Origin of the sequence: Kribbella flavida DSM 17836 (assembly GCF_000024345.1) — a bacterium.
Taxonomy (GTDB): Bacteria; Actinomycetota; Actinomycetes; order Propionibacteriales; family Kribbellaceae; genus Kribbella; species Kribbella flavida.
In genome coordinates this window covers 4514543-4629885 of record NC_013729.1, presented here as the reverse complement: position 1 = coordinate 4629885, position 115343 = coordinate 4514543, and the positions used below count along the sequence as shown (strand labels likewise).

At 69.3% G+C, this 115343-nt stretch carries 105 protein-coding genes, 1 tRNA gene and 1 pseudogene (2 of these 107 running past the window's edge); 61 read left to right on the top strand and 46 right to left on the bottom strand.

Translation table 11 applies throughout. From position 1 onward, the window contains the following. A protein-coding gene (locus tag KFLA_RS21325) for an alpha-hydroxy acid oxidase (RefSeq protein ID WP_012921885.1) crosses the window boundary here: on the top strand, positions 1-240 show its final stretch. It extends 972 nt beyond the left edge of the window; the window shows 240 of its 1212 coding nt (coding positions 973-1212); its start codon lies off the left edge, out of view; its stop codon occupies positions 238-240. A gap of 30 nt (positions 241-270) precedes the next feature. Here the strand turns inward: KFLA_RS21325 and KFLA_RS21320 are convergent, their stop codons facing one another. The 3 genes from KFLA_RS21320 to KFLA_RS21310 all read right to left on the bottom strand — a co-directional run bounded on the left by KFLA_RS21320 (position 271) and on the right by KFLA_RS21310 (position 3380). Further along, positions 271-1398, bottom strand: a complete 1128-nt coding sequence (locus KFLA_RS21320) for a sensor histidine kinase (RefSeq protein ID WP_063822784.1) — start codon at positions 1396-1398, stop codon at positions 271-273. Between the two features lie 78 nt (positions 1399-1476). Next, positions 1477-2115 (bottom strand): pyridoxamine 5'-phosphate oxidase family protein, encoded by a 639-nt coding sequence (locus tag KFLA_RS21315; RefSeq protein WP_012921883.1) that lies wholly within the window; start codon positions 2113-2115, stop codon positions 1477-1479. Next, complete coding sequence (locus KFLA_RS21310; protein ID WP_012921882.1) at positions 2115-3380, bottom strand: MFS transporter; 1266 nt, start codon at positions 3378-3380, stop codon at positions 2115-2117. The genes KFLA_RS21315 and KFLA_RS21310 overlap by 1 nt, the downstream gene beginning before the upstream one ends. Positions 3381-3500: 120 nt before the next feature. Here KFLA_RS21310 and KFLA_RS21305 point away from each other — a divergent pair, with 120 nt between their 5' ends. Beyond that, a complete protein-coding gene (locus tag KFLA_RS21305) occupies positions 3501-3983 on the top strand; it encodes a hypothetical protein (RefSeq protein ID WP_012921881.1) in 483 nt (160 codons plus the stop codon). Positions 3984-4041: 58 nt separating this feature from the next. Here KFLA_RS21305 and KFLA_RS21300 read toward each other — a convergent pair whose 3' ends face one another. Further along, positions 4042-4686 carry an alpha-ketoglutarate-dependent dioxygenase AlkB gene (locus KFLA_RS21300; protein ID WP_012921880.1) on the bottom strand — a complete coding sequence of 215 codons (645 nt, stop codon included), beginning with the start codon at positions 4684-4686 and terminating at the stop codon, positions 4042-4044. Between the two features lie 174 nt (positions 4687-4860). Here KFLA_RS21300 and KFLA_RS21295 point away from each other — a divergent pair, with 174 nt between their 5' ends. Beyond that, positions 4861-6345: an amidohydrolase family protein gene (locus tag KFLA_RS21295; RefSeq protein ID WP_012921879.1), complete on the top strand. Its 1485-nt coding sequence runs from the start codon at positions 4861-4863 to the stop codon at positions 6343-6345. Positions 6346-6434: 89 nt separating this feature from the next. On the opposite strand, the gene KFLA_RS35820 is transcribed toward KFLA_RS21295, so the two are convergent. Next, positions 6435-9284 (bottom strand): S8 family serine peptidase, encoded by a 2850-nt coding sequence (locus KFLA_RS35820; RefSeq protein WP_012921878.1) that lies wholly within the window; start codon positions 9282-9284, stop codon positions 6435-6437. Between the two features lie 155 nt (positions 9285-9439). On the opposite strand from KFLA_RS35820, the gene KFLA_RS21280 reads away from it, so the two are divergent. Further along, a complete protein-coding gene (locus tag KFLA_RS21280; RefSeq protein WP_012921877.1) occupies positions 9440-9781 on the top strand; it encodes a YciI family protein in 342 nt (113 codons plus the stop codon). 145 nt (positions 9782-9926) lie between these two features. Here the strand turns inward: KFLA_RS21280 and KFLA_RS21275 are convergent, their stop codons facing one another. Beyond that, entirely contained in the window at positions 9927-11168 is a 1242-nt protein-coding gene (locus tag KFLA_RS21275) for an epoxide hydrolase family protein (protein WP_012921876.1), read from the bottom strand. A gap of 7 nt (positions 11169-11175) precedes the next feature. Then, a complete protein-coding gene (locus KFLA_RS21270; RefSeq protein WP_012921875.1) occupies positions 11176-11622 on the bottom strand; it encodes a MarR family winged helix-turn-helix transcriptional regulator in 447 nt (148 codons plus the stop codon). An 850-nt stretch (positions 11623-12472) separates the two neighbouring features. Here KFLA_RS21270 and KFLA_RS36795 point away from each other — a divergent pair. Next, the gene (locus KFLA_RS36795) at positions 12473-12982 is read left to right on the top strand and encodes a hypothetical protein (protein WP_148256689.1); all 510 of its coding nucleotides are present in this window, start codon (positions 12473-12475) and stop codon (positions 12980-12982) included. Between the two features lie 33 nt (positions 12983-13015). Here the strand turns inward: KFLA_RS36795 and KFLA_RS21265 are convergent, their stop codons facing one another. Continuing rightward, positions 13016-13933 (bottom strand): CPBP family intramembrane glutamic endopeptidase, encoded by a 918-nt coding sequence (locus tag KFLA_RS21265; RefSeq protein WP_158307295.1) that lies wholly within the window; start codon positions 13931-13933, stop codon positions 13016-13018. A gap of 227 nt (positions 13934-14160) precedes the next feature. Between KFLA_RS21265 and KFLA_RS21260 the strand changes: the two genes are divergently transcribed. Further along, positions 14161-16158 (top strand): sensor histidine kinase, encoded by a 1998-nt coding sequence (locus tag KFLA_RS21260; RefSeq protein WP_158307294.1) that lies wholly within the window; start codon positions 14161-14163, stop codon positions 16156-16158. Beyond that, positions 16158-16826: a response regulator gene (locus tag KFLA_RS21255; RefSeq protein ID WP_012921871.1), complete on the top strand. Its 669-nt coding sequence runs from the start codon at positions 16158-16160 to the stop codon at positions 16824-16826. The genes KFLA_RS21260 and KFLA_RS21255 overlap by 1 nt, the downstream gene beginning before the upstream one ends. A gap of 67 nt (positions 16827-16893) precedes the next feature. On the opposite strand, the gene KFLA_RS21250 is transcribed toward KFLA_RS21255, so the two are convergent. Continuing rightward, positions 16894-18435, bottom strand: a complete 1542-nt coding sequence (locus KFLA_RS21250; RefSeq protein ID WP_012921870.1) for a glycoside hydrolase family 99 protein — start codon at positions 18433-18435, stop codon at positions 16894-16896. A 333-nt stretch (positions 18436-18768) separates the two neighbouring features. On the opposite strand from KFLA_RS21250, the gene KFLA_RS21245 reads away from it, so the two are divergent. The 8 genes from KFLA_RS21245 (at position 18769) to KFLA_RS21210 (ending at position 33437) form a co-directional block, all read left to right on the top strand. Continuing rightward, positions 18769-20055 carry an ROK family transcriptional regulator gene (locus KFLA_RS21245; RefSeq protein WP_237706554.1) on the top strand — a complete coding sequence of 429 codons (1287 nt, stop codon included), beginning with the start codon at positions 18769-18771 and terminating at the stop codon, positions 20053-20055. 134 nt (positions 20056-20189) lie between these two features. Then, positions 20190-21695, top strand: a complete 1506-nt coding sequence (locus KFLA_RS21240; RefSeq protein ID WP_012921868.1) for a sugar ABC transporter ATP-binding protein — start codon at positions 20190-20192, stop codon at positions 21693-21695. Further along, a complete protein-coding gene (locus KFLA_RS21235) occupies positions 21695-22993 on the top strand; it encodes an ABC transporter permease (RefSeq protein WP_012921867.1) in 1299 nt (432 codons plus the stop codon). The genes KFLA_RS21240 and KFLA_RS21235 overlap by 1 nt, the downstream gene beginning before the upstream one ends. A gap of 47 nt (positions 22994-23040) precedes the next feature. Continuing rightward, positions 23041-24096, top strand: coding sequence for a substrate-binding domain-containing protein (locus KFLA_RS21230; protein WP_012921866.1), 1056 nt, complete (start codon positions 23041-23043; stop codon positions 24094-24096). Between the two features lie 33 nt (positions 24097-24129). Next, positions 24130-25293: a Gfo/Idh/MocA family protein gene (locus tag KFLA_RS21225; RefSeq protein ID WP_012921865.1), complete on the top strand. Its 1164-nt coding sequence runs from the start codon at positions 24130-24132 to the stop codon at positions 25291-25293. Between the two features lie 106 nt (positions 25294-25399). Continuing rightward, on the top strand, positions 25400-26560 hold the full coding sequence (gene xylA / locus KFLA_RS21220; RefSeq protein ID WP_012921864.1) for a xylose isomerase: 1161 nt from the start codon (positions 25400-25402) through the stop codon (positions 26558-26560). Between the two features lie 129 nt (positions 26561-26689). Further along, a complete protein-coding gene (locus tag KFLA_RS21215; RefSeq protein ID WP_012921863.1) occupies positions 26690-32083 on the top strand; it encodes a ThuA domain-containing protein in 5394 nt (1797 codons plus the stop codon). A gap of 352 nt (positions 32084-32435) precedes the next feature. Further along, complete coding sequence (locus tag KFLA_RS21210; protein WP_012921862.1) at positions 32436-33437, top strand: sugar phosphate isomerase/epimerase family protein; 1002 nt, start codon at positions 32436-32438, stop codon at positions 33435-33437. Positions 33438-33487: 50 nt separating this feature from the next. Here the strand turns inward: KFLA_RS21210 and KFLA_RS21205 are convergent, their stop codons facing one another. Then, complete coding sequence (locus KFLA_RS21205; RefSeq protein WP_012921861.1) at positions 33488-34420, bottom strand: DUF1996 domain-containing protein; 933 nt, start codon at positions 34418-34420, stop codon at positions 33488-33490. 298 nt (positions 34421-34718) lie between these two features. Between KFLA_RS21205 and KFLA_RS21200 the strand changes: the two genes are divergently transcribed. Together KFLA_RS21200 and KFLA_RS21195 are read left to right on the top strand one after the other, a co-directional pair. Beyond that, complete coding sequence (locus KFLA_RS21200; RefSeq protein WP_012921860.1) at positions 34719-36923, top strand: discoidin domain-containing protein; 2205 nt, start codon at positions 34719-34721, stop codon at positions 36921-36923. Between the two features lie 160 nt (positions 36924-37083). Beyond that, the gene (locus KFLA_RS21195) at positions 37084-38112 is read left to right on the top strand and encodes a LacI family DNA-binding transcriptional regulator (RefSeq protein WP_012921859.1); all 1029 of its coding nucleotides are present in this window, start codon (positions 37084-37086) and stop codon (positions 38110-38112) included. 68 nt (positions 38113-38180) lie between these two features. Here the strand turns inward: KFLA_RS21195 and KFLA_RS35810 are convergent, their stop codons facing one another. Continuing rightward, complete coding sequence (locus tag KFLA_RS35810) at positions 38181-38981, bottom strand: hypothetical protein (RefSeq protein ID WP_012921858.1); 801 nt, start codon at positions 38979-38981, stop codon at positions 38181-38183. Positions 38982-39080: 99 nt separating this feature from the next. Between KFLA_RS35810 and KFLA_RS21185 the strand changes: the two genes are divergently transcribed. From KFLA_RS21185 to KFLA_RS21170, 5 genes are all read left to right on the top strand, one after another. Further along, positions 39081-39569 (top strand): MarR family winged helix-turn-helix transcriptional regulator, encoded by a 489-nt coding sequence (locus KFLA_RS21185; protein ID WP_041289429.1) that lies wholly within the window; start codon positions 39081-39083, stop codon positions 39567-39569. A gap of 175 nt (positions 39570-39744) precedes the next feature. Further along, positions 39745-39966, top strand: coding sequence for a hypothetical protein (locus tag KFLA_RS21180; protein WP_012921856.1), 222 nt, complete (start codon positions 39745-39747; stop codon positions 39964-39966). Between the two features lie 214 nt (positions 39967-40180). Further along, the gene (locus KFLA_RS21175) at positions 40181-40999 is read left to right on the top strand and encodes a GNAT family N-acetyltransferase (protein ID WP_237706553.1); all 819 of its coding nucleotides are present in this window, start codon (positions 40181-40183) and stop codon (positions 40997-40999) included. Between the two features lie 52 nt (positions 41000-41051). Beyond that, complete coding sequence (locus KFLA_RS39400) at positions 41052-41183, top strand: hypothetical protein (RefSeq protein ID WP_012921854.1); 132 nt, start codon at positions 41052-41054, stop codon at positions 41181-41183. 122 nt (positions 41184-41305) lie between these two features. Next, positions 41306-41698, top strand: a complete 393-nt coding sequence (locus tag KFLA_RS21170) for a YciI family protein (protein WP_012921852.1) — start codon at positions 41306-41308, stop codon at positions 41696-41698. Between the two features lie 702 nt (positions 41699-42400). On the opposite strand, the gene KFLA_RS21165 is transcribed toward KFLA_RS21170, so the two are convergent. From KFLA_RS21165 to KFLA_RS38410, 3 genes are all read right to left on the bottom strand, one after another. After that, the gene (locus KFLA_RS21165) at positions 42401-42997 is read right to left on the bottom strand and encodes a GNAT family N-acetyltransferase (RefSeq protein WP_012921851.1); all 597 of its coding nucleotides are present in this window, start codon (positions 42995-42997) and stop codon (positions 42401-42403) included. Between the two features lie 70 nt (positions 42998-43067). After that, the gene (locus tag KFLA_RS21160) at positions 43068-43616 is read right to left on the bottom strand and encodes a GDSL-type esterase/lipase family protein (RefSeq protein WP_049797400.1); all 549 of its coding nucleotides are present in this window, start codon (positions 43614-43616) and stop codon (positions 43068-43070) included. After that, complete coding sequence (locus KFLA_RS38410; protein WP_041289427.1) at positions 43613-43867, bottom strand: SGNH/GDSL hydrolase family protein; 255 nt, start codon at positions 43865-43867, stop codon at positions 43613-43615. The genes KFLA_RS21160 and KFLA_RS38410 overlap by 4 nt, the downstream gene beginning before the upstream one ends. A 111-nt stretch (positions 43868-43978) precedes the next feature. On the opposite strand from KFLA_RS38410, the gene KFLA_RS21150 reads away from it, so the two are divergent. Continuing rightward, entirely contained in the window at positions 43979-44314 is a 336-nt protein-coding gene (locus KFLA_RS21150) for an ArsR/SmtB family transcription factor (RefSeq protein WP_012921850.1), read from the top strand. Then, positions 44311-45129, top strand: coding sequence for a VOC family protein (locus KFLA_RS21145; RefSeq protein ID WP_012921849.1), 819 nt, complete (start codon positions 44311-44313; stop codon positions 45127-45129). Before KFLA_RS21150 ends, KFLA_RS21145 begins: the two co-directional genes overlap by 4 nt. 92 nt (positions 45130-45221) lie before the next feature. Here the strand turns inward: KFLA_RS21145 and KFLA_RS21140 are convergent, their stop codons facing one another. Both KFLA_RS21140 and KFLA_RS21135 read right to left on the bottom strand, forming a co-directional pair. Then, the gene (locus KFLA_RS21140; protein WP_012921848.1) at positions 45222-45818 is read right to left on the bottom strand and encodes a nitroreductase family protein; all 597 of its coding nucleotides are present in this window, start codon (positions 45816-45818) and stop codon (positions 45222-45224) included. A 96-nt stretch (positions 45819-45914) separates the two neighbouring features. After that, the gene (locus KFLA_RS21135) at positions 45915-46139 is read right to left on the bottom strand and encodes a hypothetical protein (RefSeq protein WP_012921847.1); all 225 of its coding nucleotides are present in this window, start codon (positions 46137-46139) and stop codon (positions 45915-45917) included. Between the two features lie 102 nt (positions 46140-46241). Here KFLA_RS21135 and KFLA_RS38405 point away from each other — a divergent pair, with 102 nt between their 5' ends. Next, the gene (locus KFLA_RS38405; RefSeq protein WP_012921846.1) at positions 46242-49946 is read left to right on the top strand and encodes a sacsin N-terminal ATP-binding-like domain-containing protein; all 3705 of its coding nucleotides are present in this window, start codon (positions 46242-46244) and stop codon (positions 49944-49946) included. Between the two features lie 272 nt (positions 49947-50218). On the opposite strand, the gene KFLA_RS35805 is transcribed toward KFLA_RS38405, so the two are convergent. The 3 genes from KFLA_RS35805 to KFLA_RS21105 form a co-directional block, all read right to left on the bottom strand. Further along, positions 50219-52816 (bottom strand): tetratricopeptide repeat protein, encoded by a 2598-nt coding sequence (locus tag KFLA_RS35805; protein ID WP_049797398.1) that lies wholly within the window; start codon positions 52814-52816, stop codon positions 50219-50221. 215 nt (positions 52817-53031) lie between these two features. After that, positions 53032-53334: a hypothetical protein gene (locus tag KFLA_RS21110; RefSeq protein ID WP_148256688.1), complete on the bottom strand. Its 303-nt coding sequence runs from the start codon at positions 53332-53334 to the stop codon at positions 53032-53034. Between the two features lie 78 nt (positions 53335-53412). Beyond that, on the bottom strand, positions 53413-54228 hold the full coding sequence (locus KFLA_RS21105; protein WP_012921844.1) for a class I SAM-dependent methyltransferase: 816 nt from the start codon (positions 54226-54228) through the stop codon (positions 53413-53415). A 397-nt stretch (positions 54229-54625) separates the two neighbouring features. On the opposite strand from KFLA_RS21105, the gene KFLA_RS21100 reads away from it, so the two are divergent. The 13 genes from KFLA_RS21100 to KFLA_RS39395 all read left to right on the top strand — a co-directional run bounded on the left by KFLA_RS21100 (position 54626) and on the right by KFLA_RS39395 (position 73945). Further along, on the top strand, positions 54626-56461 hold the full coding sequence (locus KFLA_RS21100) for an ABC transporter substrate-binding protein (protein WP_012921843.1): 1836 nt from the start codon (positions 54626-54628) through the stop codon (positions 56459-56461). Beyond that, on the top strand, positions 56458-57555 hold the full coding sequence (locus KFLA_RS21095; protein ID WP_012921842.1) for an ABC transporter permease: 1098 nt from the start codon (positions 56458-56460) through the stop codon (positions 57553-57555). The genes KFLA_RS21100 and KFLA_RS21095 overlap by 4 nt, the downstream gene beginning before the upstream one ends. Before the next feature lie 5 nt (positions 57556-57560). Continuing rightward, positions 57561-58436 (top strand): ABC transporter permease, encoded by an 876-nt coding sequence (locus tag KFLA_RS21090; RefSeq protein ID WP_012921841.1) that lies wholly within the window; start codon positions 57561-57563, stop codon positions 58434-58436. Beyond that, complete coding sequence (locus KFLA_RS21085; RefSeq protein WP_012921840.1) at positions 58429-59247, top strand: ABC transporter ATP-binding protein; 819 nt, start codon at positions 58429-58431, stop codon at positions 59245-59247. The genes KFLA_RS21090 and KFLA_RS21085 overlap by 8 nt, the downstream gene beginning before the upstream one ends. Continuing rightward, positions 59244-60131 carry an ABC transporter ATP-binding protein gene (locus KFLA_RS21080; protein ID WP_012921839.1) on the top strand — a complete coding sequence of 296 codons (888 nt, stop codon included), beginning with the start codon at positions 59244-59246 and terminating at the stop codon, positions 60129-60131. Before KFLA_RS21085 ends, KFLA_RS21080 begins: the two co-directional genes overlap by 4 nt. A 417-nt stretch (positions 60132-60548) precedes the next feature. Beyond that, positions 60549-61958 (top strand): family 2B encapsulin nanocompartment shell protein, encoded by a 1410-nt coding sequence (locus KFLA_RS21075; RefSeq protein WP_012921838.1) that lies wholly within the window; start codon positions 60549-60551, stop codon positions 61956-61958. Positions 61959-61967: 9 nt separating this feature from the next. After that, on the top strand, positions 61968-64412 hold the full coding sequence (locus tag KFLA_RS21070) for a terpene synthase family protein (protein ID WP_012921837.1): 2445 nt from the start codon (positions 61968-61970) through the stop codon (positions 64410-64412). Next, positions 64409-65812, top strand: a complete 1404-nt coding sequence (locus KFLA_RS21065; RefSeq protein WP_012921836.1) for a family 2B encapsulin nanocompartment shell protein — start codon at positions 64409-64411, stop codon at positions 65810-65812. Before KFLA_RS21070 ends, KFLA_RS21065 begins: the two co-directional genes overlap by 4 nt. 9 nt (positions 65813-65821) lie before the next feature. Continuing rightward, the gene (locus tag KFLA_RS21060; protein ID WP_012921835.1) at positions 65822-66928 is read left to right on the top strand and encodes a family 2 encapsulin nanocompartment cargo protein polyprenyl transferase; all 1107 of its coding nucleotides are present in this window, start codon (positions 65822-65824) and stop codon (positions 66926-66928) included. Between the two features lie 12 nt (positions 66929-66940). Further along, positions 66941-67945 carry a 4-hydroxy-3-methylbut-2-enyl diphosphate reductase gene (gene ispH / locus KFLA_RS21055; protein WP_012921834.1) on the top strand — a complete coding sequence of 335 codons (1005 nt, stop codon included), beginning with the start codon at positions 66941-66943 and terminating at the stop codon, positions 67943-67945. After that, positions 67942-68709 carry a bestrophin-like domain gene (locus tag KFLA_RS21050; protein ID WP_012921833.1) on the top strand — a complete coding sequence of 256 codons (768 nt, stop codon included), beginning with the start codon at positions 67942-67944 and terminating at the stop codon, positions 68707-68709. The genes ispH and KFLA_RS21050 overlap by 4 nt, the downstream gene beginning before the upstream one ends. A gap of 136 nt (positions 68710-68845) precedes the next feature. Beyond that, entirely contained in the window at positions 68846-70036 is a 1191-nt protein-coding gene (locus tag KFLA_RS21045) for a DUF6923 family protein (RefSeq protein WP_237706552.1), read from the top strand. Between the two features lie 495 nt (positions 70037-70531). Beyond that, positions 70532-73945, top strand: coding sequence for a LuxR family transcriptional regulator (locus KFLA_RS39395; RefSeq protein WP_158307293.1), 3414 nt, complete (start codon positions 70532-70534; stop codon positions 73943-73945). 517 nt (positions 73946-74462) lie between these two features. On the opposite strand, the gene KFLA_RS21035 is transcribed toward KFLA_RS39395, so the two are convergent. Continuing rightward, complete coding sequence (locus KFLA_RS21035; protein WP_237706551.1) at positions 74463-74837, bottom strand: DUF4406 domain-containing protein; 375 nt, start codon at positions 74835-74837, stop codon at positions 74463-74465. Between KFLA_RS21035 and KFLA_RS21030 the strand changes: the two genes are divergently transcribed. Next, entirely contained in the window at positions 74812-75645 is an 834-nt protein-coding gene (locus KFLA_RS21030) for a DeoR/GlpR family DNA-binding transcription regulator (RefSeq protein ID WP_237706550.1), read from the top strand. The two genes, KFLA_RS21035 and KFLA_RS21030, sit on opposite strands and share 26 nt — an antisense overlap. Here KFLA_RS21030 and KFLA_RS21025 read toward each other — a convergent pair whose 3' ends face one another. The 5 genes from KFLA_RS21025 to KFLA_RS21005 all read right to left on the bottom strand — a co-directional run bounded on the left by KFLA_RS21025 (position 75646) and on the right by KFLA_RS21005 (position 80034). After that, positions 75646-76128 (bottom strand): hypothetical protein, encoded by a 483-nt coding sequence (locus KFLA_RS21025; RefSeq protein ID WP_041289421.1) that lies wholly within the window; start codon positions 76126-76128, stop codon positions 75646-75648. Positions 76129-76155: 27 nt separating this feature from the next. Further along, positions 76156-77109 carry an NAD(P)-dependent alcohol dehydrogenase gene (locus tag KFLA_RS21020; RefSeq protein WP_012921827.1) on the bottom strand — a complete coding sequence of 318 codons (954 nt, stop codon included), beginning with the start codon at positions 77107-77109 and terminating at the stop codon, positions 76156-76158. After that, a complete protein-coding gene (locus KFLA_RS21015; protein ID WP_012921826.1) occupies positions 77106-77327 on the bottom strand; it encodes a helix-turn-helix transcriptional regulator in 222 nt (73 codons plus the stop codon). The genes KFLA_RS21020 and KFLA_RS21015 overlap by 4 nt, the downstream gene beginning before the upstream one ends. After that, the gene (locus KFLA_RS21010) at positions 77324-77749 is read right to left on the bottom strand and encodes a hypothetical protein (protein WP_012921825.1); all 426 of its coding nucleotides are present in this window, start codon (positions 77747-77749) and stop codon (positions 77324-77326) included. Before KFLA_RS21010 ends, KFLA_RS21015 begins: the two co-directional genes overlap by 4 nt. 140 nt (positions 77750-77889) lie before the next feature. Next, a complete protein-coding gene (locus KFLA_RS21005; RefSeq protein WP_012921824.1) occupies positions 77890-80034 on the bottom strand; it encodes a M6 family metalloprotease domain-containing protein in 2145 nt (714 codons plus the stop codon). Positions 80035-80283: 249 nt separating this feature from the next. On the opposite strand from KFLA_RS21005, the gene KFLA_RS21000 reads away from it, so the two are divergent. Both KFLA_RS21000 and KFLA_RS20995 read left to right on the top strand, forming a co-directional pair. After that, a complete protein-coding gene (locus tag KFLA_RS21000) occupies positions 80284-81642 on the top strand; it encodes an NAD-dependent succinate-semialdehyde dehydrogenase (protein WP_012921823.1) in 1359 nt (452 codons plus the stop codon). Between the two features lie 118 nt (positions 81643-81760). Then, complete coding sequence (locus KFLA_RS20995; RefSeq protein WP_012921822.1) at positions 81761-82612, top strand: phosphotransferase; 852 nt, start codon at positions 81761-81763, stop codon at positions 82610-82612. Between the two features lie 42 nt (positions 82613-82654). On the opposite strand, the gene KFLA_RS20990 is transcribed toward KFLA_RS20995, so the two are convergent. The 5 genes from KFLA_RS20990 to KFLA_RS20970 all read right to left on the bottom strand — a co-directional run bounded on the left by KFLA_RS20990 (position 82655) and on the right by KFLA_RS20970 (position 88384). Then, on the bottom strand, positions 82655-83842 hold the full coding sequence (locus KFLA_RS20990; RefSeq protein WP_012921821.1) for an MFS transporter: 1188 nt from the start codon (positions 83840-83842) through the stop codon (positions 82655-82657). A 164-nt stretch (positions 83843-84006) separates the two neighbouring features. Beyond that, complete coding sequence (xylA, locus tag KFLA_RS20985) at positions 84007-85173, bottom strand: xylose isomerase (RefSeq protein ID WP_012921820.1); 1167 nt, start codon at positions 85171-85173, stop codon at positions 84007-84009. Positions 85174-85222: 49 nt separating this feature from the next. Next, positions 85223-86110, bottom strand: a complete 888-nt coding sequence (locus KFLA_RS20980; RefSeq protein WP_012921819.1) for a carbohydrate ABC transporter permease — start codon at positions 86108-86110, stop codon at positions 85223-85225. A 1-nt stretch (position 86111) separates the two neighbouring features. Beyond that, positions 86112-86954 carry a carbohydrate ABC transporter permease gene (locus tag KFLA_RS20975; RefSeq protein WP_049797607.1) on the bottom strand — a complete coding sequence of 281 codons (843 nt, stop codon included), beginning with the start codon at positions 86952-86954 and terminating at the stop codon, positions 86112-86114. An 83-nt stretch (positions 86955-87037) separates the two neighbouring features. Next, the gene (locus tag KFLA_RS20970; protein WP_012921817.1) at positions 87038-88384 is read right to left on the bottom strand and encodes an extracellular solute-binding protein; all 1347 of its coding nucleotides are present in this window, start codon (positions 88382-88384) and stop codon (positions 87038-87040) included. A 251-nt stretch (positions 88385-88635) separates the two neighbouring features. Here KFLA_RS20970 and KFLA_RS20965 point away from each other — a divergent pair, with 251 nt between their 5' ends. The 6 genes from KFLA_RS20965 to KFLA_RS20940 all read left to right on the top strand — a co-directional run bounded on the left by KFLA_RS20965 (position 88636) and on the right by KFLA_RS20940 (position 94790). Continuing rightward, on the top strand, positions 88636-91044 hold the full coding sequence (locus tag KFLA_RS20965; protein ID WP_012921816.1) for a glycoside hydrolase family 3 N-terminal domain-containing protein: 2409 nt from the start codon (positions 88636-88638) through the stop codon (positions 91042-91044). 4 nt (positions 91045-91048) lie between these two features. Then, positions 91049-92101 carry a LacI family DNA-binding transcriptional regulator gene (locus KFLA_RS20960; RefSeq protein ID WP_012921815.1) on the top strand — a complete coding sequence of 351 codons (1053 nt, stop codon included), beginning with the start codon at positions 91049-91051 and terminating at the stop codon, positions 92099-92101. Positions 92102-92197: 96 nt separating this feature from the next. After that, on the top strand, positions 92198-92581 hold the full coding sequence (locus KFLA_RS20955; RefSeq protein ID WP_012921814.1) for a hypothetical protein: 384 nt from the start codon (positions 92198-92200) through the stop codon (positions 92579-92581). 110 nt (positions 92582-92691) lie between these two features. After that, complete coding sequence (locus tag KFLA_RS20950) at positions 92692-93501, top strand: sigma-70 family RNA polymerase sigma factor (protein WP_012921813.1); 810 nt, start codon at positions 92692-92694, stop codon at positions 93499-93501. 88 nt (positions 93502-93589) lie between these two features. Then, the gene (locus KFLA_RS35800; RefSeq protein ID WP_012921812.1) at positions 93590-94315 is read left to right on the top strand and encodes an ANTAR domain-containing protein; all 726 of its coding nucleotides are present in this window, start codon (positions 93590-93592) and stop codon (positions 94313-94315) included. Positions 94316-94400: 85 nt separating this feature from the next. Then, positions 94401-94790: a hypothetical protein gene (locus KFLA_RS20940; RefSeq protein WP_012921811.1), complete on the top strand. Its 390-nt coding sequence runs from the start codon at positions 94401-94403 to the stop codon at positions 94788-94790. Here KFLA_RS20940 and ctaD read toward each other — a convergent pair. After that, on the bottom strand, positions 94712-96520 hold the full coding sequence (gene ctaD / locus KFLA_RS20935; protein WP_012921810.1) for an aa3-type cytochrome oxidase subunit I: 1809 nt from the start codon (positions 96518-96520) through the stop codon (positions 94712-94714). The genes KFLA_RS20940 and ctaD overlap by 79 nt on opposite strands. A gap of 13 nt (positions 96521-96533) precedes the next feature. Beyond that, positions 96534-97415, bottom strand: coding sequence for a manganese catalase (locus KFLA_RS20930; protein WP_012921809.1), 882 nt, complete (start codon positions 97413-97415; stop codon positions 96534-96536). Positions 97416-97585: 170 nt separating this feature from the next. Here KFLA_RS20930 and KFLA_RS20925 point away from each other — a divergent pair, with 170 nt between their 5' ends. Continuing rightward, on the top strand, positions 97586-98077 hold the full coding sequence (locus tag KFLA_RS20925) for a CinA family protein (protein ID WP_012921808.1): 492 nt from the start codon (positions 97586-97588) through the stop codon (positions 98075-98077). On the opposite strand, the gene KFLA_RS20920 is transcribed toward KFLA_RS20925, so the two are convergent. Further along, positions 98061-98447 (bottom strand): VOC family protein, encoded by a 387-nt coding sequence (locus KFLA_RS20920; protein WP_012921807.1) that lies wholly within the window; start codon positions 98445-98447, stop codon positions 98061-98063. The two genes, KFLA_RS20925 and KFLA_RS20920, sit on opposite strands and share 17 nt — an antisense overlap. A 46-nt stretch (positions 98448-98493) precedes the next feature. After that, positions 98494-99981 carry an FAD-dependent oxidoreductase gene (locus KFLA_RS20915; RefSeq protein ID WP_041289419.1) on the bottom strand — a complete coding sequence of 496 codons (1488 nt, stop codon included), beginning with the start codon at positions 99979-99981 and terminating at the stop codon, positions 98494-98496. A gap of 78 nt (positions 99982-100059) precedes the next feature. Between KFLA_RS20915 and KFLA_RS20910 the strand changes: the two genes are divergently transcribed. Beyond that, positions 100060-100365, top strand: a complete 306-nt coding sequence (locus KFLA_RS20910; RefSeq protein WP_012921805.1) for an NIPSNAP family protein — start codon at positions 100060-100062, stop codon at positions 100363-100365. An 82-nt stretch (positions 100366-100447) separates the two neighbouring features. Here KFLA_RS20910 and KFLA_RS20905 read toward each other — a convergent pair whose 3' ends face one another. Continuing rightward, positions 100448-100660, bottom strand: coding sequence for an antitoxin (locus KFLA_RS20905; RefSeq protein WP_012921804.1), 213 nt, complete (start codon positions 100658-100660; stop codon positions 100448-100450). Positions 100661-100836: 176 nt separating this feature from the next. Further along, a complete protein-coding gene (gene bla / locus KFLA_RS20900) occupies positions 100837-101751 on the bottom strand; it encodes a class A beta-lactamase (protein WP_202797004.1) in 915 nt (304 codons plus the stop codon). Positions 101752-101980: 229 nt separating this feature from the next. On the opposite strand from bla, the gene KFLA_RS20895 reads away from it, so the two are divergent. The 4 genes from KFLA_RS20895 to KFLA_RS20890 all read left to right on the top strand — a co-directional run bounded on the left by KFLA_RS20895 (position 101981) and on the right by KFLA_RS20890 (position 103054). Further along, a tRNA-Leu gene (locus KFLA_RS20895) sits at positions 101981-102066 on the top strand. A gap of 378 nt (positions 102067-102444) precedes the next feature. After that, positions 102445-102570 (top strand): hypothetical protein, encoded by a 126-nt coding sequence (locus KFLA_RS39390; RefSeq protein ID WP_272941260.1) that lies wholly within the window; start codon positions 102445-102447, stop codon positions 102568-102570. Between the two features lie 13 nt (positions 102571-102583). After that, entirely contained in the window at positions 102584-102718 is a 135-nt protein-coding gene (locus KFLA_RS39385) for a hypothetical protein (RefSeq protein WP_012921801.1), read from the top strand. 75 nt (positions 102719-102793) lie between these two features. Beyond that, positions 102794-103054, top strand: coding sequence for an SOS response-associated peptidase family protein (locus KFLA_RS20890; RefSeq protein WP_272941259.1), 261 nt, complete (start codon positions 102794-102796; stop codon positions 103052-103054). Between the two features lie 159 nt (positions 103055-103213). Here the strand turns inward: KFLA_RS20890 and KFLA_RS36780 are convergent, their stop codons facing one another. Together KFLA_RS36780 and KFLA_RS36775 are read right to left on the bottom strand one after the other, a co-directional pair. Next, entirely contained in the window at positions 103214-103579 is a 366-nt protein-coding gene (locus KFLA_RS36780) for a hypothetical protein (protein WP_049797397.1), read from the bottom strand. Continuing rightward, complete coding sequence (locus tag KFLA_RS36775) at positions 103576-103800, bottom strand: winged helix-turn-helix transcriptional regulator (RefSeq protein ID WP_049797396.1); 225 nt, start codon at positions 103798-103800, stop codon at positions 103576-103578. Before KFLA_RS36775 ends, KFLA_RS36780 begins: the two co-directional genes overlap by 4 nt. A 132-nt stretch (positions 103801-103932) precedes the next feature. On the opposite strand from KFLA_RS36775, the gene KFLA_RS20880 reads away from it, so the two are divergent. Together KFLA_RS20880 and KFLA_RS20875 are read left to right on the top strand one after the other, a co-directional pair. Continuing rightward, on the top strand, positions 103933-104379 hold the full coding sequence (locus KFLA_RS20880) for a cupin domain-containing protein (protein ID WP_012921799.1): 447 nt from the start codon (positions 103933-103935) through the stop codon (positions 104377-104379). Positions 104380-104391: 12 nt separating this feature from the next. Beyond that, positions 104392-104790 (top strand): SOS response-associated peptidase family protein, encoded by a 399-nt coding sequence (locus KFLA_RS20875; protein WP_337466636.1) that lies wholly within the window; start codon positions 104392-104394, stop codon positions 104788-104790. Between the two features lie 7 nt (positions 104791-104797). On the opposite strand, the gene KFLA_RS20870 is transcribed toward KFLA_RS20875, so the two are convergent. From KFLA_RS20870 to KFLA_RS20855, 4 genes are read right to left on the bottom strand one after another with little or no spacing between them, the layout of a single operon-like run. Further along, a complete protein-coding gene (locus KFLA_RS20870) occupies positions 104798-105175 on the bottom strand; it encodes a VOC family protein (protein ID WP_012921798.1) in 378 nt (125 codons plus the stop codon). Between the two features lie 42 nt (positions 105176-105217). Beyond that, positions 105218-105709, bottom strand: a complete 492-nt coding sequence (locus KFLA_RS20865) for an SRPBCC domain-containing protein (protein ID WP_012921797.1) — start codon at positions 105707-105709, stop codon at positions 105218-105220. Then, positions 105706-106023: an ArsR/SmtB family transcription factor gene (locus tag KFLA_RS20860; RefSeq protein ID WP_041289417.1), complete on the bottom strand. Its 318-nt coding sequence runs from the start codon at positions 106021-106023 to the stop codon at positions 105706-105708. The genes KFLA_RS20865 and KFLA_RS20860 overlap by 4 nt, the downstream gene beginning before the upstream one ends. A gap of 33 nt (positions 106024-106056) precedes the next feature. After that, positions 106057-106296, bottom strand: a complete 240-nt coding sequence (locus tag KFLA_RS20855) for a 2-dehydropantoate 2-reductase N-terminal domain-containing protein (RefSeq protein WP_158307292.1) — start codon at positions 106294-106296, stop codon at positions 106057-106059. 423 nt (positions 106297-106719) lie between these two features. Here KFLA_RS20855 and KFLA_RS20850 point away from each other — a divergent pair, with 423 nt between their 5' ends. The 4 genes and pseudogenes from KFLA_RS20850 to KFLA_RS20840 all read left to right on the top strand — a co-directional run bounded on the left by KFLA_RS20850 (position 106720) and on the right by KFLA_RS20840 (position 109619). Continuing rightward, positions 106720-107343 carry a hypothetical protein gene (locus KFLA_RS20850; protein WP_148256684.1) on the top strand — a complete coding sequence of 208 codons (624 nt, stop codon included), beginning with the start codon at positions 106720-106722 and terminating at the stop codon, positions 107341-107343. A 146-nt stretch (positions 107344-107489) separates the two neighbouring features. Beyond that, positions 107490-107579 (top strand): annotated as a pseudogene (locus KFLA_RS39695) (GntR family transcriptional regulator); the annotation flags it as partial. Between the two features lie 592 nt (positions 107580-108171). Next, on the top strand, positions 108172-108975 hold the full coding sequence (locus KFLA_RS38965; protein ID WP_049797393.1) for a hypothetical protein: 804 nt from the start codon (positions 108172-108174) through the stop codon (positions 108973-108975). A gap of 128 nt (positions 108976-109103) precedes the next feature. Then, positions 109104-109619 carry a hypothetical protein gene (locus KFLA_RS20840; protein WP_012921794.1) on the top strand — a complete coding sequence of 172 codons (516 nt, stop codon included), beginning with the start codon at positions 109104-109106 and terminating at the stop codon, positions 109617-109619. A 178-nt stretch (positions 109620-109797) separates the two neighbouring features. Here KFLA_RS20840 and KFLA_RS37520 read toward each other — a convergent pair whose 3' ends face one another. Further along, positions 109798-110085, bottom strand: a complete 288-nt coding sequence (locus KFLA_RS37520; RefSeq protein ID WP_148256683.1) for a hypothetical protein — start codon at positions 110083-110085, stop codon at positions 109798-109800. Here KFLA_RS37520 and KFLA_RS39790 point away from each other — a divergent pair. Further along, the gene (locus KFLA_RS39790; protein WP_474537648.1) at positions 110020-110166 is read left to right on the top strand and encodes a hypothetical protein; all 147 of its coding nucleotides are present in this window, start codon (positions 110020-110022) and stop codon (positions 110164-110166) included. The genes KFLA_RS37520 and KFLA_RS39790 overlap by 66 nt on opposite strands. On the opposite strand, the gene KFLA_RS20835 is transcribed toward KFLA_RS39790, so the two are convergent. Together KFLA_RS20835 and KFLA_RS20830 are read right to left on the bottom strand one after the other, a co-directional pair. After that, on the bottom strand, positions 110127-110435 hold the full coding sequence (locus tag KFLA_RS20835; RefSeq protein ID WP_148256682.1) for a WD40/YVTN/BNR-like repeat-containing protein: 309 nt from the start codon (positions 110433-110435) through the stop codon (positions 110127-110129). The genes KFLA_RS39790 and KFLA_RS20835 overlap by 40 nt on opposite strands. 914 nt (positions 110436-111349) lie before the next feature. Further along, positions 111350-111601: a TetR/AcrR family transcriptional regulator gene (locus tag KFLA_RS20830; protein ID WP_083792889.1), complete on the bottom strand. Its 252-nt coding sequence runs from the start codon at positions 111599-111601 to the stop codon at positions 111350-111352. Positions 111602-111993: 392 nt separating this feature from the next. On the opposite strand from KFLA_RS20830, the gene KFLA_RS39380 reads away from it, so the two are divergent. Then, complete coding sequence (locus KFLA_RS39380; RefSeq protein WP_012921790.1) at positions 111994-112116, top strand: hypothetical protein; 123 nt, start codon at positions 111994-111996, stop codon at positions 112114-112116. A gap of 21 nt (positions 112117-112137) precedes the next feature. Here the strand turns inward: KFLA_RS39380 and KFLA_RS20820 are convergent, their stop codons facing one another. After that, positions 112138-115343 carry the 3' portion of a DUF7402 domain-containing protein gene (locus KFLA_RS20820; protein WP_012921789.1) on the bottom strand. 1108 nt of this gene lie beyond the right edge of the window, so the window shows 3206 of its 4314 coding nt (coding positions 1109-4314); its start codon lies off the right edge, out of view — the gene reads right to left on this strand; it ends in the stop codon at positions 112138-112140.

Below are 115343 nucleotides of genomic sequence, written 5' to 3'. Positions count from 1 at the left end.
GACGCGGAGGTCTACCTCGACACCGGCATCATGACCGGCGCGGACATCGTCGCAGCGCTGGCGTTGGGCGCGGACGCGTGCCTGGTCGGCCGGGCATACCTGTACGGGCTGATGGCGGGCGGCCAACGCGGAGTCGAACGCGCCACCGACATCCTCACCAAGGAGATCCGGCGCACGATGGCTCTGCTCGGCGTTCCGAGCGTGGACGCACTCAACCCGTCCCACGTTCGCCTGCCCTGACCCAGTACGCCGTACTGGATGCAGCTACCACTACAGCGGTAGCTGTGCCACGATCCGGAGGCTCCCGGTCGGAGTCCGGCTCGCGGTGAGCGTGCCGCCCAGCGCGGTGGCACGCTCGCGCATGCCGATGATCCCGTTGCCCTCCTGCGGCGGACCGGTCAGCGACTCCCCGTCGTCGTCCACCTGCAGCACCAACGCCTCCTCGCCGTACTGGATGCGTACCGTCGCCGCACTGGCCTTCGCGTGCCGGACGATGTTCGTCAGCGACTCCTGGATGATCCGGAACGCCGCGCGGTCCAACCCCGTCGGCAACGGCCGCGGATCGCCGTGCACGATCGTGTGCACCTCGAGCCCAGCCCTGGACGTGCCGGTGATCAGATGCTCCAGCCGCTCGAGTCCGGCGACCGGTTGCCGCGGTGCCGACTCGTCCGTCTGCCGCAGGATGCCGACAATCGACCGTAGTTCGACCAGCGCTTCCTTGCTCGCGTCCTTGATCGCGGCAAGAGCAGGAGCTGCCTGCTCCGGCTGCCGATCGACCAGGTGCAGCGCTGACGACGCCTGGACGTTGATGAGCGAGATGTGGTGCGCCACGACGTCGTGCAGCTCCTGCGCGATCCGGAGACGCTCCTCACCGGCGCGGCGCAGTTCCTCCTCCTCCCGGGTGCGCTGAGCTGCCAGCACCCGCTCCCGGTGACTGCGGAACAGCTCAGCCAGGAAGCCGAGTACGCAGAACAGCGTGCCGACCAGGAGGACCTGGTAGACGCTCTGGTCGTTGGTGCCGAGCACGAGGCGTCCCAGCACGTGCCCGCAGTACAGAGCGACGAGCGCGGACCAGCCGGCCACCCGGTGACCCATCCGGATGGCCACGAACACGGCGATGGCGAAGCTGAAGATCACCGCGCCGTACGCGTACTCCCTCAGCATGTAGACCAGCGTCGAGAGCGCTGTCGTCCACACCACCACGACCGGCTTGGTCCGCAGCCAGTAGAGCGACACGGAGCCGATCAGGACGAGGGTGACCATGAACCAGTCGGCCGCCCGCCGGTCCTCCTGACCACGGGACGCGGCGAACGAACCGAAGACGGCCAGAACCGAGATGATCGCAGGCAAAGCGATTCGCTTCACCTGGGACTGACCGGTCGGCGCAGTAGTGCTCACTCTGAGAACGGTAGGGCCCGTGGCGACCACCTGTCATCGCCGCCACGGCGTACCGGGGTCTGCGCCTGACGGAGTACCTCAGTACCTGCCGTTGTAGATCCCGGTCTCGTACTTCGGCCCGTAGTATTCCTCCAGCTCGGCCAAGTCGTCGTTCGGCCGGTCCAGCGTCTTGGCGATCTTCGCCCGGCTGGGTACCGCGTCCGGCTGCCAGGTCTCGGCCTTCCACAGCTTCGACCGCAGGAAGGCCTTCGAGCAGTGGTGGAAGATCTCCTCGATCTCCACCAGCAGGGCCAGCTGCGGACGGTTGCCCTTCACCACCATGTCGTCGAAGAACGGAGCCTCCCGGACGATCCGCGCGCGCCCGTTGATGCGCAGCGTCTCGCCCCGGCCCGGGATCAGGAAGATCAGGCCGACCTGGGGGTTGCTGAGAATGTTCTGGAAGCCGTCGATGCGACGGTTGCCCGTGCGCTCGGGGATGGCGATGGTGCTGTCGTCGAGCACTTTGGTGAAGCCGGCCGGGTCGCCCTTGGGCGAGACGTCGCAGCTGCCGTCGGCGGCCGAGGTGGCGACCAGGCAGAACGGCGAGGCGGCGAGCCACTGCTTGTCGAGCTCGTGCAGCTCCTTGCGGGTCTTGTCGGCGGCGTGGGCCAGTGGCTCGGGTACCAGCTCCCGCAGTTCGGCATAGCTAGTGATCTCGACCAGGCCGGGAATCTCCATCAGGCGGCGTACTCCTCTACCAGCGTCGGCTGATCCGCCTTGCTGGCGGACCGAGTCCGTGCGGCCCATCGTACGGCGGGACCAGTCACACAACTGGTCCCCAGGAACAGTGCACCGACCACCATCCAGCCGGCCGCACCCCAACCGAGCACAAGTGTGGTCAGCAGCGCCGGGCCCAACATCCGGGCAATGGCAGGGCCCGTGCCGAAGAACCCCTGGTACTGGCCCTGCTGCTCCGCCGGGGCGAGACCGAAGCTGATCTCCCACGCACCGGATGCGAGCTTCATCTCGCCGAAGGTGAGCAACGCGGCTGCCGCGGCAAGGACGACGGCCGTGACCGCGGGGGCCATGCCGATCGCCGACAGTGCGAACACCCCGCACGCGGTCAGCATGGCGACCCCGGCGAACCGGACCGAGCGCGTCGCCGTGCGGAGGTTCGTGACGCTGCGGGCGATGCGCACCTGGAACAGCGTGACGCCGAGCGTGTTGATGACCAGCAGGGAGGCGACCACCCAGCCGGGCGCGTTGGTGCGCTCCACGATCCACAGCGGAGCGACCAGGCTGAGCAGCGGCATGAACATGAGCATCACCGCGTTCAGCAACGTCAGTACGGCGTACGGGCGGTCGCGGAGCACCGCGAGCCGGGGCTCGCCCGCTCTGGCGATTCGTACGGCGGCGACCGGCGGGACGCGGTGGATCAGCGCCGCCGCGATCAGGAAGCTGACCGCGTCGATCGTGAACACCGCCAGGTACGCCGTCTTGGTGTCGAAGTGGAGCGCAACGCCGCCGAGTGCGGCACCCACGGCGAGCCCCGCGTTCACGGTGGCTTGCAGGAACGCCCGGATTCGCGTGCGCTCGGTCGGCGAGACAAGGCCTGCCAGCAGTGCTTGGCGGGCGGCCGTGAGGCCGGTCTGGCTGCTGGCGTAGGCGATCGCGGCGATCAGGAACAGCGGGAAGCTGCGGACGACGAGGAACGAGCCGACCGACAGCGCGGTGGACACGGCCAGCAGGATCGCGACGCCGCGCGGACCGTTGCGATCGGCCAGATGGCCGAGCGGGACCCCGGTCAGGAAGCCGACCAGCCAGGCGATCGTCAGCCCAAGGCCCACCTGAGCGGTGGACAGGCCGACGACCCGGGTGAAGAACAGGGCCGACGTGACGATGAAGGCTCCGTCGCCGATGGAGTTCGCCAGCTGGGCCAAGGCGAGGTTTCTCGGTGCGCCGGCCGGCGGCAACAGCTTCGTGGCACGCTCTGTGGTCGTCATGCTTCGAGGCTAGAAGCGTAGCGGCCCAGCAGGCAGGTCCATTACGCGCCTGACAAAATGGGCCAATTAATGTCTGTGGACAACGCTCGAACGCGGAGGGAATGACGGCACCTTCTAGATATGACCTTCACCGACCTTCCCAAGGACTGGCGCCGACGCCCGCTGTCCGACGTACTGATCGCTGCCGACGTCGTGGACCTCTACTGCACTGCGGGCGATCGCCGCCGTGGCGCTCTCACCCTCTTCATCTGCGACGAGCAGGACTGCTTTCGCGGCGCGGTCGTGATCGACCTGTGCGAACTGCTCGACGAGCATCGGCCGCCACAGCTCGCTGCGGCGCTCAGGCCGGTGGTCCGGCCGCTTCAGGTCTATCCCGGCGGTGCGCTCATGCTCGCGCTGAGCCGACCGGGACCGGCCGCGATCTCCGATGACGACCGCGAGTGGGCCGAGGCCGCTGCCCGAGTCTGCCGGACGACCGGCGTGCGGCTTCTCGGCTTCTACATCGCCTCGCGCGATGCGGTCCTGCCGGCCGATCCGGCGCTGGAGGTGGTTGCCGACCCGGCCACTGCCTCGACGAGACCCGGCCTGTCCTCTGTCGCCTGACCACTCACCCCTGCAGGGAGCGTGCCTGATGACTGATCTGCCCTGGCCGCCGTCCGACTCAGCGCACCCCGCGCGGGCGGAACTGGATACTGATCCGCGGCCCGACCCGGCCCGACGCCTTGGGAATCGCATGCTCCCACGTGCGCTGGCACGAACCACCCATCACGATCAGGTCCCCGTGCCCGAGCGGGTACCGGATCGTCGAGCTCACCGGCCCGCTCAGCGATCCCGGCCGGGGGCGCAGGGCCAGGATCCGCGGCTCGCCGACAGACAGAATCGCCACCATCGTGTCCTCGGCGTTGCCGCGACCCAGCCGATCTCCGTGCCAGGCGACGCTGTCGCGCCCGTCGCGGTAGAAGCACAACCCCGCCGTACGGAACGGCTCGCCCAGCTCCTCGGTGTAGTGCTCGCTGAGGAGATCGCGCGCCTCCTCCAGGATCGGCAAGGGCAACGTGTCGCTCTCGCCGTAGAAGCACAGCAGTCGCGGTACGTCGACCACCCGGTCGTACATCTGCCGGCGTTCCTCACGCCACGGCACGTCCGCCGCCAGTCGCTCGTACACCTGGTCGGCACCGGACAACCACCCCGGCAGCACGTCGATCCATGCGCCGTGGCTCAGTTCGGCCCGCTGGATCGCGCTCAGCGAACCGAGCTCCGGATCAGCGAAGGCATCCAACAAGGACGCTTGGAGGTCAGCACCCATGACGCCACAGTACCCCAGATTCGAACATATGTTCCCCTGGCGGTCGGACCTCTTGCCCAGATTCAGGACGAGTTGAAACCCCTGGGACCCCTGTTACGCAGGGGGTTGTTCTGACCCGGGCGGGCTGCCCCGTAGCTGAGCGAAACTGCTACTTCGAGCCAAGAGGGAGGACGCGTGTCACGCCTACTCATCCGCAACTGCTCGCTCCTCGTCGTTCCTGAAACAGAGGAGTGTCGCGTCGACGAGGCCCAGGACATCCTGGTGATCGACGGCGAGATCGTTTCGATCACACCCTCGGGCACCGTCCCGCCGTCGGCCCGAGCGTTCCGAGACCAGCGATCGGCACCTCCCGAGAGGTTCGGGCAGGCCGCTGTGGGGCCGACCCCCACCCTGGCGACGCACCCTTCGAGCGCCGCGGCGCCGCCCGGCGTGCCTGACGCGAGTCAGCCGGAGATCCTCGACGCCCACGGTCTGCTCGCCGTCCCGGGCTTGACGAACTCCCATACCCACAGCCCGATGGTGATGATGCGTGGTGCCGCCGAGGACGTCCCGATCGACGCCTGGTTCAACCAGAAGATCTGGCCGATGGAGATGAACCTGACGCCCGCACGCGTTCGGGCCGGCGCCCGCCTCGCTTGCGCCGAGATGTTGCTGGCCGGCGTCACCACCTTCGTCGACCACTACTTCCACGCCGACCAGATCGCCCTCGCCGCGCTAGAGACCGGCATCCGCGCCGACCTGGCCCCCACCTTCTTCTCCTCCACCGGCTCCGAAGCCCGCGAAGCGGCGTTCGACACCGCGCGGCAGATTCGAGCCCTCGGCATCGAGCCCGCCGGCGGCCGGCCTCCGCGGATCACGGCAAGCCTCGGTCCCCACGCGCCCTACACCGTCTCCGACGAGGACCTCGAACGCACGGCCGAGATAGCTCGCGCCGAAGAATTCCGCATCCACCTCCACGCCGCCGAGACCCTCGACCAGACCCGCTCGTCCCAGCGCCGCCACGGCGCCACCCCGATCGAAATCCTCGACCGAACGGGCGTCCTGGACACAGGCACCCTGATAGCCCACGGCTGCGGCATCCTGCCGACGGACCTTCCCGTCCTTCAGCCGCACGCTCCCCACACGTCCATCGCCTGCTGCCCCAAGGTCTACCTCAAGCTCGCGATGGACTCCACCACCCCTATCCGCGAACTCCAGTCCGCCGGTATCGGCATCGGCATCGGCACCGACGGCGCCGCCGTCCACAACACTCTCGACGTCTGGGAGTCCCTCCGCCTCGTCGCCCTCACCCAGAAGCACCGAGAACAAGACGCCGAGTGGATGCCCCTCTCCGACACCCTCCGCCTAGCCACCCGAGGCGGCGCCACCGCAGCAGGCCACCCCACCCGAACCGGCGCCCTCGAGCCAGGCCGCCGAGCCGACATCACCCTCCTCGACCTCTCCGCACCCCATAACCAGCCCCTCCACAACCCCTTGGCCGCGCTCGTGTACTCGGTCCGCCCCACCGACGTAGTCCACGTCGTGGTAGACGGCGAGGTGGTAGTCCGCAACCGCACCCTCACCACCGTCGACCTACCAGAGATCCTCACCGAAGCCCGCGCCATAGCCCACACCCTCACCGACCCAACCGACGGCGCAGTCCAGCACTACGCTCCTTGAACTCCGACGAACTGGGGCTGCGGCTCTCAACGCGAACGGCCCCTGCCCTCGTCGGCGGACGGGGACAGGGGCCGTGAAGTGAGACCAGATCAGCTGACCGTGAAGCTCTTGGCCGGGCTGACGCCGGTGGCGTGGTCGCCGTCGCTTTGGAAGACGACGCGGTAGGTGTAGCCGGCACGGGCGGTCGGCTTGATGGAGAAGGCGTAGTTGCCCGTGGAGTTCAGCTTGGTGGACGTGATGGTGGTCCAGGTCGAGCCCGTGGAGCGCTGCAGGTAGACCGAGGAGCCGGCGTGCTGCGGGCGGACGTAGCCGTAGAAGGTGGTCGAGGCGCCCAGCTTGATCGACGTCGCCGACAGGTTCGCGGTGATCGTCGGACGGACGTCGACCGTCCAGTTGCCGGTCCGCGAACCGAGCAGCGTCGCCGAACCGTTGTAGCCCCAGGCGAACACCGTCGAGTACGTCGGCTGGTAACTCACGCTGTACTGACCGGTGGCGCTGGTCGCGACCCGAGTGATCTCACGCCAGGTCGAGCTGTTCTTGTTCCGGCCGTAGAGCGAGACCGGTACGCCGGCCAGCGGCGCCTTCGTGTCGACGCGGACGGCGCTACCGCTGAGCGTGACCTTGCCGCCGAAGTTCAGCGCGGTGGCGTTGGCCGACAGGCTGGTGTAGGTCCCGGTCAGATTGGCTGTGACCGACGAGCTCCACTTGCCGCTGCGGTCCTTCACCCACGCACGGAACGCGTAGCTGGTCGCGTTGGCCAGCCCCGTCGCCGTCGCGCTCGACGCCTGACCGCCGTACGCCGCGGTGCCCGTGTTCGGGGCGCTCGGCGGGGTGGTGCCGGCGTTGCGCCGGACGACGACCTGGTCGAGGTCGGTGATGCCCGGCAACGTCCACTTCATCCCCGCCGAGCCGTACTGACCGGTCACGGTGAAGTTGGTGATCGGCGCCGGCGCGACGTCGACGGTCCGGAAGGCGATGTGGTGGCTTCCGGGCATCGTCGCCCCACTGGTGTCCTTCACGCCGCGCACGGAGATCCGGTACGGCGTGTTGTCCTGCAGCGGGCTGGTCGGAGCGATCGTGACGCGGTTGGTGTCTGCCTCGTACGCCGTCGTCGCCGCGATCGTCGCGCCGGTCTTGCCGTGCAGCAGCTTGATCCCGCCCATGCTCGCGGTGGCGAACGGCCGCTCGAAGGCCACCGAGGGCCGGTAGTTCTGCGGGACACCGCCGGTCAGGTTCGCAGGTGCCGAATCACGCAACCAAACGCGCTGGCCGACCGCGCTGCCGCCGGTCGAGGTTCCCGCCACTGCCAGCGAGTACGGCCGGCTGTCGCGAGAGCCGTTGTAGTTCGCGACCTTGAGGTACGCGCGGCCCGCGGGCAGCGTCAACGTCACCTTCTCGGCCTCCTTGTCGCCTGCGTCGCTGAAACCGATCAGCCGCAACTGGGCGTCGTACACCGACAGCATCGGGTCCAGGTTCTGCGTGCGGTTCCGCGGGTCGTAGCCAGGAGGGCTCACGGTGACGGTGACGTTCCGCGGTGCGGACGACTGGACCGAGTACCAGTCCTCGTCGCCTTCCGTGCCGATCGCGCCCGTGGTCGAGGTCGTCATCGCGGTGGCGCGGACCGGCAGGTCGTTGCCGTCCGGGCCGGCCGCCCAGAACTCCGGTGCCCAGGTGGCGCCGAGGGCGTTGGCGGCGTCGAGCACGCCGGCGCCGTAGTACGGGTCGATGCCCCGGGGACCCGCGTCCCGGGCCGTGGACTTGAGCCGCGCCTCGATCTGCGCGGGCGTCCAGCTGGGGTACTTGTTGCGCAGCATCGCCGCGACGCCCGCGACCATCGGCGCGGAGAACGAGGTGCCGCTGCCACCGAGGTACGGCAGGTATTCCGGCTCGAGCAACGCCCGAGGACCGGTGGAGAGGATGTTCCAGCCCGGCGCGGTGAGGTCGACCGAGTCGCCCCACGAGCTGAACGTGGTCAGCGCGCCGTTGTTGTCGGTGGCGCCGACCGAGATCGTCTCCGGGAACGCGGCCGGGTACTCCGGGACACTGTCGTACTCGTTGCCCGAGGCGGCGACCACGACGATGCCCTTGGCAACCGCCTTCTTGACCGCGTCGTGCATCACCGGGTTGTAGCTGCGTCCGCCCAGCGACATGTTGATCACCCGGGCGCCGTGCGACGCCGCCCAGTTGATTCCCGCGACGACGCTGGAGTCGCTGCCGGAACCCTCGGCGTTGAGGACCTTGACCGGCAGGATTCGGGCGTTCCAGGCGACGCCGGCCACACCGCGGCCGTTGTTGGTGTTCGCGGCGATGATGCCGGCGACCATCGTGCCGTGGCCCTCGTCGTCGTTGGCCGACGCCTTCGGGTTGAGCGCGTTGTACCCGGTGTACACCCGGCCCGCGAGTTCCGGGTGGCCGCCGTCGACACCGGTGTCCAGAACGGCGACGGTCTGGGTGCCGGCGGACTTGGAGAGGTTCCAGGCCTCCGGCATCCGGATCGTCGACAAGTACTTCTGGTCGACGCCGTAGTACTCGTCGTTCGGCGTTGCCGCCGACTTGCGGATGTAGTTGAGCGAGGCAAGCTCGACGCTCGACTCGGCCTTCAGCTTCTTGAGCAGCTCAGGGGCGGCCGCGTTGCTGGTGACCGTGGCGTAGTCACCGGTGACGGGCGCGGCCGCCTGCCGGCTGTTGTGCTTGGCAAGGACGTTCGCTCGGGCGGACTTGCTCGCCTTGGGCGAGAACTTCACCAGCACCGAGTGCGGGTCGTACGCCTCGACCTCGGCGGCTGCCGGCGCGGACCGGCCGGGAACCGGGAAGGCGTTGTAGAAAGGCTTGGGCTCGGCCGCGGACACCGAGGAGCCGGTGATCGTGGCCAGACCGGCGGCTACCAGGGCGGCTGGTAGGCCGATTTTGAGCAGGTGGGACGGGCGGATGGGCAACACGGGACCCCCCCAAGGGTCTCAGAGTGACATTCTGGGCGGGAGTATGTCAGAGGCATCCGACAGGTTCGCCGACGTCCGGATGTCAAGAGCTGCAATTTTGCCTCGACGTCCCGGCCGGAACGCCCGCTCGGGGCGAGCCCGGTGAGAGGAGAACGATGAAGTACATGCTGCTGATCCGGCCGGATCGGGACTTCGACGGGCCGGTGCCGGCGGAGATGATCGCGGCGACGGAGGCGTGGGTGGAGGAGATGACCGCGCGCGGTGTCCGGCTGCACGGCGACGCGCTGCGGCCGGCGTCCGAGGCGACTGGCGTGAGCCGGCGCGACGGCCGGGTGGTGACGACCGACGGGCCGTTCGCGGAGGCGAAGGAGCAGATGGGCGGCTACGACCTGATCGAGTGCCGCGACCTGGACGAGGCGATCGAGATCGCAGCCAAGCATCCGGTCGCCGAGATCGGCATGGTCGAGATCCGCGCCGTGCGCGAGATCGCCGGATAGCGGCGGTCGCGCCGCACTCCTGAACAACCCGGGGCGTCCGGCCGGTATCGGCCGGCCGGTGCTCCCTGCGGCGTGATGCCGGGGAGTGACTGAGCCGTACTGCGAGCGAGTTGCGCCGGCTCGTTCGCAGTACGGGCTCGGCGGGTCAGTGCTCGCTCGGCCGGTACGGGCGCATCGTGTTGCGGAGGTCGGTGGTCCACTCGGCGGGAATCTCCCAGGGGATGAAGTGGCCGCCGCGGTCGTGGCAGGCGATGTTGACGTGGTTGTACCAGGCCGCTCGGTCGCTCTCGAGGAAGTTCTGCACGCGCTGCTCGGACGTCGTGACGCCCGGCGGGTTCTCGTAGCTCACGAACGTGATGCCGGTCGGAGCCTCGACCACCGGCCACCGGTCGTGCGACGGGGTCCACGGATAGCGGTTGTTGTTGGCATAGGTACGGATCGAGGTGTCGATCGCGTTGCCGGCCCAGTAGATCGTCGCGTGCGTGAGCAGGTCGTCCTTCGAGAACACGCTCTCCACGTTTCCGCCGTTGTCGGACCACTTCGTCCAGCGTTCCAGCATCCAGGCGAGCATGCCGGTCGGCGAATCGGCCAGCCCGTAGCCGAGCGTCGACGGCGCCAGCATGTGCGCGGCGAGGTGGACCGCGAACCGCTTGTCCAGCTCGAGAATCCGTGCCCTCACGTCGTCCGGCAGCTCGTCCGGGATCGGGCGCCCGCCGCTGAAGTCCCAGGCGCGCTCACCTTCGAAGAACGTCAGCTTCAGCGCCGACCCGATGTGGATCGCGTAGAGCTCGTCCGCGTACTTGTGGCCCAGCTGTCCGGTCACCAACGCGCCCACGTCGCACCCGGCCGCGGCGTACTTGTCGTACCCGAGCACACCGGTCATCAGCTCGTGCCACACGTCGGCGATCTTCCAGAAGTTCATGTCCGGCCGGTCGGCGAGTGGCGTGGAGAAGCCGAAGCCGGGCAGCGAAGGCACGATCACGTCGAACGCGTCGGCCGGATCACCCCCGTACGCCGCCGGGTCGGCGAGCCGGTCGATCACCTTCGCCCAGTGCCAAAAGGTCCACGGCCAACCATGGCTCAGGATCAGCGGCACCGGGTTGGGCCCGACTCCCGGCTTGCGGACGAAGTGCACCGGTACGCCGTCGACCTCGACGCGGTAGTTCTCGTACGCGTTGATCGCGCTCTCTGCGGCCCGCCAGTCGTACCCGTCGGCCCAGTACGCGACAAGGTCCTGCAGATCAGTACGCCGTACGCCGTAGTGGCCGTCGGCGTTACCGACGTCCAGCGGCCATTTGGTCGCGGTCAGCCGGCGCCGGAGATCGTCGAGCACCTCGTCCGGAACGTGTAGCGGCGCCGGGTCGAGCGGGAAGGAATTGGTTGCCATGGGCCCCTCAATCGGTCTGGTGGTCGTCGGCGGCGACCTCGGTCAGCCGCTTCAGCACCTGGACGGAGTCGGTCAAGATCGCGCGTTCTTCGGTGCTCAGCCGGTCCACGAGCTGTCCGAGCCGCTCCACCCGGCTCGCCCGGCGGGCATCGACGATCTGCTGTCCCGCGGCGGTCAGAGACAGCAGCACGGCTCGCCCGTCGCTCGGATCCGGCGCTCGGGACACCAGGCCGTCGCGCTCGAGCTTCGCGACCAGGCTGGTGAGCGCCGGCTGCTTCAACTGCTCGGTGGCGGTCAGGTCGGTCAGCCTCAGCGGCCCGCGCCGGGCCAGCGTGTGCAGCACCGAGAGGCTGGAGAAGCTCAGTCTGCGGACCGAGGGCAGCCGGATGAAGAGCGTGATGAAGTCCTCGATCGCCGTCGTCAGTTCGTCCAGTTCGAGTGTCGGCTCGGTCACGCGCGCAATTGTATCGATTCTCGATGTAACTCGTCACGAAGATTTTTTCCTCGGAGCAGCACGGCTTCGCTCCGTGTAGTTACCGACACGTCCCGACGGCAAGTGTTAAGGGCGTGTTGGGAAATGCCGGTGGTGTGGTTCGTCGGGGACTACGGCGGGCAGATAGCGGGTTGGACGAGGTGGGTGTGGGCGCGGATTTCCGGGCGAGTTCACCGGCTGGGGCCGTTGCTGTGTGCAAGACAAGGTCAGCCCTGTGTGACGCTCGGTGACTTCCTCTGGTCGCACCCCCGGTGGGCATGACACCATCGGCCACCGGGGAGACATGTCATCAGGGGGCGGGCGAATGGTGAGAGTCAAGCGGGCGAACCGCGCAGACACCGAAAGGTCGCACTGGCCGAGCGGAACGGACGCCCAGGACACGGACAAGCCGGGACAGGACGCGGAAGCGCCCCGCCCCACGCAGGACGCTCAAGGTGAGGCTGAAGACAACGGCCACCTCAGCACGAACCCACAGGTAGGCATGAACGCTTCGCAAGCACACAGCCCTGAAACTCCCGGCAGTCCGCAGGTCGGGGCGGTCAAGAACCCTCCGGCCCCAGCTGCGCCGGGCCACGAGGTGCCTACCCGGGTGACCGGGCGGCGGACTCCGATCGGTGGCGGTAAGGCCGCGGGCGGTTCTGGTGAGTCCGCCGGCGACGACCGGGCCCAGGATTCCACCGGTGACGACCAGGCTCAGAATTCCACCGTCCAACTCACCGACGCCGACGCCCAGAACACGGGGGAGCGCTCTCCGAGCCCGGAGACGCGGACCTCTGGCGACTGGCGTGATCAAGTGTCAGCGGGTTCGACCATGCGCCAGGTGCCCCCGCACCCGCGGACGGCAGGCTTCGGTACGCCGGTCCGGGTGGACGAGATCGCCCTCGCCGCGAAAGCGCTCTCCGAGGACCTGCTCGCGGCCACCCAGGGATTGCCCGAGTCGGTGGCGTCCCGGCAGCTTCGGCGCGATCTCGACGAGGCCGCCGACACGTTCCGCGCGCTGGCCAGCGAACTGCAGTCGACCGCGGGCGACTTGATCCGCCTGGCAGCCAGTGAGGGGCAGGTCTGCGGTGTGACGTGGGGAGTCTGCCCCGACCACGGTCTCACCCTGGTGAACGTGGGCGAGGCAGCGAGCTGCCACGTTCTCGGCTGTCACCAGGAGCAGGTCGCGCCGGCAGAGCCTTGTACGCAACCGGTTGCGTACAAGGTGGTCGACGTCGCCGGCCCGGCGATGTTCGCCTGCGCCGGACACGCGATCGCCTGCCGCCTCCACCTGGACGGCGCAGTCATCACCCTGGCCACCGACAGCCTCGAGGTGCTCTGAACCCGGAAGAAGGCCAGGCCGGTGGACCGGCAGCTACGCAGGTTGACGACCGGCTGCAGCTTCCACCGGCGGGTAGGTAGCCGCTCCGCCCCACGGTCGATGCGAGTCGTCAGCCGGGCCCTGCGGAGGAAGGTGATGCGTGGCAAGCTTCCGACGCCGCGCGAGGCGCAGAATCACCGCGGCGTAGAGGCAGCACGCGATCACGTCGGCCACGGCCATGGACCAGGGCATGTCGGCCGCGGTCTCGTCGGAGGCCAGTCCGCCGACGAAGGAGGCTGCCGCGCTCATCGGAATGAGGTTGGTCACCACGTGCAGGGCGATGGCCGCCTCCAATCCGCCGGTACGGATCGTGAGCCAACCGGTCAGCGCCCCGTACGCGGCAAGGTCGGCGAATCCCCACGGAGTACCCCAGCCATGGGCCGCTGCGAACAGCGCCGCCTGCGGCGCCAGCACGAGCCAGGGTGACCGTAAGAACGCACCGGTTGCCTGCAGCAACCAGCCCCGGAACACGTACTCCTCGGCAGCAGCCTGCAACGGGACGAGGAGGATGATCACCGCCAGGCCCGCCAGGAACGTCCTCCCGCCCACCCAACCGGCCTCGTCGTCCGGCGGCACGCCCGGATCGGTGAGCGAGGACAAGGCGCCACCGCAGACCAGCGCCACCACGACGGTCGGTGCGGCGATCGCCAGGCATCGACCGAGCCAGCCCCACCGAATCCGGCCGGCCACCGAAGAGACCGATCCCCAGGGCCGCTGCTGAATCCAGCGGACGGTCAAGGCGACTGCTGGGAGCCACACCGCCACAGCGAGCAGATCGACGGTCACCTCGCCGACCTCGCCGAGCAACGGCCATCCGTCCGCGTCAAACGGGATGCCGCGCGCCTTGGCGACGAGCACGCCCGCTTCGTAGGTCGCTGTCGTCGCGACAGCCATCAGGACCAGCAGGACCACGGTTCCGGTCAAGGGCCGCCACCAGCGGTGCCGACCGGTGATCCAGGCGAGCCGCTGGTAGGCGAGCGGTTCTAGCGGGTGCTTCAGCGTCATGGCTTCAGCCTGTCGACCCTCGCCGTCTTTGGCGTCAGTCCGCAGAGCGACCCGCGTCTCTGTCGCTGGGTAGAGGGCGGACGGTGGGCGTCTCTATCGCTGGGTAGAGACACGCATCCTCTTATGCTTCGGTGGTGAGGGAACACGTGCGCAACTGGCTGCTGCCGGTCCTGCTGGCCGCAGGATACGTGGCGGTGTTCCACGCGATCGTGGCCGCCGAAGAGGCCCAACTGAGCCGCGCCGAGTACGCTGCGGCTGACGCTGCGACGGTCGTGGCTGCTGCCGCTTTGGGCTTCCGGCGACGTGCGCCCGTGGTGACGCTGTGCGTGGTGACGCTGGTGACGGTCCTCGGTCAGCTCGCCACTTCGCCGGACAGCGTGGGCCCGCTACCGGCCGAGACGGTCGCCTTGTACTCCGTTGCGGTCCGGTGCCGCGGGGCGATCACCTGGCGCGCGGTCACCGTCCTCATCGTGGTGCAGAGCGTGGTTGCCTTCGGCGTCTTCGGTCGCGAGGACCTGGTTGTCAGTGCCGTCAGCAACCTGATCGTGTACGCCTGCATCGGCGGCTTGGGCGGGAAACGCCGCCGAGGCAAGGCCAGGCGGGCCGAAGCGGTGAGACGCGCACAGGCCATCGCGGAACGAGCGCGCGACGCGGCTGCCATCGAGCGTCGGCGACTCGCTCGCGACCTGCACGACGTCAGTGCCCACCACCTCACCTCGATCGTTGTCAGCAGCAGCGCGGCACAGCGGCTGAGCGACCGCCAACCTGAGCTGGCCGGCGAAGCGCTGACCTTCGCCGCGAAGACCGGGCGGGAGACCCTGACAGCGTTGCGCCGGCTGGTTGCCGTGCTGGAAACGGGCGAACGTGAGCAGGCCGAGCCGCCGGCCGGACGGATCGCCGAGCTCGCTCGGGCCTTCGAGCGACTGGGGCAGCAGGTCCGGGTCGACATCGACCCGGAGTTCTCCGGACCGGCCGCGGGAGCCGTCTTCGGGATCGTGCGGGAATCGCTCACCAACACCTTGCGGTACGCGCCGGGCGCCGCCGTGCGAGTCGACGTACGGCGAGAAGGCGACTGGATCGTGGTGCTGGTCGAGAACGGCCGGGGCGCGGCGATCCCGATCATCCGGCAGGGAAGTGGCCGTGGGGTCGCAGGAATGACTGAGCGAGCCGCGGCAGCCGGTGGCACTCTCACCGCAGGCCCCGGCCCTGACGGTGGCTGGCGAGTTCGGGCGACCGTCCGCGGGGACAGTGGTCCGGCCGCTCCCGAGCCCTCGTCCGCGCAGATGCCGCCGTTCCGGCCACCGCCCCCGGTGGGCGCGCGGCTGAAGCGGTGGGCGATCGATACGGGCATCGCGCTCGCTGCCGTCGTTCCACCGGCCGATGCGGTGCTCACGGCGCTCGCCGACGAGCGCCCCGCGGATCGGGCAGCTGTGACGAGCCTTGGGTTGCTGCTGACGCTGATTCCGGGACTGGCTTTGCTCGGGCGGCGGGACCGGCCGTGGGGCACGCTGGGAGGCGTCGTCGCGGCCGGCTGGCTGTGGCCGGTGCTGATGGGCCCGGGTGTGCTGCCGGCCACGTTCGACCTGGGCGCGCTGTTCGTCGTCGGCGCACATGCAGCCGCGGTCTACGCCGTCGGCCTGTACGGCGGTCCTTCCCGCCGAACGTGGTTGTCGGCGGTCATCTCGGCAGGGGGCTTCGGCGTCGCGATGGGAGCGATCGAAGTCGTCGCTCCCCTCGAGGGCGAGCCGGGCGACGTGGGGTACGGGGTCTTCCTGAGCGTGCTGGTGGCTCTGGCCGTGCTGGTCCCGCTGCTGGGGTGCTGGGCAGCCGGGCGCGCCGTGCGCCGGCGAAGGTATTCCGGCCTCGACGACGCCGACGAAGCACTTTCCGAGGAGGTACGGGCCGCCGTGGCCGCGGTCCACACCGAGCGCCAACGAGTCGCCGCGGGGCTGCACGACAGTGTCCTGACCCGGACGAGCCGGATGATCGGGTTGGCGGAAGCAGGATGTCTGGACGGCGTGATCACCGAAGCGAGGGCGGCGCTGATGGCAATGCGGGAACTGCTGGACTCGTTGTACGACAGCAGCGCGCCGGCACCCCTGTCCCCGCACCTGACCGGGAGGACCAGCTGATGGCTGTCCGGGTGCTGGTGGCCGACGATCAGGTGGTGGTCCGCGCGGGGTTCGCCGCGATCGTGAACGCGGAGCCTGACCTGACCGTCGTCGGCCAGGCAGGTGACGGCACGACGGCGGTGTCCCTGGCGGGCGAGCTCGATCCCGACGTGGTGCTGATGGACATCCGCATGCCCGGTCTGGACGGCCTCTCGGCAACCCGGCTGATCACCGGTCGCGGGGACCGGCCACGCGTGCTCGTGCTCACCACCTTCGACCTCGACGCCTACGTGTACGAGGCGCTGAGGTCCGGCGCGTCCGGGTTCCTGCTCAAGGACGCCCGACCCGAAGACCTGCTGACCGCCATCCGGGTCATCGCGGCCGGCGACGGGATGCTGGCGCCGACGGTGACCCGCCGGCTGATCCATGCCTTCGCCCAAGCAGCCCCCACGCCGGGAACAAGCCAGACCCTCGACCGACTCACCCCGCGCGAGCGCGAAGTCCTGGCGCTGCTGGCCGCAGGTCGCAGCAACGCCGAGATCGGCGACGAACTCGGCGTGGCGACCGGCACCGTGAAAACCCATGTGAACGCGCTGCTGAGCAAGCTCGACGCCCGGGACCGCGTGCAGGCGACCATCATCGCCTACGACACCGGACTCGTCCGCCCTCGCGATCCGCACATCCGCTGACCAGGTGAGCTGATCGAGCAACGATGATCCGGTGCTGCTCGATCAGCTCTTCAGGCGGTGTCAGGAATCACTGGATGCGGCAGGAGGTCAGGTGGTCGTTGGCGTTGGGTGACAGGGTGGTGAAGTTCGCGGTGTTCGCCGTCCAGGTCCAGGACTGGCCGCCGAAGTTGTCCTCGGAGTACGCGGTGACCGTCCAGCCGGACGGGATCCGGACCGACGACGCCCAGTTGTCCTGGACGCCGGCGGCCTGCAGCTGGGCGCGGGTGTAGTTGCCCTTGGCAAGCGGCTGTCCCGGGGTGCCGCCGTAGTCGACGTGCTCGTAGAAGATCACGCCGCCGGTGCCCTGGGCCGGCATCGGCGGGGTCGGCCGGTTCGGGGTGAGCGCGAGCTGACCCTTGAACATGCGCCCGCCGTCGTTGGTGAGCCGCAAGTAGTAGTCCGCGGAGCAGGCGGTGCCGTCCTCGTCGAGCGCCCGGATCCCCGATCCCTGCGGAACCCAGGCCGCGCTCTCCGCGGTCTTGGCGATCTGGTTGCCCTCGTTGTACTCGTCGAACATCGAGATGTACAAACCCTGCACGCCGACCCGCTTCAGGTTGTAGAACTGCCGCCACATCAGATCCCCGTGCCGGCGGTGTCCGGACTGCAGGTCGCCGGGGATCACGCACGGCTGGTAGTCGATGCCGTGGGCGTTGCAGTCGGCCTGGTCCTGCAGATAGACGTTGTCGTAGAAGTGGTCCGCGCCGGCGAGGTCGGTGATCCGCCCGACCATCCACGGGGAGAGCATGTTGAAGGCGTGGTAGACGTCCAGGTAGCCGGGGCGCGAGTCCTCGACGCCGCGTCGCCAGTGCGTCGGCACGCCGCCGATCACGTAGCAGCCCTGGCTCTTGAACCAGTTGACCACGTCCAGGCAGACCGCTGCGGGCCAGGTCTTGTTTCCCTCGTTGAACCCGAAGCCCCAGATGCAGACGACCGGTTTCCCGTTCTGCCGCGCGTACGCCGGTGAGGCCGTGTACGCGCTCATCTTGCTGGTCCAGTCCTGCTTCATCTCCGACTGCATGTTCTGCCAGCCGGTGGCGTCGTACATGATGTAGAACTTCCGGCCGTACTGTTCGGCGGCCTGGCGCACCTTGACCGCCATCGCGTCGCGGGTCGGCCCCTCGCCGCCGAATGGGTTGAACCGCTGCAGAGCCGCGGTGTCGCAGCCGTGCTGCTGCATCCACTGGAAGTGCGTGTTCACCGTTTGCTGGTCGTACGACGAGAACAGCTTGGCAGGCTGGCCGTTGCCGAGGTTCGAGTACGCCGTCTGGTAGGTCCTTGTGTAGTCGCGGACGTCCGGCCAGCTGCCGAGTGCGTTGTTGGTCGGCGACGGCGGCTGGCCCCAGTTGTTGCTCCAGTGCCACCAGCCGTTGATCGGGGCACCGTCCCCGGCGCAGGCGAACCAGCCCTGGTAGCCCACGGTGATCTTGCCGACCACGTCGCCGGGAGGGCTCGCCACCGGTGTTGCCGTCGTGGCAGAAGCGGTCAGCGCGCCTCCGACCGAGGCGCCGGTGGCCGCGGTGGCGGCGCCGGCCGCGGACGCGGCCAGAAAAGTACGTCGTGTGAGTGCCATGTGCAGGCTCCTGGATGGGCGGACAGGACTGCGGAGAGTGGCGCCGAGCGTACAAACGGTCGCTTCGGCCCGCAAGGGTTGATCGCAAGACTTCGAGGAAAGCTCGCAAGAATTCGACTCGGTTCGCACAGGGAGCGCTCCCTGACTGCCAGGGAGCGCTCTCTGCCGTTCTGACGATCTTGCGGTGCTCGGAAAAAATGTGGGCGCGACATCTTGACGCCGCGTGAGCTGCTACTTAGTTTGTTGGCTCAACAGACAAAGTCTGTGACCGCCATCACACACGCTCGTCGGGGTGCGTGAACGCGGGCCGTTCTCCTGTCGGGGGAGAAGGGGGTGGGGAGCCTCATGCTGACCGAAGGGCGGGCAGGCGGTGGTGTGGTCGCTGCGGACCACGTCTCGCTGCGCCGCAACAACTTGTCCGTCGTGCTGCGGCACGTGCGGGCTGCCGGTCCCCGTTCCCGCGCCCGGATCGCCGCCGAGACCGGCCTGAACAAGGCCACCGTCTCCAGTCTGGTCGCCGAGCTGGTCGACCGTGGCCTGCTCCGTGAGGGCCGGGCCGAGTCCGAGCGAGGAGCCCTCGGACGGCCGGGGCAGCTGGTCGAGCTCGACGGCAGCGCTGTCTGCGGAGTCGGCGCCGAGATCAACGTCGACTACCTCGCCGTCACCGCGCTCGACCTCGGCGGCGAGATCGTCACCGAACGGCGCGTACCGCTCGACGTCGCTCACCTCGATCCCGGCACGACGCTCGACCAGCTGGCGGAGCTGATCAGCGGGGCTGTGCGGGTCGTCGAAGCCCGCGGCGGCGAGGCCGCCGGGGTCACGCTCGCGGTTCCTGGCCTGGTGCAGAGCACGACCGGTTCCTTGCGGCTCGCGCCGAACCTGGGGTGGGCGGAGCTGCCGATCGTCGACCTGATGCAGGAGCGGCTCGACGCACCGGCGTACCCGGTGCGGGTGGACAACGAGGCCAACCTGGCGGCGCTCGCGGCGTACACCGAGCTGCGCAAGGACACCGACGGCAAAGCCGAGGACATCGTGCTGCTGACGGGCGCGGTCGGTGTCGGTGGCGGGATGGTCGCGGGGGGCCATCTGCTGCCTGGTGGGCACGGGTTCAGCGGCGAGGTCGGGCACATGCCGGTCGCTCCGGCCGGTGGGATCTGCGGCTGTGGCCGGACCGGGTGCTGGGAGACGGTTGTCGGTCTGACGGCGTTGCTGAACAAGGCGACCGACCCTGATGACCCGGTTCGCGATCCGTCGCTCGACGTGGAGCAGCGGCTGGCCGAGATCACCCGGCGGGCCGAGGCCGGCGAGGCGCGGACGCTGCGCGCGCTCGCCGATGTCGGGACGTGGCTGGGCATCGGCGGCGCGATCCTGGTGAACATCCTGAACCCGAACGCGCTGGTGCTCGGCGGGTACTTCGCGGTGCTCGGTCCGTGGCTGAAGGAACCGCTGGAGAGCGCGATCCGCGATCGGGTCATCGCGCCGGACGGTGGCGGGTGCCGGGTGGTGCAGTCGGAGCTCGGGTTCACGGCGGCGGTCCGCGGTGGGGCGCTGATCTCGCTGGACCAGGTCTTCCTCGACCCGACCCTGATCGGCCGCGACGCCACCGGAGTCGCCCAGTGAACGACCAGGACAAGCCTTCCGGCCGTCCGGCGAACGCGCCGAACGCCGATGTGCCGGGAAACGCGGGGAGCGGGGCTGCTCGCCGAGACGTGCGGGTGGACGACGTGGGTGGGGCCAGTGGAAGGGGTGATGGGGTGGACGGCGAGTTGCTGCGAATGACGGGCATCGTCAAGCAGTTTCCGGGAGTGCGGGCGCTGGACGGCGTGGACCTGGACGTCCGGCGGGGCGAGGTGCACTGCCTGCTGGGCCAGAACGGCGCCGGCAAGTCGACGCTGATCAGGGTGCTGACCGGCGCGCACCAGCCGGACCAGGGCACGATCATCGTCAACGGCAACGAGGTCGCGCTGAACAGCCCGACCGCGGCGATCGACCTGGGGATCGCGGCGATCTACCAGGAGCTCGACCTGGTGCCGGACCTGACCGTCGCCGAGAACGTGTTCCTCGGTCACGAGCCGGCCCGGTTCGGCATGACGCGCCGGCACGAGACGAACGTGCGGGCCCGCGAGCTGCTGACCGGCCTCGGTCACGGCGAGATCCCGGTCGGCCGCGCGGTCGGTCTGCTGCCGGCCGCGGGCCAGCAGGTGGTGAGCATGGCGAGAGCGCTTTCTCGTGACGCTCAGCTGATCGTGATGGACGAGCCGTCGGCGGTGCTCGACCCCGAAGAGGTGAGCAACCTGTTCCGGGTGATCCGCGACCTGACCGCTCGCGGCGTCGCGGTCATCTACATCTCGCACCGGCTCGAGGAGATCCGCGAGATCGGCGACCGGGTCACCGTGCTCAAGGACGGTGCGACCGTCGCGACCGGCCTGGACGCGCGCGAGACGCCGACCTCCGAGCTGATCCGCCTGATGACCGGCCGCTCGATCGAGTACGTGTTCCCGCCGCGCGCGGCGGTCCCGGGCGACGCGAAGACCGTGCTCGAGGTGACCGGCCTGTCCCGGCCGCGCGAGTTCGCCGACATCGGGTTCGCGGTCCGGGCCGGCGAGATCCTCGGCCTGACCGGACTGGTCGGCTCCGGCCGGTCCGAAGTACTGGAGACCGTGTACGGCGCCCGGCGACCGGCGACCGGAACGGTCAAGGTCGACGGGGTCGAGCTGAGGCCCGGCCGGGTCCAGGCGGCGGTGAAGGCCGGTGTCGGTCTGGCGCCGGAGGAGCGCAAGAGCCAGGCGCTGCTGCTGGACGAAGCGGTCTACAAGAACATCACGGTCTCCAGCATGCAGCGGTTCGCGAGCGCGGGATGGCTCAACGGGCACGCCGAGCGCACGGCCGCCGAGGAACTGACCAAGGCGCTGGACGTCCGGCCGGCCGGAGTCGACCACCCGGTGCGCAACCTGTCCGGCGGCAACCAGCAGAAGGTCGTGCTGGCGCGCTGGCTGCTCCGGGACTGCCGGGTGCTGCTGCTCGACGAGCCGACCCGGGGCGTCGACGTCGGCGCGCGCTCGGAGATCTACGCGCTGATCCGCAAGCTGGCGGCGAACGGGGTCGCGATCGTGCTGGTCTCCAGCGAGGTCGAGGAAGTGCTCGGTCTGGCCGACCGGGTCGTGGTGATGCGGGAGGGGCGGGCCGTGCACACCGGACCCGCGCAGGACATCGACGAACACCGGGTCCTCGACCTGGTGATGGAAGGAAGTGCCGTGTGATGGGCGAGGAAGTCGCACGACCAGGAACAACCCCCGAGGGACCGAACGGAAAGTCCCCCGTCCAGGACTCCGTCCCCAGCACCACCGGCGCGACGCCAGGCGGCGCGCCGGCGGCGGGAGGGGTCTCGAAGGAAGCGGCCGGCGCGGGATCGCCCGGCCGCCGGGCGGGCGCCGAGGCTCCGGCTTCGCCGCTCGGCGCCGGGTTGCCGGCGCAGGCGGCCCAGGGGCCGCGGGACGGACTCCCGGCCCAGGCCCTCGACGGAGCGACCGCGTCAGCGACCGCCTCCGGGCAGACGACCACGACCCAGCCGGCAGCGCCGCGGCGTACCGGCGGACTGGGGTTGTTCTCCGGCGGGATCGGGCGCAACGTCGGACTCTTGGTGGCGCTGGTGCTGCTCTGCATCGTGGGCGTCGCAACCGCCGGCGACACGTTCGCCACCGGAGCCAACCTGCTGACGATTCTGCGGGCCGCCGCGGTGATCGGTGTGGTCAGTGTCGGTATGACCTTCGTCATCACCGGCGGCGGCATCGACCTGTCGGTCGGCGCGATCCTCGCCCTCGCCTCGGTCTGGGCGACCACCCTGGCCACCCAGCAGATGGCGCTCGACTACGGCGTGATCTTCATGGTCAGCACCGCCCTGCTGGTCGGCGCCGCCTGCGGCCTGGTCAACGGCGTGCTCGTTGCCTACGGCAAGATCGTGCCGTTCATCGCGACGCTGGCGATGCTGGCCGCCGCCCGCGGCCTGGCCGAGATCATCTCCGACCGCCGGACCCAGATCATCACCGTCAACTCGTTCAGCGACGTCTTCGGCGGCTCGCTGATCGGCGTTCCGGTGCTGGTCTGGATGTTCGTGCTCGTCGCGGCGCTGGGCTGGGTGCTGCTGAACCGGACCACCTTCGGCCGCCGGACCTTCGCGGTCGGCGGCAACGCCGAGGCGGCCCGGCTGGCCGGCATCAAGGTCCAGCGGCACACCGTCGCGCTCTACGTGCTGCTGGGAGTGTGCTGCGGCATCGCCGCGGTGATGCTGATGGCCCGCACCACCACGGGCACCTCCACCCACGGCGTGCTGTACGAGCTGGACGCGATCGCGGCGGTGGTGATCGGCGGCACGCTGCTGTCCGGCGGCCGCGGCACGATCGTCGGCACCGTGTTCGGCGTGCTCATCTTCACCACCCTGAACAACGTCTTCACCCTCAACAACCTGAGCCTGTCCGCCCAGTCGGTGGCGAAGGGCCTGATCATCGTGATCGCGGTCCTCCTCCAGCAACGCCTGGCCGCCCGCGCCACCAGTTCCTAGCCGTCGCACCAACCCCTGTAGAACAAGCAGCACATTTGGAGGACAGCATGTCCGCACGACCCGTCCGGTTCCTGAAGGTCGCCGGTATCGCCGGCCTGAGCTCGCTGGCGCTGATCGCCTGCACCAGCAACACCCCGGAGGCCGAGAAGACCTCCGACAGCAACACCACCCAGGCGGCGGCCGGCGGCGGCAGCAACGACGCGCCGGGCCAGAAGGTCCGGATCGGCTTCTCCGCGCCGGCCGCCGACCACGGCTGGATGGCCGCCATCACCAAGGCCACCCAGGCCGAGGCGAAGAAGTTCAGCGACGTGGAGCTGGTCGTCGCCGAGGGCACCAACGACGTGAACCAGCAGATCAGCCAGGTGGAGACCTTCATCAACCAGAAGGTCGACGCGATCGTGCTGCTGCCGTTCGACGGCGCCGCGCTCACCGCGGTCGCGGTCAAGGCGATGGAGGCCGGCATCACGGTGGTCAACGTCGACCGCGAGTTCAGCAGCAACTTCGCCGCCCGCACCACGGTGCTCGGCGACAACAAGGGCATGGGGGTGTCGGCCGGCACCTACATCTGCCAGGAGATGAAGGGCAAGAAGGACGCGGTGATCGCCGAGATCGCCGGCATCGACTCGCTGCCGCTGACCCAGGCCCGCAGCCAGGGCTTCAAGGAGGCGCTGGCCGACTGCGGTCTGAAGGTCAGCAACCGGGTCGCCGCGGAGTTCACCGTCGAGTCCGGTGAGAAGGCCGCCGCCAACCTGCTGCAGGCCGCTCCGAAGATCGACGCGCTCTGGAACCACGACGACGACCAGGGCGTCGGCGTGATGGCGGCGATCAAGAACTCCGGCCGCAAGGAGTTCTTCGTCGTCGGCGGCGCCGGCTCGGCGAACGTGATGCGTGACATCAAGGCCGGCAACACGCTGATGCGGGCGACCGTCATCTACCCGTCCACGCAGGGCGCGGACGGCGTCCGGCTGGCCCGGCTGCTGGTGCAGAAGAAGGCCCTCGGCGACCTGGTGGAGGTCGAGGTCCCGCGCACCGTGCAGCTGTACGCCCCGGTCGTCACCAAGGACAACGTCGACCAGTACCTGCCGACCGCCTTCGAGAGCTGATCGGTACCGCGAGAGCTGAGGAGCAAAGACCGGATGACGAACCTGGGCATCGGCCTGATCGGGTACGCCTTCATGGGCGCGGCCCACTCCCAGGCCTGGCGCAGCGCGCCGCGCTTTTTCGACCTGCCGCTGCACCCGGACCTGAACGTGCTGTGCGGCCGCGACGCCGAGGCGGTGCGAGCGGCCGCCGGCAAGCTCGGCTGGAGCACCACCGAGACCGACTGGCGCACGCTGCTCGAGCGTGACGACGTCCAGCTGGTCGACGTCTGTACGCCGGGCGACAGCCACGCCGAGATCGCGATCGCCGCGCTCGAGGCCGGCAAGCACGTGCTGTGCGAGAAGCCGCTGGCCAACACCGTCGCGGAGGCCGAGGCGATGGCCGCCGCGGCGGCGAAGGCGGCGGCCGGCGGGATCAGGTCGATGGTCGGGTTCACCTACCGGCGAGTCCCGGCGATCGCGCTGGCCCGCAAACTGGTGGCCGACGGCAAGATCGGTACCGTCCGGCACGTCCGGGCGCAGTACCTGCAGGACTGGATCGCGGACCCCGAGGCGCCACTGTCGTGGCGGCTGGACAAGGACAAGGCCGGCTCCGGCGCGCTCGGCGACATCGGCGCGCACATCGTCGACCTGACCCAGTTCATCACCGGGGACCGGATCGCCGAGGTGAGTGGCCGGCTCGAGACGTTCGTCAAGGAGCGTCCCAAGCCCGAGGCGCACAGCGGCCTGTCCGGTACGGCGAGCGCCGAGCGCGGTCCGGTCACCGTGGACGACGCCGCGGTGTTCCTCGCCACCTTCCGCGGCGGTGCACTCGGCGTCTTCGAGGCGACCCGGTTCGCGACCGGCCGCAAGAACGCGATCCGGATCGAGATCAACGGCTCGAAGGGCAGCTTGGCGTTCGACTTCGAGGACATGAACCTGCTGCACTTCTACGACGCGACCGAGGACCCGGAGACGGCCGGGTTCCGGCGCATCCTGGCGACCGAGCCGGTGCACCCGTACGTCGCCGGCTGGTGGCCGCCGGGTCACCTGCTCGGCTACGAGCACGGCTTCACCCACCAAGTGGTCGACCTGGTCACGGCGATTGCCGAAGGCAAGGACCCTGAGCCGTCGTTCGCCGACGGCCTGCAGGTCCAGCGTGTGCTGGCCGCCGTCGAGACCAGCTCGACCTCCCGACAATGGCAGGAGATCCCCGAATGACAGTGCATATTGCCGCGCCTCCGGCACGGCGGGCCGTGAGGCTCAACTCCCGACCTTCCCTCGTCACTCCAGTCGCTTCGCTCCTCAGTCCAGGTCGGGAGGCCTCATGACCGGTTTTACCCCGAGCAAGGCCGACAAGTTCTCCTTCGGCTTGTGGACGGTCGGCTGGGAAGGCGTCGACGTCTTCGGTACGGCGGTCCGCGCGCCGCTCGACCCGGTGCTGGCGGTGGAGAAGCTGGCCGAGCTGGGTGCCGCCGCGATCTCGTTCCACGACGACGACCTGGTCCCGGACGACGCGCAGCGCCGGCAGGTGCTCGAGCGGTTCACCAAGGCGCTGGCCGACACCGGGATGGTGGTCGAGATGGCCACCACGAACCTGTTCGCCCACCCGGTGTTCAAGGACGGCGGCCTGACCGCGAACGACCGCGACGTCCGCCGGTACGCGCTCGCGAAGGTGCTGCGCAACGTCGACCTGGCCGCCGAGCTGGGCGCGACGACGTACGTGCTGTGGGGCGGCCGGGAGGGCTCGGAGTCGGGCGGTTCCAAGGACGTCGGCGCCGCGCTGGACCGGTACAAGGAGTCGATGGACCTGCTCACGACGTACGTGCGCGAGCAGGGCTACGACCTGCGGTTCGCACTGGAGCCGAAGCCGAACGAGCCGCGCGGCGACATCTTGCTGCCGACGATCGGGCACGCGATCGCGTTCATCAACGACCTGGAGCACCCCGAGCTGGTCGGCATCAACCCCGAGGTCGGGCACGAGCAGATGGCGGGGCTGAACTACGCCCACGGCATCGCCCAGGCGCTGTGGCACGGCAAGCTGTTCCACATCGACCTGAACGGGCAGCACGGGCCGCGGTTCGACCAGGACCTGCGCTTCGGCGCCGGCAACCTGCGGGAGGCGTTCTGGACTGTGGACGTGCTGCAGGGCTCGCAGGGCCGGCCCGGGTACGACGGGTACGTGCACTTCGACTACAAGCCGCCGCGCACCGAGGACCTGGACGGCGTCTGGGAGACCGCGCGCGGCTGCATGCGCAACTACCTGGTCCTGCGGGAGAAGGTGGCCGCGTTCCGGGCCGACCCGGAGGTCGCCGAGGCCCTCGCCGCGGCGCGGGTGGCCGACCTGTCCGAGCCGACGCTCGGCGCGGGGGAGTCGCTCGACGACCTGCGCAAGGCGTCGTACGACCCGGACGCGCTGGCTCAGCGGGGCCTCGGGTTCGAGCGGCTCGACCAGCTCGCGATGGATCACCTGCTGGGTATTCGATAACCACACCTCCCGCGCGGGGCAGAGCACGGGACCGCAGTAGCTGAACAGCACCACCAGGGCCGAAAAAGCCAGGGACCCGCCCTGGCACCGATGGAGCGCGCACCTTATCCGACCCATGAGGAGCTCCCCATGAACCAGCTACGCAGGCGTCTGCACGGCACGGTGATCCGCGCTGTCGTGCTGGCGCTGATCGCCGCCCTGGCGATACCTCTCAGTGCTCTCCCCGCGCGGGCCCATCCCGGGCACGGCGACGAAACCTTCAACGCGCTGATCTTCAGCAAGACGGCCGGCTTCCGGCACGACTCGATCCCGGCCGGCATCCAGACCATCAAGGACCTGGCGACGGCGAACGGGTTCACGGTCACCGCGACCGAGGACGCGGCGATGTTCACCGACGCCGAACTGGCCAAGTACGAGGTGGTCATCTGGCTGTCGACCACCGGCGACGTGCTGAACGCGGACCAGCAGGCCGCCTTCGAGCGTTACATCCGTAACGGCGGCGGGTACGCCGGGGTGCACGCGGCCTCCGACACGGAGTACGCGTGGCCCTGGTACGGCAAGCTGGTCGGCTCGTACTTCGACAGCCACCCACCCGGTACGCCGAACGCGAACGTGAAGGTGGAGGACCACGCGCACCCGTCGACCGCGGACGCGCCGACCACCTGGAACCGGACCGACGAGTGGTACAACTACCGGTCCAACCCGCGCGGCAGCGTGCACGTGCTCGCCTCGCTGGACGAGTCGTCGTACACCGGCGGCACCATGGGCGCCGAGCACCCGATCGCGTGGTGCCAGGACTACGACGGCGGCCGCGCCTGGTACACCGGCATGGGGCACACGATCGAGTCGTTCGCCGACCCGGTCTTCCGCCAGCACCTGCTCGGCGGCATCAAGACCGCCGCGGGTGTGCAGCCGGCCGACTGCGGGGCGTCGCTGAGCGACAGCTACCAGAAGGTCACACTGGACGACGACACGTCGAACCCGATGGAGCTCGCGATCGCTGGTGACGGCCGCGTGTTCTACATCGACCGCAACGGTGCCGTGAAGATCGTGAAGACCGACGGCTCGGTGGTCACCGCCGGCACGCTGAACGTCTACACCGGCCAGGAGTTCGGCCTGCTCGGCATCGCGCTCGACCCGGCCTTCGACAGCAACGGCTTCCTGTACCTGTACTACTCACCGGCCGGCACCGAGGCGTTCGACCGGGTGTCGCGGTTCAAGCTCACCGGTGACACGCTCGACCTGGCCAGCGAGAAGCAGGTCCTGCGGGTGGACACCCAGCGGGACCAGTGCTGCCACGCGGGTGGTGCGCTCGAGTTCGACAACCAGGGCAACCTGTTCGTTGCCACCGGCGACAACAGCAACCCGTTCGACTCCGACGGCTACTCGCCGCTGGACGAGCGGGCCGGCCGGGCCCCGTGGGACGCCCAGCGCAGCTCCGCCAACAGCAACAACCTGAACGGCAAGATCCTGCGCGTGCACGTCGAGGCCGACGGCTCGTACACGATCCCGGCCGGCAACATGTTCGCGCCGGGCACCGCGAAGACCCGCCCGGAGATCTACGCGATGGGCTTCCGCAACCCGTTCCGGATCGGCATCGACCCGACCACGAACCACCTGTTCGTCGCCGACTACGGGCCGGACGCCGGTCAGGTCTCGCCGACGCGCGGCCCGGACGGCCGGGTCGAGTGGGACATCCTGGACAAGCCCGGCTTCTACGGCTGGCCCTACTGCGTGGGCAACAACACGCCGTACAACGACCACGACTTCGCCACCGGTACGTCGGGTGCGGCGTTCAACTGCAACGCGCCGGTCAACAACTCGCCGAACAACACCGGCATCACCCAGCTGCCGGCGGCCATCCCGGCGGCGCTGTGGATGGGCAAGTCGACGACCGGGGTGCCGGAGATCGGTGGCAGTGGTGCGCCGATGACCAGTGGCGCGTACCAGTTCGACCCCGACAGTGACTCCGACCGCAAGTGGCCGCAGTACTTCGACGGCAAGGCCGTGTTCGCCGACTGGAACGACAGCCGGTTGTTCTCGGTCCAGCTGAACGACGACCGCAGCAAGGTCGCCGACGTGTCCCGAATGCTGCAGGGGATGAACTTCATCCGGCCGCACGCGCTGCAGTTCGGGCCGGACGGTGCGCTCTACGTGATCGAGTGGGGTAGTGGGTTCGGTGGCAACAACGCCGACTCCGGGCTCTACCGGATCGACTACGTGCAAGGCAACCGGGCGCCGATCGCGCAGTTCAGCACCGACAAGACGTCCGGGCCGGCGCCGCTGACGGTGGCCTTCGACAGCACCGGGTCGCGCGATCCCGACGGGCAGCCGATCACGCTGGCGTGGGACTTCGACGGCAACGGCACGACCGACTCGACCGACCCCAAGCCGACCCACACCTATGCCTCGGCGGGCGTGTTCACGGCCCGGCTGACCGTGACCGACAGCGACGGACGGTCGGCGGTGTCCAACCGGACGATCACCGCGGGCAACACCGCTCCGACGATCAGCATCGAGGCGCCGCTGAACGGCGGCTTCTTCGACTTCGGCGACACGATCCGCTACAAGGTGACCGTCACCGATCCCGAGGACGGCACGGTGAACTGCCAGGACGTGGTCACCCAGCCGGCGCTCGGCCACGACGAGCACGCGCACGGGTACGAGTTGTACCGCGGCTGTGAGGGCACGTTCCCGTTGCCTGGTGACGAGGGGCACGTCGGCGCGAACATCTTCGGCATCGTCACGGTGAAGTACACCGACAAGGGTGCCCCGGGCACCGGTGCGATCACCACCGAGAAGGTGGTGCAGCTGCAGCCGAAGACGCGGGAGGCGGAGTTCTTCAGCGAGACCGGCGGACCCGGTGAGACGCCGGGCGTGCAGGTCGAGGACACCGGCGACACCGCGGGCGGCGGCAAGAACATCGGCTTCATCGAGGACGGCGACTGGTGGAGCTGGACGACCACCAACCTCACCGGGATCGACCGGATCGAGCTGCGCGCCGCGTCGCCCGAGGCCGGGGCGACCGTTCAGGTCCGGCAGGGCTCGCCGACCGACGGGCCGGTGATCGCGACCATCCAGGTGACGGCGACGGGCGCCTGGCAGACCTACGGCAACTTCTCCTCGGCGCTCAGCGGCGCCTCGCTGACCACCGGCAAGCTGTACTTCGTCAAGACGACCGGGCAGCTGAACGTCAACTGGGTGAAGTTCATCGGCAAGGGGGTGACCGAGAACCAGCGTCCGGTGGTGACGGCCTCCGCGGCCGTTGTCCAGGGCAAGGCTCCGTTGAAGGTCGACTTCACCTCGTCGGCCACCGATCCCGAGGGCGACGTCCCGCTGACGTACGCCTGGAGCTTCGGTGACGGCGCGACCGGCACCGGCGCGAACCCGAGCCACACCTACACGACCGCGGGTACGCACACCGCGACCGTGACGGTGACCGACTCCCGCGGCGCCAAGGGCACGGCGAAGATCGTCGTCAAGGTCGACTCGGCGGCCCCGCCGACCTGCCTGACCGGACGGTCCGACGGGTTCGACGGGACGACGCTGGACACGGGGCGCTGGAGCTCGGTTGTCCGGGGCAACCAGGAGATGTCCGTTGCGGGCGGCAACCTCATGCTGCCGTTGACGGCGACCGACATCTACGGCACCGGCAACTCCGGTACGCCGAACATCGTGCTGCAGCCGTTGCCGGCCGGAGCGTGGCAGGCGACCGCGAAGCTGACGTTGCCGGCTCGGCTGGCCTATCAGCAGGCCGGGTTGATCGTCTACGGCGACGACGACAACTACGCCAAGATGGTGCTGCAGGGACGGTCCACCGGTGCTCCGTCGGCCGCGGACCGGATCTTCCAGTTCATCCGCGAGGAGGCCGGGGCGCCGAACGAGGTGGCCGCCTCGAACACGGCGAACCTCGGCGCGGCGTACCCGGACACGGTGTGGGTCCGGTTCACCAGCGACGGGGCGAACCTGCGGGCGTCGTACAGCGCGGACGGCGCGACCTTCACCGAGATGGCCGAGGCCAAGCAGCTGGCCGGGATCAGCAATCCCCGGATCGGGCTGTTCGGGTTGACCAACCGGACCGAGGCGCTGCCGGTGTCGGCGTCGTTCGACTACTTCAGCATCACGCCGGACGACACCGCCGAGGCCCCGACGCCGGACGACGAGTTCACCGGTACGGCGCTCGACGCGTGCCGCTGGTCCGCGATCGTACGGCCCGATCCGGCGGCGTACCGGGTGACCGGGGGAGCGGTCGAGATCGACACCAGCAAGGGCGACATCTACCAGGGCACGGCCACGAACCCGAAGAACCTGCTGCTGCAGCCGGCTCCCGACGGTGACTGGACGATCGAGACCAAGGTGGACGGGTCGGACTTCGACGAGCGGTACCAGCAGGCCGGTCTGCTGGTGTACGGCGACGACGCGAACTACGTGAAGCTGGACTACCTCGCGACCAACGCTGCGGGCTCCGCGGTGACGCGGGGGATCGAGCTGCGCAGCGAGGTGAACAACGCGATCGTGCAGCCCGCGCCGAACGCGCCGACGCCCACGCAGGGGGTCTGGTACCTGCGGCTGGCCAAGAGCGGTTCGACGTTCACCGGGTCGTACAGCGCGGACGGGCTGGTCTGGACGGCGCTGCCGGCGGTGACCAATCCGGCGCTCGCGTCGGCGAGCTTCGGCATCTACGCCTTCGGCGCCGACCAGGTCGCCTCGAAGACGGCGAAGTTCGACTACTTCAAGCTGGTCCGGGACACGCAGGCGCCGCAGGTGAACCTGTCGGTGAACCCGTCGGCGCCGTCCGGCCTGAACGGCTGGTGGACCGACGCGGTCGTCGCGACGGCGATGGCGACCGACAACCAGCCGGGGCAGGTCTACCTGGAGCAGAAGATCGGTGCCGGCGACTGGTCGGAGTACACGGCGCCGGTGAGGCTGGCCACGGATGGCACGCACACGCTGCAGGTGCGGGCCAGCGACACCGCGGGCAACGTGTCGGCGGCCGAGTCGGTGACGGTCAAGATCGACCGGACCGCGCCGAGGACCACCGTGACCGGGCTGGCCAGTGGCGGCAAGCTCGGGGTGGCGTCGGTGCTCGGCGTCTCCGCGACCGCCGAGGACGCGCTCTCCGGCGTTTCCTCCGTGACGCTGGCCGTCGACGGGAAAGCGCTCCCGGCCGGCGGCACGCTGGACGGGGTCGCGCTCGGGCTCGGCGCGCACGAGTTGACCGCGACGGCTGCCGACAAGGCCGGCAACACGTCGGTGACCAAGGTGCCGTTCACCGTGGTGGCGACGTACGCCGAGGCGGTCAAGCTGGTCGAGCGGTACCGCGTCGCCCGGACGGTGCCGGCCGGCACCGCGACGGTGATGAAGGTGCAGCTCGGACTGGCCGAGCAGCAGCAGCGGCGTGGCCGGGACGCGCTCGCCGCGCTCGCTCTCGACCTGTTCCTGGCGCAGGCGCGAACGGTCCGGGACGTGCCGGCCCGGACGCTGCTGACCGCCGTCGGTCAGGACCTGAAGCGGCAGCTGTGACCCGATGAAGACGTCGCCGAGCGAGATCGCGCCCTGTCCGACGCGGAGAGGCGTGCAGGAACCGCGGTGCCTCCCGGGTGGTTCGGCCCCGCCCGGGCCACCGCGCAGCGATCCCGCCCGGTGGACGGGGGACCGGTTCGCCGGTCCTCGTCCCCGGCGCCCGGCCAAGCGCTCCGGCCGCGCGCCGGGGACACCCCGCAGCTTTCCGCCCAGCCCCGGCCGCACCGCTTCGAAGACCCCGGCCCCCACACGCTCCTGGCCGACAGACCGCCCCACCGCTTTCCCTGACTGAACCTCGACCGCCCGCCCCAGCCACGCCTCACCGCCGTACAGAAAGAAGGAGTAGAACGACATGGCTCGACCGATCACCCTGTTCACCGGCCAGTGGGCCGACCTCCCGTTCGAGGAAGTGGCCCGGCTGGCCGCCGACTGGGGCTACGACGGCCTGGAGATCGCCTGCTGGGGTGACCACCTCGACGTCCGCAAGGCCGCCGAGGACGACACCTACGTGCAGAACCGCCGCGACATCCTCGACAAGTACAACCTCAAGGTCTGGACGATCTCGAACCACCTGCTCGGCCAGGCGGTCTGCGACGACCCGATCGACCAGCGCCACCAGGCGATCCTGCCCGCGCACATCTGGGGCGACGGCGACGCCGAGGGCGTCCGGCAGCGCGCGGCTGAGGAGATGCAGACGACCGCCCGGGCGGCCCGCGCGCTCGGCGTCGACGTGGTCGTCGGCTTCACCGGCTCGGCGATCTGGAAGACCGTCGCGATGTTCCCGCCGGTCCCGCCGGAGATGATCGACGCCGGGTACGCCGACTTCGCCGACCGCTGGAACCCGATTCTCGACGTGTTCGACGAGGTCGGGGTGAAGTTCGCGCACGAGGTGCACCCGTCGGAGATCGCCTACGACTACTGGTCGACCACACGCACGCTGGAGGCGATCGGCCACCGCGAGGCGTTCGGCCTGAACTGGGACCCGAGCCACTTCGTCTGGCAGGACCTCGACCCGGTCGGCTTCCTGTGGGACTTCAAGGACCGGATCTGCCACGTCGACTGCAAGGACGCGAAGCGCCAGGTCGGCAACGGCCGCAACGGCCGGATGGGCTCGCACCTGGCCTGGGGCGACCCGCGGCGCGGCTGGGACTTCGTCTCCACCGGGCACGGCGACGTCCCGTGGGAAGCGTGCTTCCGGATGCTGAACACGATCGGGTACGACGGCCCGATCTCGGTCGAGTGGGAGGACGCCGGGATGGACCGGCTGGTCGGCGCCCCCGAGGCGCTGCAGTTCGTGAAGTCGCTGGCCTTCGACCCACCGTCGGCTTCCTTCGACGCGGCGTTCTCCTCCTGAGTGGTACTCCTGTGGTGCCGGGTTCTGCCCGGACCCGGCACCACAGGTGATCAGGGGCGTCCGGGCAACCGGTAGTTGTCGCCGAGGACCTGACCGCGCTCGGGCTTGTAGAGGTCGAAGCCCTTCGAGTTGCACTGCAGGCCACCGTTGATGCAGTGGCTCACCAGGGCCGCCAGCGTCTGCTCGTCCCAGGCGTTGAAGAAGTCGTAGTGCCAGGTGTACCCCCGTCCGCTCGCCAGCCGGACGTCGGTGACGTTGCCGTCCGCGGGGAACGCGATCTTGAACTCCAGCATCGGGACCGGTTTGGGATGACTGCTGGGGCAGGACCCGTTCACCGGGTACGCCATGTGGCTCTTGTGGTCGGGAGAGTCGAGGTCACGTCCGTTCCAGCAGCTCGGAGCCTGGTAGCGGATGTTGAGCTGGGTCCCGGCCGGGCAGTTCGCCGGGAAGTCCCAGTTGTGCGCTGAGTCGCCGCACTCCCAGCCCTCGACGGCGCCGGGAGCGGTGCGGAAGTCCTCCTGGGTCGCGGTCGGGCTGCCGACGACGTACCGCAGGCCGGGCGGGAACGGCCGGACGGCACGGTAGTCGTGGATGCCGGACTTGTAGTAGATGGTCTGGTGCCAGGTCTGGTTCACGGGCTGGTTGCCGCGGAACATGGTCGGCCACCAGTACGCCGACAGGTCGTCGGGGTTGAGGCAGGTGGTCGCGTAGGCGCCGGCCGCCTTGAGGCTGTCGAGCGTGGTGGCGGCGTTGGTCGTCCGGTTGCCGACGAAGCTGTGGTCGTGCGACGCGCCGGGCAGGTTGGGGAACACGATCGGGTCGTCGCCGGCCCGGTGGTTGACCGTGCAGTTGACCTGGAACTCCCGGTGGGTGACCAGGTCGTCGGCCTGAGCGGACGAGCCGAGGCCGGCGGTGAGCAAGGCACTGAGGGTGAGGGCGGCGGTGCCGCCGGCGAGCAGGACTTTCTTCCTTCTGGTGAACACGGATCTCCTCCTGTCGGGGGATTCCGCGGGGCGGTGGATCGGGCAGCCCGCGGTGGACATCGCGGGAGAGCGCTCTCTGAGACAGCCTCGATCCGGCTGTGCGCGCTGTCAAGAGCCGCCCGGTTCCGGAACCGCTGAGCGTGATCGAGCCGTTGACAGCAGCCTTCGCAGCCCGCACGATCAGTTCGCGAGAGAGCGCTCTCTGACTCTCGCGCACCTGTTCCCGGCCGGTCCGCCACCGGGTCCTGGTCGCTGTGCTGTCCCGCCCTTCACGCACACAGCGAAGGAGTACGACCCCATGAACCTCGCGACCCCGCCCCGGCATACCGACCGCCGCGCTGGTCCCCGCCGGGCTGGTCCCCGCCGGTGCCGCGGCCGATCGTTGCTGGCCGCCACCGTCGCGGCGACCACGCTGCTGCTCGGCAACGTCGTCCTGCAGGCGGCACCCGCTCAGGCGGCAACGTTGCTCTCCCAAGGCAAACCCGCCACCGCCTCGTCCTCGGAAGGAGCCGGTACGCCGGCATCGGCCGCGGTGGACGGCAATCCGGGCACCCGGTGGTCCAGCGTCTTCAGCGATCCGCAGTGGCTCCAAGTGGATCTCGGCGCGGCCGCGTCGGTCAGCCAGGTCGTCCTGCGCTGGGAGGCTGCTCACGCCACGGCGTACCGGATCGAGGTGTCCGACGACGCCCGGAGCTGGAGCCCGATCTACAGCACGACCACCGGCCGGGGCGGCACCGAAACCCTGACAGTCAACGGCAAAGGCCGCTACGTGCGGCTCTACGGTACCCAACGGGTCGGCGGCTACGGCTACTCGTTGTGGGAGTTCGAAGTGCACGGTACGCCGGGCTCCGACGGACCGCAGCCAGGCAACGGCACGGTGCGAATCGCCGGTAGTCAGGGCAATTGGCAGCTGCTGGTCAACGGTTCGCCGTACCAGGTGAAGGGTCTGACCTGGGGGCCGCCGGTCACGGAGGCGAGCCGGCACCTGCCGCAGTTGCGGTCGATCGGCGTCAATACGCTGCGTACCTGGGGGACCGACGCCAGTTCGAAGACGCTCTTCGACGCGGCGGCCGCCAACGGGATGCGGGTGGTCGCCGGCTACTGGCTCCAACCTGGTGGTGGACCCGGCAGCGGCGGCTGCGCCAACTACGTCACCGACGCGGCGTACAAGGAGACGATGCTCGGCGAGATCCGCCGCTGGACCACGGAGTACAAGGACCACCCGGGCGTGCTGCTGTGGAACGTGGGCAACGAGTCGATCCTCGGGCTGCAGAACTGCTACTCCGGCGCCGAGCTCGAGCAGCAGCGGATCGCGTACGCCAGGTTCGTGAACGAGGGCGCCAAGGCGATCCACGCGATCGACCCGAACCACCCGGTGACCTCGACCGACGCGTGGACCGGTGCCTGGCCGTACTACCAGCAGTACTCGCCGGACCTCGACCTGCTCGCGGTGAACTCCTACGGCAACGTCTGCCAGGTGAAGCAGGACTGGATCAACGGCGGCTACACCAAGCCGTACATCCTGACCGAGGGCGGCCCGGCCGGCGAGTGGGAGGTGCCGAACGACGTGAACGGCGTACCGAACGAGCCGACCGACGTGCAGAAGCGCGACGGGTATCTGCGGGCCTGGAACTGCGTCACCGGGCACACCGGGGTCGCGCTCGGGGCCACGCTGTTCCACTACGGCACCGAGAACGACTTCGGGGCCGTGTGGTTCAACATCGCCCCGGGCGGCGAGAAGCGGCTGTCGTACTACGCGATCCGGCAGGCGTACGGCGGCGCTTCGGGTGGCAACACCCCGCCGGTGATCAGCAACATGACGCTGAGCCGGACCACCGACGTACCGGCCGGGAGCACCATCACGGTCGACGTCGCGGTCACCGATCCGGACGGGGACGCGCTCTCTCACGAGTTCAAGGTCGGCGGCAAGTACATCGACAACAGCGGCTCCCTGGTGACCACGCCGTCGTCGGGCACCGGGCCGTTCACGGTGACCGTGCCGCAGCGCCTCGGGGTCTGGAAGCTGTACGACTACGTGCGCGACGGCAAGGGCAACGTGGGGATCGAGACCCGCTCGTTCCGGGTGGTCGCGCCGCCGGTCTCCGGCACGAACGTTGCCCGCGGCAAGCCGGTGACCGCGTCGTCGTACCAGCAGGTCGGCGACGGCGCCCCGTTCCCGCCGTCGAACGTGACCGACGGGAACAACGCGACCCGCTGGGCGAGCGACTGGGCCGACCCGCAGTGGCTGCAGGTGGACCTCGGCCAGGTGACGTCCTTCGACCGCGTCCAGCTGATCTGGGAAGGCGCGTACGCCCGGGCGTACCGGGTCGAGGTCTCGGACGACGGGAACACCTGGAGAGCGCTCTACAGCACAGCTGACGGAAACGGTGACGTCGACGACCTCAGCGTCGCCGGCTCCGGCCGCTACGTCCGCCTCACCGGCACCCAGCGAGGCACCGGCTTCGGCTACTCGCTCTACGAGTTCGGCGTCTACCGACGCTGACTTGAACCCGGTCCGGCGGCCCGGGGGCGGGCCGCCGGACCGAGTGCTCCGAGTCGGTGCCGAGCGCCTCGGACACCGAAGCGGGAGCGCGAACCTCCGCTCAGGAGGCTGTGGACAAACGACAGGGGCCGAGCCGTTGACAGAGATACGATCCGTGACCATGAGGCCGCGGAAGCAGCACCGAACGCCCACCCTGGAAGACGTCGCCAGGGTGGCCGGTGTGTCGCGCGCGACCGTGTCCCGAGTGGTCAACGGCGTCGCGACCGTCGACGCCGCCCTGCGGCTGAAGGTGATGGCCGCCGTCGACACCACCGGCTACCGCCCCAACAACGCCGCCCGCCAGCTCGCCGGCCGCAAAGCAGGCTCCATCGCCCTGGTCATCTCTGGCTCCGACGGCTCTGCCGAACAAGTCTTCGGCGACCCGTTCTTCGGCCGCGTCACCGGGGGAGTGGTCAAGCACCTGCGCACGAAGGGCATTCACCCCACACTCGTGCTCGCCGACTCCGAGTCCGCGCGCGGTGAAGCGGTCGACTACGTCCGCCGCGGCAACGCGGACGGGGCGTTGCTGGTGTCGACCCACGCCGACGACACCCTGCCCGGCCTGTTCGTCGACGCGGGTCTGCCCGCCGTGCTGTTCGCCCGTCCGGCGCTGCACGCACCGATCAGCTACGTCGATCTGGCGCACGAGGTCGGCGCCGCCCTGGCCGCCGACCGTCTGGTCGCTCGGGGCTGCCGGCGCGTCGCCACGATCGCCGGCCCCATCGACGTACCAGCCGCACAGGACCGGCTCTCGGGCTTCCGTCAGGCGATGGCACGGCACGGCGAGCCCTACGCTGCCGTTGCGTACGGCAACTTCACGTTGGAGAGCGGTGAGCTGGCGATGGCCGACCTGCTGGCTCGCACCCCCGACCTTGACGGGGTTTTCGCCGCCAACGACCTGATGGCGGCCGGCGCCCTCCGAGCCCTCCGGGACGCCGGCCGCGCGGTTCCCGCCGACGTAGCTGTCATCGGGTTCGACGACAGTGCCCCCGCCAGCACCTCGACTCCCCGGCTCACCACCGTCGCCCAACCCCTCGAGGAGATGGCCGCCGAGATGTCGCGCCTCCTGCTCGACCAGATCACCCACGCCGGCACGGAACCGGTGTGCAAGATCTTCGATCCCCACCTGGTCTTGCGCGACTCCGCCTGACCGCCGCCGTCCGACAACGAGGTGGCCGTCGAACGATGCCGAGTTGATCGACCGCGTGAACCACGGGCTCAGCTTTCCTGCAGGAGTTCGGCGGTCTGGGCGACGACGTAGTGCAGGTTGAGTTGGCGAGCCCAGCGGTTGGTCTCGGCGGCGATGGCCTTGGCCGCGGTCGGGTTGCCCTCGTCGCGGGTGAGAGTGGCCAGGAGGACCTGCTGGGCAAGCGCGCCGAGGAGGTGGCCCTCTCGCTGGCGGATCTCGGTAGAGCGCTCCCAGTAGGTCCGGGCCAGCGTCAGGTCGCCGGCGGTGTGGGCGTGGTCGCCCAGGTCGCGGAACGCGTACGACGCCTGGAGGTCGTCGTTGGCCGACTCGCTCAGGGCGAGGGAGCCGGTGTAGTGCTTGAAGGCGTCGGCGTGTTGGCCGCGTAGGTTGTCGTCGATGAGGCCGCGGTAGAACGCCGCGGCGCTGCGGCGGGAGTCGTCTGCGGCTTCCACTTGTAAACGCTCGGCTTCAGCGGCGAGCTGGGCCACTGCGGAACTGTCCGGCGCGGGGGAGTCGCCGTCGAAGGTCGCGAACAAGTGGGTGGAGTACCTCTTGCGCAGGGCCAACATCGCGGCGTCCCACTGAGGCACGGGGTCGGACTGCGCGGCGAGGGCAGCAGACAGGTCGGTGAGGGCGCTGCCGGAGTAGTCCGTGCGCTGGGCGAAATCCTGGTCGACGGTCACTTCGGCGAGCGCCAACTTGAGGCGCAAGTCCTCGTCGGGGTCGGTGACGTGGGTTGCCCGGAGTAGCTCGGCCGCGGCCTCCCACTGGCCCGCGCGGGTGAGCAAGGAGCTCGCGGTGAGAACGTGAGAGAGCGCTGTCTCTGCCATCGCTGGGTCTCGCTTTCGATCGCTGAAGTGGTGCCGCCGACGGTATTTCGAGATCGAAAGGTTTGACAACTAATCTTCAGTCGCTGAACAATTCGACGCGTGAAGGACTTCGTGGACGACCATGTCGCGCTCTGGTCGCAAGAGGTGCCCGACTTCGACGCCCGGGTGGAGGGGATCGCGGTTCGGCTCCAGGTGCTCACGCGGTACTTGGACCGGCATCGCGACGCCGTGCTGGCGGAGTACGGACTGCAGTGGTGGGAGTTCAAGACCCTGCACATGCTGCGCCGCGGCGGTACGCCGTACCGGGCGACGCCGGGTCAGCTCGCCAAACAGCTCGGGATGTCGCCGGCGGCCCTGACGAATCGGCTGGACGCGCTGGAGCGGCGGGGCTACGTCGCGCGCAGCCACGATCCCGATGACCGTCGCAAGGTCGTCGCCACGCTGACCGCGGCGGGTCGCGCGATCTGGGAGCAGGGAATCGGCGAGATCCAGAAGGTGGAGCAGGGGCTGGTTCACGTGCTGGGTGAGGGAGAGCAGGAGCAGTTGGAGCGGTTGCTCCGGCACCTTGTGCACGCGACGGAGACCTAGGGCTTCGGAGTTGCTGCGCCGGTGTTCAGCCGGATGCTGGGCGAGCATTCGCTGGGAAGGTCGCGGTGAAGATGCTGGGTTCGAAGCCCGCGGTCGAGATGTACAGCAGCGGCGGTTGGGTCCGACGTACTCGGTGAAGGCGCTCGCCAGGGGCGCCCGAGTGAAGGAGCGGACCATGGAGCCGATGAGCTTGCTGGTGGCGCGAAACATCACCGTTGACCAGATGCGTGAGTCCTTCGAGAGCGAGGCCGCGGCACCGACGATGCGCCGTGGACCGGCGGCACTGGTCGCGTGGTGCCGAGCCTGGTCGACGCGCTTGGTTCGCGGGCGGGGGTTCAGACGGGGGTTCGGCCGCGAGCTGGGGCGGGAGCCCGGCACCTGTTCGGGCACGAATTGAATCGGAACTCCGGGTGCGAGTTCGGGCGCGAGCTGATGCGGAAATCCGGGCGCGAGTTCGCCGCGAACTGGGGGCAGATCCGGGTGCGAGTTCGGGCGCGGGCTGCGGCGGAAGTCCGCGCGCGAGTTCGGCCGCGAAGTGAGGGGGGATCCGGGCGCCCGCTGAGGTGGGAAACCGGGTGCGCCGAGTCGCTTCGGCGTGCCACAGTCCGTGCGTGACCGATGAGACGCGAACTGAGCTGACGGCCGTCCTGCTGGCGGCGTACGACGAGCAACTGCGGGGCGCCCGCGAGACCGACGAGGCTCCGAGGTCCCTGGACGGCCCAGTGGTGCGAGTCGAGTACCCGAGCCGGGGATTCGTGAGCTACCGCTCTCTCGACGGTCTGGACGGCCCCGAGCTGGACGCGCTGATCGCCCGGCAGCGCGACTACTTCGCGGCGAAAGGGCAGGCGGTCGAGTGGAAGACCCGCGGTCACGATCTGCCGGCGGATCTGCCTCAGCGGCTGCTTGCGGCCGGCTTCGTCCCCGAGGAGCAGGAAACGGTCCTGATCGCAGAGAGCGCGATCACCGCGTCCCGGCTGAGCGGGCGCGAGCTGGTCGACGGGGTGACGATCCGTCGAACCACCGTGCAGGCCGACTTCGAGCGGATCGCCGCGATGGAGTCGACGGTCTGGGGTGAGGACTGGTCGTGGCTGGCCGGAGACCTGGCCGGCCGGCAGGCGTCCGGCCAGGCCGACATCTACGTCGCGGAAGCCGACGGCCGTGTGGTCTCGGCCGCGTGGGCCGTGCACCAGGCAGGCACGGACTTCACCGGACTCTGGGGTGGGTCGACCCTCACCGAGTGGCGGGGCCGAGGTATCTACAAGGCGCTGGTCGCGATCCGCGCCGCCCGGGCGGCCGAACGCGGGCACCGGTACTTGCAGGTCGACGCATCTGACGACAGTTCGCCGATCCTGCAGCGGCTGGGCTTCCTGCCCGTTACGACGACCACGCCGTACGTCTTCACTCCGGCGAGCAGGTCGGGCTCGCAGTAGGAGTGCGGCTGAGTCGTACACCCGGCAGGCCGTGAACTGGTAGACAGGACGGATGCACCAACTCCGCTCGCTGGGCGCCTCTGTTGAGGCCGAGGCGGGCTGTCTCGACCTGATGCGCGCGGGGTGCCTTCGCGAGGTCGGGGATCAGACCGGCGCCCAGGCGTTGCGGCAGCAGTGGCTCTGAGGAGGGCGGATCGGGTGGGCTGTCGAGAACGGGAAATCGGCTCCGACGTTGCTGACGGAGGCGCCGAGATGGCGCTTGCGGTGGCCGGGCCGAAGCCGGCCGAGAAGCACTAAGGAGCCGAGATGAAGTACGTGCTGTTGATGCAGGCGACCAAGCAGCGCTGGGACGCGATGCCCCAGACCTGGTCCGAGCAAGACGTCAAGGTGATGGTCGACTTCATGCACGACCTCAACGAGGAGCTGCAGAAGTCCGGCGAACTGGTCGAGGTTCGCGGGCTGCCCGGTCCCGACCACATGAAGACCCTGCAGGCGGACGAGAACGGCGAGCCGATCATCACCGACGGCCCGTTCAGCGAGACCAAGGAGGTGCTCGCCGGCTACTGGGTGGTGGACGTGGCCACGGAGCAGCGAGCGCTGGAGATCGCTCTCAAGATCTCCCTGACGCCGGGCCCCGGCGGTCGCCCGGTGAACCAGCCGGTCGAGATCCACCCCGAGGGCGTCGCGCCGACCAGCTGAGCTTGGGGGGCGTCCTGATCAGCTGAGATGGGTCGCCGACATCTGAGGGCGGGTCGCCTGACGACCTGAAGAGGCTGAGGATGGGTCGCCGACAGCTGGGTCGGGTCGCCCTGACGACCCGAAGACGGCTGAGGATGGGTCGCCGACATCTGAGGCGGATCGCCTGACGACCCGAAGACGAGGGTCGCCCGGCGACCCTGGGCGTCGGGAGTGAGCCGTCGCGATCCGGAAAGTCGGGGGGCGCTTGAGCTTGAAGGTCATCCGATCACTGATCTCGTGCGTCAGCCCGCCGGCCGGCTGACCTCGGGACGACCAGTGGCGAGTCACCTGAACCACGGTGACCTCAGACGTTGGGCAGGGGCGCCGGCACGGCAGGGGTGGGTTCACGCGCGTGCGGGTGGGTTGCCTGCGTTGTTGCCTGAATCCGATAGGCCCAGGCACCGCGGGGGAATTCCAGGCTGACTCGGGCGTCGGCTGCAGTGAAGCGGGGCCGGCTTCGGGCCTCGGGTGGAGTGGATTGGGACGGGCTTCGGGCATCGGCTGGAGCGTATTGGGACGGGCTTGGGCATCGGCTGGATTGGGGCGGGCCTCGGGCGTCGGCTGGGGCGTCGCCTGAAGCCAGATGACTCGCCGGGCAGGCGACGGCAGATAGCAGGCGACGACAATGGAGGCGTGCGCGCATCAGCGGGCACGCCGGGGGAATCAGCGCTGGGGTGGACGGCGCATCGCCCAGTGGGTGGGGCCGTTGTGGGGGAGCGCGATCTCGCCGACGATCTCGAACCCGAGGGACTGGTAGAAACCGACGTTGCCGGCGTCCTGGGTCTCCAGGAAGGCCGCGCTGCGGTCCTGATCCGCGCGGGCCAGGCCGGGAGCGATCACCGCCCGGCCGAGCCCGCGTCCCTGCCGGTCGGGAGCGACGCCCACCACGTTCAAGAACCAGAGCGGCTCGCGCGGCCGGAGTACGCTCATCGCCTGCTCGTAGCTTTCAGCGACGAGAGCGCGCTCTCCCGCGATCTCGCGCAACTCGGGTGCCAGCGGAGAGAAGACATCGCGTGGCGTACGCGGCGTCGTCCAGACGGCGACCGCGCTGTGGTCGTCGCTGGCCCACACCTTGCCGTGGGCCAAACCGATCCGCGTGAGGAAGAGCCGCTGGTACCGCTCCAGCCGGTCGAGGTAGCCGTCCGCGGCGAGACCCTGCCGAGTCATCGGGTAGTCCTCGAACGCGCGGACCAATGTCCGAACCAGTGGCTCGACATCCGCCGCGACCGCCGGCCGGATCAGGTGCGTGTCTGGCGCCATGACCAGCAGGGTAAGACAGAGAACCGCCGCTGCCCGCCGTCTGGGCATCGCGGCACCGGTGGCGCACGTCTCAGGCGGTCTGCTCCAGATGACGCGCTATCAGATCCGCGACGGCAGCCATGCCCGCCGCGTTCGGGTGGTACGGCATGAAACCTCCGAGAGCCGGCGGGCGCACAGTGAAACCGGTCGTCCACGGCTCCGGCGATCCCACGGCGTGCTGCTTGCTCAGCTCAGAGACCGCGACCAGCTCGGCACCGGTCCGCTCGGCCGCCGCCGCGAATACCCCGGCGAGCCGGTCAGCCATCAGCGCGATGCTCGGCAACTGCTCCTCGTTCAGCGGTACGTCGAGCCTCGGGCGGGTCGCCGGCCCGACGACGGCCAAGTAGTCGACCAGTAGGACCCGGGCCCGCGGAGCGCGCTCTTGAGCGCGCTTCACGACCTCGGCCAGCGAGTCGGTCACGGCGTCGTACGCGGACTCGTCGCGCAGGTAGCTGACCCGGGCGCGGATGCGGTTGGCAACCCGGCGGCCGAAGATCGTCGCCGGTTTGGCCCAGGTGTTCATCACGCTGCCGCGGAGGAACGAGCCGATGTAGTCCAGGTCGTTGCCACCAGCCGTCACTGTGACCAGCTCGGTGCGTGGCCGACGGCATTAATCTGCGGCGGCGCATCGTCCTGGCGCTCGGACAGCAGGTGCGCCGTGGTCGCTCCGGAGTACGTGACGTCGATCAGATCGAGCTCGAGCCGCTCGGCGACCAGGTGGGCATAGTTCCGCTGCGACCGCCCAGCGGCCTTGTCGATCTCGGGGGCGATGCCAGGACCAGCGGCGAACGAGCTGCCGAGCGCGACGTAGCGGCTGCCAGGTGAGATCACAGCCGCCAACTTAGGGCATAACCGCGAGAGAGCGCGTTCTCGTCCAGGACGACACAGCCGAAGAAGTTCGAGCTCTTGATAATAGTTAACGATAGATGCAAGTATATCGCCATGGTGGACGCCGAAGTGGACCGCTTCTTCGAGGTGCTGGCCGATCCGACCCGTCGGCAGGTGGTGCAGTTGCTGGGCAGCGGGCCACTGCGAGCAGGTCAGCTGGCTGCCGCGACCGGCACGTCGTCGCCGGCGATGAGCCGGCACCTGAAGATTCTGCTGGCCGCCGAGCTGGTCACCGACGAGCGAGTCCCGGACGATGCCCGGCTGCGCATCTTCCGGCTGCGCCAAGAACCGGTCGTCGCCGTCCAAGCCTGGCTCGACCAGATCCAGGCGCACTGGCAGGAGCAGCTGGGAGCGTTCAAGAGGCACGTCGAGCAGAGGGAGACACCGTGACCAAGCAGTCCGCGTCCGCATCCGTCGAGGTCGCCGCCGATCCCGCCACGGCGTTCCGGATCTTCACCGACGAGATCGACCTGTGGTGGGTCCGAGGGCCGATCAACTTCTTCGACGCCGCCCGGGCCGTGGCGATGCAGATCGAACCCGGGGTCGGTGGCCGGATCCTGGAGGTCTACCGCCCAGCGGGCGATCCGGCCGGTGAGGACGTTCTCGAACTCGGCCGGATCACCGCCTGGGAGCCCGGAGCCCGACTGGCGTACCGCAGTTCGGTGGACGACACCGAGACCGACATCCGCTTCGAGGCCTTCTCCGGCGGCACGCGGGTGAGCGTCGAGCAGACCCTCGTTCCGGGCGGCGAGAGCGCTTTCTACTTCTGGCCGAACGTGATCCCGTGGTTCGTCGGCTGGGTGACCAGGCGCGATCTGCGCACGCCCCGTGAACTCGACCGCTTGAGCGTGGTTCTGTACTACGAAGACCCCGCGGCGGCTGCTCGCTGGTTGCACACGGTGTTCGGGCTCGGCTCGTGGGACCGGATCCCGGCGGAAGGTGAACAACCGTCCTGGATCGAGTTGCACATCGGTCTCTCGGCGGTCCTGCTCTTCAAGCTGGAGGAAGGTGCCACGGTGCCGCGGCCGGTGGACCACGGGGTGTGGGTGTACGTCGACGACCTCGACGCGCACTTCGCCCGAAGCTCCGAGCAGGGCGCCAAGATCGTCTCCGAGATCCACCAGCACGGCTATCGCTGCTACGAGGTCGACGACCTGGAAGGGCACCGCTGGACCTTCGCCCAGGCGCGGCCGACGATGCAGTGAGCCCATCGCTCGTGCCACCGGCGCTCACTCGGCAGCACCGATTCCATGCCCTGTGCCGTTGGCGCTGGCTGCGCTGACGCCACAGGGACAGGTCAGCTGGTCCAGCGACCTCGGTGGACCAGCTCGGTGGCGCGCTTGCGCCGCTTGCTCAGATCGCGCGGCGGCTCGTCGGAGTAGCCGATCGAGATCGCGCCGATGGGGGAGAAGTTGTCCGGGACGCCGAACTGCTCTCGGTAGACCGGGATCCGGTCGGCCGGGAGCCCGAAGAAGCACGCGCCGAGGCCGGCGTCGACCGCGGTCTGCAGGATCAGCAGCGCCGACATCCCGGCGTCCACGTCCCAGTACGGAACCGGCCACCAGTCCTCGGCTCGGTCGGTGTGGCCCTTGTCCGGTTCGGCGTACCGGTCGAGATAAGCGTCCTTGTTGGAGTGAACCACGATCAACAACGGAGCCTGCACGTTGGCGGCCAACCAGTTCTCCGGCTGCTCGACGGGAGTCGAGGCGGCGCGGAAGCGCGCGATGTCCTCCTGCGTGTCGAGCACGAGATAGCCGAAACCTTGGGAGAAGCCGGCCGACGGCGCCCGCATCGCATTGTCGAGCAGTCGCTCGACGATCTCCTCCGGCACCGGCCGATCGAGGTCGTACCGCCGAACCATCCGTCGCCGTCGCACTACGTCCTGAAAGTCCACCCGCTCAAGCTACGCCGCCGACGGTGTCACCGCGCGGGCCGGCGGCGCGTAGCCAGTCCGGGCAAGTGCGGTGAGAAACGACGGGAGAGCGGTTGCTCAGCTGCGTCCCGCGCCCGAGTCGCTGTCGTCCGGCGGCGTGGTGTCGACCGAACGGCTCTTGGTCCGCTCGTCGGTGTGCGCCGCAGTCTCCGGCGCGTGGTCTCCCGCGAGGGACTGCCCGGCTGCTGCCGCGCCTCGTCCAGCGGCGAACAGCGAAAAGATGACATACCCGAGGGCTGCCAGCGCGATCACAACGAGTGCGATCACCAACGGAACTCCCATGACGAACCCTCCTCAGCTCTGGGCCCCGGTACCCCCTCCTTTCCCGGGCATGCGCGCGGGGGCGGGCGGTGACCGCCGGCGAAGGGCGGCATACTCCAGGGCGTGAGTGACGAGTTCGGAAGTGCTGGGATCAGAGAGCGCGTTCTGGCGAGCTGGGCCGCCGCAGCGGTGCGGTTCAGGGAGGACGCGAACGCCGAGGAAGACCTGGCACTCGGCGGTTACCTGGACCGGGTCGTGGTCGAACTTGCCCAGAACGCCGCGGACGCTGCGGTCAGGGCCGGTGTCCCGGGGCGGGTCCGGTTCTCGCTCCGGGACGGGACGCTGGTGGTCGCGAACACCGGTACGCCGCTGTCAGCGGCCGGAGTCGAGTCGCTGGCCACCTTGCGGGCGTCGGCGAAACGCGATGACGCGGAGAGCGCGGTGGGGCGGTTCGGCGTCGGGTTCGCTGCGGTGCTCGCGGTCACCGATGAGCCGGTGATTCTGTCGCGAACCGGCGGCGTCCGGTTTTCGCGGGCCGACACAGCGGCGGCCGTCGGGGCGCTCGGGTCTCCCGGCCTGGACACCGAGGTGCGCCGCCGGGACGGGCACGTACCCGTGTTGCGGTTGCCCTTCTCGGCGGAGGGTGAACCGCCGGAGGGGTTCGACACCGCGGTGATCCTGCCCTTGCGTGACGAGGCGGCGAGCGAGCTGGTGCGGCGGTTGCTCGACGAGGCCGACGATGCGTTGCTGCTCGCACTTCCTGGTCTGGAACGGATCGAGATCGAGGTTGACGGGGAGGAGCGGGTTCTCGCTGACGTACTGTCCCGGTGGACGGTGCAACGAGCCGCAGGAACATTCGACGAGAACGACAGAGAGCGGTTGCTGGCGGACCGCCCGATCGAGGAACGGAGCCGGCCGCACTGGTCGGTGCTGTGGGCGCTGCCGCGATCGGCGGACGCCGAGATTCCGCGCACTGTGCACGCGCCGACGCCAACGGACGAGCCGCTGTCGCTGCCCGCCTTGCTGCTGGCAACCTTTCCGCTGGATGCCGCGCGCCGTCACGTGGCGAAGGGGCCGCTGACCGACCACTTGGTCCACGAGGCCGCTCGCGCCTACGCCGAGCTTCTCCAGCACCACTCCGAGACCGGGATGAACGTCCTTCCGCTGGTTCCCACCGGCCTGGCTGCCGGAGCCCTCGATCGTGCCCTCCGCGACGCAATCCTCGCCGAACTCCCGCACACCCCACTCCTGCGCCAAGCCGAGAACCGCCCGGAGTCGTTCGGCACGCCGCTGGACGCATCGCCCTCCTCCCGATCGAACGAGCCGCCCGAGACGCCGGCCGACCTGCCATCGCAGCCCTGGGCCGGCGACCTCCCTGACACCCGGACCGCTGCACTCGCAGAAGTCGGGGTCGATGGGCCAGCCGCCACGGAGATCGGGGACTTGCCTGACCCCCGGGCCGATGAACCCGCCGGCCCATGGGCCGACGTGCCAACCACCACCGAGGCCGGGGACCTCCCCGACGCCCGACCCGATGCGCCCCTCGACACTTGGGCCGACGTACCAGCCGGATCGTCGGCCGGCACGGCGGTCGAAGGGCCGATCGGTCGTCCGGCGGCCGGTTTGTTGCGGCCTCGGGACGCGGTGGTGGTGGAGGGTGCGGATGACACATTTACGACGGTGCTGGCGACGATGGTTCCGGGCCTGGTTCGGTCCCGGCGGCAGGACCGGCTCGCGCTGGATGCACTGGGCGTGCGCCGGCTGGACCTTGCGGAGTTGATCGACCAGATCGGTGCGGTCGCGGAGTCCCGCCTGCCGGAGTGGTGGAGGGAAACATATGGAGCGCTCTCCGCCATGGTCACCGAACCGCTGCTCCGGGAAGCGCTGGGCACACTGCCGGTCCCGCTCGCGGACGGCCGACTGGTGCGCGGTGTCCGCGGCCTCCTGCTGCCCGGGCCCGATCTCCCGGACGACGTCCTCGCAACCTTCGGCGAGTACGGCGTCCGCGTGGTGCACCCCGACGCGGTGCACGAGACCCTGGAACGCCTGGGAGCGCTTCCCGCGACCCCTCGCACGTTGCTCGAGGACAGCGCAGTCCGCGCGGCCGTCGAGAACTCCACCGACGCGGATGACCCGGCCACCATCGCAGCAGCTGTCCTCGGAGTCGTCGCGGTGGACCCGGCCCAGGCCGAAGGACTTTGGTGGCTCTCCGATCTCGTACTGCGTGACGCCGACGGCGAATGGGTGCCCGCGAACGCGTTGGTGATCCCGGGTTCTGTGGCCGAAGCTGTGCTCGACCCGGACGAGGTCGCGCCGATAGAGCGCGATCTGCTGGAGCACTACGGCACGGACGCGCTGGAAGCGGTCGGCGTACTGAGCTCTCTGGGTACGGTCTCGGCGGCCGATGTCTCCCTCGACGAGTTGCCGGAGGCACTGGCCGATCTCGACGGCATCGAGGACTGGGCAGACGATGTCGCGCCGGAGGGTTCGCGGTACGGCGTCGCCGTGGGCGAACTGGTTGCGGTGCGAGACCTGGACTGGATCACCGACGACGCTTGGCCTCGGGTGCTCGAGCTTTTCGGGACTTCGCCCGAGCTGCGGCGAGCCTTGGTCGACCAGGCACGAGTTGTCGGACCCGACGACCGCGCGTACGGCGTCCCGTCGTACGCGGCATGGTGGATCAGAGAGCGCGTTCTTCTGGAGGACGGCGAGCCGCTGGCCGGCCGGGCGGATCCCGAGGCGGAGCCGGTGCTGGCGAGCCTGCTCGACGCGGCACCCGAGTGGACCGCACAGCTCGACCCGGAGGTCCGGACGGCGGTCGGCTTCGTGCGAACCGTCGCGGACCTGGATGCCGACGGAGTCGGACTACTGCTGGACCGACTCGCTGATCCCGGCCGTGAGATCGGAGAGAGCGCGATCCTGCGACTCTGGCAGCGACTTGGCGCCCTCACGGTCTACCCCGACTCTGCGCCTGATCGCGTCCGCGTCCTTGGCGACCCAACGACTCACTCTGCCGAACCGATGGACGCCGTTCCCAGCTACGAGAGTGCAGCTCAAGTCGCCCCCGCCGTTGCCGGGACGGACGAGGGGATTGCGCTTGGTGTGGGGTCGGGCGACGCTGTGCCGATTTCCGGTGGGTCGGGCGGTGAAGGAGCAGGCGCAGGTTCGGCGTCCGGCGAGTTCGGCGAGTCCCGCGACGACGCGCACCGCCGGCATGAGGAGCACCATGCGCACGACCGGCACGACCGGCACGACGGGCACGAGGGGCACCGCGCGCACGATGTGCACCGCGACGACTCGACGTACGACGGATCCGACGTGGGGTACGACGGATCCGACGGGTATGCCGGCTCCGGTGCCGTTGAGGTACTGAGTCGAGTGGTTGCCGCGGGAGAGGCGGTGGTGGCGGATGCGCCGATGTGGTTGCAGCGGGAGGATCTCGGCGGATTCGTGGTCGCGTCCGGGGTGGTCGCGGACGGGCTGAGCGATCTGTTCGAGGTGCCGATGGCCGGGGAGGTTGCCGCGGGCAAGATCGACGGGATCGGTACGGAGGCGGAGGTGCCGCCGATAGTGCGCGAGCTGGTTCCGCAGGTGCCGGACACCTGGTGGGAGCACGAGGAGCTCACCGTCGACGGGTACGAGGTGTCGTGGTGGGTCGACGACGACGGCGCGCCGCACGCGGCGACCTTCAACGGGCTGGCCAAGGCGCTTGCCTGGTCCGCCGGACGCTGGGACCAGCGGCACGTCATTCTCGCCGTGCTCAGCGATCCTGCCCGAGCCTCGGAACTCCGCGTCGACGCCACATTCGACACCCCACTGTCCGACTGACAGCGCGTTCACCAGCGCAGACGGATGAACTGCCATCCTCCGAGCGGCGCCACTTCGGCGGGACGGTCCAGCGCCACAAACAGTTAGGCCCTCCCCCACTGTCCGACTGACAGCGCGTTTACCAGCGCAGACGGATGAACTGCCATCCTCCGAGCGGCGCCACTTCGGCGGGACGGTCCAGCGCCACGAACAGTTGGGCCCTGGCAGGTCGACGCTGACCCGGGCGGTTCAAAGCGGAGGACGAACCGCGGGCCGTCGCGGGGGGAGCGCGGTCAGTTCCGGGAGAGCGCGTTCTCAGGGGCCTGGTCGAGCAGATGGGTGAGGGCGGGGTTGTCGATGCCGGCCGCGATCAGGCGCGCCTTGTCGGTGGCTTGCTCGTCGCCGAGGTGGCTGAGGTGGAGTTGGGCGCGGACGACGAGTTCGCGCATTTCGCAGCGCGCGGCGAGGGAGGCCAGTTGTGCCGCGACCGGGCGGGCGCGGTCCGGATCGGGCCGGACGAGGGCGGTGCTGGCTGCCGCGTCGAGGACGTAACCATGGACCCATTGGTAGCGGTCTGGCTCTCGGCTCGCGTGACCGGCGGCCTGGTCGAGCCAGCGGAAGGCGTTCGCGTAGTCCCCGCGGCCGGCGCTGACCATACCGAGACCGCGCGCTGCCATTCCTTCCCAGCAAGGGTCGTTGAGCTGGCAGCCGAGGGCCCAAGCCTGCTCGAAGCCGTCAGTTGCCTCGTCGACTCGGCCTGCGGCGAGGTCGAGTTCGGCCTGCAGCGCTTGAGGCCACGGTTGGAAGGCGATCCAGCGTTGCCGCCGGACCAGTTCGAGCGACTCGGCGATGGTTGCGGTGGCCTGGCTGTGGTTGCCGCGCAGCAGGTGCGCGCGGCCCAGAAGCGACAACGACCACGCCTGCTGTCGGTGGTCACCTTGTCCGGCTGCCAGCTGGACTGATTCGCCCAAGTACTCGAGCGCCGCAGGGTAGTCGGCCAGGTCGGAGGAGTTCATCCCGCGTACGCCGAGAATCGCCGCCAGCTCCTCGCCGGTAGCTGCCAGAGCCTGCGCCTTGCCTAGCCAGCTTTCCGCCGTCGCCCGCCGCCCGGCCTGGACCTCGACGAAACCGAGTTCCCGGTACGCCGTCACCACCGTCGCCCGGTCGCCGGCCTGTTGCGCGACCGCTATCGCTTCGTGCAGCACGATCGCGCCCTCTTCGTCGCGCCCGCGGATCGCGTGCACGAGAGCACCACCGAGAGCGGCGAGAGCGCGTCCCCGCAGTGCGACATCGTGGCTGCGCGCAGCCTCAGATACCGCTCTCCGAAGACATTCGAGCCCGGCCTCGACGGCGCCCGCGGCGATGGCGGCCCGCCCCGCTTCCAGCTGACTTGACGCCGCAGCGCGCGCCCCGACCGCCTGCCGCCAACGTTCCTCGCTAGGGGGCGTCTTCTGTCCCACCGGGGCCAACTCCCGTGCCGCCGGCGAGCCGTCCCGTGCCGGGGAGCCGTCCGGTGCCGGGGAGACGGTCCGTGCCTGGGAGCCGTCCCGTGCCGCCGCGAAGCGCCGTGCCGCCGCAGGCTCCCGATGTAGCTGCGCGGCGATCTCCTGAGCCGCGGTAGATAGGTCGGCTCCCGGCGCGGGTCCTGCGCGCGGACTCCGCGGAGAACCGTCCTGGTGGGGAAGCCGCGCAACGTGCGTTCCAGGGCTCGCGGTGCGCACAGGGCCTGCCGTGGGCAGTTCCGGTGCTGCGGGCCTGCTCCGGCCTGCCGCCACCGGAGGCGCAGCCACATCCGCTGCCGCAGCCGCGTCCCAGGTCGCAGCCACATCCGCTGCCGCGGCCGCGTCCCAGGTCGCAGCCACGTCCGCTGCCGCGGCCGCGTCCCAGGTCGCAGCCACGTCCGCTGCCGCGGCCGCGTCCCAGGTCGCAGCCACGTCCGCTGCCGCAAGCACGTCCGCTGCCGCTGCCGCGTCCGCTTCCGCAACCACGTCCGCTGCCGCAACCACGCCCGCCTCCGCTGCCGCAGCCGCGTCCGAGGTCGTTGCCGTGTCGCGCCCTGGCGCCACAGCCGGCCCCGCTGGCAACTCGTTGATCGGCGACCGTGCGCGGGGCGTCTTGGGAGATGCGGGCGATGTATCGCACGACGACTGTGCTCCGGCCGACCACGGTTGTGGTGCGTCCGCGCTGTGCCGTGATGCGTCTAGTCGGTCTTCTGGTGCGGTTGCTGCCTCTCGGAGGGCGGCGGATGGCTCGATGCCCAGTTCGCGGTTGAGCATGTCGTCACAGACTGCCACCTGGTGGAGCGCTGCCCGGCGATCTCCGGCGACCGCGAGGCTGCGGACCAGGAGCTCGTGGTTGCCCTGATCGAAAGGGTTCAAGTCGACTGCGCGGGCGGCGAAGGCGATCGCGTCGTGTCCGCGGCCGGCCGCCACAAGTCGCATGGCGACCTCACGGAGGCGGGCTTCCAGGGCGGCTGCTACTCGGTGGCGTTCGACCAGGAGCCAGGACTCGAACTCCGGGCACGCGGCCAGGTCGACGCCTTCGAGCAGCTCACCGTTGACGGTCAGCAACCTGGCGGCGTCGGACGCGTCAACCACTTCCAGCACGTCGACGATCAGCTTGTTTTCAAGGGATGCGACGATCGGGTCGCCGGTCAGGATGTCGGGTACGCCGAGGGCGCGGCGCAGTTCCGCCAAGCTCCAGCGCAGGGCGCCGAGGGGGTCGGCGGCGTCCGCGAACAGCAGTTCGGCCAGGCGCTTGCGGGTCGGTGGGCGTTCGGTGAGCAGCAGGTAAGCGAGCAGGGCCCAGCTCTTCCGGCCGCGCGGCGACCGGACCGCCACCCCGTCGTACTCGATCGTCGGCCGCCCGAGCAGCCGGATCGTGCCCATCATGAGTCCCACCCCCGCCCTTCAGTGTGGACCCACCACCCCGGTGATGTCACCGCCAACTCCGCCCCTGGCCGGCCTCATCTCCACGCGCCCCGCATCCGCCAGGGGCAAGCAATCGTCGACCCGTACGCCGGGCAGCGGCAGCACGATCGCGGCCACGCCGACGCGCTGCTGCTGCCGGGAGATCTGCCGGCAGCGCGGAAGCGGGTTGTCGTACCTCACCCTCCTCGACGCCGCGAACGCGCGCACACCGCGCAGACCGCGCACGCCGCGCAGACTGCGCGCGCCGCGCAGACCGGGAACGGCGCGAAGAGCGCGAACGCCGCGAACGGCACGAACAGCGTGAACGGCGCAAACGCCGCGCATGCCGCTAACGCGCACACCGCGCAGACTGCACAGACCGCGCACGCCGCACCGACCGCGAACGCCGCGCACGCCGTGCAGACCGCGAACGACGCGAACGACGCGAACGACGCGAACGACGCGAACGTCAGCACACCGCGTACGCCGCGAAAGCGCACCCCCGCACCCCGCGCACCCCGCGCACCCCGCACCCCGCGCACGCCGGGATCGCCCGGATCGCGCGTTCCCGGCGAGCCTCAGCGGCGTACGCCCACGGCTTCCAGGTACTCCGCGCGGGCGGCCACCGTTCCGTCATCGGCCTGGTTGAAGGAGCGCGGCACGTCGGCGAGCTCCGCCGCGAACGTGGCGCGGTCTTGCTCCGACAGGGACCCGGCGAGCTTGGTGATCGGGCCGTAGAACTGGCGGAACCACTCCGAGAAGTGCTCCGGCGAGTGGTAGCGGAAGACGTACTCGCGCTTGTTCAGCGCGATCCACTGCACCCGGTCGCCGAAGAGCTCGGTCAGGTGCTCCTCGGTACCCCACAACACGGCGGGCTTCACCCCGGCCGGCGGCGGAGTCCACTTGCCGACCACCTTGAACATCTGCCCGACCATGCCGGTCGGGGTCCAGCTGGAGAGCGCGATCTTGCCGCCGGGCGCGGTCACCCGGATGAGCTCGTCGGCCGCCTGCTGATGGTTCGGGGCGAACATCACGCCGACTGTGCTGAGCACCAGGTCGAACGAAGCGTCCGGCACCGGCAGGTTCTCCGCGTCACCTTCGGTGAATGTGACGTCCAGGTGCTCGGCGGCCGCGCGTTCCCGGCCCTGGGCAAGCAGGTTGGCGGCGTAGTCGACGCCGGTGGCCTCAGCGAATCGGCGGGCCGCCGCGATCGCCGCGTTGCCCTGGCCGCAGGCGACGTCGAGAGCGCGTTGCCCGGCCCGGACGTCGGCTGCCTCGACCAGCAGTTCGGCGATGATCTGCAGCGTGTTGCCGACCCGCGGGTAGTCACCGGTCTGCCAGCCCGCGCGCTGCTTGTCCTTGATCGCCGCGAAATCGACAGCGGTACTCGTCATGCGTGTTCCCCCTAGAACTGGTGCGTCCCCCGGTGACACGTGGCCCGGGACCGTCCCGGGACGTCGCCCGGTCCGGCGACGATGCCGATGCAACGCGCTCGCCGTGTGACGGACCGTGTGACGCCGACGATCACGCAACGCGAACTTTCGTTGTCAGTCCCCGCTTCGCCGTTGCGCAGTCGTAATCCGAGCACAACGGCCAACCTGCCAACGAAGTATTGCCATCGTTGTCATCGCTACCTATAGTCCTGGAAACGTTTCGGGCAGTCATCCCCCGCCCCTGGGCAAGCGAAACGGAGGTGCTTGCGTCACAGCGGCCCCCGGACGCCGTGCCGCCGTCGAACCGGCCCGCGCCGCGGCCAGGCCGAGCCCTCTCCGGACCGAAGGAGTTCCGAAAGTGAACGATGCCCCGCGCCCGCAGTTCGAGGACGTCGCCGATGTCCTGCGCTACCAGCTCAGCCGTCGCAGCCTGGTCGGAGGAGGTGCCGCGGCCGGTCTGGCCGGCTTGCTGGCCGCCTGCTCCGGGAGCGGCGGCTCGTACTCCGACAAGCCGGCGAACAAGCCCGCCGCCACCAAGTCCGTGCAGATCGGCAAGGCGAACATCCCCACGCCGCGTGACCAGACCGTGGTCGTCGGCCAGGTCGAGTACAACGTGTTCGACAGCTTCAACACGATGATCCCGAACGGCTGGCAGTCCGGCGCCGGGTTCGAGTCGGTCTGCCGCGAGGCGATGTTCTACCTCAACCTGGCCACCGGCGAGCTGAAGCCGTGGCTGGCCACCGGCTACAAGTACAACGACTCGCACACCCAGCTGACGTTCACGTTCGACCCGAAGGCGAAGTGGAGCGACGGCAAGCCGCTCACCGCGAACGACTTCCGGTTCACCGTGATGCTGCTCAAGGACCGCAAGGACCTGTTCGGTGGCGGTGGCGACCTGGGCGAGTTCGTTCAGGACGTCGAGGTGCCGGACCAGCACACCGCGGTGATCAAGATGAAGAAGGCGACGCCGCGGCTGCACTACACCTTCGTCGCCGCGATCGCCAGCGGGTTCGACATCCTGCCCGAGCACGTCTGGAAGGGGCAGGACCCCACCAAGTTCAAGGAGAACCCGCCGACCCGGACGGGGCCGTACAAGCTGAAGCAGGCGATCCGGAGCCAGAAGATGTTCGTCTGGGAGAAGAACCCGGACTACTGGGCCAAGGACCAGCTGGACCCGGCACCGCAGTACGTGGTCTACCAGAGCACCTCCAAGCAGGCGGACTCGGCGTCGCTGGCGTTCGAGCGGGCCGAGTTCGACGTCGGCTCGATCGACGAGCAGCACGCCAAGCAGCTGCGCAACGGCGGCTACCCGCACCTGGTCACCACTCAGTTCCACGACCCGAACCCCCGGGTGCTGTGGCTGAACTGCGACCCGGCCCGCGGTGTCATCGCCGAGCCGAAGATGCGCTGGGCCATCAACCACTGCCTGGACCGGGAGAAGATCGGCAAGTCGATCTGGCAGGTCGAGGTCCCGGCCGCGATCTACCCGTGGGCGGACTACCCGAGCAACGACAAGTGGAAGAACGACGAGCTCGCGGAGAGGTACAAGTTCGAGTACAACCTGGACAAGGCGAACGCGCTGCTGGACGAGATCGCGCCGAAGAACGCGGCCGGCAGACGGACGTACAAGGGCAAGGAGATCAATCTCGAGATCATCACCCCGGCCCCGGTGAACAAGGACGAGTACGCGATCGCGGACGTGCTCAAGACCGACCTCGCCAAGGTCGGCGTCCCGGCCACGCTGCGCAGCCTGACCGGCAGTGTGCACGACGAGAAGTTCCAGCGCGGCGAGTACGACATCGACTCGAACTGGGCCGGCTTCGCCTTCGACCCGCAACAGCTCTACACCGACTGGGAGAGCAGCAAGGCGCAGCCGATCGGCAAGAACGCGGCCGGCAAGAACAAGATGCGGCTGAGGAACCCCAAGCTGGACGAGCTGTCGCTCAAGCTGTCCCAGCTGGACCCGACCACGCCCGAGGCGAAGCCGCTGCTGGACGAGGCGCTGGAGCTCTACTTCCAGCAGTTGCCGTTGCTGCCGGTGATCCAGACCGGGTACCCGTCGTTCTTCAACACCGCCTTCTGGACCGGATGGCCGACCGACGACGACCTGTACCAGGTGCCGCTGAACTGGTGGTCGCACTTCATCTTCGTGCTCGGCCGGCTGAAGGCGACCGGGCAGAAGGGCCCGGCGTGACCGCCACCGCGCCGCCGGCCGAGACCGTGGTGGGAGAGAGCGCGGAGAGCGCTCCCTCCCGGGGCGGCCGGGCCTGGCTGGCGCGGCACCCGCTGGCGGCGTACGCGCTGCGCCGGTTCGGGCTCTACCTGGTCGAGCTGTGGGGAGCGCTGACGATCGCGTTCTTCTTCTTCCGGATGATCCCGGGCGACCCGATCCAGACGCTGATCCAGACCCTGCAGCAGAACTACGTCTACAACCAGCAGGCCAGCGAGGAGATCATCGAGCGGTACCGGCACGAGTTCGGGCTGGACGGCAACATCTTCTCGCAGTACCTGAAGTACATGGAGAACCTGATCCTGCACGGCGACCTGGGTCCGTCGCTGCTGAACTACCCGACGCCGGCGCAGGACGTCATCATGCACTCGTTGCCGTGGACCATCGGTCTGCTCGGTGTCGCCGCGGTGATGTCGTGGATCCTCGGCCTCGTCATCGGCGCGATCGCCGGCTGGCGGCGCGGCAAGCTGGGATCGACGATCACCACGAACCTGTCGATCGCGCTGGCCCACGTCCCGTTCTTCTTCGTCGCGCTGATCCTGGTCTACGTCTTCGCCTACACCCTCGGCATGCTGCCGGCCCGGTCGGCGTACGACTCCGCGATCAGTCCCGGGATCAGCGCCGACTTCATCGGGAGTGTGCTCAAGCACGCGCTGCTGCCCGGATTCTCGATCATGCTGATCGGAACCTTCGGCTGGATCCTGTCCACCCGGATGCTGATGGTCCCGGTGCTCGGCGAGGACTACCTGGTGTACGCCGAAGCCAAGGGCCTGAAGCCGTGGCGGATCCTGACCCGGTACGCGCTGCGCAACTGCTACCTGCCGCAGGTGACCGCGTTCGGCATCTCGCTCGGCTTCATCTTCAACGGCAACGTGCTGGTCGAGCAGCTGTTCAACTACCCGGGGCTCGGGACCACCCTGGTGACGGCGATCCAGCAGCTCGACTTCAACACGATCATCGGCGTGACCGACATCGCGATCTTCTCGGTGCTCACCGCCGTTCTCCTGCTGGACCTCCTCCTACCGCTGCTTGACCCTCGGGTCAAGTACTGGAAGTGATCGCGATGCGTCTCCTCACCGCGACAGTGAAAACCGTGCGGCAGAGTCACCGGCTCGCCGCGGGACTGGTGATCCTGACCCTGATGGTGCTGCTGGCCGTGCTCAGCCCGGTGCTGGTCGATGCCATCGGCAAGGGCACGGACCCGATCGAGCTGGCGGCGTACGAGAAGTGGCTGGTGCCTTCGGCCGACCACCTGCTGGGCACCGACCAGTACGGCCGCGACGTGCTGGCGATGGTGATCAGCGCGCTGTCGGTGTCGCTCCAGATCGGTGCGATCGCCGGGGTGATCTCCACCGTGGTCGGCGTGGTGGTCGCCTTCGTCGCCGGCTACAAGGGCGGCTGGGTGGACGGTGTGCTGTCCACCTTCACCGGGATCCTGCTGGTGATCCCGACGTTCCCGCTGCTGATCGCGCTCTCCGCGTACGCCAAGAACGTCAGCCTGTTCCAGGTCGGCGTGATGATCTCGATCTTCAGCTGGCCGTTCGCGGCCAAGACGATCCGCTCGCAGGTGCTCAGCCTGCGGTCGCGCCCGTACGTCGACCTGGCCCGGGTGAGCAAGGCCCGGGACCTGGAGATCATCGCCACCGAGCTGCTGCCCAATCTGCTGCCGTTCATCGGCGTCGGGTTCGCCTCCTCGGCGCTCGGCGCGATCTTCGGGCTGGTCGGGCTGGAGGTGATCGGACTCGGGCCGGGCGGCGTGATCGATCTCGGCCAGATCATCTTCAACGCGATCAACACCGGTGCGCTGACGCTCGGTGCCTGGCCGATGTTCGTGGTGCCGATCGTGCTGCTGACGTTGCTGTTCGCGGCGTTGAACATGATTAACATCGGACTGGAAGAGGTCTACAACCCGCGGCTGAGAGGAGTTGCCGGTGAGTGACGACGAGATCGTGCTGGAGATCTCCGGCCTGGAGGTCGGCTACTCGACCAACCGGGGCGAGGTGAAGGCGGTGCGCGGCCTGGACCTCGCGGTCCGCCGCGGCGAGATCCTCGGCATCGCGGGGGAGTCGGGCAGCGGCAAGAGCACGCTCGCCGTGGCGCTGCTGCGGTTGCTCAAACCACCCGGCAAGGTGATGGCGGGGAGCGCTCTCTTCCGTCCCCGCGGACGTTCTCCCGTTGATCTGCTGAAGGTCTCCGGCGAGGAGCTGCGGGTACTGCGCTGGAGCGCGCTGTCCTACCTGCCGCAGGGCTCGATGAGCTCGCTCAACCCGGTGATGCGAATTGGTGACCAGTTCCGGGACGTGATCCTGGAACACGCCCCGGAACGCAAGGACACGCTCTCCGAGCTGATCCCACGGTTGCTCGGCCAGGTCGGGCTGGAGCCGGCGGTCGCCCGGATGTACCCGCACGAGCTGTCCGGCGGCATGAAGCAGCGTGTGCTGATGGCGATCTGCGTCGCGCTCGAACCCGACCTGGTGATCGCCGACGAGCCGACCACCGCGCTCGACGTCACGATCCAGCGGGTGATCCTGCAGAGCCTGGTGGACCTGCAACGCGACTTCGGCGTGACCCTGATGGTGATCTCGCACGACATGGGCGTGCACGCTCAGCTGGCCGACCGGGTCGCGGTGATGTACGAAGGCAGCCTGGTCGAGGTCGGTGACGTACGGCAGGTCTACAAGCAGCCGCGGCACGAGTACACCCGGCAGCTGATCGAATCGATTCCGCTAGTGGGCCGGAGGGCATCGTGACCAAGACCATCGAGCTCAGTGGCGTCCAGCAACGATTCCACGCCCGGGGCGCGGTCGGCGGCTACCTGACCGCGGTCCAGGACGCCACCTTCACGCTCGCCCCGGAGCCGCCGCAGGTGGTCAGCCTGGTCGGCCAGAGCGGCAGCGGCAAGAGCACGATCGCCCGCAACGTGCTCGGCCTGCAGAAGCCGACCAGCGGCACCGTGCGGTACGGCGGCAAGGACATCTTCAAGCTCACCCGCGCCGAGTACGACGACTACCGGCGCAACGTGCAGCCGGTCTTCCAGGACCCGTACGCGATCTTCAACCCGTTCTACCGGGTCGACCGGGTGCTGTGGAAGGCGGTGAAGAAGTTCGGCCTGGCCTCCAGCCGGTCCGAAGGGCTGGCTCTTATCGAGCGGTCACTCGAAGCGGTGAAGCTCGAGCCGGAGCGCGTGCTCGGCCGGTACCCGCACCAGCTCTCCGGTGGCCAGCGGCAACGGGTCATGCTGGCCCGGATCCACATGCTGCGACCGGCCTTCGTGATCGCCGACGAGCCGGTCTCGATGCTCGACGCCCAGGTCCGCCGGCTGTTCCTCGACATCCTGCTCGACTTCCAGCGCGAGTACGGCATGACGACCCTGTTCATCACCCACGACCTGTCGACCGTGTACTACCTGGGCGGGTCCGTGATGGTGATCAACCGCGGCGTCATCGTGGAACGCGGCCCGGTCGACACCGTGATGCACGAGCCGTCCCACCCGTACACCCGGCTGCTGCTCGACTCCATCCCGCAGCCCGACCCCGACCTGCGCTGGACCGGCCGGATCGAGGTCGACGAGCTGTCCGGAACCGCCGAGGCCGGGACGCCGAAGGCAACCGCTCCGGAGACGCCGATCATCTGACCGGTCGGTTGCCCGGTGCATCGGCCGCGGTGCAGATCGGGGCCGAGGGCATTGACCAGGGGTGCCGTGAGCAATTAATACGTGGTCGCCAGGACTTGGCAAGATTGTCACTGTGTGCGCCCCTTGACGCACACGGTGATGGTCCGGTTACGGTGTGTTGCGTTTCCAGCCGGACTGGCCGGGCAGGGCGAACTGGGAGCCCTGAGCGGTCGCAGCCCGGCCTGTCCGGTCCCGCGCCGGTGTTGCCGCCGACGACGGGAACAGTGCCGGCTGGAGCGTCCACGCAGTCGACGAGCCGTTCCTTCCTGCCTGCCCGCGCGCCTCCACCCACCGAAGAACCCACACCCCGCGTCCCGGGGTGCGGTGCGTGCTGCGCCTGGGCGGTCCGAACCGACAGGTGGTGCTTACCGCGTGACCATGACCCAACCGGCGTCCTCGGACGCCCAAGTGCAGCGCCCGCAACTGAGCCTCGGAACCGCGGCCGCGCGGAACCTGGCGACCACGACCAAGTCCGAGCCGCAGATGCAGGGCATCACCTCCCGGTGGTTGCTCAAGATGCTGCCCTGGGTGCAGGTGAACGGGGGCGCGTACCGGGTGAACCGGCGGCTGAGTTACGCCGTCGGCGACGGCCGGGTCACCTTCACCACGACCGGCGCCGAGGTGCGGGTGATCCCGCAGGAGCTGTGTGAGCTGGCCCTGCTGCGCAGCTTCGACGACGTCGAGGTGCTGACCGAGCTGGCCGGCCGGTTCGAGCAGCAGGAGTACCAGCCGGGCGACGTGCTGGTCGAGCGCGGCCGGCCCGCGGACCGGATCTGCCTGATCGCGCACGGCAAGGTGAACAAGATCGGCGCCGGCAAGTACGGCGACGAGACCGTGCTGTCGACGCTGACCGACGGGGACCACTTCGCCTACCAGGCGCTTCTCGAGTCCGAGGACCACTGGCAGTACACCGTCAAGGCGATCACCCCGTGCACGGTGCTGTCGCTGTCGCAGGACGCGTTCGAGGACCTGGTCGCGCGATCCGACAGCCTGCGCGCACATGTCGAAGCGTTCCGCGCGAACCCGGCGCCGGCACAGGACGAGTACGGCGAGGCGGCGATCGCGCTGGCGTCCGGGCACGAGCAGGAGGCCGAGCTGCCCGGTACGTACGTCGACTACGAGACCACGCCGCGCGAGTACGAGTTGAGCGTCGCCCAGACCGTACTGCGGGTCCACACGCGGGTGGCGGATCTCTACAACCACCCGATGGACCAGACCGAGCAGCAGTTGCGGCTGACCATCGAGGCGCTGCGGGAACGCCAGGAGCACGAGATGGTGAACAACCGCGAGTTCGGCCTGCTGCACAACGCTGACCTGAGCATGCGGATCCCGACCCGGACCGGCCCGCCGACGCCCGGTGACCTGGACGAGTTGCTCGGCATGGTCTGGAAGGAGCCGGCCTTCTTCCTGGCCCATCCCCGCTCGATCGCGGCGTTCGGGCGGGAGTGCACGAAGGCCGGCGTCTACCCGGACAGCGTGGACCTCGGCGGCCACCGGGTCCCGGCCTGGCGCGGCGTACCGATCTTCCCGTGCAACAAGATCGGCATCAGCGAGACCCGGACCAGCTCGATCATGCTGCTGCGCACCGGCGAGGACAGCCAGGGGGTGGTCGGCCTGCACCAGACCGGGCTGCCGGACGAGTACGAGCCGGGGCTGTCGGTGCGGTTCATGAACATCAACGAGAAGGCGATCATCAACTACCTGGTCAGCGCGTACTACTCGGCCGCCGTCCTGGTCCCCGACGCTCTCGGCATTCTCGAGGACGTCGAGATCGGGCGCGAGAGCTAGGACCGGGAGGTGAGAGCGCCACAACCGCCGGGAGCCGCCGCCCGGCTCGTCTCCCACGTCGGGCGGGACGCGACAGACGAGCCGGGCGGCCTGACCAAGGGCGGTTCGCCGCCCACGGGCCGGCCGACCCCGAGCACCGGACAATCGACCCTCAGGACCGGACAGCCCACGTCCAACGCCCGACAGCCAGCCCCGAGCCGCGAACGCGCGGCGCCGAGCGGCGGACAGCCGTACCAGTTGCCGGAGTTCTACGTGCCGTACCCGGCGCGGATCAACCCGCACCTGGAGCAGGCGCGCGAGCACAGCCGGGCCTGGGCGTACGCGTTCGACATGATCGACGTTCCCCAGCAGGGCAAGGCGATCTGGGACCTGCGCGATTTCGACTCCCACGACTACGCCCTGCTCTGCGCTTACACGCACCCGGACGCCGGCGCCGCGGCGCTCGACCTGGTGACCGACTGGTACGTCTGGGTCTTCTACTTCGACGATCACTTCTTGGAGCTCTACAAGAAGACCCAGGACACCGCCGGCGCCAAGGCGTACCTGAACCGGCTGGCGGCGTTCATGCCGGTCGACGGCGCGATCACGGAAACGCCCGAGAACCCGGTGGAGCGCGGTCTCGCCGATCTCTGGGCCCGGACCGTGCCGTCGATGTCGGAGGGCTGGCGGCGCCGGTTCGCGGCGACCACGGAAAGCCTGCTGGCGGAGTCGCTGTGGGAGCTGTCCAACATCAGCGCCGGCCGGTTGCCGAACCCCATCGAGTACGTCGAGATGCGCCGCAAGGTCGGCGGCGCGCCCTGGTCGGCGAACCTGGTCGAGTACGCCGTCCAGGCGGAGGTGCCGGAGGAGGTCGCGCACGCCCGGCCGCTGAAGGTGCTCAGCGACACGTTCTCCGACGCGGTGCACCTGCGCAACGACCTGTTCTCGTACCAGCGCGAGGTGGAGGCCGAGGGCGAGCTGAACAACGGCGTGCTGGTGGTGGAGCGCTTTCTCGGCTGTTCTCCGCAGCGGGCGGCGGATCTGGTGAACGACATCCTCACCTCGCGACTGCACCAGTTCGAGAACACTGCGCTCACCGAGGTGCCGCCGCTGCTGGCGGAGCACCGAATCAGTCCGCAGGGCCGGCTCGATGTTCTGAGCTATGTGAAGGGTCTGCAGGACTGGCAGTCGGGTGGGCACGAGTGGCACCTGCGGTCGAGCCGCTACATGAACGACGGCGGCCAAGCGGCCACGCTCGGACCGAGCGCGTTGCTCGACGGGCCGAAAGGGCTCGGCACGGCCGCGAGCCGAATCCTGCAGTCGATGGTGACGTCGGCGCCGTACCGGATTCGCAGCTACACCCATCGCCTGTACGACGTGGTCGAGCCGTTCGAGCGGCCGGAGCTGTACATGCCGTACCGGGCGAAGCTCAGTCCCCACCTCGACCGGGCACGGGCGAACGTGCTCGAGTGGGGTCAGCGGATGGGACTCACCGACGGGGTCATCTGGGACGCGCGCATGTTGCTCGCCAACGACCTGCCGTTGTGCGCGGCGGGGATCCACCCGGATGCCGACCCGGATGCGTTGGACCTGTCCAGCCAGTGGCTCGCTTGGGGCACCTATGCCGACGACTACTACCCGGTGGCGTTCGGCCGGTCGCGGGACCTGGTCGGTGCGAAGGCGACAAACAAGCGGTTGTCGGCGCTGATGCCGTTGGAGCTGGACGCTGCCGGGCCGCCGGTGCCCGGGAACGCGCTGGAGCGCTCTCTGGCCGATCTCTGGAGCCGGACCGCGGGGCCGATGGCACCGGACGCGCGGCGGGCATTCAAGGACGCGGTCGAGACGATGATCGACAGCTGGCTGTGGGAGCTGGCGAACCAGTTCCAGCACCGGATCCCGGATCCGGTCGACTACCTGGAAATGCGCCGGCGGACGTTCGGCTCCGATCTCACCATGAGCCTGTGCCGGATCGGCCACGGCCGCACGGTACCGCCGGAGATCTACCGGACCCGCCCGATCCGGGCGCTGGAGAGCGCGGCCGCGGACTATGCGTGCCTGCTCAACGACGTGTTCTCGTACCGCAAGGAAATCCAGTACGAGGGCGAGCTGCACAACGGGGTCCTGGTTGTGCGGAACTTTCTCGACTGTGACCTGAGCACGGCGTTCGCGGTGGTGAACGAGCTGATGACCGCGCGGATGCGGCAGTTCGAGCAGCTGGTCGCGGTGGACCTGCCGGTGCTGTTCGACGACTACGAGCTCGGCGACGACGTCCGACGGGTGCTCACCGGGTACGCCGAGGAGCTGCAGAACTGGATGTCGGGAATTCTCGTCTGGCACGCCGGCTGCCGCCGGTACGACGAAGGCGCGCAGCTGCATCTGCCGCGCAAGCTGCTCGGCGGCGCGACCGGCCTCGGCACATCTGCCGAATCCATCGGACGGTCCTTGGCCATGAAGCGACTGGAGGGTGCACTGTGACCACCTCGGAGACCGAGACCGAAACCCAGACCAGGCCGCAGCTCAGCCTGGGGACCGCGGCGGCGCGGCAACTGGCGTCCACCACCAAGTCGGTGCCGCAGATGCAAGGCATCTCGCCGCGCTGGCTGCTGCGGATCCTGCCCTGGGTGGAGACCAAGGGCGGGGCCTACCGGGTGAACCGGCGGACCAGCTACGCGATCGGCGACGGCCGGCTGACCTTCTCCGCCACCGGGGCCGACGTACGGGTGATCCCGCAGGAGTTGACCGAGCTGCCGCCGCTGCGCGAGCTGCAGGATCCGGAGGTACTGCAGGAACTGGCGAACCGCTTCGGGCAGGAGGAGTACGAGGCGGGCCAGGTGCTGACCGAGTTCGGCAGCCGGATCGACGACGTGCTTCTGATTGCCCACGGCAAGATCAGCAAGATCGGCATCGGGCGCTACGGTGACGGGACCGATCTGGGCACGGCCGCGGACGGCGACTACCTCGGCGAGCAGTTGTTCACCGATCCACCGGAAAGTATCTGGGAGTACACCGCCCGCACGACCACCCGGTGCACCGTGCTGCGGCTGACTCGTCAGGCGCTCGAGCAGTTGAGGGACCGGTCCGAGGTACTGCGCGAGCACCTGGACGAGCTCCGGTCCCGGCCGCGTCCGGCCCAGAACAAGAACGGAGAGGCCGAGATCGCGCTCTCTTCGGGTCACGCGGGCGAGGCGGACCTGCCCGGCACCTACGTCGACTACGACCCGGCACCGCGGGAGTACGAGCTGAGCGTCGCGCAAACGATCCTGCGGGTCCACACCCGGGTCGCGGATCTCTACAACCACCCGATGGACCAGACCGAGCAGCAGTTGCGGCTGACCATCGAGGCGCTGCGGGAACGCCAGGAGCACGAGATGGTGAACAACCGCGAGTTCGGCCTGCTGCACAACGCGGACTTCAAGCAGTGCATCTACCCGCGCACCGGTCCGCCGACCCCCGACGACTTCGACGAGCTGCTGACCCGGCGCCGCAAGCCCCGGGCGCTGCTGGCCCACCCGCGGGCGATCGCCGCCTTCGGCCGGGAGTGCAGCAAGGCCGGGGTCTACCCGGAAAGCGCTCTCGTCGAGGGCCGGCGGGTGCAGGCGTGGCGCGGCGTACCGATCCTGCCCTGCAACAAGATCCCGATCGCCGCCGACAACACCACGTCGGTGATCGTGCTGCGGACCGGCCTGGAGGACGAAGGTGTCGTCGGTCTGCGGCAGACCGGGTTGCCGGACGAGATCGAGCCCGGACTCAACGCCCGGTTCATGGAAATCAACGAGAAGGCCGTCACGTCGTACCTGGTCAGCACCTACTACTCGGTGGCGGTGCTGGTCCCGGACGCTCTCGGTGTGCTGGAGAACGTCGAGCTCGGTGGATGAGGAGAGACGATGACGACACTCGAACGACTCGATCCCGCGGACAGTCCACCGAGCGGTACGACGGACGGCACGGGAGCGACCACGTCAGGTGACGCGATGAACAGGGTCCTCGCGCAGCGGGCACTCGGCTGGTCCCGGGACCAGGTCGAGCCGGCGCTGCGGGCCGCGGTCGGCAAGTTGCCGCTGGCAACGCAGCGGATCACCAACTACCACTTCGGCTGGGAGGACGAGGACGGCACGCCGACCCGCGCCGACGGCGGCAAGGCGCTTCGCCCGGCGCTGGCTTTGCTGGCGTCGCAAGCGGTCGGCGGTACGACGGCCGCCGCGGTGCCCGCCGCGGTGGCGGTCGAGCTGGTGCACAACTTCTCCCTGCTGCACGACGACGTGATGGACTGCGACACGACCCGGCGGCACCGCGCGACCGCGTGGACGGTGTTCGGTCTCGGGCCGGCCATCCTGGCGGGCGATGCCCTGCTCAGTCTGGCGTTCGACGTCCTCGTGAGCAGTGGTGAGCCGGCGGCCGACGACGGGGCGAAGGTGCTCGGGCAGGCGGTCCAGGAGCTGGTCGAAGGGCAGCTCGCCGACGCGCACTTCGAGATCCGCAACGACGTGACGCTGAGCGAGTGCCTCCGGATGGCGCAGCTCAAGACCGGGGCGCTGCTCGGCTGTTCGACGGCGCTCGGGGCGATGTTCGGTGGTGGCCGGTCCGAGCAGGTCGATCACCTGCGGCTGTTCGGCGAGGATCTCGGTCTCGCGTACCAGTACGTCGACGACCTGCTCGGGATCTGGGGCGATCCGCGAGTCACGGGCAAGCCGGTGCACTCGGACCTGCGGCGGCGGAAGAAGTCGCTGCCGGTGATCGCCGCGCTCACGTCGGGGACCGCTGCCGGCCAGGAACTGGCCGCGCTCTACCAGGGATCGCGCGATCTGACCGACGCCGAGCTGGTGCGGGCGGCCGGGTTGATCGACGAGGCCGGGGCGAAGGCGCAGAGCCAGGCACAGGCCGACGCGTTGCTGACTGCGGCGCTCGGCGAACTGCGCTCGGCGAGCGGTGCAGTGGGCGCCGCGGACGACCTGGAGCGGCTGGCGCGATGGGCGACCCGTCGCGACCGTTGAGGAGGGGGACTGATGACCAGACGCACCATCCTGCTGGCTTCGCCGCGGTCGTTCTGCGCCGGCGTCGAGCGAGCCATCGAGATCGTGGAGCAGTTGCTGGCCCGGCGGCGTTCGCCGGTCTACGTCCGCAAGCAGATCGTGCACAACACTCACGTCGTGGCCGACCTCGAGAGCCGTGGCGCGGTGTTCGTGGACGAGCTCGACGAAGTGCCGGCGGACGCGACCGTGGTGTTCTCCGCTCATGGTGTCGCCCCGGCAGTCCGAGCGGAGGCGGAGCGGCGCGGGCTCGACGTGGTCGACGCGACCTGCCCGTTGGTGACCAAGGTGCACGCCGAGGCCCGCCGGTACGCCGGCCGCGGCGACACCGTCGTCCTGATCGGGCACGCGGGGCACGAGGAAGTCGAAGGCACGATGGGGGAGGCGCCGGACCGGACCGTTCTGGTCGAGACCGTCGACGACGTGGCGGCGCTGGAGGTGGAGGATGCAGGGCGGGTCTCCTACCTGACTCAGACGACTTTGGCGGTGGACGAGACCGCCGCCGTTCTCGATGCGCTCCGCGCCAAATTCGGCGCGCTGCGCGGCCCCGACTCGGCTGACATCTGCTACGCCACCACCAACCGGCAAGAGGCACTGGGAGCGCTCTCCGATGACGCCGACCTGGTTCTCGTGGTCGGCTCGGACAACTCGTCGAATTCGCGCCGCCTGGTCGAGCTCGCCAGGCGACGCGGCACTCCGGCGTACCTGATCGACGACGGGTCCGGTCTCCGGCCGGAGTGGCTCGACGGGGTCAGGGTGATCGGCCTGACTGCCGGCGCGTCGGCGCCGCCACGGTTGGTGGACGGTGTGGTCGCTGCTCTGGCTGCCTTCGGTCCGGTGGATGTGGTCGAGCGGGAGATCACGCGGGAGACCGTGCACTTCACTCTCCCAGTGGCGGTGCGCAGCGGGGCTGTGCGCGACCGGGGCTGCGTCGGTCCTGGTGAGTTTCGCGTCCAGAGCGGGAGGGGGAGCCAGGGATGAGCCTGTTCTTCAGCGGTCTGTTCTGGGTGCTCGGGTTGATGATGGTGACCGCGGTTCTGGCCGTGATCCTGCGCAAGGCCCGGCAGCGGTTCGGGCGGGAGGCGAACAACGAGGTCGCCGGGCAGGTGTTCACCATCGTCGGCGGCGTCAACGTCGTGATCGCCGCGTTCGTGCTGATCTCGCTGTTCGACGCCACCGACAAGGCGGACGAGAACACCTACCAGGAGGCGAACGCGCTGGTCGCGGTCCGCTGGGCCAGCGAGTCGCTGGCCGAGCCGGCCCGGTCGCGGGTCGAGGAACTGACCCAGTCGTACGCGAACGAGGTGGTCCAGGTGGAGTGGCCGGCGCTGCGGGCCGGAGGGCCGGTGGGAGGGCAGGGCTGGGAGCTGCTGTCGGAGTTGCAGGGCGAGGTGGAGCGCGTTCCGACGAGGACCGACCGGGAGGAGAACAGCCGGATCGAGGCGTCGACGCAGCTGTGGAACGTGTACCAGGCCCGGCAGGACCGCCTGAATGCCAGCGGGAACGGGGTGAGCGCGATCGTGTGGTTCGCGATTCTGGTGGGAAGCGCGATGTCGGTCGGGCTGATGTTCATGTTCGGCGGACCGGGCGTCTACTCGTACGCCGTGATCGTGTCGATGTTGTCGGGGGCGATCGCGCTGATGCTGTTCGCGATCTACCAGCTGCAGGATCCGTTCAGCGGTGGAGCAAGTGTGGGACCGGATGCGTACGTCGCTGCGCTGACCCGGCTGGCCCGCAGTGGCTAGGACGGTCCCACGTCGTCAACGCGTGGGGGTGATCGGGCTGGCATCGGGACTGGCGGTGCTGCCGGTGGTGCTGATGTCCCAGGTGTCATCGGCAGACGCCGGATGCGTCGTGCTGCAGGTGGATTCGAGTGGGCCCGTGTCGTTGTCGCGATTGCGGCGGGTCGAGCTGCCGTCGGGCCGGGTCACGGAACTGGGCAAGCTGGACTACCTGGTCGACGCCATGGGGTACGCGCGATCGCAGGATCTCGTCTACGGCATCGCCTCGCGGGACCGGCACGGCTGGCTGCACCGGCGCCCGCATCTGGTGACGATCAACCGCCAGGGCCTCGTCAGGGACCTGGGCGAGGTACGCCGTGGCGTCGGCGGGGTCGCCGCTCCGACGGCCGGCGCGGTGGCTGGACATCGGCTCTACCTGCGCGACGGACTCCGGCTCTTCACGATGGACATCGACCCGGACAGTACGACGTACAAGAGTGTGCTGCGGGTGGTTCGGCTGAAGCCGGTGCTCGGGGCGTTGACCGTGGACGACCTGGCGGCGGATCCGGTGAGCGGGTTCCTGTACGGGATCTCCACAGTCGGTGCGGGGCCGGCCAAGGTGGTCAGCGTCGACCCGGGCAGCGGGACAGTCCGTGCTGTCGCCGATGTGCGCGGGGTGCCGTCGACGGCGTCGTACACCTCGGTGGTGCTGTCCGGGAGAGCGCTCTATGCCGTTCACACCCGTCCGGGCTCTCGGAGCCGGGCCGTTCGGATCGCGCTCTCTGGAGAAGTGCGGGAGGTGACGTCGTGGGAACCGGTGTGGACCGGGGATGCAGCTGGTTGCCTGCAGCAAGTGCCCACTCCGCCGCCACCTCCACCGACGCCGACACCGCGGCCGCCGACTGCGTCGCCGCCGCCTTCGCCGACGCAGACGCCGAGGCCGCCGTCGCCTCCGCCGACAGTCCGTCCTCCGAGCCCCCCGCCGCCTGGTGTACGTCCGCCCAGTCCACGTCCGCCTAATGCTCGTCCGCCTAGCTCGACGCCGCCGAATCGTCGGCCGGTGTCTCCGGGGCCGAGCCCGCGCCCGACCGCAACCACGCCCCTGCCGACGCCGACGGAGGCTGCTGAGTTGCCGGTCCGTCCGACTCCGTCGCCCACCCCTCGCCCGACGAGTCGGCCGCTTCCGCCGCTCGTGACCCCGCCGGTGGTCAGCGTGGCGCCGCGGATGGCGGCGGTTCCTGAGGAGCCGGACGACACTGTGCTCGTTCTGCGACGGTGGTCGCTCGCGACCCTGCTGATGATCCTGACCGGCGCCGCCGCGATGGCCGCCCAACGCCGGATGCGCCGATGAACTGCCGTGCGGGTCAGTCGAGGGTGGCCTCGGTTGGCGTCCAGAACCGGCCCCTCTGGCCGATCATCCGCGCGCCGGCATGCCCAGTCGGACAGCCGGGCCACCCGCGACCTCGCTGTCGGTGGCCGAGTGGGGCGCCGCACCTGCGCATCAAGATGCCGCAAGGTCGGGCTGATGCTCTGGGAGGCGACGCTCGTCGGGTCTATGCCCGCACGGTCGAGCCTAGGGCGGTCCAGTCGAACTATGCCGCCGCCTCCACTGCCGTCAGCGCCAGGACGGCGGGGTGAGTGCGGCTCACCTTGCTTGGGGTCGGCAGGTCGAAGGACGAGGGGAGCGGTCACACTATGTGCGTGAAGTTGCTGACTGAGAGTAATTCGAAGAAGACGGACAGCCATTGGGCTGGCGTCGTCAGGTGGGGGTGGGCTCGCCGCCGCCCAGTCGGGACGTACTAGGCAGGCTGCGGTGCGAAAGACGAGCGGGGGAGCGGGCGGTCGGTTGACGACGCCGCGGATGATCGGCAGAGAGCGCGAAACGCGGTTGCTCAGGACCGCGGTGACAGCGGCGCCGAGTCTGGTGCTGGTGGTGGGAGAGGCGGGAACAGGCAAGAGCAGGCTGGTCGCCGAGGTGGCTCGGGACCATCCAGCGCGATGGCTGACGGGTCAATGCCATCCGGTGCAGGACGAGACGCCACTGACGCCGGTGCTGGAGGCGTTGGCTCCGGTCTCGGACCAGCAACCAGGAGCCGGTACGCCGTGGCGCGGGGCGCTGGTTCCGGGGATGCGGCACTCAGTGTTCGCGCGGACGAGGGAGTTGCTGGCCTCGCTCGGGCCGACGGTGCTGGTCGTCGAGGATCTGCACTGGGCGGATCCGGGGACGCTGCAACTGCTGCGGTTCCTGGCGAGCCGGTTGCCGCGGGAGGTCCGCGTGGTCGCCACCTACCGGCCCGAGGACACCCTGGTCGCCGGCGAGATCACGGCATTGGCCGGCTGCGTCCCGCCGGGGACTCGGACGACCGAAGTACGGCTCCACCCGCTCGCGCCGCACGCGGTACGGGAGTTCGCTGCGCAGATGCTCGGTGTCGACGAGCTGCCGGATGGATTGGCGAGGGAGTTGTTCGAGCGGACGGGCGGTCTGCCGTTCGTGCTGGAGGAGTTCTTGCGGGACGTGGCGATCGGGGCTGACGGATCGCTGGCACCGGTCGCCCGGGCGCTGGCGGAAACCCGCGCGCCGGTGGCGTTGCGAGCGGCGGTCGCGATCAAGCTGGAACAGTTGCCAGAGGCATGCAGACGGGTGGTCTGGGCCACTGCGGTGCTCGACGCACCCTCGCCCGATGCGCTGATCGGCGCTGTCGCGGAGGTTGGTGCAGCGGAGTTGGCCGATGCCGTGGATGCGGCGTTGGCGCGGGCGTTGCTGGGGGAGTCGCGGCCGGGGTTGTACGACTTGCGGCATGCGCTGGGGCAGCGCGCGGTGTACGAGACGATCCCGGCGGACGAACTGCGCCGGTTGCATCGGCGAGCGGCCGAGGCCGTGGGATCGCGCGATCCCGGCGCGCACGCGCGGATCGCGGCGCACGCTCGGCGGGGCGGCTTGGTCGGCACTTGGCTGACCGAGGCGGAGTTGGCTGCCGCTCAACTCGTCGAGTGCGGGAAGGCGGACCGGGCGGTCGAGCAACTGCTGGAGATGCTGCGGTTCGAAGGGTTGGCGTGGGCGGATCGGGCGCGGCTGGCGACGCGGCTGGGGCACGCGGCGGTGGAATCGGCGCAGTGGGACGAGGCCGTGGTCGCGATGCGGATGGTGCTGGACGAGTTGGTGGTGGCGAGCGGTGATCGGGGCAGCCTGCGGTTGGCGTTGGGCCTGGTGCTGCACGACCGGGCTGGGGAGTTCGCCGCCGCGCGACGGGAGCTGGCGGCGGCGGTCGAGGAGTTGGGCGGGGATCCGATCGCGGCTGCGTTGGCGATGTCGACGTTGGCGGTTCCGACGTCGGGCGCGGAGGAGATTGCCGAGCACAGAGCGTGGATGCACCGGGCTCTCCGGTTGCTTGGCGAGCCGACTCAGAGCGCGTGGCCTGCCGCGGCTGGTGCCAGTCCGCTCGCCGTACGGCGCTCTGGTGCTTCGGCGCGTCGAGACGGGGTCGGGTACGCCGACGTACGGGAAGGCGGGCGCAGTGGGATTGCCGGTGTGCGGGATGGCTCGACCGACGATGCCGCGTCGGGGAGGACTCGCGTGGTGGGAGGCAGCGTTGCTGGTGATGTGGTTCGGCCGCGGGATGGTGCTGGGGAGTCAGCTGGGGTGGGGATAGAGGGGCCGCCCGGTGTCACGGGGGTGCGTGGCGGCGGCGCGCCGGGGGCTTCCGGTGGGCGGTCGGGTGGGGCGGTGGGTACTTCGAGTGCGCGGCGGGCCGGGGAGGCGGGTGGGGTTGCGGGCGTTGCGGATGCTCGGAGATCCCGCCGGGTCGACGCTGTCGCAGGCGGCGGCGTGCGGCGGGATGCTGCTGCGGGTGACGCAGGTAGGCGGCAGATCGCCTCAGTGGGCGGCGTTGATGTGCCGGTGGCCGGCTCCGCGGGTGACGGCGATGTGCGAGGGAGCAGGTCCGCGGGTGACGGCGATGTGCGGTCGAAGGGCTTGGCGGGTGGTGGTTCAGGGCGTGATGGGGGTGCGGCTGTTCGGGGAGTTTGGCGGAATCGGGGGCGGTTGTTGCTGGCGGCGGGTGATCTGGCGGGGGACGACGGGACGGCGGATGCGGCGCGGGGGTTGTTGTGGCTGGGGCACGATCGGCGGAGCCGGGAGTTGCCGGCGGGGGTTGGGACCCGGTTGTGGCAGGCGTGGTTGGCGGGGCAGTGGGAGGAGTTGCCGGAACGGTTGCTGAGGGCAAGGAGTGAGACTGCTTCGGCTCCGCTTGTGCGGGCTGAGGTTGAGCTGGTGACCGGGCGACTTCACTTGGTGCGGGGGGACCTTTCGGCGGCGATGGAGGTGCTGGAGTCGGTGCGTGGCGAGTTGCCGGTACGGGCGGCGGCACTGGCGACGATCGGGCGGATGCAGCTGGCGCTGGGGCAGACGGATGCGGCCGTGGAGGCGGTGGAGGACTTCGTCTCGGTGGTACGGCGTAAGGACGGGTGGGCGTGGGCGGGGGAGTTGGTTGCTACGACGTGTGTCGCTTGGGATCGCAGTGAGCGACGACCGGACGCGTTGGGCTTGTTGCAGGAGTTCGACGCGGGCTTGGTTGGACGGGATGCGCCTGCTTCGGTTGCCGCGAGCAAGCTCGCGCGTGCGTTTCTGAGCATTGGCGACACTGCCGATCGGGAACGAACCGCACACCGGGGAGACCGTGAACCAGGCGGCGAGTGTGGTGGCGGGCGAGGCGAAGGCCGGGGGAGCGGCCAAGCCGGCTCGGGGAACGCATCACGGGCGTCGACCGGGTTGCACCCCTCGACGACCTCGCCCCGTCCGACGTCGCCTTCGGGGGCCGGGGAGGCGGCAGTTCGACCGTCGGCTGACTGGTTCGAGATGGCTGCGGCGGCCTATCGGGCGATCGGGCGACCGTACGACGAGTGTTGTGCGTTGGAGGGCAGGGCTCGGCGGGCGTTGGAACTCGGGGATGCGCAGGAGTTGGTTGCGTTGGAGGCGCGGTACGAGAAGCTGGGCGCCCGGTGGGATGCTCGGCGGTGCCGGGAGGCGTTGCGAGAGGCCGGAGTCGCGGTGACGTCGCGGCGGGGACGCCGGGGATACGGGAACGCGCTCTCTCCGCGAGAACACGAAGTCGCCAGGCTCGCGGCTCGTGGGTTGAGCAACAACCGGATCGCCGCTGAGTTGTCCCTGTCGGTGAGCACGGTGGAGGACCATCTCTCCCGGGCGATGCGGAAGCTGAAGATCCGTTCCCGCCGCGATCTTGGGCCGCTGATCGCTCCCTGACGGGCGGACGCACTGCCGGACACTGCGTCCGCCCGGCCTGCGGCGGTGGACTCCGCGCCCGCCGGGGCCTGCCGCGGTGGACGCTGCGTACGCTCGAGCCTGCCGCGGTGGACGCTGCGTACGCTCGAGCCTGCCGCTGGACTCTGCTTTCCCTGGGCCTGCAGCGGCGGACTCTGCGTTCGTCGGGCCCGCTGTGGCGGACTCTGCCTCCGCCGAGCCCGCTGCGGCGCACACCGCGTCGCCCCGGGCCACCTCCGCGTCGCCCTGGCCACCTCCGAGGTGGCCCCCCGTACGGCCTCCCTGACATGACGGCCGCGCCCCCGTCGGCGACGTCGGCGCTGCCAGTCGGCGCCGTCCTCAACTTGTCCTTCGAGCAGCAGTACTCGCCCGCTGTTCGGCGGTCACCGCCAGCGCGGCGCGTCGTTGGGCGGCCCGGCGGCGGCCATCGACGAACTCTCGCGGCTCCCGCGCGGGCCGCTGTGCTGGGTGCCGACAGGCGCAGTCGGCGGTGAGTCTCCTACTGCGGAACGAACGCCGGGATATCGGCTGCGTCGCGGTAGATCGGGAGACCGCGCGTCTCCGCGATCTCTACGTCACGGTCGGCGCCGTGGGACTCGCCGGGGAGACGCAGTACGGCGTCGCAGTGCTGGAGCAGGCGGCCCGCCACGTCGTACATCACGTCGCCTTCAGGGCCGTCCGGCGATTCGACCTGCGGGGCGCCGCGGAGAACGGGCAGGGCCACCCACTCGCCGATCATCGGGATGTGCCCTTTGGCGTGGATCGGCCAGGCGGCGCCTTCCAGTCGGCGGAGGTTGGCGGCGATCCGGTCGGGATCGCCGTCGGTGCCGGAGCGGTAGGGACCGGCGATGAGTACGAGCATCGGCTTCTTCACGCGATTGACCATAACGTGCAAGAATGCGGACGAACAAGGAGGAATGTGGATGTTAGCGGCACAGCGTCGAGACCTGCTGCTCGAACGGCTCGTGGCCGACGGGCGGGTCGTCGCGAAGGACCTGGCGACCGAGCTCGGCATCTCCGAGGACAGCATCCGCCGAGATCTGCGCGAGCTCGCGGCGGCCGGGCTGTGCCAGCGGGTGTACGGGGGCGCTCTGCCGATCTCGCCGGCCGTGGCTGACTACTCAACCCGGGAAACCGTGGCAGTCGACAGCAAGACGGTGGTCGCAGGGCTCGCGGCGAGCTTGGTGCGGCCGGGCAGCGCGGTGATCCTGGACGGCGGGACGACGGCCCGTGCCGTGGTGGCCGCGTTGCCGCTGACGCTCGAGGCGACCGTGATCACGCACAGCCCGACCATCGCGGCGGCGCTGGTCGAGCACCGGGGGATCGAGATCTTCCTGATCGGCGGCCGGGTGTTCCGGCACTCGATGGTGGCCAGCGGTGCGGCGGCAGTCGAGGCGGCGCAGGCGGTGAGTGCCGACTTGTTCCTGCTGGGCGTTACCGGGGTGCATCCGGAGGCCGGACTCACCACCGGCGACGCCGACGAGGCGGCGATGAAGCGTGCGCTGTCCCGCCGGGCGGCCGAGACCTACGTGCTGGCGAGCGCGGAGAAACTCGGCACGGCTTCACGTTTTTCCGTACTTCCTCTGCATGAGGTCGCCGGAGTTGTCACCGACGCGCCGGCCGGCCACCGCACCGTCCGTGAGCTCCACGGCGCCGGCGTACCGGTGATCGGTCCGTCCTGATCAGCCCGGGTGGAGATCGCGGTGCAGGTGAGCCCGCGCCAGGCGGCGGGTGCGGAACAGTCTTTGGAGGTCGGCGCGGTTGTCGTACATGAGCTGCCAGTGGAAGTAGTTCACGTACTCCGCCACCGCGAGCAGGAACAGGGTCAGCCCCGGGACGAACCGCCGCGCCGGATCGCCGACTGCGGCCGCGACGACGACGCCGGCGGCCAGTAGCCCGACCAGGCAGGCGATTCGTACGAGCCGGAAGGCCTCCAGGTGCCGAGGCCGTCGCAGCGCGGAACGAACCTGGCCGAGCTTCGCCATCCAGTACGCCGCGCCAACCAGCAGCAGCCCCGCCGAGGCCAGAAAGCCGGCGGCGTTGGCCGCGCTCACTGGAGCGTCCAACGCCCCGAAGACGAACCAGCCGATCACTGCCACGTTCACGACTTCGAGCACCGCCATGGTGCGCACCCTGCCGGCCACCGCGACCCGTCCCCGACGCATCCGGCCATTGTGCACCGCTGCAGCCGGTCAGACGGTGATGACGAGTTTGCCGCGGGGGTGCCGCTCGCGGAGATGGTGGATGGCGGCGGGCGCTTCGGCCAGGGGATAGGTGCGGTCGATCGCCGGGGTCACCTTGCCGAACTCGATGAGCGTGCGCAGGTGGGCGTAGTCGTCGGCGCGTTCGGTGCTGATCAGGCCGCGGAGGCGTTGGCCGATGAAGGGGGAGAGCAGCGTCGCGCGCAGGGCGCGGTCGAGGCCGCCGAGGGCGCCACCGGTTTCGGCTCCGACGAGCACGAGGGTGCCTTTCGGCGTCAGAGAACGGCGAAGAGTTCGCAGAGAGCGGTTCCCGCCGGCGTCCAGGATCAGGTCGTACGCCGCGGCGGGGAGTTCGTCGCGGGTGTAGTCGAGCGCTTCGTCGGCGCCGAGCTCGCGGACCAGGTCGAGCTTGGCCGTACTGCACACGCCGGTGACGTGAGCGCAGGCGGCCTTGGCGAGCTGGACGGCGTACGAGCCGACGCCGCCGGCCGCGCCGAGGACCAGGACGTGATCGCCGGGGCGAACGTCGCGCAGCCCTTGAAGCGCGGTCCCGGCCGAGATCGGGACGGCGGCCGCCTGCTCGAAGGTGAGGTTCGCCGGCTTGCGGGTCAGCCGGTCCGCGCGGCCGACGGCGTACTCGGCGAAGGAACCGCTCTCGCACGTTCCGTACACCTCGTCGCCGACCTTCAGCTCGGTGACGCCGGCGCCGACCGCCTCGACCACCCCGGCGACGTCGCGGCCGCTGATCCGGACGCGCGGCCGGCGCAGCCCGACGGCCAGTCGGACGACGCGCGGCTGACCGGCCATCAGGTGCCACGTGCCCTGGTCGACCCCGGCCGCTCGCACCCGCACCAGGACTTGGTTGCTCCCGGCAACCGGCTGATCGGTCTCGTCGAGCCGAAGCACCTCCGGCGGACCGTACCGGTCCTGGACGATCGCTTTCATGTTTCCTCCCCTGGATACTGGAACACGTCCGCGAGCGGTACGCCGAAGACGTGCGCAATCTGGAACGCGAGCTCGAGCGACGGCGAGTACCTGCCCTGCTCGATGGCGATGACGGTCTGCCGGGTGACCCCGAGCCGGCGGGCCAGCTCGGCCTGGGTCAACTCGGCGTGGTCGGTGCGCAGAGCCCGGATCCGGTTGGTGACGCGGGTCGGCTTCACCACGGCAGCCCCCGGCGGTAGGCGAACAGCCGGGCGACCGAGCCGAGCACCGCGGACAGGACGAACGCGAGGTAGATCGCGTTCGCTATCCAGAAGTGGTCCGCCTCGACCATCGCCAGCAGCAGCGCGGCCAGTCCGCCGATCACCACGAACGACTGCCCGACCTGCTCACCGAACCGCGCGATCTCCAGATCCCGCTGGTCCTTCTGCGGCCCGTCCTCCTTCGCGCCGGTCGCCGCCAGCACCACCTCGAGCACGATCGCCGCCACGATGGCCGCACCGATCGTCCACAGCATCACCGCGACGTACGGCGTATCGGCCCGTCCGCCGTCGATCCGCCCCAGCACGATCGCCAGGTAGACCAGGTAGCCGACCACCGAGACGCTCAGGAACACCCACGCCCGCTTCTCCTCGAACGCCACAGCGCCATCCCCTCGCGATGTAAAAAATCTTTGACACTGCGACAGTAGGCCCGCCCGCTCGCGATGTCAAAGATTCTTTACATCACCGGCGACAGCAAGGGCGGGCCACCGCGACGGCGGCCCGCCCCTTCACATGGGCGTCAGCGGGCGATCGCCAGGCAGCTGGTGGTGGATTTCTTGGTGGGGTCGGACTCGGAGATGGCGGTCAGGGTGACGCGGGCGAGGGCGGCCGAGCCGGGGGCGTGCTTGGCCTGGACCGGGACCGTGACGCGTTTGCCGGTCGCGGCGGTGGTCAGAGCGTTGGGCAGGTTGACCGACCAGCCGCGGCCGTCGATCGTGGCGGACAGGCGGTAGACGTCGTTGTTCAGGTACTTGCTGACGTCCTCGGGGTGCTCGCCCTGGGCGGCAGCGGCCTTGCCGGTGTTGGTGAGCGGGAAGTTGCACGTGGCAACACCGTCGCGGCTGGGCCGGCCGACTGCCGGGGTGACGCGGACGCCGCGCTGGGCCGGCCCGTCGCCGTCGAGCGAGCGAACGGCGACGGTGTAGGACAGGACGCCCTGCCGGTCGCGCTCGAGGTCGGTGACGTAGAAGTGCAGCCGGTTGGCCTCGTCGACGTACTCGTACTCGCTGCCGGAGTTGGTGCCGGCGTGGAAGAGCGCGTCGGACAACTGCCGGTAGTCGCCGATCGTGATCGGCACCTTGGTGCCGTCGGGCAGGACGTAGTCGGTCATGTTGATGTCCTGCGAGTTGGCGTCGATCACCCACTCGAACGGCGCCTGGTCCTGGTTCTTCGTCTTGGCCAGCAGGACCCCGGAGTCGGGGGTGAACGAGTCGGTGCCCATCCGGTCGACGACCTCGACGGTGTAGTTCTGGTAGCCGCGGCCGTCGCAGAGCGGGTCGGTGGCGGTGTTGCAGGCGGGCGCGAGATCGCCGCCGCCGAGCTCCACATTGATGCCGGCCAGACCGGTCGGTCCCGGCTGGGCGACACGGGCGGTGACGTCCGCGACCACGACGCCGGACTGGGCCAGCGCCTCACGGTTCAGCCGGAGTACGTTCTGCTCGTCGACCATCTGCAGCTTGATCTTGTTGCGCAGCATGTGCTGAGCACCCATCGAGGCGCCGCCGGTCGCCGGGATCATCCACCGGCTGTGCGGTCCGCCGGGGCCGTTGAAGCTGCCCCGGCTGAGCATCTCCCAGATCCCGGTGTACGCGCGCCGCGGCGGTACGCCGTACGGGTTGTTGTAGTTGTCGCCGATGCCGAGGATGTGGCTCAACTCGTGGGCGAAGACCGCCATCCCGGAACTCTCGGCCTGGGTGGACGAGCCGCCGCCGGCGTTCGGCCAGATCGACGAGCCGGCTGCCCAGGAGGTCCAGTCGACGTAGCGGGTGCGGGACCAGTTCGGCAGGTTCGGGTCCGGCGGCCCGAACGGCTCGGTGACGTCCTCCTTGGTCGGGAACTTCATCATCCCGAACTCCTGCCAGGTCGACGACTCGTCCTGCCCGGCGCTCATGAAGAAGACGAAGTCGAAGCCCGCCGGGACGTGGGGGCCCTGGTCGGCGATCCAGGCCGCGCGGCCGTCGGTGCGCAGGTTGCGGTTGCAGGTGTCGCCGGCCGGGCAGGCGGTGCCGCCCTGGAACTCCATCGCGTACTCGTGCGACTTGCCGGGCATCCGGTACGGGCCGAACGCGGTCAGCTCCACCCCGTACCGGCCGCCGGAGTCCTCCATCCAGTACTCGTGAATGGTGTGGCCGCGGTTCAGGGCGTTCGGCTTGTTGAGGAAGTCGTGGTAGAACTGCGCGACCTGGTCTCGCGGTACGCCGTTGGCTTCGGCGCTCGGATTGCCGAACGGTGTCGAGCCCTTCGGCTGGGTCACCACGAACGGCTGGTTCGGGTAGTCGGTCAGCACGAGGGCGCCCTTGAACGTCCGGACGGACCCCTTCTTGGTCGGATCGGCCCAGTTCGTGCCTGGCGGCCTCTGGTAGTCCGACCAGGTCATGTGGTCGGGGTTCTCCCAGTTCTGCGGGTCGATCGGTGCACCGAAGGCTCCAGTGCCGCTGGTCGGACCGGCGAGCCGGGTCGCCGGTTGCTGCTGCTGCCACGGCTGCTGCTGCGGCCAGTGGTCGAACTGCCAGGGATTGGCCGGGTCGGGTCGGGCGGCGGCGGCAGCATCGAGGGCGGCCGGCGCGGGAGCCGCGAGCGCGACCCCACCGATGGCCGCGGCGGCGATCACTGTCGCCAGGCGGAGGACAAGACGGGACTTCCGTTGGTCGGGCACGGGCGGCATCCGATCGACGAGGGGGCGGGATCGAGCCCCCGTCAGCGCAACGACGGGGATTGCCCTCCAGCATGCGCCGCGGACGCCACTGCCGACAGCGGTCGGCCCGAGGGTTTTCCCCTGTCCTGCTCATCCGGTCCAGCCGCTGCCCAGGGGGAGAGGTAGGCGTGATAGACAGACTGACTGTATACAGTATGTAAATCAGCGACTAGCCTTTGCTCTTGCGCACTGTCGTAGAGAACGGAGGACTCGTCCCCCATGTACGCAGTCACTGACCCGGCGACGGGTGAACTGATCGAGCAGATCGAGAACGCGAGCGACGAACAGGTCCGGGCCGCGATCGGGCGGGTGCACCAGGGGTACTCGGCGTGGCGGCGCCGGACGGTCGAGCAGCGGGCGGCGATCGTGGCCCGGGCGGCGGAGCTGTTCGCGGAGCGGACCGACGAGCTGGCCGCGATCATGACGCTGGAGATGGGCAAACGGATCAACGAGGGCCGGGGCGAGATCGGCATCGTGGTCGACATCTTCCGGTACTACGCCGAGCACGGGCCGGCGTTGCTGGCCGACGAGCCGCTGACGATCAAGGGTGGTCGCGCGGTGATCACCAAGGAACCGATCGGCGCCCTGCTCGGCGTGATGCCGTGGAACTTCCCGGTCTACCAGGTGGCCCGGTTCGTGGCGCCCAACCTGGTGCTGGGCAACACGATCCTGCTCAAGCACGCCTCGATCTGCCCGCGGTCGGCGGTGGCGATCGAGCAGGTGCTGCGGGAGGCCGGCGTACCGGACGACGCGTACGTGAACGTGTTCGCCTCCAGCCGGCAGGTGCCGTGGATGCTGGCCGACCCGCGGATCCAGGGCGTGTCGCTGACCGGCAGCGAGCAGGCCGGCATCTCGGTCGCCGCCGAAGCCGGGCGGAACCTGAAGAAGTCGGTGCTGGAGCTCGGCGGCTCCGACCCGCTGATCGTGCTCGACACCGACGACCTGGACGAGACGGTCCGGGCCACGTCGACGGCCCGGATGCGCAACTGCGGCCAGTCGTGCAACGCGCCGAAGCGGATGATCGTGCTGTCGGGCCTGTACGACGAGTTCGTGGACCGGCTGACCAAGCGGGTCGCGGAGTACTACGTGGCCGGCGATCCCGCGGACCCGAATACGACGCTGCCGCCGCTGGCGTCGGTCGCGGCCGCCGACGAGGTCGCCGGGCAGGTCGCGAAGGCGATCGAGCAAGGCGCCACCCTGCGCACCGGCGGGCGGCGGATCGGGCCGGGTGCGTACCTGGAGGCGACCGTGCTGACCGACGTGACCCCGGAGATGGACGCGTACCGGGAGGAGATCTTCGGTCCGGTGGTGCTGGTGTTCGAGGCCGGGACCGAGGCTGAAGCGGTCGCGATCGCCAACGACTCGCCGTTCGGTCTCGGGGCGAGCGTCTGGGGCACCGATGCCGAGCGCAACACCCGGGTCGCGCGGCAGCTCGAGGCCGGCATGGTTTATCTCAACAGCGCCGGCGGCTCGCAGGCCGACCTGCCGTTCGGTGGCATCAAGCGCTCCGGCATGGGGCGCGAGCTCGGGCCGGCGGGCATCGAGGAGTTCATGAACAAGAAGTCGATCCGCCTGTAGCCCGCGGCTCGGCGGTACGGCGTACAGCCGACAGGGGCCTCGGACAGGACACTGCCTGTCCGAGGTCCCCGCTCGGGGTGCTCCCCGCGTGGACCGGTGGGCGAGGCATGATCGGCAGGTGGCTGAGACGGGGTGGCGACGGGTCGATCGGCTGGACGCGGACTGGGCGGCGGGGGAGATCGCCAGGCTCGCCGGGGTGAACGTGGTGGTCGAGGGGCCGTGTGGTGGGGGAGAGGTCGGCGCGGCGTTCGTGCGGTGGGAGGACGGGCGCCGGTCGGTGCTGAAGTGGCGGCCGGGTGTCCGGCTGGCGGAGTTCGAGCGCGGGCCGCTCGCGGTGGTCGACGTACTGCGTGAGGTCGGGTACCCGGCGCCCCGGACCGAGTTGGCGGTGCAGGTCGGGACCGCCGTGGTGACCGTGCAGGAGTTGATGCCGGGGACAACGGTCGAGCGGGTCGATCACCACCTGCTGGACCAGCTCCTGGAGCTGAACGCGTTGCAGGCGGGTCGACTGGCCGGCTCGGAGATGGCGCCGCTGCCGACGTACCTGCACGAGGACGGGCCGGGGTTCTGCCTGCACGGGCCGTTGCGGGAGTTCAGCGCGCGGACGGCGGACCTGGAGCGGCGGATCTCGGCGGTCGGACCGGAGGTGTTCACCGGGGACGACGCGGTGCACGTCGACTTCCACCCGGGCAACCTGCTGCAGACCGACGGCCGGATCAGCGCGGTGATCGACTGGGACGGCGCCGGGCGCGGCGATCGGGGGCTGGACCTGGTCACGCTGCGGTTCGGCGTACGGGGTCAGGGCGACGACGTGGTCGCGCGGCTCGACGGGCTGCTGGACGAGTTGCCGGAGGACGTACTACGTGCTGCCTGGGCGCACATGAGCCTGCGGATGGTGGACTGGGCGATCCGGCACTTCCCGGCCGGCGAGGTCGACGAGTGGGTCGACCTCGCCGACCAGCGACTTTAGGGCGTGCCTCCCAAGTTCCCGCCTGATGCGCGCGACGCGCCCCTAGACAGCGGCCAGTTCCTGCTTGCCGTCCGCCGGTACGGCGGGCTGCCGGCGGTCCAGGGCGCCGGAGGCGAGCGCCAGGAGCAGGGCGCCGGCAGCCATCGCGGCGCCGGCCCAGTTCGTCGCGGCGTAGCCGTAGCCGGCGGCGATCACGACGCCGCCCAGCCAGGCGGCCAGCGCGTTGCCCAGGTTGAAGGCGCCGATGTTCACCGCGGACGCGACCGTCGGAGCCGCCGACGCGCTGGCCAGCGTGCGCATCTGCAGCGGCGGCGCGGTCGCGAAGCCGAATCCGCCGAGCAGGAACAGCGTCACGATCGCCGGCACCCCGGCGTGCGCGGTGAAGCCGAAGAGCACCAGCACCAGCGCGAGCGCGCCGAGCGCGGTGTAGAGCGTCGGCATCAGCGCTCGGTCGGCGAATCGCCCACCGAGCAGGTTGCCGAACACCATGCCGATGCCGAACAGGACCAGCAACCACGAGATCGCGCTCTCCGGCAGCCCCGCGTCCTCGGTCATCATCGGTGCGACGTAGCTGAACGAGGCGAACACGCCGCCGAAGCCGAGCACCGTGGTACCGACCGCGAGCCAGACCTTCACGCTGCGGAACACCGCGAGCTCCGCGCGCAGGTTCCCGCCCGCGGGACGCGCGATCTCGGGGACCAGCGCCGCGATCCCGATCAGTCCGACGATGCCGAGCCCGGCGACCACCCAGAAGGTCGTCCGCCAGCCGAGGCCCTGGCCGATGAACGTGCCCATCGGCACGCCGAGCACGTTGGCGACGGTGAGCCCGGTGAACATCAGCGCGATCGCGCTCGCCTTCTTCTCCGGCTTGACCAGGTCGGAGGCGACCACCGCGCCGACGCCGAAGAACGCGCCGTGGCACAGCGCGGTGACGATCCGGCCGCCCATCATCACGCCGTACGACGGGGCGAGCGCGGACAGCACGTTGCCGGCGACGAAGATCGCCATCAGCAGCACAAGCAGCTGTTTGCGGCGCAGCCGGTTGCCGAGCGCGGTCATCGGCAGCGCGCCGACGGCGACGCTCAGCGCGTAGCCGGTGATCAGCCAGCCGGCCGCCGGGATCGAGACGCCGAACTCGGTGGCGACCTCGGGCAGCAGACCGGCGATGACGAATTCGGTGGTGCCGATGCCGAACGCGCCGATGGCCAGCGCGAGCAGAGCGAGCGGCATGACGAAGCCTCCTGATGAGTACGACTGTTACCGGCGTCGACAATACTTGCAGACGCTGACTAAATACAATCGCCGGTTACTCCAGAAGGCAACCAAAACGCACCAGACGGTGCGGGCAGCCCGAAAGCTGCCCGCACCACCTGGCACTCCGTCCCGCTGTCGGGTCAGGACCTCGTGCCGTAGAGGTGCTCGATCGCGAGCTGGTCGAGCTGCTCGAAGGCCATCCCGCGGCGTCCGGCCTCGTCGGGGTCGAAGTCCTCGGCGCGTAGCGTGGCGACGGTTTCGCCGGCCGCCACCGTCGGCTGGGCGAGCTGGTCGAGCCGGGCGTCGCGCAGTGCCTGCTGCACCTCGGGGTCGGCGCGGAAGGCGCGGACCTTGGCGCGCAGGATCAGGTAGTTGCGCATGCAGCCCGCGGCCGACGCCCAGACCCCGTCCAGGTCCTCGGTGCGCGGCGGCTTGAAGTCGAAGTGCCGCGGACCGTCGTACCCGCCGTGCTCGAGCACGTCGACCGTCCAGAAGGCCCCGCGCGCGTTGCCGGCGCCGAACCGCAGGTCCTGGTCGTAGCGCGGACCGTTCTGCCCGTTCAGGTCGGCGTGGAAGAGCTTGCCGTGCCACAGCGCCTGGGCGATGCCGTGCGCGTAGTTGAGCCCGGCCATCTCCTCGTGCCCGACCTCCGGGTTGAGACCGACCCGCTCGGAGTACTCCAGCGTCTCGATGAAGGCCAGGGCGTGCCCGATCGTCGGCAGCAGAATGTCGCCGCGCGGCTCGTTCGGCTTGGGCTCGATCGCGAACCGGATGTCGTAGCCCTGCTCGGCCGCGTACGCGCCGAGGATGTCGAAGGCCTCCTTGTACCGGTCGAGCGCGGCCCGCACGTCCTTGGCGGCCCCGGACTCGGCGCCTTCCCGGCCGCCCCAGGCGACGAAGGTCTCGGCGCCGAGCTCGGCGGCCAGGTCGAGCTGGTCGGCGGTCTTGCGGATCGCGTACCGGCGTACGTCGCGGTCGTTGTTGGTGAAGCCGCCGTCGCGGAAGACCGGGTGGGAGAACAGATTCGTGGTCACCATCGGGACCTTGAGCCCGGTTTCCTCCAGCGCGGCCCGGAACGGCTTCAGGTGGGCGTCGCGGTCGGCGGCCGAGCTGCCGAACGGAAACACGTCGTTGTCGTGAAAGGTGATGCCGTAGGCGCCGAGCTCGCTCAGCTTGTGCACGGCCTGCGCCGGGTCGAGCACCGGGCGGACCTCGCCGCCGAACACGTCGACGCCCTGCCAGCCGACCGTCCACAGACCGAACGAGAACTTGTCCTCGCGGGTGGGCATGAAGTCGGCATCGGTCATGGTGATCCTCGTTCTCTCGTGGGGGGAGGGCAATGGTCTGCGGGGAGGGCTAGCGGCTGAAGCCGGCGGTCAGGCCGCCGAGCAACTGGCGCCGGCCGATGGCGTACAGGATGACGATCGGCAGCGTGGTGAGCACGACCGAGGCCAGCACGGCCGGGACGTTGACGCTGTACTGGCCCTGGAAGGTCCACAGTGCCAGCGGCAAGGGACGTTTGTCGGGGCTCTGGGTCAGGATCAGCGGCAGCAGGAAGCCGTTCCAGACGCCGAGACCGTTGTAGATGGCAACCGTCACCAACGCGGGCCGGGTGAGCGGCAGGGCGAGGCTGCGCAGCATGCCCCACTCGGTCGCGCCGTCGACCCGCATCGACTCGAACAGCTCCTTGGGCACGTCCCGGATGAAGTTGGTCAGGACCAGCACCGACAGCGGGATCGAGAACGCGATCGACGGCAGGATGATCGCCAGCAGGCTGTCGTACAGCTGCATCTTGATGATCAGCAGGTACACCGGGATGATCGTGGCCTGCAGTGGGATCGCCAAGCCCATCAGGAACAACCCGTTGACCCCGGCCAGGAAGCGGCTGCCCGAGCCCCGGATGATCGCGTACGACGCCATGAACGCGATCGTCACCGCGGGGATGATGGTGCCGGCGGTGATGATCACGCTGTTCAGGAAGTACCGCGGGAAGTCGGACTCGATCACCAGCCGGTAGTTGGCCAGCGTCGGCTCGGCCGGCAGGGCGAACGGGTTCTGGGCGAAGAACGCGCTCTGGTCCTTGAAGCTGGTCACGACGATCCAGTAGATCGGCACGATCACGATCACCAGCCACAGCCAGCCCGCCGTACCGCCGAGCCAGTTCAGCCGGATCAGCTTGCGCCCGTACGACGTACCGCCGCGGGTCCGCCGGGTCGCCGCGTGGGCGCTGGTCGCCACTGCCATCTCACGCACCTTCCTGCTGGCTGGCCGTCGCACTGCCGCCGAGCCGGCGCAGGATCAGGGCCAGGGCGAGTCCGATCAGCACCAGCAGGACCGCGATCACGCTGGCCGGTCCCATCAGGTTGGCCTGGAAGCCTCGCTTGTACATGTCGAGTGCCAGCACCCGGGTGGCATCGCCCGGGCCACCCGCGGTGAGCACGAAGATCAGGTCGAAGAACGTCAGCGAGCCGACCACCATCAGGGTGGACGAGGTGATGATCGTGTACTTGAGCTGCGGCACGGTGATGCTGAAGAACTGCCGGATCCGCCCGGCGCCGTCGATCGAGGCCGCTTCGTACATCGTGGTCGGGATCTGCCGCACCCCGCCCTGGTAGATCAGCGAGTGGAACGGGATGAACTGCCAGGACACGACGAAGATCACCACTGCGAGCGCCAGATCGCCCCGGCCGAGCCAGTCCTGGGTGAGAAAGCCGATCTTCAGCCCCGCGCCGAGCCCGAAGTTCGGGTCGAGCAGCGCCTTGTAGGTGATCGCGATCGCGGCCGAGCTGAGCAGCAGCGGCACGAAGTACACGACGGCGAGCATCGCGCGGTACCGCTGGCGGCCGGCCAGGAACACTCCGAGCAGCAGGCTGAGCGGCGTCTGCACCAGCCACGACAAGATCATGATCTCGAACGTCACCCACAGCGCGTGCGGCAGCCCCGGATCGCTGAGCACCGAACGCCAGTTGGCGAAACCGGCCGGGGTGATCGCGCCGAGGCCGTCCCACCGGGTGAAGCTCAGCACCAGGACGCCGACCAGCGGCACGACACCGAAGAGCAGGAAGATCGCCAGGGCGGGCAGCGCCATCCACGCGACGGGACCGCTCCGCCCGACCTGCCCGGAGCCGGTCCGTCCACCGGCCCGCGCGGGAGCCGGGGGAGCGGCGGCCGTCACTTCCCGATCACCCCGTTCATGCTGTCGGCGAACTGCTGCGGGCTGATCGAGAGCTGGAACAGCTTGGCGATGTTGTCCAGCAGGGCCTCGGCCGCGGTCGGGCTGAGCGCCTGGTCCCACGACTGCCCGAAGGTCTTGGCCTTGCTGGAGGTGTCGTAGACGAACTTCAGCCAGGCGGCGTCGTTCTTGTCCTGCACCGAGGCGAGCTTGGCCTCGGCGCTCTTGACCACCGGGATGTTGCCGGCGCCGACCCAGGCGTCGACCGAGGGAGCGTCGAGGGTGTTGCCGGCGAGGAACTTCTTGGCCACCTCCTTGTCCTGGTCGCTGGCCTTGGAGGAGATCGACAGGTAGGCGGCCGGGTTGCCGACCGTGCTGGTCGGGTCGCCCTTGCCGCCGTCGACCGGCGGGAAGTTCATGTAGCCGAGGTGGCCACCGGTGACGAAGTCGCCGCCGTCGGCCTTCATGCCGCCGTAGGTCCACGCGCCGTGCAGCATCATCGCGGCCTTGCCGGTGTAGAGCAGCGCCTGGTCGGCGTTGGAGTCGGCGGTGATCGAGGAGAAGCCCTTGATGAAGCCGTTCGCCTTGACGAGTTTCTGCACCTCTTCGAGCGCCTTGAGCGACGAAGGGTCGGACCACGCGTCCGGCTTGCCGTCGAAGATGTTCTGGAAGACCTCGCTGCCGCCGATCCGGTCGTACAGGAACTCCAGCCACATCATGTTGGTCCAGCGCGACTGGCCGCCGAGCGAGAACGGCGCGATCTTGGCGTCGTTGAACTTCGGCACCAGGTCCATGATGTCGCCCCACGACTGCGGCGGCTCGGCCCCGATCTTCTCGAACGCTTTTTTGTTGTAGAACAGCACGATCGGCGTGGTCGCCTCGACCGGCATCGCGTAGATCTTGCCGTTGACCGTGCCCGCACCGAAGGCGGCGGGGAAGATCTGGTTCTTCAGCTCGGCGTTCTGGCCGAAGAAGCCGGTCAGGTCCTCGACCTGGTTGGCGTCGACGTAGCTCTTCAGGCCGCCGCCGCCCCAGCCCCAGATCAGGGTCGGGCCCTGGCCGGCGCCGATCGCGGTCTTGATCTTCTGCTTGAACGCGTCGTTCTGGAACTGCGTGGTCTTGATCTGTGTGTCCGGGTTCGCCTCGTTGAACCGCTTGACCTGTGCCTCGCGGATGCTCTGCTGGGGCTGACCGGTGAGGAACCAGTAAGTGGTCCCAGTGCCGGCCGCTGCTCCACCGGTCGAGGTGCCGGAGCTCTGCGGGCCGGACGTGCCGCAAGCTGCCAGGCCGGCGGCGACGGCACCGCCGGCGGTCAGGCGGAGGAATGTGCGCCGAGAAGTCGTCATGGGATCCACCCTGATCTCCGTACTCCGTGCCGCGGACGACGCCACGGCGGGGTTGGCGGCCGGCTCCTCGACGAGCCCGAAAACACCGGCCGGTTAAAACTGTGTTTCGTAACGTAGGTTTCGGTGATGTTGCTGTCAAGGTCTTGAAACTTTCGACTTTCCAGGCGCAGAGTGGCTCATTGCATCAGACTTCAGCTTCGAAACTTTTCGATACTTTATTTCCATGTCGGCAGATATACAGGGAGATTTTCGTGACGACCTCGGTCCCCGCAGGAGGCCCGGACGACCGTCCGTGGCAGAACACCGCGCTGGCGGCGGAGAAGCGGGCGGAGCTGCTCCTGCAGGCCATGACGCTGGCGGAGAAGGTCGCCCAGCTCGGCAGCCGCTGGATCGGCAACGACATGGCCGGGCAGGAGGAGCCGGCCGAGGAGCAGCTCAATGTCGCCCCGCTGCAGGACGTCTTCGCGGCCGGCGGTTCGGTGTCGCTGGAAGATGCCAGCCGCAACGGGCTCGGCCACCTCACCCGGGTCTGGGGCAGCGTGCCGCTGACCGCCGCGGAAGGCGTCGCCGAGGTGGTCCGTCAGCACCGCGCGGTGCTGGCCGGCTCGCGGCTCGGCGTACCGGCACTGGTGCACGAGGAATGCCTGACCGGTTTCACCACGTACGGCGCGACGGTCTACCCGACCGCGCTCGCCTGGGGCGCGACCTTCGACCCGGAGCTGGTGCAGCGGATGGCTGCCGCGATCGGCCGGGACATGGCCGCGGCGGGCGTGCACCAAGGCTTGTCGCCGGTGCTCGACGTCGTTCGCGACTACCGCTGGGGCCGGGTCGAGGAGTCGATCGGCGAGGACCCGTACCTGGTCGCGATGGTCGGTTCGGCGTACGTGCGCGGGTTGCAGAGTGCCGGGGTGATCGCGACGCTCAAGCACTTCGCCGGCTACTCGGCATCCAGGGCCGGGCGCAACCACGGACCGGTGTCGATCGGGCGCCGCGAGCTGCTCGACGTCATCCTGCCCACGTTCGAGACCGCGATCGCGACCGCCGGCGCCGGCTCGGTGATGAGCTCGTACTCCGACCTCGACGGCCTGCCCGCCAGTGCCGACCCGTGGCTGTTCACGGAACTGCTGCGCGAGCAGTGGGACTTCGACGGCACGGTCGTCTCGGACTACTGGGCGGTGCCGTTCCTGGCCACCATGCACCGGGTCGTCGCGGACGCCGATGCCGCCGGAGCCCTCGCACTGACCGCCGGTACCGACGTCGAGCTGCCGGACACCGTCGGCTTCGGCGAAGGGCTGATCGAGCGCGTCAAGGCCGGTGAGCTGTCGGAGGACCTGATCGACCGCGCGGCCCGGCGGCTGCTCCTGCAGAAGGCGCAGCTCGGTCTGCTCGACCCGGACTGGACGCCCGAGGCGTCCGTGCGGCCGGACGAGCTCGACCTCGACTCCGCGGGCAACCGGGAGCTGGCCAGGGAACTGGCCGAGCGGTCGATCGTCCTGCTCGACGCAGGTACCGCGTTGCCACTGCTCGGCGACGATCGGCCGGCTCTGCGCCGGGTTGCCGTCGTCGGCCCGTGCGCCGGTGAGCCGAAGACCTTCATGGGCTGCTACGCCTTTCCCAACCATGTGCTCCCGCGCTATCCCGACCGCGAGCTCGGCATCGAGGTGCCGAGCGCGATCGATGCCCTGCGCAACGAGCTTGCCGGCGTGCAGCTCGTGCACGAGCCTGGCTGCCAGGTCACCGGCGAGGACCGGTCCGGCATCGCCGCCGCGGTCGACGCGGCGCGCGAGGCCGACGTGTGCGTCGCGTTCGTCGGCGATCTGTCCGGGCTGTTCGGCCACGGAACCTCCGGAGAGGGCTGCGACGCGGAGGACCTCCGGCTGCCCGGCGTACAGGCTGAACTGCTCGACCAGCTGCTCGACACCGGTACGCCGGTCGTCGTGGTGCTGGTGACGGGCCGGCCCTACGCCCTCGGCGGGATCGCGGAGCGCGCGGCCGGGCTGGTCCAGGCGTTCATGCCCGGCCAGGAAGGCGGTGCGGCGATCGCCGGAGTGCTCAGTGGCCGGGTGGTGCCGCGCGGCAAGCTGCCGGTGCAGATCCCGCGGCACATCGGCGGTCAGCCCGGGACGTACCTGCAACCGGCCCTCGGCAGTGTGGAGAGCGCAGGCATCAGCGGGCTGGAGACCGTGCCGCTGTTCCCGTTCGGCTTCGGCGCGTCGTACACGACATTCGCGGTGGGCGACCTGCGGCTGGGGGCGACCGAGATCACCACCGACGGCGAGTTCACCGCGACCGTGCGGGTGCGCAACACCGGCACCCGGGCCGGTGACGAGGTGGTCCAGCTCTACCTGCACGACGTCGTCGCGCAGGTCGCCCGGCCGCTGAAGCTGCTGACCGGGTTCGCCCGGGTGTCGCTGGAGCCGGGTGCGGCGACGGACGTGACGTTCCGGGTGGCTGCCGACCGGGTCGCGTACACCGGTCCGGACCTGCGCCGGATCGTGGAGGCCGGCGACATCGAGGTCCTGGTCGGTACCTCCTCGGCGGACCTGCCGTGCCGGGGTACGGTGCGGATCAGCGGGTCGACGCGGGTGGTCGGCCACGATCGTACGATGGTCACCCCCGTCGAGCTGACGGCGGTCACCGGCGCAGCGGGAGGAGTGTGAGCAGGTGCCGCAGTTGAGAGGCCGGGTCACGTTGGCCACCGTCGCGGCCTCCGCTGGAGTGTCGGTGGCGACGGTGTCCAAGGTGCTCAACGGCCGCAGCGACGTGTCGGAGTCGACCCGGGCGCGGGTGCAGGAGATCCTGCGCCAGCACGACTATGTCGGACGCCGGCCGGAGCCACCGGTCGAGCGGGCCACGGTCGAGCTGTTCTACCAGGGCTTCCTGAACAGCTACTCGGTCGAGGTGATCCAGGGCGTGGTCGAGGCCGGCCAGGCGGCCGACGTGGACGTGGTCGTCCGGACGCATCCGCCGCGCGGCCACAACCGCGGCTCCGGCCGGGCGGCGCCGTGGATCCGTGAGCTCGCCGCGAGCGGCCGGCGGGCCGCGATCGGCATCACCTCCGAACTGAGCGAGGCCGACCTGGCCGCGCTGGCGCGGGCCCGGCTGCCGCTGGTCGTGGTGGACCCGATCGACATCGCCCAGCCGGACGTCACCAGCGTCGGGTCGACGAACTTCGCCGGCGGGATGGCGGCCACCCAGCACCTGCTCTCGCTGGGCCACCGCCGGATCGCCTACCTCGGCGGTCCGCCGACGTCGGGCTGCAACCAGGCGCGGATGAACGGCTTCCGCGGCGCGATGGAGGCGGCCGGCGCCGAGGTGCCGAAGGAGTACGTCTGGATGCGCGAGTTCCTCTACGAGGACGGTCTGGCCGGCGGCGCCGCGCTGCTCGACCTGCCGGAACCACCGACCGCGATCTTCGCCGGCAGCGACGAGGTCGCGCTCGGCGCGTTGGAGGCCGCGCGGGCCCGCGGGCTGCGGGTGCCGGAGGATCTCAGCGTGGTCGGCTTCGACGACACCCAGCTCGCCCGGCTTGCCTCACCGCAGCTGACCACGGTCCGGCAGCCGATCCGGGAGATGGGAGCTGTTGCCCTGCGCACCGCTCTGCAGCTGGCCGCGGGGGAGAAGGTCGACTCCCACCACGTCGAGCTCGCCACCCGCCTGATCGTGCGCAGCTCGGCCGCCGCGCCGGCCCGGGTTCCGTCCGGTGCCGTCTCCTGAACCGTCCCGTCGCATGGAAGCGGTTCTCGCGGGTACTGCGGTCAACGGGGTTCTTCTTGCCCGCCGGGGCGGGGCTCTTGGACCGGGAGGTGTTCGATGGCCGGTGCCGATCCGGATGCGCTGTGGAGTGCGTCCGCGGCGCTGAACGAGGTGCTGCGCCTGGAGCAGGTCCGGTTCGACTGGTCCGTCGAGGACTGGGAGGAAGAGTTGGCCGGCCTGATCGCGGTGGCCGGCTCGGCGGCCCGGCTGGCGGACTGCATCGGCGACCACCTGAACGAGTCGGGCGGCGAGCTGACCTGGCGGGACGGCAAGGGCCCGGCGAGCGAGGATCCCGGCCGGCTCACGAAGTCCGCGGTCACGTCGGTCCGGGAGGCCGGCGACCAGCTGGCGAGCGCTGCCGAGACGCTCGCTCGGGCCAAGGAGCAGTTGGCCTCGCTGGCCCGGCGCAGCCGCCGGTCGGCTGCCGAACCGCCGGTCTGAGGCGCACTGTCGCACCTGAGTGAATGGCTCTGGAAAACGTGGGTACGTGAGGCCCATCCGGCCGTGGCCAAACCCTCGCCAGCCTGCCGGATTCGCAGTCCGGGGCTCACATGACCATCACCGCACCCCCTTCCCGGCCCACCTCCGGGCCGGCCGTCACGCAGGTCGAACACCGCAACCAGCAGGCGGCGCAGGTCGAACGGCTGCTGCGGCTGGCCGCCGAGGAGACCGGTGCGCGGCGTACGGAGCTGATCGAGCAGGCCGTCGTCGAAGGCGTTCCGATGGCCCGCACACTGGCCGCCCGGTACCACCGGCGCGGAGTCGACAGCGACGACCTGCTGCAGGTGGCCTCGGTCGGACTGGTCAAGGCCGCACACGGCTACCGGCCCGGTCCGGACACCGACTTCCGGTCGTACGCGATCCCGACGATCCGGGGCGAGCTGCGGCGGCACTTCCGTGACCAGGCGTGGATGGTCCGGCCGCCGCGCCGGATCCAGGACCTGCAGACCGCGATCAACGCCGCCGAGGCCGACCTGGCCTCGACGTTGCAGCACTGGCCGACCACCGAGGACCTGGCCGCCGCGATCGGCGTACCGGTCGAGGACATCGTGGACGCCCAGCGCGCCCAGGGGTGCTTCCGGCCCGCGTCGCTCGACGCGAAACTGACCGGCGCGCCGGCCCTCTCGCTGGGCACGGTGATCGCTGACAAGACGAACACCTACGAGTTGGTCGACCACATCGAGACCTTGCGCCCGGTGGTCGAGGACCTGCCGGCCCGCGACCGGCTGATCCTGCACCGGCGCTTCGTCGACCACCGCACGCAGGCGGAGATCGGCGAGGAGATCGGCGTCAGCCAGATGCAGGTGTCCCGGCTGCTGCGGGAGATCCTGCTGACACTCCGAGCGGCGTTGGCCGCCTGAAAGCCTCGACAGGGCGCCGCTTGTTCCCTACGGTGGAAGCAGGTTCGGCGGGCAGCCTGTCCTACTTCCCCTGTGAGGATACGCTGCCATGAAGCACCGGTCTTCGGCACCCCACCGCGACGCTCGTTTCCACTGGCTGGTCCCGGTGGATCCGAGTCTGGATCTGGGCCTCGAGTTCGTTCCCGGGCTGCTGATCGGCAGCCTGGCCGGCCATCTGCGGGACCGGTCGTCGGACCGGCTCAGATCGACCTTCCGCGACGCCTTGGCCCAACGTCCCGAGCGGGTGCTGCTCGACTTCGCCGGACTGGTCAGTCTGGAGGAGCAGGCGCTGGCCGGCTTGCTCGGCGTGCTCGACCACGCCCGGTCGACCGAGCTCCCGGTGGCGGTCGCCAGCCCGCTGCCCGGTCAGCGTGAGGTGGTCGGCCGCGTCTCGGCCCGCCAGCAGCGGGCCGTGCTGACCTTCCAGTCACTCGACGAGGCGGTCGCCGGGGTGATGGCGGTGCCGGGGGCGCCGCTGCCGGACCAGGAGACGTTGCTGGCGGAGGTCCGCAACCTGCACCGCGCGATGATGAGCCGGGCCTGCATCGACCAGGCCAAAGGCATTCTGATGGCCGTCTACGGGCTCGACGACGCGGCCGCGTTCGCGATGCTGGTGTGGCACTCCCGAAGGTCGGGGCTGGCGCTGAGAGTGCTGGCCGAACGGTTCGTCGAGACGGTCCGCGCCCGTGGGCCGGCCGTGCTGACGCCGCACCGCACCGACGCGATCCTGGCGGAGCTGGCCGATCGCGGACGGCGGTACGACCGGGCCCGCTGACCGCCCGCTGTCCGGTCGGTCCGGTCGGTCCGGTCGGGTCGCGGGACCAGGTGTTACGGATGCCTTGGCGGGGCACCGAGGGGTCATGACGGCGAAGACTGTTGCGAGAATCCTGGCCGGCGCGACGATGGTGCTGCTCGCCGGCTGGCAAGTGCCCGCGGCCGGCGCGGAACCGGCGTACGGCGTGGTGGCCGGGGCGCCCGCGGCCGACTCGCCGACGACCAGCCCGTCGCAGAGTCCCTCCCTCGGCGCGACCGTGACCCCGCCGGCGAGCCTGCCGGACGACAACGACGGCGACCCCGACGACTTCACCCAGGCGCCGATCGCGATCCTCGCTCCGCTGGCGCTGGCTGTCATCGTCGGGGGTTCCGCCGCGTTCTACCTGTTCCGCCGCAATCAGCGGCGGCGATCCTCCTCGGCGCGGTCCTCGTCCGACCGGTCCGGTCCGTCGGACCGCTCCGACCGGTCGAGCTGATCCAGCCGTCCCTCGTCCTCGCCGGCGTCCAGCAGGTTGTCCTCCTGGGCCCCGCTGTCGGCGTACTCCATCTTGGCCACCGTCGGGTGGTGCAGGTCGAAGGCCGGGCTCTCCGACCGGATCCGCGGCAGCTTCACGAAGTTGTGCCGGGGCGGCGGTGAGCTGGTCGCCCACTCCAGCGAGCGGCCCCAGCCCCACGGGTCGTCGGTGTTGACCATCGGCGCCCGGCGGGACTTGTAGACGTTGTAGAGGAACGGCAGGGTGGACGCTCCGAGCAGCATCGCGCCGACCGACGACACCTGGTGCAGCACGGTGAAGCCCTCGTTGGCGGCGTAGTCGGCGTACCGGCGGGGCATGCCCTCCGCACCGAGCCAGTGCTGGACCAGGAACGTCGCGTGGAAGCCGATGAACAGCAGCCAGAAGTGCAGCTTGCCGAGCCGCTCGTCGAGCATCCGGCCGGTCATCTTCGGCCACCAGAAGTAGAAGCCGGCGAACATCGCGAACACCACCGTGCCGAACACCACGTAGTGGAAGTGCGCAACCACGAAGTACGAGTCACTGAGTTGGTAGTCCAGCGTCGGCGAGGCCAGGATGACGCCGGTGAGGCCACCGAGCAGGAAGGTCGTCAGAAAACCGACCGACCACAGCATCGGGGTGTCGAACGAGATGGACCCGCCCCACATGGTGCCGATCCAGTTGAAGAACTTCACCCCGGTCGGGACCGCGATGATGAACGTCATCAACGAGAAGAACGGCAGGCTGATCGCGCCGGTGACGAACATGTGGTGCGCCCAGACCACCACGGAGTACAGCGCGATCGTGATGGTGGCCGCGACCAGGCCGACGTAGCCGAAGACAGGCTTGCGGCTGAACACCGGCAGGATCTCGGTGATGATGCCGAAGAACGGCAGCGCGATGATGTAGACCTCGGGATGGCCGAAGAACCAGAACAGGTGCTGCCACAGCAACGGGCCGCCGGTCGACGGTTCGTAGATGTGTGCCCCGAGCCGGCGGTCGGCCTCCAGCATCAGCAGCGCGCCGGCCAGGATCGGGAACGCGATCAGCACCATCATCGAGGTGACGAACGTGTTCCAGGTGAAGATCGGCATCCGGAACATCGTCATGCCGGGGGCCCGCATGGTGATGATCGTGGTGATGAAGTTGACCGCGCCGAGAATGGTGCCCAGGCCGGCCATCCACAACCCCATGATCCACAGGTCGCCGCCGATCGCGGGGGAGCGTACGGCGTCCGACAGCGGGGTGTACGCGGTCCAGCCGAAGTCCGCGGCGCCCTGCGGGGTGAGGAAGGCGCCCAGCGTGATCAGCCCGCCGAACAGGAACAGCCAGTAGCTGAACATGTTGAGGCGGGGAAAGGCGACGTCGGGGGCGCCGATCTGGACCGGCATGATCACGTTCGCGAAGCCGACGAACAGCGGCGTCGCGAACAGCAGCAGCATGATCGTGCCGTGCATGGTGAAGAGCTGGTTGTAGACCTCCTCGTTCACGATCTGCAGACCCGGCGAGAACAGCTCCGCCCGGATCAGCAGCGCCATCACGCCGGCCAGCAGGAAGAACACGAACGACGTGATCAGGTACAGGTGACCGATCAGCTTGTGATCGGTGGTGGTCAGCACGCGCACGGCCAACTGCCCCAGCCGGCGGCGCGCCACCGGGCGCGCCGCCGAGGAGGAGCCGGTACGAGCGCGCTCGCGACGAGCGATCTCGGTCATCGGAACCTTCCGGTCATTCCCGCTTGAGCTTGTCCTGCGCCCGGCCGGCCAGCTTCTCCACCGCGTTCGGCAGGTCGGTCGTGCCGTAGAACCGGGCGTCGGGCCGGGTCGGCGACGGCATCGGCGCGCTGGTCGTCGGGCCGTCGTGGTAGGTGAACTCGCCGTGGCCGTCCGGCGTCGGGCCCTGGGCCCAGCTGCCCTCGGCCGCGGTCTGCCCGTCGCTGAAGTTCAGGTACTGGTAGGAGACCTCGGTGTGCTCCTTGCCCTGCGGGAAGTTGCTCGGCACCGGCAGGTCCTCGGCGCCCTCCTCGCGCAGCTCGGCGGCGGCCGCGAGCCACATGTTCTGGTGCATGGTGTCGCGCGCCAGCAGGAACGACAGCAGGTCGCGGACCCCGTGGTCGTCGGTCATGTGGTAGAGCCGCGCCACCTGCACCCGGCCCTGCATCTCTGCGTTCGCGTTGGCCTGGAAGTCGGCGAGCAGGTTGCCGCTGGCGGTGATGTAGCTGCCCTGCCAGGGGTTGCCCATGCTGTCGACCGCCCGGGCGCCGGCGCCGGCGACGATCGCCTGCTGGATGTCGGTGCCGCCGATCACGGCGGCGACGGTCGGGTCGTCCTGCACGGCGTCGTCGGTGATGCCCAGCGGCGCCTTCTCCAGCAGCTGGGCGATCATCGTGGCCAGCATCTCGACGTGCCCGACCTCTTCGGCGCCGACGCCGAAGACCAGGTCGCGGTACTTGCCCGGCGTGTGCATGTTCCAGCCCTGGAACATGTACTGCATGGCGACGGTGATCTCGCCGTACTGGCCGCCGAGCACTTCCTGCAGTTTGCGCGCGTAGACGGCGTCCGGCTGGTCAGGGGTGGACTTGAACTGCAGTTCCTGACGATGGAAGAACATGGAGGTCCCTTCGTGTGCGGGGCGCAGACGTACCCCGCGCGCGCGGCGGTTAACGGGACAGGACACGATCGTCCGAAAGTCGGACGGCTTCTCGGGCACAGGGAAAGTCCGGTCGGGTACGCCGTGCTCCGCGGTGCGCGTGCCGGGACGGCTGTTGCAGAATCGGGTCCATGAGTTCATCGGGTGAACTGACCAAGGACGCGGCCGAGCTGGCCGAGGCGATCTCCGAGCGAGTCCAGGAAAGCGGGCAGTCAGTGGCTGCTGCGGAGTCGCTGACCAGCGGAAACATCGCCTCCCACCTGGGCGCGGCTCCGCAGGCGAGCGAGTGGTTCGCCGGTGGGGTGGTGGCCTACGCCTCGCAGGTCAAGTTCGAGGTGCTCGGCGTCGAGCCGGGTCCCGTGGTCACCGCCCAGGCCGCCCGGCAGATGGCGGCGGGCGTCGCCCGGCTCACCGGCGCCGACGTCGCGGTCGCCACCACCGGCGCCGGCGGACCCGATCCGCAGGACGGCCAGGAGCCCGGCACGGTCTTCATCGGCGTGAGCTCGCCCGGCGGAGTGCATGCCACCGAGCATCACTTCGACGGCGAACCGGCCGACGTCGTGCACGCGTCGACCGTCGCCGCCCTCCAGCACCTGCTGGACGCGCTCAGTCGACCTGAATGACGCAGAACTCGTTGCCCTCGGGGTCGCGCAGCACGATGAAGTCGTGCTGTGCCGGGTAGTCCCAGTCGTCGACCGGGGTTGCCCCGAGGGCGGTCAGGCGGTCGACATGCCGGTCGCGCTCGCTGGTGTAGAGGTCGATGTGCACCGGAGCCGGCTCGGCCGGGATGTCCTTGGCGCGCTGCACCAGCACGGTCGGTCCCTTGCCCTCGGGATCCTCGACGCGGGCGAACCGGTCGTCGCTGCCGATCGTGTCCGGCTGCTGGTAGCCGAGCGCGGCCGACCAGAACGCCGCCGCGCGGTCCATGTCGGTCGCGTTCACGACGACGGTCGCCAGCCGCAGGTCACCGATCTCGGCCGGGCGAGTGGTCATGGAGGTCCTCCTGATCGCTGGGTCGTGGACGGCGTTTCCGGAGCGGCTAGGACCGGTCGAGCGGCTTGACGGCCGGTCCGTCGAGTACGTCGCCGTCGGGGGTGAAACGGGAGCCGTGGCAGTTGCAGTCCCAGGTGGTGTCGGCGTTGTTCCAGGCCAGCGGGCACCCGAGGTGCGAGCAGACCGGCTTCACCGTGTGCAGGGTGCCGTCACGGTCGCGGTAGGCGCCGACCTTCTCGCCGTCCACCTCGAACAGACCGCCTTGGCCGATCTCGAGATGGTCCAGGCCGCCGGACAGCGCCCGGGCGAGGTGGCCGCCGGCGAAGTCCACGCCGACCTTCAGGTTGTCCTTGATCACCTTGGCGACCGCCCGCGGGCCGCCGATCCGGCCGGCGTCGTACAGGCCGTTCCACGGGTCGTCGCGGCCGGCGATCTGCTCGGCGAGCTGGCGCGCGGCCGCCGTACCGTTGCTCAGGCCCCACTTGTGCATGCCGGTGGCAACGAACGTGCGGTCGCTGCCGGGGGAGCGGCCGACGTACGGCAGCAGGTCCGGCGTACTGAAGTCCTCGGCCGACCAGCGGTACTCCGCAGTGGGCGCGAAGTTCCAGGTCGACCCGACCCAGTCGAGCAGGCTCGCGTAGATCGCCTCGGTGTCCTCGACGTCACCGGTCTCGTGGCCGCCGCCGACCACGATCAGGCCGTTCGGCCCGCCGCCGGGCCAGGGCCGGGTGGACCGCACGGGGGAGTCGGTCGAGATGGCCATCCCGGCCGGGGCCTCGACGGGCAGCCGGACCGCGATGCCGTGCGACTGCTGGGGCCTGGCCCGGGCGAAGTAGCCGCCGGTCATGCCGAGCGGGAGCAGGGTCGCCATCACGACCTGGTCCGCGGTCACGACCGGGCCGCTCTCGGTGGAGACCTGGGCCTGGTCGTCCTTCTCGTCGACGGCGACCACCCGGCTGTCCTCGAAGATCTGCCCGCCGGCCGCGACGAACGCGGTCGCCAGACCGGCCAGGTACTTCAGCGGGTGGAACTGGACCTGGTCGTCGAAACGCACCGCGCCGACGGCCGGTACGCCGATCTGCGGATCCTCGTCGAACACCGCGGGCAGCCCGAGCGACGCGGCCACCTCCGCCTCCCGGCGCAGGCCGTCCGCCGACTGGGCCGAGTAGACGTACGCCGGAGTCCGGATCAGCTCGCAGTCGATCCGGAGTGTCTCGGCGAGTTGGGCGACCTGCTCGACACCTTGCTGGTTGGCGGTCGCGTACTGCCGGGCCGTGTCCTCGCCGTGCCGGTCGACCAGGTCGGCGTAGATGGCGCCGTGCTGCGACGTCACCTTGGCGGTGGTGTTGCCCGAGGTCCGGGAGCCGATCCGCCGGGCTTCGAGCAGGACCACCTGCTTGCCCTCCTGCGCGAGCAGCAGCGCGGTGGTGAGGCCGATCAACCCGCCACCGATCACCGCCACGTCGGCGCGCCGGTCAGCGCGCAGTACGTCGTACTGGGGAACTTCGGCCGTCGCCGTCCAGACAGAAACCATGTCGGGCCGGTACCCGCTTTCGCTGCTGGGAAGCGTGCGAAACTCGGGGCATCCGAGCACCCAGGAGGCGGGCCGAGCATGATCACCTGCGTTGTCGAGTACGTCGTGGATCCGGCGAAGATCGAGCAGTTCGAGCAGTTCGCGCAGCGCTGGATGGAGCTGGTCAACCGGCACGGCGGCACGCACCACGGGTACTTCCTGCCGTCGGAGGGCGCCAGCGACAAGGCGCTGGCGCTGTTCAGCTTCCCCAGTCTCGCGGAGTACGAGCAGTACCGGGCGTTGTTCGGTGTGGATCCCGACTTCGTCGCCGCGGACCGGATCCGGGACGAAAGCGGGTGCGTACTGCGCTACGACCGGACGTTCATGCGGCCGTTGCTGCCGTGAGTCCCGCACAGCCTGGAACGTGCGAACGGGCCGCGGGAAGTGCTCCCGCGGCCCGTTCGCCGGTCGTTCGAGAAGCGTCCTGCTACTGACGGTTCTCGATGTCGTCGTCCTGGCCGTCGAGGCCGTCCAGCCGGTCCTTGGCCACGTCGACGCCCTGGTCGATCTTGTCGCCGTGCTGGCCGCCGGTCCTGTCGTCCACCATGTCGCCGGCGCGGTCCAGGCCGTCCGAGGCCTTGTCGCCGTGGTTGTCGACCGCGTCCGTGGCCTTGTCCTTGAGGTTGTCGAAAACGCCCATCTCATCGGCCCTTCTCTGTGCGGTTGCGGCCCCGGTCACCCGCCGGTCCATCGCCCCCTCCGCAAGGCAGCGGATCGGATCTTCCGGCCTGGTCGATGACCGAGACGCTTCTGACGCGTACGCAGGCCTGGTGCCCAGCCGCTCCGTTGCCAAACGCAAGCACGCGAAAGCGCAGGTCAGCGCGCGTACGCCGCGGCGACCACCCGCGCGGCCTCGGCGAGCAACCGGTTGTCGTGCTCCGCCTCCGCCGCCGGCCGGTTCGAGAAGATCGCCAGCACGATCGGCGCCCGGCCCGGCGGCCAGACCACCGCGATGTCGTTGCGCCCGCCGTACGTGGCGGCGGTGCCGGTCTTGTCGCCGACCACCCAGCCCTTCGGCATCCCGGCGCGGATCAGCTCCGCCCCGGTCAGGTTGGTCCGCAGCCAGGTCGTCAGCTGTGCCCGCTCCGGTGCGCGCAACGCGTCGCCGAGCACGAAGGTGCGCAGGTTCCGCGCGAAGGCGCGCGGCGTACTGGTGTCGCGGGGGTTCGAGGGATCCCACACGCTCAGCTCGAGCTCCCGCTGCTCCATCTGGGTGACGTTGTCGCCGAGCTCGGCCAGTACGGCGTCCAGTCCCTTCGGCCCGCCGAGCGCGTCGAACAGCAAGTTGGAGGCGGTGTTGTCGCTGTAGCGCACCGCCGCGTCACACAGCTCCCGCAGCGTCATCCCGGTGGCGACGTGCTTCTCGGTGATGGGGGAGTTGGCGAGCAGATCGCTCTCGGAGTACTTGACCACCTTGCCCATTCCCTGCAGCGTGTACTTCCGCAGGACCGCGCCCGCCGCCAGCGCCTTGAACGTCGACGCGTACGCGAACCGCTCGTCCGCCCGGTGCGCGATCTCCCGCCCGCTCCCGGTGTCGACGGCGTACACCCCGAGCCGGGCGCCGTACTTCTTCTCCAGCTTCCCGAACGCCACGCCGTACGCCGGCTGCTCGGGAGTCCTCACCGCCGTGGGGCTCGGCGTCGTCGTTGACGACTCAACCACCGGCGCCGACGCCGGTTCTTCTCCACTGCACGCCGCCAGCACCGACGCCCCCAGCACCGCACTGCCCACGCCCCGCAAACACCTCTGCCAACGAATGACCGAACCTCCGAATTCAGCCCCGCCCACCGGACGGGGACCACCATCACCGACCCCACCACCCTCTCCGACGACCGGCTCAGCACCCCCCACAACGCGCCGCGACCCGCACAGCCGCCCCGATGTGAATTTCCCCCGGGTGGTTTGCTACTGTTCTCCGGTCGGCGCCACTCCGGAGCAATCCGCAGCGGCCAGACCACCTGTCCGGGTGGCGGAATAGGCAGACGCGCTAGCTTGAGGTGCTAGTGCCCTTTACGGGGCGTGGGGGTTCAAGTCCCCCCTCGGACACGCAGGCTAACCACACGCGGGGTAGGACTGATCGAAACATCAGCCACCCGCGTGTTGTCGTTGAAGGACACCTTGAGGTCGAGCGCGCCGTACAGGTCGTGGAGATCGCCCCGATCGGCGCGGTCGAGAACCGCGCGCATCGCACCCAGCTCCGTGACCATCGCCCGGAGATCGGCAGCGGTCAGTCGCTCCGCCGGCTCGAATGCCTCCAGCCCCGCCGATGCCGCCTTTTTCTCAGCGACAGCAGCGTTGTACTGGCCTGTTAGCGGTCTCACCGGTGACCGCGGACTCAAGGAGGCGCGGGAGCGGTCGACCGGCCCGAGGTGGTGATCGCCGGCCGGTACCGCGACGGGCGCGCTGGTGATGGTCGGCCGGAGCGTGCCGCTGACCGCGGCGCAGTCGGCCGAGCTCGGTGCCGTCCTGCGGCCGGCTCGGCGCGGGCACCCGTGGCCGGACGAGATCACCTCCCAGCGCTGGGGCGGGAAGGACTCCAAAAGTCGCTGACCAAGGTCCGCCAATGAGCAACCAGCAGCCGAAGCGCCGCCGTTCGAGCCGCCGCCGGCCGAAGCTGAGTGTCAACGATCTGGCCGTACTGCTGATTGGCGTCGGGACCGTGCTTCAAGGTCTCGCGGACGTCGTCTACGGCGGGTGAGGTGCTCTGACAGAACACACGCACCGCCCGGCAGGGGGTCGGCTGAGTGTCCGTCGGGCGTGGCAGCCTGGTGGCTTGTGTGGACGGTACGCATCAACAGCCAGCCGGGTGAACCTGCTGGAGCAGTTCGTCGTCGACGAGCAGAACGCCGACGAGCTGCGAGGACCGGACTGCAACGTCGCCTCGACCAAGAACAACCCGGTCGTGATCGCCCGGGTCCCGGGCGGCGCCAGCGATGCCGAGGCTGCTCCGGTGAGGGAGCTGCGCAGCTTCCGGTGGGCGTATTCACCGAACTTGCAGGTGAGTCCGCGAAATCCCTCTGGTTTGCGGAGATGAGCCCCGTACCCGAGCATCCATAATCCTCAACTCGAGGGCGGCGGCCCGGCCGGCCGTGTCCGCTGAACGGTCGGCGGCGTTGGCGGGATGAAGCGGGCGAAGGGGCTCGTGCCGAACCAGCTTCGGAACTGGCGGGTGAGGTGCGGCGGGCCGAGCAGCTCAAGGCGGTTGGCGCGGATCGCGGCGGGGGTAGGTCAGTCGGTTCAGGTGGAGGTCGACGAGAGTATTTGAGTCGGTGCGGCACACGATGTCTTCCGAGTACCCGCTGGGACGGGTGCAGAGTTCCGGCTGCGGATGGCGCAGGATCAGCCAGTAGCGGTCCGATGGACGGTCGCTCAGCTCGAACCGGATCACCGTGGTCTGCGCGGGGATCCGGTCGACGTCAATGAGCTTGAGGGTGGCCCAGAGCACGTAGGCCGGGTCGACGTGACTTGGTTCGATCTCCAGCCACTGGGCACCCCACTGCCCCAACGCGTCCAGGACCGACCGTAGAGCCAGTCCCATCTCGGTCGGCTTGTACGTCACGCGCGGCCGGATGGGTTCATCGTGCGGACAAGGACTCCGTGCCGCTCCAAGGTGTCGAGCCGCTGAGCCAGCAGGGCGGTCGAGATGCCCGGAGCTCCCTGCCGGATCTCGTTGAAGGTGCGGCAGCCGTTGAGCAGGTTGCGGACGATGATCGGCGTCCAGCGTTCTGCCAGCAGCTCGGAGCTCCTGGCGATCGGGCAGAACTGACCGTACTTCCGCACCCTTCCAGCGTCACCCCGACGGCGCCGGATAGCAACTTCAGATTTTGATGTTGCCCCGCCGTGTGATCAGCGGGACGTTGAGAGCAGCAGGTCGGCGTCCTGTCGGCCTCTTGCAGAAGTGGGGTGGGTCAGATGGTCGTGTCGAGACAGGCGCATGTGGTGGCGTCGGGGCATGGGCGCACGGTGGATCTCGGGGTCGCGCGAATGCGGCTGCTGGCTGGTGCCGACAGCACGGACGCGTTCGCACTGACGGAGTTCTGGGGTACCAGCGGGGGCGCCTGGACAGTGCCGCATCTGCATCGCGGGTTCGAGGAGTCATTTTTCGTCTTGGACGGCCGGTTCACGTTCACCGTCGGAGAGGAAGCGATCGTGGCGAACCCGGGAACGTACATCCTGGTACCGCGGGGCACGGCGCACACCATCACCGCGGCCGAGGGTGGCGGCCGGTTCCTGACCTTGATGGTGCCGGGTGGTTTGGAGGAGATGTTCTTCGAGCTCGGCGAACTACCGAAGAACGCGATCCGCGACCCGGCCGTCCGCAAGGCGGTCTCTGCCCGCTACGACTCAATCCCGGTCTGACCGTGCGATCGGATCCTGGTTCCCACGACGTCGGCCGTTGGGCCCTTCCCCACGCATCACCGCCGGCCTTGGTCGCGTAGTCCGGTCAACAGGCTGGTTCCATTCTGGGCGAAGGACCTCAAGATCGGGTCGAAGATGGTGAACGCCCGGGCCGAGACGGTGCACGAGAAGCCTTCGTTCCGTACGCCGTTCACGTCGCGGCGCGCGCTCATCCCGGTCGACGCGTTCTACGAGTGGCTGGAGTCCGAGCAGGTCGGCAAGGGCGGCAAGCCGCTGAAGCAGCCGTTCGCGCTCCGCCCGGCCGACGGCTCGACCCTCGCCCTGCCCGGCCGCCCGGCTGCGACTGACTCTTACCCTCGCTGGGGCCCGAGAAGCAGGTCGTGGGCATCGACCTGTCGGCCCAGCAGCTAGACCCTCATCAGCGGCGCGCCGCCCAAATGCCGATCTCATTCCCGTCTGGATCGCTGACGAGTGCGAAGTATCCGTCAGACGTGCCGATCTTCTTGCACGGCTCGACCAGCCGAGCACCGCCAGTGGTAGCGATGCTTACTGCGTCGTCCAAGTTCTCGACCTGCGCGTAGATGACGGTTGAGCGAACACGTTCAGCGTGAGCGTCATCGTCGCGCCTGACTATCGCTCCGCAGTCGCCGTCGGGGGTCTTGATGAGCCAGTAATTCTCCGGCTCATACTCCTCGAACGGCACGTACTCCCAACCGAAGAGTTGCCGGTAAAACTCCTTCGCACGCTCGAGGTCGCTCACCCAGATCTCGAACCAGACCATCACTCCACTCGCCATCTCACTCCTTCCTGAGCATGAGCGGCCTCGGTGTTGGCGCGGTCACGATGAAGCCTGGCCAAGGGTCGTCAGGTAGTGCTCGCGCAGTCGGGCGTGACGTCCCGTTTGCTCCGCCACGGTATCCGCCTCCAGGTACAGCCCAAGGTCATCGAAGATCGCGTGCCATCCCGGCAGGAGGTTCATCGGCCGACAATCATCATTCACGCAGTGGGTGAATACCAGGTGCGTGCTGCCGTTGCCTGCGTCGCTCAACTGGAAACTCACAGTGCTGTTGGGCCCGTCGACGCTGTTCCAGGTGAACGACAACAAAGTCTCGTTTTCGACGGCCGTAACGCGGCCCGTGATGCCTTGACCGTGGTCCTTGAGGTCAACTCGGCCATCGGCCACTGGATCCAGCGTGCCAGCGAAGAACCACTTGGCGCGCTGCTCGGGATTCACGAGCGCCTGCCACACACGTGTTCGCGAATGCGGCAGGTGACGCTCGAAGACGAGACGCTTGCCGTTCTCGTCGTCGATCAGTGTGCCGTCCGTCATGAATGCTCCTTGGTGTCGGTGTCATCGAGATGGGCCCCCAACGCATCCAACCGACCTGCCCAGAACCCGCGGAACGATGCGAGCCAGCCGTCGAGTTCCTGCAGCGGCCGCGGATCGAGTTGGTCATGCCGAAGTGGCCCCTGCGCCTTCACGCGAACCAGATGGTGGTCCCGGAGCACCCGCAAATGCTTCGACACCGTCGGCTGAGAAGCACCGAGGGCCTCCTGCAACTCGCCGACGGTCAATCCGCCCGACGAGAGGCACTGCAGCAGATGACGACGCGTGCGGTCCGCGAGAACAGCGAAGAGATCCACGCAAGGCAGTATTCCTGCAGCGGTATATACCTGTCAAGGAATACGCTCTTCGATCCAAAAGGGATCAGCAGGAACGGCCCACCACGCCCGGTCCAGGTGAAGTGTCGGGCACTGCACCAATGCCCCGTAGACGTTCGCGAACCACCGCAATGCCTCCGGCTCGTTCCCAACGCCGTTCTGCGCGCAGACAACGTGGACGTTGGGCGGGGCGGCGCGCGCCAGCTGCCGCAGAACGCTGCTGGTGTCCTGGCTCTTAACCGCGATGACGATCACGTCGCAGTCCAGAAGGTCGACCACATCGAGGCCGCGGCCACCCGGAGTGCAACTTGCTGGTCGCCGTCAGGCCGACGCAGGGTCAGCCCGTCTCGCCGCAGGGTGTCTAGTCGCGGTCGGACAGATAGAGGTCGCATCGAGCCCTGTATCTGCGCCCGTCCACCGCTCCAGCACCCACCAGCTACGCGGCGCCACCCTCCCTCGTCCGCACAGCGTAGGAGACGCTCGCCCGACCACTTCGGTTGTAACCGAAGCCCCACTCCTCATGTTCGGAGTCAGCACTTCACTCAGAGAGATTTCATGACCCCTGCCGACGTCTTTCTCCGCCTGGTCCACGGCGTCGCCGCCGGTGATTACGCGGCGATAAGCGAAGTCAGCGGCGCCGCCTACGGTTTGCCCCCTACGTGAGGCATTGTGGCTGCTATGCGTGCAGTCGTCGGCGAAGCGAATGTGGTTGGACAAGCTGTGTGCTTCGACCCAGCAGGGCTGCAGCGGCGACGGAGGCTGGTCAGAAGGTATGGCTGGACCAGTGCGGTGATCGTCACCGCACCCGTCCTGATCTTGCCGATCGCGGCCGTCGCCGCTGGTTTCCGATCGCTGGAGACGGTGGCCTATGTAGTGGCATTCGCAGGTCTGGCGATGCCTCTCGTCGCTGTCGCAGCGATGGTGTGGGCGGCTGTCTGGCGAACTCGGCGCTGGTCGCGGACGCAGCCTCCCGCTGTAGCTCTGTGGTTGACTTTCGACGGTATCGGCGTGGGCGCGCCAGGGATCACCCGGGCAGCTTTCTACTCGTGGTCCGATGTTGTCGGGTTTCGGCTCTGCCGGCCGTTCCTGGCGCCACGAGAACTGATCCTGGACCTCCATCACACCGTGCGCCCGGACGAGCCTGTCCATCTGGGGATCGAGGAGATCGAGTACAACATCGAGCTCCGGCGCCTGCTGGGGATCCGCGGTCCTCGATTCGTGCTCGAGACTCTTGCGGTGGACCTACCGTCACTCGACGCCATGGCCGCGTTCTATTCCGGAGGGCGAGTCCGCGTGCGCTGAATACCGCAGCGGCCGACCAGATCGCCGCGACCCCGCCAGGCCCCTCAGATGCCGCCGCGCGGCCCTCTTGTTCGGAAGTGGTCATGCCGCGTCCTCTCGTCCGGTGGTGAGGGCCCGGAAGCTGGCTCGGCCGGTCCAACGGCACCCTGGCGGCCGAGCTCGGCGTCGCCCGCAACACCGTCGCCGAGGCCTACAGCCAGCTCGTACAAGAGGGCTACCTGACCGGCAACAGCGGTGCCGGCACCCGGACCACCCAGATCACTCACCTCCCGGTGCTGCCTGCGAGCCGGGCCGGCAGACCACAGATCCGCTACGACTTCCGCACCGGTTACCCGGACATCTCCACTTTCCGGTCGCCGCCTGGCATGCGGCCGCCCGGCACGTCCTCAACACTCGGCCGCACGAGGCCCTGCAGTACGACGACCCGCGTGGCCCGGCGTACGCGCGGGAGATCATCGCCGGCTACCTCCGACGCGTCCGCGGGGTCCAGGCGGCACCGGACCAGATCGTGCTCTGCACCGGCATCCGGCAGGCCATCGGCTGGTTCACACAGACGCTCGCGCGCCTCGGTGTGCGGTCGTTCGCGTACGAACGGCCTGGTCAGGCAAACGGTTCCAGAGCAGGTGAAGCGGGCCGGTCCGGAGCCCCGGCCGATCGCGGTGGACCAGCACGGCGCCGTGGTCGAGACGCTCGGTGACGCCGGCGGAGTGCTGCTCTACCCGGCCAATCAGTTTCCGATGGGCGTCCCGCTCGCGCCGAAACGCCGTACCGAAGTGCTGGCTTGGGCGCGCAGGACCGGTGGACTCATTCTCGAGGATGACTACTACGGTGAGTTCCGGTACGACCGGCGGCCGATCGGCGCGCTGCAGGGGGCTGGCGCCCGACGTGGTCGCGTACGCCGGCTCGGCGAGCAAGACGCTCGCACCGGGCCTGCGCCTCGGCTGGCTCGTCGTACCGCTGCCGCTGATCGACGCCGTCGACGAAGAGGCCCTGAGCGACCGGCACAGCGACTCGCTCAGCCAGATGACTCTAGCCACGCTGATCGCATCGGGGGCCTACGACCTGATCCGGGCACTGGGCAACTACCGGGCCAACGGGACCGCGGCCGGTCCGCAAACGGTCGTCAACCTGCCCGCGGGCTGCCCGCTTCGGTATCGACCTGCCACCCGCACTGGTACTCGGGTACGGCGCGCAGCCACAGCACGCATGGACGCCGGCACTATCCGCGCTCGCCGCGGGACTTCGATCCGCCAGTACGGCGAAGTCACGCTCGCCTCGGACGGCGCCCCCAGGCGGCCGACCACCGTGGACTGCCGCACAGCCGCCTTCCGCAGCTCATCCGACGCCGTCAGCACAACCACGTTCAGAAGCCTCGTCCTGGCCCACAGCCGCGTCTCCAAGCTCGCAGAAAGCACCGAGCTCCTGACGCTGGTACAGACGACTTCGGTACACCGCGATGACTCGCACTCGCCTGCAAACCGGCCACTCCGGAGCGCTGAATCTGTGCAGACGACTTCGGACACCGACATCAGCCGATCGGGCGCCGGACCATCCGTTCCTGCAAGCATCGAAGTCGAGCCACAACCGACCTCGGCGTCGCGGCGAACAGCGCCGGCGCGGCTAGTTGACTGAACTTTCCAGGGCTCCACTTCGGCCCTGGCCCCGGGAACCGAACAAGTACGGGTAACGTCAGTTGCCCTGGGCGCCGGGTGGCTTACCGGTGCGCTGCCGAGCGACGGGAATGGGGTGGACACATTGAGGTGGCCGCCTGGGGCCTGGTGACTGCGCTTGCCGTCGGTCTCTTGCCGGATGGAGCGGCCAGCTGGGTGTCGGGCGGCCTCGGCGTGATCGGGCTGTGGATCTTTGCCTTGGTGATGATGGTCGAGAGCACAGGCTCCGTGGAGAGCACCGCCGCGTACGGGTACCACGGCAAGTACTTGCACGCGAAGGACTGGGACGCGGACGCTCAGAGACTGATGCTCCGCGCTCAGGCGGCCGTTCGTGCGGTCAGGGACGCCGAAGTCAGCAAGGATGGACTGCTGGACGACATCCGAAACGACGTGGTGCGAGCAGAGGCAGCCTTGCAGGAAGCGTTGCGCGATGACGGCTACGTCGCGGTGCTGGCCTGCACCGCGACGATCGATCAGTCGAGGCTGGTCGAGAGGTTGAGTGAAGAAGCTGTCGAGCTGAAGCAACAGCTGACCAAGAGCGTCGCTGCTGCCCTGGAGACCGGCCGTGCCCTGGATCTCCCGATCAATGACGGCCCAGCAACTTGAGTATCCGAACAGGCCGAAACTGCCTGCAAACGATCGGCCGTAAACCTCGACAAAGTTCAGTGAGGAAGCTGTCCCTCGTTCGGCTCATACCTCGACCCGCCGGGCAACGCCTTCTCCCCAGGCAACGTCTCCACCGCTTGAGCCAACTCGAACTCCACCGGCCCGGCCAGCCCCACCATCACGCCACCATCGCACGTCCGCCTGTCGCGCACAGCAATCCAGCCGACACCAGCCACCCGACCAGCACAAGGCACCGCCGTCGACGTGGCCGTGCATTACCCACCCCTGGAGAATTCACCTTCAGCCACCCGCGCTCACCGTCGATGTAGCGGTCACGTTCGTCACCGAGAACCTGCAGCGGGTCGGCCTGAACCCGCTGGAGGAGGCGGCCGGGTTCGCCCTGCTCGTCGACGAAGACCTCTCCCAGCGTGAGATCGCCCGCGAGTGCGGGTTCTTCCAGCCGCACGTGTCCAAGCGGTTCGCGCTGCTGCGCTTCCGCGCCGGTCGCTACATCTTCATCCAGGTACGCCCCGCGTCCTCGGTGTAGTAGGTCATCGCGTTCTCGTCCCACCCGCACGTCACGGAGCCGTGGTTCGCGTCGGTGAAGGTGAGGTTGCTGGCGGGAGCGCCGTCCGTGACCGTGAGGGTCTCCTCCCAGTTGGCCCCGCCGTCGAAGGTCAGGTAGACGACGCACTGGTCGGCCGCCGAAGCGGAGACCGCGACGGTCTGTTCCGAAGGCACTGCGAAGCCGCTGGTGATTCCCTTCTGCGGCGCCGGACCCTGTAGCTCGTAGTTCGCTCCCTGGTCGGTGGACATCCAGAGTTCCTTGTCCATCCTGCCTCGGTCGGGGTTGGTGCTGCAGAGCAGGTAGCTGCGCTCACCGGAGCTACCGCTGTCGATCCGGGCGCCGTCGGGGCAGGGGCTGCCTTGAACACCGACCGCACCGGCGCCCAAGGGGACACCCAGCAACGAACTTGCGAAAGCAACCACACCCAGGGCAAGTACTGCGTTACGCCTCATCCGTGCAGATCTCCTTCTGGCCAACCGAACTTTGATCCCCACGGCTCACACCCAGGGTCGATCCGAGCCGTGGGTCCGGAACCTGTGAAGCCATCCAAGCCGGGAAGGCCGACCCGGCGCACACACTTCGACCGAGACCGAAGTCATCCCGTCCGCTACCGGCCGAAGCAACCGTGGATTGGTGACACCGAGACCTGGAAGTCGCGGCGAAGACTCTGCCGTCGCCAGGTGGGGTGGCGCTGGTCGGCCACTGTCACAGCATTGCTGGCCGGGTGGCCCACAGCTACCCTGGACCGCCGAACAAGGTTGAGTGCGTTCGCCGAGTTGGCTGGTGGCACCGCAACGACGTGATCCTCGCTGGTTGGACAGGACACAGAGGTTGCGAGAGCTCGCTGGCCCGGAGAATCTGATCCGGAAGCTGGCCGCTTCGAGGGCAGTGACCATCAGACAAGCGGTCCCCAACGCGAAGACAAGAACAGGCGGATGGCACACGCCGGTCTCCGCAAGCCCCCAAACTGTTGCCTAGCGTCAGATTCCCCGACGCACTTCTACCAGCACAATGTCGGCACCGACATTCGGTCACGGCCAGCTCAGCGAAGGCTAGTCGGCTTGAATGCACTTCTCGCCGGCGCGGACGGTGCTCCCGACATCGTTCGTGCGGGCCGGCTGGACGACCTCCCGGATATCACCATCTGCCCGAAAGTCCGGGCCTATGGCAACAGCAGGCGCAGAATGGCCTCGAATCTCGCCGCGCTCGGGGGGCGGTTGGTCAACAGCGCCTGGAGCAGCAGGCCGTCGATTCCGCTGAAGTAGTACGCAGCCGCGGTCGCGGGCCGGCCGGCCTCGCGGGCGACGGTGCGGTGGCTGACCCCGGACACGCCGTCCCGGGCGACCACCCGCAACGTCGCCTCGATCAGTTCCTGCCTGCGGCGTTCGCCCTTCAGCTTGCGCCCGTCGGTCAACGGGCTCGTTTAGCTCACCACTCCAGGTCCGGTTCCCGCGGTCGAGGATACGCCGCGGCCGGGCCTGGTCGCCCTGGTCAGGGTGCGGTAGCCGAGCAGAGCGAACACGACCGCCGCGACACCCGCGCCGATCGCGACCTCACATGCCTCCGATTGGTCTGTGGTCTCAGCGGACCAGTCGGCGATCCGCGCCCCCCAGAGTCCGACGTCCCGGATCGCGAGGCCGGACGGCCTGCCGCTCAGCCATAGTCTGAGCAACATGCCTGTGCTGGGCGCCAAACTGCGTTTGCCGGCACACCACCGGACTGCTGCACCAGACACTCCTCGCGATCCTCGACGCCACCGCGGGTCTCCTGGCGGTCCTGCTGCTCGGTACGCCAGGTGGCCCGAAGGTGAGCGACTCCAATCGCCTCTACCAACTGTTCGCCTACAACTTGCTGGTGATCTGCGCCGTTCTCGCACTTCGCGCCCTGATCCTCGTCCTCCGCCTGCCGGACAGCCAATCCCGTGCGTGAGAGCCGCGACTCGCCACCAGGTCAGACCGTCGCGCTGGTTCGCCAGAGCCGGTAACTCCACAGCGAGTTCGCCCCGAGGTCAGACGTCGTGTAGACGACACTGATCCGGGACTCGTTCGGAAGCGTGCCGTAGATCGTCCGCTCGAACCCGGGGTTGTGCGTGCGCGCCCGCCCCGACACCGAGCCGTCGATGACGCCCTCCCGGCGCCAGCTGCCTGTGCCCTTCCACAGATCGTCTCCCGCGATGCTCAGCACCTGAACGTGATCGGAGATGTAGTTCGGATCGGTACTGGGGTAGGGGTGTCCTTCCCGGACCACGAAGAACCGGTCCCGCGCCGGGGAATAAACGAGGTCGAAGTTGTTCAGCGTGTCCGGCCTTCCAGCCCGATCGGCCAGTCCCGCCGTCGGGATCGCGTGTTGCTGGCTCAGCACCGGCTTGCCGGAGGCGAAGTCGAGCCGGGCGAACCGGCCGACGTTTCCTGCGGTACTGCCCTCTGTCCAGGTCAGTACGACCGAGCCCCCGGCCGGGTCGATCGCGGTGGCGGCCGGCTGCCCGACGCCCCACTCACTCTGGTCCGGCCACGGGTAGCTGACCACCGGATCGGGCAGCTTCCGCCACGGGCCGTCGAGCGTGTCGGCGACTGCCACCCCGATTTGGTTGTGCCTGGAGGCGTCGACGTCGTTGCCGAGATAGAACATCGCGTACGAGTAGGTATGCCCGGCGAAGGGGACGCTGACTCGAACCACGCTGGGATCACAGTTGTGGAACGAATCCCACCCGCTCGTGCCCTGCAGTACCGAAGCACTCGATTGGACGACGCCGCCCGAGCGCTTGGTGAGGAAGATGTCGTCCCGCACGGTTCCGGTCGAGCGGCTGTGGCAGCTGTAGATGTACTCGGTGGATCCGGCGATCATGCTGGGCGCGTAGGCGTACCCAGTGGTCTGGCTGTCCGATCCGGCATACAGGTTCTCCGGTGCCGACCATGGTCCGACGGCTTCGGGGCCGAATACCTGCAGCTCCGAGAGACCGACGTTCAGGCCTCTGCCGCCGGCGACCTGGAACCGCACCGAGGTGACCGACCGGGCCGCGAACGACACCACCTTGGCTTTTCCGTCGTTGCGGATCTCGCTAACCGGCACAGTGGTGCCGTTGCTGAACGACAACACTCCGCCGACAGCGGCGTCGGTCATGTTGGGCCGGTCGAACAACACGACCTGGCTCACGGTCCTGGCCGCGTTCCAGCGGAGCTCGACCCACGGGTTCTGCTCGCCCAGAGACGCCCACTCACCCGCCGCGTGCTCCTGACTGATGTCGTCGCGTACCCGGTCCGCGGCGTACGCCGCGCTGTGCTGACTCGAGCTGCTGGCCGCCGCGTCGCGAGCGAGGTTGCCGGCGAGCGGGGTGAACTTGAGCCAGTTCAGGTGGACCAGCGAGAGGGTGCTGGATCCGGTGAAGTCGAGTTGCACCTTGTGGATGCCCGCCGGCAGGACCACCGGCACTCGCACCGTCTGGTAGGTCTGCCAACTGCCGGTGTTGGGCACGGTGACCTGGGTGAGGATCCGGCTGCCGGCCCGGACAGTGACCACCGCACCGCTCACCCCAGACGCCATCCGGACGTCGAACCTTGCGGTGCCTCCGGCACCGAAGTCCACCTGGTCGTAGCTGAGGTGCTTGCCGTTGTGGGTGCCGCAGACGTTCATGCCACCATCGATGTCGGCAGTGGTGTGGCGGCAGACCCCGGTGTGTTCACTGAAGTTCTCCGCCTGGATCAGGTCACCTTCTGCGACGACCGGGTCCGTCGCCGAGCTCCCGGCGGCCAACCGGACCAGCTGGTTGTGCTTGCCCTGCAGGTAGTCGCGGTCAAGCGCCGGGTAGGTCGCGGTCGGAGCGGTTGCCGTTGCCAGGCGCTTGGCCGCCGCCGCGTCCCGGGTCGAGAGAATCTTGAGGAGTTCGTACTCCTCGATGCCGTCCCGCATGGCGTCGTGGCGCAAGGTGCTGGTCACATCGTTGTTCACCGGATCCGGGTAGACGATCGCTGTGTCTCCCGGTGTCGCGTTGATCGTCGGGTCTTCTTTCCAGTTGCTGTAGGCCCAGTGCAGGGTACCGGTCACCCCGTTGGCGAAGTTGGACCAGTTCATGAAGCGCGGTGCGCTCAGGGGCTGATCGATCAACCGGTTGTAGAACGCGCCGAGCGGGCGGTTGCAGACGTAGGTCCAGACTTCGTCTCCCAGCGCCTGCCGGCCCCGGAAGTAGTCCTTCGCGCTCTCGTGGGTCGACAGGAGCGGGACATGGACGTTCAGCCGTCCCTCGAAGGTGGCACCCCAGGTGGAGGGCGGGCCGATATACGGCGTCGAGGTTTTCATGCCCGGCGCATGCACCTTGATCAACTCGTCGACAGCGCGGCGCCAGGTCTCGGCATGCGCCGGCGATCCCGGCTCGTCGCCGACCGACTGGTACCACTGCGTGAACCAGCCCTTGGCCACCAGATGGGTCTTGAGGGCGGAGAGATACTGCCGGGCGAAGTTCTGCGCCTCGGCACTGTCGTAAGGAAGGATCTGCTCGACCGTGGCGCCGTTCACCCGCCGCAGCCCCCAGATGCCGAAGGTGTCGTAGGTCGGCTTCAGCAGGAAGTTGTCCCCGAGCAGGCGCTTCACCGCCCTCTCATCGATGAGCATTTGGATCACCGCGTCGAACTTCGACCAGTTGAAGTTGATCGTGCCGTCGGCGTTCACCGTGGTGCCGCCGTCGGTGAGCAGGTCGACCGTCGGGATGTAATGGGTGTTCATCCGGTGCTCGCGCATGTCGGCCGCGAACTTGCGCATCAGGGCCCACCACTCGGCGCTGTACTTGGTCTGCACCCCGGGGTAGAACATCGGCGTCTGGTCGACGGTGCCCTCGAAGCCGAACAAGGTGGTGTAGTTCGCATAACTCAGCGCACCCTGGGCGGAGTCGGGGATGGTCACGTTCGCCACCTCAACGCGCAGCGGGACCGTCCGGACGCCGGCTGTGGTGGTCACGGTGATCGTCGCGGAGTAGACCCCCGCCACGGTCTCCTTCGGGATGTACGCCGTGACGGCGATGGACTGTGAGGTATTGCCGGGGACGCTCCGGGTCTTGTCGTTGCGAAGGTACTCGGGAAAGTCGGCGGGAGCGGCCCGGACCGGAATCTCGTTGAACTCTTCGGGGCTGAGCGCGGAGTTCTTCTTCAGATGGATGTAGTCGACGA

Coding starts and splice junctions, on each gene's coding strand:
- KFLA_RS21315 (WP_012921883.1), bottom strand. CDS start 2,115: ATGGAGATTCCCGGCCTGGTCGAGATCACTAGCTATGCCGAACTGCGG.
- KFLA_RS21310 (WP_012921882.1), bottom strand. CDS start 3,380: ATGACGACCACAGAGCGTGCCACGAAGCTGTTGCCGCCGGCCGGCGCA.
- KFLA_RS21305 (WP_012921881.1), top strand. CDS start 3,501: ATGACCTTCACCGACCTTCCCAAGGACTGGCGCCGACGCCCGCTGTCC.
- KFLA_RS21300 (WP_012921880.1), bottom strand. CDS start 4,686: ATGGGTGCTGACCTCCAAGCGTCCTTGTTGGATGCCTTCGCTGATCCG.
- KFLA_RS21280 (WP_012921877.1), top strand. CDS start 9,440: ATGAAGTACATGCTGCTGATCCGGCCGGATCGGGACTTCGACGGGCCG.
- KFLA_RS21275 (WP_012921876.1), bottom strand. CDS start 11,168: ATGGCAACCAATTCCTTCCCGCTCGACCCGGCGCCGCTACACGTTCCG.
- KFLA_RS36795 (WP_148256689.1), top strand. CDS start 12,473: ATGCGCCAGGTGCCCCCGCACCCGCGGACGGCAGGCTTCGGTACGCCG.
- KFLA_RS21255 (WP_012921871.1), top strand. CDS start 16,158: ATGGCTGTCCGGGTGCTGGTGGCCGACGATCAGGTGGTGGTCCGCGCG.
- KFLA_RS21250 (WP_012921870.1), bottom strand. CDS start 18,435: ATGGCACTCACACGACGTACTTTTCTGGCCGCGTCCGCGGCCGGCGCC.
- KFLA_RS21235 (WP_012921867.1), top strand. CDS start 21,695: ATGGGCGAGGAAGTCGCACGACCAGGAACAACCCCCGAGGGACCGAAC.
- KFLA_RS21230 (WP_012921866.1), top strand. CDS start 23,041: ATGTCCGCACGACCCGTCCGGTTCCTGAAGGTCGCCGGTATCGCCGGC.
- KFLA_RS21225 (WP_012921865.1), top strand. CDS start 24,130: ATGACGAACCTGGGCATCGGCCTGATCGGGTACGCCTTCATGGGCGCG.
- xylA (WP_012921864.1), top strand. CDS start 25,400: ATGACCGGTTTTACCCCGAGCAAGGCCGACAAGTTCTCCTTCGGCTTG.
- KFLA_RS21215 (WP_012921863.1), top strand. CDS start 26,690: ATGAACCAGCTACGCAGGCGTCTGCACGGCACGGTGATCCGCGCTGTC.
- KFLA_RS21210 (WP_012921862.1), top strand. CDS start 32,436: ATGGCTCGACCGATCACCCTGTTCACCGGCCAGTGGGCCGACCTCCCG.
- KFLA_RS21200 (WP_012921860.1), top strand. CDS start 34,719: ATGAACCTCGCGACCCCGCCCCGGCATACCGACCGCCGCGCTGGTCCC.
- KFLA_RS21195 (WP_012921859.1), top strand. CDS start 37,084: ATGAGGCCGCGGAAGCAGCACCGAACGCCCACCCTGGAAGACGTCGCC.
- KFLA_RS35810 (WP_012921858.1), bottom strand. CDS start 38,981: ATGGCAGAGACAGCGCTCTCTCACGTTCTCACCGCGAGCTCCTTGCTC.
- KFLA_RS21180 (WP_012921856.1), top strand. CDS start 39,745: ATGGAGCCGATGAGCTTGCTGGTGGCGCGAAACATCACCGTTGACCAG.
- KFLA_RS39400 (WP_012921854.1), top strand. CDS start 41,052: ATGCACCAACTCCGCTCGCTGGGCGCCTCTGTTGAGGCCGAGGCGGGC.
- KFLA_RS21170 (WP_012921852.1), top strand. CDS start 41,306: ATGAAGTACGTGCTGTTGATGCAGGCGACCAAGCAGCGCTGGGACGCG.
- KFLA_RS21165 (WP_012921851.1), bottom strand. CDS start 42,997: ATGGCGCCAGACACGCACCTGATCCGGCCGGCGGTCGCGGCGGATGTC.
- KFLA_RS21150 (WP_012921850.1), top strand. CDS start 43,979: ATGGTGGACGCCGAAGTGGACCGCTTCTTCGAGGTGCTGGCCGATCCG.
- KFLA_RS21135 (WP_012921847.1), bottom strand. CDS start 46,139: ATGGGAGTTCCGTTGGTGATCGCACTCGTTGTGATCGCGCTGGCAGCC.
- KFLA_RS35805 (WP_049797398.1), bottom strand. CDS start 52,816: ATGATGGGCACGATCCGGCTGCTCGGGCGGCCGACGATCGAGTACGAC.
- KFLA_RS21105 (WP_012921844.1), bottom strand. CDS start 54,228: ATGACGAGTACCGCTGTCGATTTCGCGGCGATCAAGGACAAGCAGCGC.
- KFLA_RS21090 (WP_012921841.1), top strand. CDS start 57,561: ATGCGTCTCCTCACCGCGACAGTGAAAACCGTGCGGCAGAGTCACCGG.
- KFLA_RS21075 (WP_012921838.1), top strand. CDS start 60,549: ATGACCCAACCGGCGTCCTCGGACGCCCAAGTGCAGCGCCCGCAACTG.
- KFLA_RS21060 (WP_012921835.1), top strand. CDS start 65,822: ATGACGACACTCGAACGACTCGATCCCGCGGACAGTCCACCGAGCGGT.
- ispH (WP_012921834.1), top strand. CDS start 66,941: ATGACCAGACGCACCATCCTGCTGGCTTCGCCGCGGTCGTTCTGCGCC.
- KFLA_RS21050 (WP_012921833.1), top strand. CDS start 67,942: ATGAGCCTGTTCTTCAGCGGTCTGTTCTGGGTGCTCGGGTTGATGATG.
- KFLA_RS21030 (WP_237706550.1), top strand. CDS start 74,812: ATGAGTACGAGCATCGGCTTCTTCACGCGATTGACCATAACGTGCAAG.
- KFLA_RS21025 (WP_041289421.1), bottom strand. CDS start 76,128: ATGCGTCGGGGACGGGTCGCGGTGGCCGGCAGGGTGCGCACCATGGCG.
- KFLA_RS21020 (WP_012921827.1), bottom strand. CDS start 77,109: ATGAAAGCGATCGTCCAGGACCGGTACGGTCCGCCGGAGGTGCTTCGG.
- KFLA_RS21005 (WP_012921824.1), bottom strand. CDS start 80,034: ATGCCGCCCGTGCCCGACCAACGGAAGTCCCGTCTTGTCCTCCGCCTG.
- KFLA_RS21000 (WP_012921823.1), top strand. CDS start 80,284: ATGTACGCAGTCACTGACCCGGCGACGGGTGAACTGATCGAGCAGATC.
- KFLA_RS20990 (WP_012921821.1), bottom strand. CDS start 83,842: ATGCCGCTCGCTCTGCTCGCGCTGGCCATCGGCGCGTTCGGCATCGGC.
- xylA (WP_012921820.1), bottom strand. CDS start 85,173: ATGACCGATGCCGACTTCATGCCCACCCGCGAGGACAAGTTCTCGTTC.
- KFLA_RS20980 (WP_012921819.1), bottom strand. CDS start 86,110: ATGGCAGTGGCGACCAGCGCCCACGCGGCGACCCGGCGGACCCGCGGC.
- KFLA_RS20975 (WP_049797607.1), bottom strand. CDS start 86,954: ATGGCGCTGCCCGCCCTGGCGATCTTCCTGCTCTTCGGTGTCGTGCCG.
- KFLA_RS20970 (WP_012921817.1), bottom strand. CDS start 88,384: ATGACGACTTCTCGGCGCACATTCCTCCGCCTGACCGCCGGCGGTGCC.
- KFLA_RS20955 (WP_012921814.1), top strand. CDS start 92,198: ATGGCCGGTGCCGATCCGGATGCGCTGTGGAGTGCGTCCGCGGCGCTG.
- KFLA_RS20950 (WP_012921813.1), top strand. CDS start 92,692: ATGACCATCACCGCACCCCCTTCCCGGCCCACCTCCGGGCCGGCCGTC.
- KFLA_RS35800 (WP_012921812.1), top strand. CDS start 93,590: ATGAAGCACCGGTCTTCGGCACCCCACCGCGACGCTCGTTTCCACTGG.
- KFLA_RS20940 (WP_012921811.1), top strand. CDS start 94,401: ATGACGGCGAAGACTGTTGCGAGAATCCTGGCCGGCGCGACGATGGTG.
- ctaD (WP_012921810.1), bottom strand. CDS start 96,520: ATGACCGAGATCGCTCGTCGCGAGCGCGCTCGTACCGGCTCCTCCTCG.
- KFLA_RS20930 (WP_012921809.1), bottom strand. CDS start 97,415: ATGTTCTTCCATCGTCAGGAACTGCAGTTCAAGTCCACCCCTGACCAG.
- KFLA_RS20925 (WP_012921808.1), top strand. CDS start 97,586: ATGAGTTCATCGGGTGAACTGACCAAGGACGCGGCCGAGCTGGCCGAG.
- KFLA_RS20920 (WP_012921807.1), bottom strand. CDS start 98,447: ATGACCACTCGCCCGGCCGAGATCGGTGACCTGCGGCTGGCGACCGTC.
- KFLA_RS20915 (WP_041289419.1), bottom strand. CDS start 99,981: ATGGTTTCTGTCTGGACGGCGACGGCCGAAGTTCCCCAGTACGACGTA.
- KFLA_RS20910 (WP_012921805.1), top strand. CDS start 100,060: ATGATCACCTGCGTTGTCGAGTACGTCGTGGATCCGGCGAAGATCGAG.
- KFLA_RS20905 (WP_012921804.1), bottom strand. CDS start 100,660: ATGGGCGTTTTCGACAACCTCAAGGACAAGGCCACGGACGCGGTCGAC.
- KFLA_RS39385 (WP_012921801.1), top strand. CDS start 102,584: ATGAGCAACCAGCAGCCGAAGCGCCGCCGTTCGAGCCGCCGCCGGCCG.
- KFLA_RS20880 (WP_012921799.1), top strand. CDS start 103,933: ATGGTCGTGTCGAGACAGGCGCATGTGGTGGCGTCGGGGCATGGGCGC.
- KFLA_RS20870 (WP_012921798.1), bottom strand. CDS start 105,175: ATGGCGAGTGGAGTGATGGTCTGGTTCGAGATCTGGGTGAGCGACCTC.
- KFLA_RS20865 (WP_012921797.1), bottom strand. CDS start 105,709: ATGACGGACGGCACACTGATCGACGACGAGAACGGCAAGCGTCTCGTC.
- KFLA_RS20850 (WP_148256684.1), top strand. CDS start 106,720: ATGCGTGCAGTCGTCGGCGAAGCGAATGTGGTTGGACAAGCTGTGTGC.
- KFLA_RS20835 (WP_148256682.1), bottom strand. CDS start 110,435: ATGTCCACCGACCAGGGAGCGAACTACGAGCTACAGGGTCCGGCGCCG.